Origin of the sequence: Mucilaginibacter endophyticus, from assembly GCF_003351025.1 — a bacterium.
Classification (GTDB): Bacteria; Bacteroidota; Bacteroidia; order Sphingobacteriales; family Sphingobacteriaceae; genus Mucilaginibacter; species Mucilaginibacter endophyticus.
In genome coordinates this window covers 1672474-1787816 of sequence record NZ_QPCG01000001.1, presented here as the reverse complement: position 1 = coordinate 1787816, position 115343 = coordinate 1672474, and the positions used below count along the sequence as shown (strand labels likewise).

The 115343-nt window shown below is 42.7% G+C and carries 84 protein-coding genes (2 of these 84 only partly in view); 28 read left to right on the top strand and 56 right to left on the bottom strand.

All coding sequences use genetic code 11. The annotated features are described in order from the left end of the window. The 10 genes from DUL71_RS07270 to DUL71_RS07225 form a co-directional block, all read right to left on the bottom strand. Nucleotides 1-493, bottom strand: the 5' portion of a protein-coding gene (locus DUL71_RS07270; protein WP_161964389.1) for a glycosyltransferase family 4 protein. 635 nt of this gene lie to the left of the window's left edge; the window shows 493 of its 1128 coding nt (coding positions 1-493); its start codon is at nucleotides 491-493; its stop codon lies beyond the left edge, outside the window. 103 nt (nucleotides 494-596) lie between these two features. Continuing rightward, nucleotides 597-1982, bottom strand: a complete 1386-nt coding sequence (locus DUL71_RS07265) for a hypothetical protein (protein WP_114937395.1) — start codon at nucleotides 1980-1982, stop codon at nucleotides 597-599. A gap of 11 nt (nucleotides 1983-1993) precedes the next feature. Further along, a complete protein-coding gene (locus DUL71_RS07260) occupies nucleotides 1994-3157 on the bottom strand; it encodes a glycosyltransferase family 4 protein (protein WP_114937394.1) in 1164 nt (387 codons plus the stop codon). Nucleotides 3158-3160: 3 nt separating this feature from the next. Further along, nucleotides 3161-4204 carry a glycosyltransferase family 4 protein gene (locus tag DUL71_RS07255; protein WP_114937393.1) on the bottom strand — a complete coding sequence of 348 codons (1044 nt, stop codon included), beginning with the start codon at nucleotides 4202-4204 and terminating at the stop codon, nucleotides 3161-3163. Nucleotides 4205-4252: 48 nt separating this feature from the next. After that, nucleotides 4253-5374 carry a glycosyltransferase family protein gene (locus DUL71_RS07250; RefSeq protein ID WP_114937392.1) on the bottom strand — a complete coding sequence of 374 codons (1122 nt, stop codon included), beginning with the start codon at nucleotides 5372-5374 and terminating at the stop codon, nucleotides 4253-4255. A gap of 33 nt (nucleotides 5375-5407) precedes the next feature. After that, nucleotides 5408-6376 carry a hypothetical protein gene (locus tag DUL71_RS07245; protein ID WP_112575019.1) on the bottom strand — a complete coding sequence of 323 codons (969 nt, stop codon included), beginning with the start codon at nucleotides 6374-6376 and terminating at the stop codon, nucleotides 5408-5410. Nucleotides 6377-6383: 7 nt separating this feature from the next. Beyond that, nucleotides 6384-6941, bottom strand: a complete 558-nt coding sequence (locus DUL71_RS07240) for an acyltransferase (RefSeq protein WP_208645485.1) — start codon at nucleotides 6939-6941, stop codon at nucleotides 6384-6386. After that, entirely contained in the window at nucleotides 6938-8242 is a 1305-nt protein-coding gene (locus DUL71_RS07235; protein ID WP_114937391.1) for an MATE family efflux transporter, read from the bottom strand. Before DUL71_RS07235 ends, DUL71_RS07240 begins: the two co-directional genes overlap by 4 nt. A gap of 64 nt (nucleotides 8243-8306) precedes the next feature. Then, a complete protein-coding gene (locus DUL71_RS07230; RefSeq protein ID WP_114937390.1) occupies nucleotides 8307-10640 on the bottom strand; it encodes a GumC family protein in 2334 nt (777 codons plus the stop codon). A gap of 32 nt (nucleotides 10641-10672) precedes the next feature. Then, a complete protein-coding gene (locus DUL71_RS07225) occupies nucleotides 10673-11413 on the bottom strand; it encodes a polysaccharide biosynthesis/export family protein (protein WP_244228712.1) in 741 nt (246 codons plus the stop codon). A gap of 248 nt (nucleotides 11414-11661) precedes the next feature. Between DUL71_RS07225 and DUL71_RS07220 the strand changes: the two genes are divergently transcribed. Further along, on the top strand, nucleotides 11662-11907 hold the full coding sequence (locus DUL71_RS07220) for a hypothetical protein (RefSeq protein ID WP_114937388.1): 246 nt from the start codon (nucleotides 11662-11664) through the stop codon (nucleotides 11905-11907). Here DUL71_RS07220 and DUL71_RS07215 read toward each other — a convergent pair whose 3' ends face one another. After that, the gene (locus DUL71_RS07215; protein WP_154402339.1) at nucleotides 11908-12300 is read right to left on the bottom strand and encodes a response regulator; all 393 of its coding nucleotides are present in this window, start codon (nucleotides 12298-12300) and stop codon (nucleotides 11908-11910) included. 172 nt (nucleotides 12301-12472) lie between these two features. On the opposite strand from DUL71_RS07215, the gene DUL71_RS07210 reads away from it, so the two are divergent. Continuing rightward, nucleotides 12473-12694 (top strand): hypothetical protein, encoded by a 222-nt coding sequence (locus DUL71_RS07210; protein WP_114937386.1) that lies wholly within the window; start codon nucleotides 12473-12475, stop codon nucleotides 12692-12694. 12 nt (nucleotides 12695-12706) lie between these two features. Here DUL71_RS07210 and DUL71_RS07205 read toward each other — a convergent pair whose 3' ends face one another. Continuing rightward, complete coding sequence (locus DUL71_RS07205) at nucleotides 12707-14008, bottom strand: WcaI family glycosyltransferase (RefSeq protein WP_114937385.1); 1302 nt, start codon at nucleotides 14006-14008, stop codon at nucleotides 12707-12709. An 831-nt stretch (nucleotides 14009-14839) separates the two neighbouring features. On the opposite strand from DUL71_RS07205, the gene DUL71_RS07200 reads away from it, so the two are divergent. Beyond that, a complete protein-coding gene (locus tag DUL71_RS07200) occupies nucleotides 14840-15370 on the top strand; it encodes a UpxY family transcription antiterminator (RefSeq protein WP_114937384.1) in 531 nt (176 codons plus the stop codon). A 103-nt stretch (nucleotides 15371-15473) separates the two neighbouring features. Then, nucleotides 15474-15842 (top strand): hypothetical protein, encoded by a 369-nt coding sequence (locus DUL71_RS07195; protein WP_114937383.1) that lies wholly within the window; start codon nucleotides 15474-15476, stop codon nucleotides 15840-15842. Between the two features lie 179 nt (nucleotides 15843-16021). Here the strand turns inward: DUL71_RS07195 and DUL71_RS07190 are convergent, their stop codons facing one another. Then, a complete protein-coding gene (locus DUL71_RS07190; protein ID WP_114937382.1) occupies nucleotides 16022-16588 on the bottom strand; it encodes an inorganic diphosphatase in 567 nt (188 codons plus the stop codon). A gap of 842 nt (nucleotides 16589-17430) precedes the next feature. On the opposite strand from DUL71_RS07190, the gene DUL71_RS07185 reads away from it, so the two are divergent. After that, nucleotides 17431-17763 (top strand): helix-turn-helix domain-containing protein, encoded by a 333-nt coding sequence (locus DUL71_RS07185; RefSeq protein WP_114937381.1) that lies wholly within the window; start codon nucleotides 17431-17433, stop codon nucleotides 17761-17763. Nucleotides 17764-18044: 281 nt separating this feature from the next. Here the strand turns inward: DUL71_RS07185 and DUL71_RS07180 are convergent, their stop codons facing one another. The 3 genes from DUL71_RS07180 to DUL71_RS07170 are packed head-to-tail and all read right to left on the bottom strand — an operon-like array spanning nucleotide 18045 to nucleotide 22044. Further along, complete coding sequence (locus DUL71_RS07180; RefSeq protein ID WP_114937380.1) at nucleotides 18045-19640, bottom strand: MFS transporter; 1596 nt, start codon at nucleotides 19638-19640, stop codon at nucleotides 18045-18047. A 5-nt stretch (nucleotides 19641-19645) separates the two neighbouring features. Continuing rightward, nucleotides 19646-20701: an HlyD family secretion protein gene (locus DUL71_RS07175; protein WP_114937379.1), complete on the bottom strand. Its 1056-nt coding sequence runs from the start codon at nucleotides 20699-20701 to the stop codon at nucleotides 19646-19648. 2 nt (nucleotides 20702-20703) lie between these two features. Continuing rightward, nucleotides 20704-22044, bottom strand: a complete 1341-nt coding sequence (locus DUL71_RS07170) for a TolC family protein (protein WP_114937378.1) — start codon at nucleotides 22042-22044, stop codon at nucleotides 20704-20706. A gap of 61 nt (nucleotides 22045-22105) precedes the next feature. On the opposite strand from DUL71_RS07170, the gene DUL71_RS07165 reads away from it, so the two are divergent. Continuing rightward, nucleotides 22106-22924 carry an AraC family transcriptional regulator gene (locus tag DUL71_RS07165; protein WP_114937377.1) on the top strand — a complete coding sequence of 273 codons (819 nt, stop codon included), beginning with the start codon at nucleotides 22106-22108 and terminating at the stop codon, nucleotides 22922-22924. On the opposite strand, the gene DUL71_RS07160 is transcribed toward DUL71_RS07165, so the two are convergent. From DUL71_RS07160 to DUL71_RS07125, 8 genes are all read right to left on the bottom strand, one after another. Then, on the bottom strand, nucleotides 22925-26026 hold the full coding sequence (locus tag DUL71_RS07160) for a DUF5107 domain-containing protein (RefSeq protein WP_114937376.1): 3102 nt from the start codon (nucleotides 26024-26026) through the stop codon (nucleotides 22925-22927). A gap of 9 nt (nucleotides 26027-26035) precedes the next feature. Further along, the gene (locus DUL71_RS07155) at nucleotides 26036-29017 is read right to left on the bottom strand and encodes a glycoside hydrolase domain-containing protein (RefSeq protein ID WP_114937375.1); all 2982 of its coding nucleotides are present in this window, start codon (nucleotides 29015-29017) and stop codon (nucleotides 26036-26038) included. A gap of 151 nt (nucleotides 29018-29168) precedes the next feature. Then, entirely contained in the window at nucleotides 29169-30182 is a 1014-nt protein-coding gene (locus tag DUL71_RS07150; RefSeq protein WP_114937374.1) for a c-type cytochrome, read from the bottom strand. 9 nt (nucleotides 30183-30191) lie between these two features. After that, nucleotides 30192-31592, bottom strand: a complete 1401-nt coding sequence (locus DUL71_RS07145) for an aryl-sulfate sulfotransferase (protein WP_114937373.1) — start codon at nucleotides 31590-31592, stop codon at nucleotides 30192-30194. An 88-nt stretch (nucleotides 31593-31680) separates the two neighbouring features. Continuing rightward, nucleotides 31681-33201 (bottom strand): RagB/SusD family nutrient uptake outer membrane protein, encoded by a 1521-nt coding sequence (locus DUL71_RS07140; RefSeq protein ID WP_114937372.1) that lies wholly within the window; start codon nucleotides 33199-33201, stop codon nucleotides 31681-31683. 40 nt (nucleotides 33202-33241) lie between these two features. Then, nucleotides 33242-36307, bottom strand: a complete 3066-nt coding sequence (locus DUL71_RS07135) for a SusC/RagA family TonB-linked outer membrane protein (RefSeq protein WP_114937371.1) — start codon at nucleotides 36305-36307, stop codon at nucleotides 33242-33244. Between the two features lie 516 nt (nucleotides 36308-36823). Next, the gene (locus DUL71_RS07130) at nucleotides 36824-38173 is read right to left on the bottom strand and encodes a Gfo/Idh/MocA family protein (protein ID WP_114937370.1); all 1350 of its coding nucleotides are present in this window, start codon (nucleotides 38171-38173) and stop codon (nucleotides 36824-36826) included. A gap of 24 nt (nucleotides 38174-38197) precedes the next feature. Beyond that, a complete protein-coding gene (locus DUL71_RS07125) occupies nucleotides 38198-39508 on the bottom strand; it encodes a DUF3472 domain-containing protein (protein WP_154402338.1) in 1311 nt (436 codons plus the stop codon). Nucleotides 39509-39937: 429 nt separating this feature from the next. Between DUL71_RS07125 and DUL71_RS07120 the strand changes: the two genes are divergently transcribed. The 3 genes from DUL71_RS07120 (at nucleotide 39938) to topB (ending at nucleotide 44111) form a co-directional block, all read left to right on the top strand. Continuing rightward, nucleotides 39938-40969 carry a LacI family DNA-binding transcriptional regulator gene (locus tag DUL71_RS07120; protein WP_112574235.1) on the top strand — a complete coding sequence of 344 codons (1032 nt, stop codon included), beginning with the start codon at nucleotides 39938-39940 and terminating at the stop codon, nucleotides 40967-40969. A 75-nt stretch (nucleotides 40970-41044) separates the two neighbouring features. After that, complete coding sequence (locus tag DUL71_RS07115; RefSeq protein WP_114937368.1) at nucleotides 41045-42130, top strand: phosphotransferase enzyme family protein; 1086 nt, start codon at nucleotides 41045-41047, stop codon at nucleotides 42128-42130. Between the two features lie 127 nt (nucleotides 42131-42257). Further along, nucleotides 42258-44111 (top strand): DNA topoisomerase III, encoded by a 1854-nt coding sequence (topB, locus tag DUL71_RS07110; RefSeq protein WP_114937367.1) that lies wholly within the window; start codon nucleotides 42258-42260, stop codon nucleotides 44109-44111. 113 nt (nucleotides 44112-44224) lie between these two features. On the opposite strand, the gene DUL71_RS07105 is transcribed toward topB, so the two are convergent. The 12 genes from DUL71_RS07105 to DUL71_RS32285 all read right to left on the bottom strand — a co-directional run bounded on the left by DUL71_RS07105 (nucleotide 44225) and on the right by DUL71_RS32285 (nucleotide 58291). Then, nucleotides 44225-45808 carry an arylsulfatase gene (locus tag DUL71_RS07105; protein ID WP_114937366.1) on the bottom strand — a complete coding sequence of 528 codons (1584 nt, stop codon included), beginning with the start codon at nucleotides 45806-45808 and terminating at the stop codon, nucleotides 44225-44227. A gap of 8 nt (nucleotides 45809-45816) precedes the next feature. After that, nucleotides 45817-46548: a thioredoxin domain-containing protein gene (locus DUL71_RS07100; protein ID WP_114937365.1), complete on the bottom strand. Its 732-nt coding sequence runs from the start codon at nucleotides 46546-46548 to the stop codon at nucleotides 45817-45819. 2 nt (nucleotides 46549-46550) lie between these two features. Continuing rightward, nucleotides 46551-48431: an arylsulfatase gene (locus DUL71_RS07095; protein ID WP_167443288.1), complete on the bottom strand. Its 1881-nt coding sequence runs from the start codon at nucleotides 48429-48431 to the stop codon at nucleotides 46551-46553. Nucleotides 48432-48451: 20 nt separating this feature from the next. Next, the gene (locus DUL71_RS07090) at nucleotides 48452-50287 is read right to left on the bottom strand and encodes an arylsulfatase (protein ID WP_114937364.1); all 1836 of its coding nucleotides are present in this window, start codon (nucleotides 50285-50287) and stop codon (nucleotides 48452-48454) included. 11 nt (nucleotides 50288-50298) lie between these two features. After that, a complete protein-coding gene (locus DUL71_RS07085) occupies nucleotides 50299-50775 on the bottom strand; it encodes a hypothetical protein (protein ID WP_154402337.1) in 477 nt (158 codons plus the stop codon). A 10-nt stretch (nucleotides 50776-50785) separates the two neighbouring features. Beyond that, the gene (locus DUL71_RS07080) at nucleotides 50786-52342 is read right to left on the bottom strand and encodes a RagB/SusD family nutrient uptake outer membrane protein (protein ID WP_114937362.1); all 1557 of its coding nucleotides are present in this window, start codon (nucleotides 52340-52342) and stop codon (nucleotides 50786-50788) included. A 24-nt stretch (nucleotides 52343-52366) separates the two neighbouring features. After that, the gene (locus DUL71_RS07075) at nucleotides 52367-55456 is read right to left on the bottom strand and encodes a SusC/RagA family TonB-linked outer membrane protein (protein WP_114937361.1); all 3090 of its coding nucleotides are present in this window, start codon (nucleotides 55454-55456) and stop codon (nucleotides 52367-52369) included. Further along, entirely contained in the window at nucleotides 55453-55629 is a 177-nt protein-coding gene (locus tag DUL71_RS31905; RefSeq protein WP_154402336.1) for a hypothetical protein, read from the bottom strand. The genes DUL71_RS07075 and DUL71_RS31905 overlap by 4 nt, the downstream gene beginning before the upstream one ends. A gap of 194 nt (nucleotides 55630-55823) precedes the next feature. Further along, complete coding sequence (locus DUL71_RS07070; RefSeq protein ID WP_114937360.1) at nucleotides 55824-56966, bottom strand: formylglycine-generating enzyme family protein; 1143 nt, start codon at nucleotides 56964-56966, stop codon at nucleotides 55824-55826. Beyond that, nucleotides 56966-57931 (bottom strand): sterol desaturase family protein, encoded by a 966-nt coding sequence (locus tag DUL71_RS07065; RefSeq protein ID WP_114937359.1) that lies wholly within the window; start codon nucleotides 57929-57931, stop codon nucleotides 56966-56968. Before DUL71_RS07065 ends, DUL71_RS07070 begins: the two co-directional genes overlap by 1 nt. Then, a complete protein-coding gene (locus DUL71_RS07060; RefSeq protein ID WP_114937358.1) occupies nucleotides 57924-58121 on the bottom strand; it encodes a hypothetical protein in 198 nt (65 codons plus the stop codon). Before DUL71_RS07060 ends, DUL71_RS07065 begins: the two co-directional genes overlap by 8 nt. Next, nucleotides 58118-58291, bottom strand: coding sequence for a hypothetical protein (locus DUL71_RS32285; RefSeq protein ID WP_154402335.1), 174 nt, complete (start codon nucleotides 58289-58291; stop codon nucleotides 58118-58120). Before DUL71_RS32285 ends, DUL71_RS07060 begins: the two co-directional genes overlap by 4 nt. Before the next feature lie 389 nt (nucleotides 58292-58680). On the opposite strand from DUL71_RS32285, the gene DUL71_RS07055 reads away from it, so the two are divergent. Beyond that, nucleotides 58681-59370 carry a hypothetical protein gene (locus DUL71_RS07055; protein WP_244228711.1) on the top strand — a complete coding sequence of 230 codons (690 nt, stop codon included), beginning with the start codon at nucleotides 58681-58683 and terminating at the stop codon, nucleotides 59368-59370. Nucleotides 59371-59588: 218 nt separating this feature from the next. Here the strand turns inward: DUL71_RS07055 and xth are convergent, their stop codons facing one another. Both xth and DUL71_RS31895 read right to left on the bottom strand, forming a co-directional pair. Further along, complete coding sequence (gene xth / locus DUL71_RS07050) at nucleotides 59589-60371, bottom strand: exodeoxyribonuclease III (protein ID WP_114937356.1); 783 nt, start codon at nucleotides 60369-60371, stop codon at nucleotides 59589-59591. 110 nt (nucleotides 60372-60481) lie between these two features. Next, nucleotides 60482-60673, bottom strand: coding sequence for a hypothetical protein (locus DUL71_RS31895; protein WP_154402334.1), 192 nt, complete (start codon nucleotides 60671-60673; stop codon nucleotides 60482-60484). 122 nt (nucleotides 60674-60795) lie between these two features. Between DUL71_RS31895 and DUL71_RS07045 the strand changes: the two genes are divergently transcribed. Genes DUL71_RS07045 through DUL71_RS07020 form a run of 6 tightly spaced genes read left to right on the top strand, consistent with a single transcriptional unit; the run spans nucleotide 60796 to nucleotide 68113 of the window. After that, nucleotides 60796-61644: an ABC transporter ATP-binding protein gene (locus DUL71_RS07045; protein WP_114937355.1), complete on the top strand. Its 849-nt coding sequence runs from the start codon at nucleotides 60796-60798 to the stop codon at nucleotides 61642-61644. Continuing rightward, entirely contained in the window at nucleotides 61637-62407 is a 771-nt protein-coding gene (locus DUL71_RS07040; protein ID WP_114937354.1) for a hypothetical protein, read from the top strand. The genes DUL71_RS07045 and DUL71_RS07040 overlap by 8 nt, the downstream gene beginning before the upstream one ends. Nucleotides 62408-62418: 11 nt before the next feature. Continuing rightward, nucleotides 62419-62799, top strand: coding sequence for a GntR family transcriptional regulator (locus tag DUL71_RS07035; RefSeq protein WP_114937353.1), 381 nt, complete (start codon nucleotides 62419-62421; stop codon nucleotides 62797-62799). A 10-nt stretch (nucleotides 62800-62809) separates the two neighbouring features. Next, nucleotides 62810-63547: a hypothetical protein gene (locus DUL71_RS07030; protein ID WP_114937352.1), complete on the top strand. Its 738-nt coding sequence runs from the start codon at nucleotides 62810-62812 to the stop codon at nucleotides 63545-63547. 17 nt (nucleotides 63548-63564) lie between these two features. Further along, nucleotides 63565-64452, top strand: a complete 888-nt coding sequence (locus DUL71_RS07025) for an ABC transporter ATP-binding protein (RefSeq protein ID WP_114937351.1) — start codon at nucleotides 63565-63567, stop codon at nucleotides 64450-64452. A 22-nt stretch (nucleotides 64453-64474) separates the two neighbouring features. Further along, entirely contained in the window at nucleotides 64475-68113 is a 3639-nt protein-coding gene (locus DUL71_RS07020; RefSeq protein WP_114937350.1) for an ABC transporter permease/M1 family aminopeptidase, read from the top strand. Between the two features lie 255 nt (nucleotides 68114-68368). On the opposite strand, the gene DUL71_RS07015 is transcribed toward DUL71_RS07020, so the two are convergent. From DUL71_RS07015 to DUL71_RS06995, 5 genes are all read right to left on the bottom strand, one after another. Next, nucleotides 68369-69997, bottom strand: a complete 1629-nt coding sequence (locus DUL71_RS07015; protein ID WP_114937349.1) for an alpha-L-fucosidase — start codon at nucleotides 69995-69997, stop codon at nucleotides 68369-68371. A gap of 74 nt (nucleotides 69998-70071) precedes the next feature. Next, nucleotides 70072-71607, bottom strand: a complete 1536-nt coding sequence (locus tag DUL71_RS07010) for a SusD/RagB family nutrient-binding outer membrane lipoprotein (RefSeq protein WP_244228710.1) — start codon at nucleotides 71605-71607, stop codon at nucleotides 70072-70074. Nucleotides 71608-71622: 15 nt separating this feature from the next. Beyond that, nucleotides 71623-75063: a SusC/RagA family TonB-linked outer membrane protein gene (locus DUL71_RS07005; protein ID WP_114937347.1), complete on the bottom strand. Its 3441-nt coding sequence runs from the start codon at nucleotides 75061-75063 to the stop codon at nucleotides 71623-71625. A gap of 19 nt (nucleotides 75064-75082) precedes the next feature. After that, nucleotides 75083-76114, bottom strand: a complete 1032-nt coding sequence (locus DUL71_RS07000) for a FecR family protein (RefSeq protein ID WP_114937346.1) — start codon at nucleotides 76112-76114, stop codon at nucleotides 75083-75085. An 80-nt stretch (nucleotides 76115-76194) separates the two neighbouring features. After that, nucleotides 76195-76815, bottom strand: coding sequence for an RNA polymerase sigma factor (locus DUL71_RS06995; RefSeq protein ID WP_114937345.1), 621 nt, complete (start codon nucleotides 76813-76815; stop codon nucleotides 76195-76197). 257 nt (nucleotides 76816-77072) lie between these two features. Between DUL71_RS06995 and DUL71_RS06990 the strand changes: the two genes are divergently transcribed. Next, nucleotides 77073-78101, top strand: a complete 1029-nt coding sequence (locus DUL71_RS06990) for a LacI family DNA-binding transcriptional regulator (RefSeq protein WP_114937344.1) — start codon at nucleotides 77073-77075, stop codon at nucleotides 78099-78101. A gap of 6 nt (nucleotides 78102-78107) precedes the next feature. Here the strand turns inward: DUL71_RS06990 and DUL71_RS06985 are convergent, their stop codons facing one another. Continuing rightward, nucleotides 78108-78872: a DeoR/GlpR family DNA-binding transcription regulator gene (locus DUL71_RS06985; protein ID WP_114937343.1), complete on the bottom strand. Its 765-nt coding sequence runs from the start codon at nucleotides 78870-78872 to the stop codon at nucleotides 78108-78110. A gap of 151 nt (nucleotides 78873-79023) precedes the next feature. On the opposite strand from DUL71_RS06985, the gene DUL71_RS06980 reads away from it, so the two are divergent. The 4 genes from DUL71_RS06980 to DUL71_RS06965 all read left to right on the top strand — a co-directional run bounded on the left by DUL71_RS06980 (nucleotide 79024) and on the right by DUL71_RS06965 (nucleotide 85485). Then, a complete protein-coding gene (locus DUL71_RS06980) occupies nucleotides 79024-80604 on the top strand; it encodes a glycerol-3-phosphate dehydrogenase/oxidase (RefSeq protein ID WP_114937342.1) in 1581 nt (526 codons plus the stop codon). Nucleotides 80605-80659: 55 nt separating this feature from the next. Continuing rightward, nucleotides 80660-82174 (top strand): glycerol kinase GlpK, encoded by a 1515-nt coding sequence (gene glpK, locus DUL71_RS06975; RefSeq protein WP_114937341.1) that lies wholly within the window; start codon nucleotides 80660-80662, stop codon nucleotides 82172-82174. Nucleotides 82175-82198: 24 nt separating this feature from the next. After that, on the top strand, nucleotides 82199-82927 hold the full coding sequence (locus DUL71_RS06970) for an MIP/aquaporin family protein (protein WP_114937340.1): 729 nt from the start codon (nucleotides 82199-82201) through the stop codon (nucleotides 82925-82927). A gap of 662 nt (nucleotides 82928-83589) precedes the next feature. After that, nucleotides 83590-85485, top strand: coding sequence for a T9SS type B sorting domain-containing protein (locus DUL71_RS06965; RefSeq protein ID WP_114937339.1), 1896 nt, complete (start codon nucleotides 83590-83592; stop codon nucleotides 85483-85485). Here the strand turns inward: DUL71_RS06965 and DUL71_RS06960 are convergent, their stop codons facing one another. The 6 genes from DUL71_RS06960 to DUL71_RS06930 all read right to left on the bottom strand — a co-directional run bounded on the left by DUL71_RS06960 (nucleotide 85486) and on the right by DUL71_RS06930 (nucleotide 94525). Continuing rightward, the gene (locus DUL71_RS06960) at nucleotides 85486-85815 is read right to left on the bottom strand and encodes a hypothetical protein (RefSeq protein ID WP_208645484.1); all 330 of its coding nucleotides are present in this window, start codon (nucleotides 85813-85815) and stop codon (nucleotides 85486-85488) included. It abuts the gene before it with no gap. A gap of 208 nt (nucleotides 85816-86023) precedes the next feature. Then, nucleotides 86024-87859, bottom strand: coding sequence for an alkaline phosphatase (locus DUL71_RS06950; protein WP_114937337.1), 1836 nt, complete (start codon nucleotides 87857-87859; stop codon nucleotides 86024-86026). A 58-nt stretch (nucleotides 87860-87917) separates the two neighbouring features. Then, a complete protein-coding gene (locus tag DUL71_RS06945) occupies nucleotides 87918-89432 on the bottom strand; it encodes a RagB/SusD family nutrient uptake outer membrane protein (protein WP_114937336.1) in 1515 nt (504 codons plus the stop codon). Between the two features lie 33 nt (nucleotides 89433-89465). After that, nucleotides 89466-92819: a SusC/RagA family TonB-linked outer membrane protein gene (locus tag DUL71_RS06940; protein ID WP_114937335.1), complete on the bottom strand. Its 3354-nt coding sequence runs from the start codon at nucleotides 92817-92819 to the stop codon at nucleotides 89466-89468. 110 nt (nucleotides 92820-92929) lie between these two features. Continuing rightward, on the bottom strand, nucleotides 92930-93868 hold the full coding sequence (locus tag DUL71_RS06935) for a FecR family protein (RefSeq protein WP_114937334.1): 939 nt from the start codon (nucleotides 93866-93868) through the stop codon (nucleotides 92930-92932). A gap of 48 nt (nucleotides 93869-93916) precedes the next feature. Further along, a complete protein-coding gene (locus tag DUL71_RS06930; RefSeq protein WP_161964388.1) occupies nucleotides 93917-94525 on the bottom strand; it encodes an RNA polymerase sigma factor in 609 nt (202 codons plus the stop codon). A 184-nt stretch (nucleotides 94526-94709) separates the two neighbouring features. Here DUL71_RS06930 and DUL71_RS06925 point away from each other — a divergent pair, with 184 nt between their 5' ends. Then, nucleotides 94710-95363, top strand: coding sequence for a FadR/GntR family transcriptional regulator (locus DUL71_RS06925; protein ID WP_114937332.1), 654 nt, complete (start codon nucleotides 94710-94712; stop codon nucleotides 95361-95363). A gap of 57 nt (nucleotides 95364-95420) precedes the next feature. Continuing rightward, nucleotides 95421-96653: an MFS transporter gene (locus DUL71_RS06920; RefSeq protein WP_114937331.1), complete on the top strand. Its 1233-nt coding sequence runs from the start codon at nucleotides 95421-95423 to the stop codon at nucleotides 96651-96653. Nucleotides 96654-96763: 110 nt separating this feature from the next. On the opposite strand, the gene DUL71_RS06915 is transcribed toward DUL71_RS06920, so the two are convergent. The 6 genes from DUL71_RS06915 to DUL71_RS06890 form a co-directional block, all read right to left on the bottom strand. After that, nucleotides 96764-97534, bottom strand: a complete 771-nt coding sequence (locus DUL71_RS06915) for a 3-keto-disaccharide hydrolase (RefSeq protein WP_114937330.1) — start codon at nucleotides 97532-97534, stop codon at nucleotides 96764-96766. A gap of 82 nt (nucleotides 97535-97616) precedes the next feature. Next, complete coding sequence (locus DUL71_RS06910; protein WP_114937329.1) at nucleotides 97617-99578, bottom strand: c-type cytochrome; 1962 nt, start codon at nucleotides 99576-99578, stop codon at nucleotides 97617-97619. 12 nt (nucleotides 99579-99590) lie between these two features. Next, nucleotides 99591-101339, bottom strand: a complete 1749-nt coding sequence (locus DUL71_RS06905; protein WP_244228709.1) for a 3-keto-alpha-glucoside-1,2-lyase-like domain-containing protein — start codon at nucleotides 101337-101339, stop codon at nucleotides 99591-99593. 363 nt (nucleotides 101340-101702) lie between these two features. Next, entirely contained in the window at nucleotides 101703-103322 is a 1620-nt protein-coding gene (locus DUL71_RS06900; protein ID WP_114937327.1) for a RagB/SusD family nutrient uptake outer membrane protein, read from the bottom strand. A 27-nt stretch (nucleotides 103323-103349) separates the two neighbouring features. Beyond that, nucleotides 103350-106529 (bottom strand): SusC/RagA family TonB-linked outer membrane protein, encoded by a 3180-nt coding sequence (locus DUL71_RS06895; RefSeq protein ID WP_114937326.1) that lies wholly within the window; start codon nucleotides 106527-106529, stop codon nucleotides 103350-103352. A gap of 417 nt (nucleotides 106530-106946) precedes the next feature. Continuing rightward, nucleotides 106947-108233: an esterase-like activity of phytase family protein gene (locus tag DUL71_RS06890; protein ID WP_114937325.1), complete on the bottom strand. Its 1287-nt coding sequence runs from the start codon at nucleotides 108231-108233 to the stop codon at nucleotides 106947-106949. A gap of 398 nt (nucleotides 108234-108631) precedes the next feature. Here DUL71_RS06890 and glmS point away from each other — a divergent pair, with 398 nt between their 5' ends. The 5 genes from glmS to tviB form a co-directional block, all read left to right on the top strand. Next, the gene (gene glmS, locus DUL71_RS06885; protein ID WP_114937324.1) at nucleotides 108632-110470 is read left to right on the top strand and encodes a glutamine--fructose-6-phosphate transaminase (isomerizing); all 1839 of its coding nucleotides are present in this window, start codon (nucleotides 108632-108634) and stop codon (nucleotides 110468-110470) included. Nucleotides 110471-110779: 309 nt separating this feature from the next. Then, nucleotides 110780-111538, top strand: coding sequence for a polysaccharide biosynthesis/export family protein (locus tag DUL71_RS06880; RefSeq protein ID WP_114937323.1), 759 nt, complete (start codon nucleotides 110780-110782; stop codon nucleotides 111536-111538). A gap of 33 nt (nucleotides 111539-111571) precedes the next feature. Then, nucleotides 111572-113884, top strand: a complete 2313-nt coding sequence (locus DUL71_RS06875; protein WP_114937322.1) for a GumC family protein — start codon at nucleotides 111572-111574, stop codon at nucleotides 113882-113884. Between the two features lie 627 nt (nucleotides 113885-114511). Then, nucleotides 114512-115075, top strand: a complete 564-nt coding sequence (locus tag DUL71_RS06870) for a UpxY family transcription antiterminator (protein WP_114937321.1) — start codon at nucleotides 114512-114514, stop codon at nucleotides 115073-115075. Next, on the top strand, nucleotides 115065-115343 hold the 5' portion of the coding sequence (gene tviB / locus DUL71_RS06865; protein ID WP_279629786.1) for a Vi polysaccharide biosynthesis UDP-N-acetylglucosamine C-6 dehydrogenase TviB. The gene runs 1020 nt beyond the window's last position; the window shows 279 of its 1299 coding nt (coding positions 1-279); the start codon lies at nucleotides 115065-115067; the stop codon falls past the right edge of the window. Before DUL71_RS06870 ends, tviB begins: the two co-directional genes overlap by 11 nt.

The window sequence follows — 115343 nt, the reverse complement described above, 5'->3', positions numbered from 1 at the left end:
CGGCATATACATCAACATCAATTGGGTAATGCATCCTGATGAACTTTTTTTCGGGTACACCGTAAAGTTTAAAATATGCTTCATTCGCGTCGCCAACGGTAAAAAAGTAGTTTACCTTGTTATAGTATTGCCTTAGCAAAAAGAATTTAGCCAAAAGCTTATACCATTTACGGCGCTGGCGGTTTTCAGAATCGGTAATGTAAACAATAGGCACATTATTGGCTTTTGCCCACTTGTGCGCCCTACGCTGCACCTTTTGAAAATGCCCGTAAGTGATGATGGCATCCGGATGATAAGCATCCAACTCCTCAGTTATAGACGGGGCATCAAGCTCCTTTGTTGATGGCAGAACCTGCTCGCCATTCAAAAATTCATGATCAAATTCGTCTAACCTGAGGTTATTCCAGGATATTTCCTGCCCGAAATTTTTGTCGACGTATTTTTTGTAGCCCAGCATCGAGGCAAAAAACAGCTTTACTTCAACATCCTTCATTTTTGTAAAGCTTATATACTGCGGACAAAAATGTTGGATTGGGTGGGATACAACTATGGCTACCCGAAAATTATTGTTTGACATAAGATTATAATGAGAATATCTATATCGCGAAAACCGATTCTGGTTCCGGCTTTGACACCTTTAGTTCTTTTTGCTGCTGCTCGTCGTAGTTTTTGATGATTACTACGCTGCCAATGGCCAGCCATAACCAAATATTGAGTGGCGGGTTTCTGGCTACCACGCCAAACGAGGCCGTCATGATAATGTAGGCCAATAAAAATGAAACAACTATACTCAGTTCTTTACTCTTCATCTTTTGCCAAAGATTAAGGGCGAAGAAAATAAGGCCAACTCTAAACGCATACCAGCTTATGGCAAGGTACAATCCGCCCTCATAAATTGTTGTATCAAGGTCGCTTTCTGTACTAAAGCCTTTCGATTTGATATCGTTAGCATAATAACTTATCCTTTCTGATCCGTTGCTCATTACACCCAAGCCATTACCAAACAGCACAGCAACAATGTCCTGTTCAAATACCCAGTTTGTCCAATTTAAAAAGCCATCCTGTACCCTGCCCGAGATTTCGTTGGTTTGCGAACCATCACCGTGGTCGCTTGAACGCTCATCGTATGCGGCAAAAAACTCGGGTTTAACAGCACGGATCCCTCCTAATAAAACAGCAAACGCCGCGATGCCAACCAATGCTCTTGTTATTATTTTTCCAGGCGCTTTTACCGCCGAAAAGGCCAGCCCGCCGACAAAGCAAAAACCGCAACCCAATACAGCGGTACGCCCACCTGTTATGAATATGCCAATGATCAATGCGATGCTTGCAGCAATCAATAAAGCCATTTTTTTAAACCCACTTTTTTCCTTTGTTTTATTGGGCCAAAAGAAACAAAGTGTTAAAAACGTACACACAAAATTCAGAAACCAGGAATATTGCCCTGTAAATGAAAATGTTGAACTAACCCGAAGACGACCGGCAGCAGAAAAACCCTCTAAAGAATTTCCATCAACACTCATGTTCAACCAGTGCGTGGCCGGCAACGAGTTTTGTATAATGGCAACTACTGACGTAGGCACTAAGGCCAGAGTAATGATCAGCACAAACTGTTTAAACTCTTCAATTTTATCGGCCGGAAAAGCGAAAGGCATCAGGACCCCAACAATCGGGAACAGCAGGTATTGCTTTAATCCAAAAATGCTTAAAAGAGCATCGTGAAAGAGGGTAAACAAAACCAGCGGGGCAAACACCATCAGCATTACTTTCCATTTTTGCACCAACCTGATGGTCAAGCCGGATAGTTTTGCATTTTTAATCAATACCAAACCAATAATGCATAAAATGTCCTTTAGGAAGAAAATAAGCATGCCTGCTGCCGGCACCAACTTGCGGACAACCCCCTCAAAAATAAGCACTAACACTATAATATATAGCAGTTGCTTACAGCGTACCCTTAATCTCTCCTGAGCTTTGTTCATGTATATTTTCTTTAAAACCTGGCGGTAAATACATCATTAAGTGATGCTACCAACAAACGCCCGGTTTCGTCCCAACCTTTAAGGCTGCTGGCTTTTTTAACCGCTTTTTCTTTCATCGTGTTATAAGCATCCTTGTCATCAGCAAGCAACTGCAGTTTTTCAAGGATACTATTGCTATCCCTTATCGGCACTATAAATCCTTCTTCGCCGTTGGTAATAATGTCGTCAGCTCCTGTGTTTTCGGTGGCAATTATTGGTACCCCAAACGATAGGGCTTCACCTAATACCAAAGCAAGTCCCTCTTCTATAGATGGCAGGCAGAAAACACATGCGCCTTTATAAGCGGCATTAAGCTCCTCACCTTTTAATATGCCGGTAAATATTACATCTTCCGGTATTACAATATCATTTAAACCGTTAGGGTTATTTTCCGGGCCTACTATCATCAGTTTTTTGTGGGGATGATTAAGCTGTTCAAAAGCTTTGATCAGATATCTTAAGCCTTTGCGTACCGAAATGCTGCCGACGTATAAAACCACAAACTCTTTTTGCTCTTTTTCAGCATTTACTGTAGTACCAGTAGTTAACTGGCTAAAGCCGTAAGGTACCCGCAGTAACATTTTTTCGGAAAAACCAGCTTGAATAAAGCTCCTTTTCACAAAGTTGGACGGAAGCAATATGTAATCGGCCAGCTGGTATTCGGCTAAGCGCCTTGCTTTTTCTTTAGCATGAAATGGCACCCACGGCAAACCCAATGATTCATATTCTTCTTTCATTAAATCTTCCTGGTATTGCACATGGCTGTTAACGGCCTCCACTATAACTATCTTGCCTTTTTTTCGGGCTGCTTTGCTTGTGTTTAAGCCGCTACCATTGTAGTACATGAAGATATCAGCCCCGTCGAGATAGCGTTTGCAAGCGTTGTCCTGTTCAATTTTAGCCAGGTAAGCAATCTGCCTGCTTACCGCAACCGGAATTTTTGACCTTAAACTAATCAGGTAAGCTGTTTGAAGAAAATCTTTACGAACCAACTCGTCACCTAATTCGTCAAGCGCTGCCCGGGGGCTTAATCTTGAGAACCCGCTTACAAACTTGTGCAGCACCCCAGCCTCATGAAGCATGCGTGCATAACGATAGTGATGACTACTGTTAGGCGATGTATATATTACTTTCATGTTTTAACTTACCGATGCTTGTATAATGTCAAAATACTGCTGAGCAACTACTTCGCTGCTATGCTCCTGTAAATGCTTATTTGCTGCCGCTTTCAGGCGTTGTTGTAATGATGTATCTGTTAACACGTTGGTAATTGAGTTTACCATGTCATCAATATCGCCCCTTTTAAAAACCACCCCTGCATCACCAACCGCGTCAGGCAAGCCGCCACCATCAGAAACTACAGGGATGCATCCGCAGGCAAGACCTTCTAATGCTACTATTCCAAAGGGTTCTTCCCACCGTGATGGTACCAGCAGATAGTTATGTTGATTTAAAGATGCCACCAATCTTTCGCCGGTTAAACTTCCTTCAAACGTTACCAGATCTTCAATTTCCAGATCTTTCACATATTGCCTCAGTTTGGCAAGATCTTTCCCTTCTCCTATAACGGTCAATGAAATATCGCCGAGGAGTTGATTTGCATGCTCCTGTTTTAATTTACTGATTGCCTCAATCGCCATGTCGGCCCCTTTGTCAGATACTACCCTTCCTAAAAAGACAAAGCGTTTAGTCCGCTGGGCTTCTGCGTTAGTCCTTACAAAAAGTTTGTCGTTGTAGGCGTTTTCTACTACTGTAGCTGCCGGCCAGCATTTTTTCCGGAGCGCATCACTTACTGTGATCACTTTAGTGGCCTTTTTAAGCCATGCATATTTGAGCTTTGCCTGCAATGATTTTGAACCGTCTTCATTACTAAGCCAGGTATTTAAAACCACTACCAACCGTTTGTTGAAAAACGCGGCAGGCCATGACAAACGTAAAACCGGGCTATTTTCAAAAACCACATCGGCCCAGGCATGCTCACTTATTATCTGCAACAAGCCCGGGTTGCGAACAATTCTGTAAGGAAATTCTTTTGTTCCAGAGGCTTTTGTCCAGGTGAGCAGGTGCACAATTGCGCCCTTAGCGTGAAACGCCCCCGCTAAAAATTCGGCGTTAGCTTCCGTACCACCCAGATCAGGATAAAATTTATGGGTTATAAATAGAATTTTTAAAGGCTTAAGCATATTGGTTTTATTGCTTGGTAAACACGGACTATTATATCGCTATGATTATCAGCTTGCTTTAAACATTGTCAGGTACTGCCCTGCTACACTTTCCGGGTTGTATTTTTCAGAAAAACCGGTATCCTGATTTATAAATTTTTCAATGTTATTAATCCTTTCCACTTGTTCTACCTCGGCAGTTTTTTGATCATCAGCAGCAATGTTGTCTCTTAAAACTATAACCGGGCATTTATTGTAAAGGGCCGCGGCAATACTTCCGCTTTTTTCAAATAGTACCAGGGGATGATTGGCGAGGCTTACATCGCATAAACTGAAGTAATCGGCAATATCCTGAGCATCCCATGTACCCAATACCGTCATGGGGATCTTGGTAGTTTGTGCTAACCGTTCAAACTGTTCGTCGATACCGGAGCTTTTACCTACATGTGTGATCACCAGCTTCTTTTTCATTTCCTGGCTAACATGCTGTGCTAAGCGGATAAGTTTTGAATCAAGCTGATCGCGATAGTGAAACCCACCAAAGAAGGTGGCTAAAACGTAGTCAGAACGGTTACTTTGAACTTCGGTCGGTAATTGCTCATATATTTTTCTGCCTGATGGATTGCCAATAGGCATGTTACTGAATATCGGGATCTTATTGGCTTCTATGCCTGCTTTTGCAAGGCAGTTTCTGTAAAACGAGTTTGAGGTTGAAATACCGGCAGGCTTTAATGTTTTTACCAATGCTGATATCGCCAATCGCTGGAAAAAGCCAGTTATTTTATCTTTAAAGGTACTTTCGTTTGATTCTCCTATCCAGATCTCGTGAAACATGATATGGACGTTGGCTTTTATCTTAACCTTTTTGAGTTGTTTTACCAGGTTAAAGGTTATGCCCCTTTTTTCGAAAGAATAGCAAACGTATTGTAAACTCAGCCAATCAGGATTAAAGGCATCTAATACGGTTTGAAAAGCTTTATGGCGTTCCTGCTCAGGCATTGATTTCGGGAACCTTGTTATTCCGAAATTGTTGGTGCTATCTTCAGTTAACTCGTTTATATGCCTGTCATTTAACGCCACAAGCATAACGTCATGACCAGTTTTACAAAACTCCGCTGCTAACCTTCTTACGTAATCTCCTACTCCATCAAGACCAGGCTCCAGCGAAGCGCAAACAAGTAAAATTTTCATATAACCGGTAGAATAGTATAAAAGGCTGCAGGTTTAGTTTCTCGTATAAAATCTGCCTATAAACGCACCCATATTTACAACGAGGCTTTTCCGCTGAACATAATTATTGTTGAATATTGAAATCGGATGATCAACACATTTCCAGTATTTCTTATCAACGCTTCTCGGGCTAATTCCCAAAAATGATTGTTTCAAAAATTTAATTTTCCATGGTTTGGGATTTCCTAAAGCATGAAGCATTAGTGTGGCACCTCCTTGCAAACCCATGCCCTCTTTACCTACAAAGCTCACAACTCCGTCCCACGCTGCAATAGCTATGTTCAAAGCATCCTGATCAGTTTTACTGAAAGGCGCATAATCGCCCGCGTGCTCTTTTGCAAGATTGGCTTCGCCAGGGAATGGCGCCCGGCTTAATCCGCCTATTACGGGGCCAATTTTTTCCTGGATCATTATCCAGGTATCAACTAAACCGATATCTTTTTTATTGACACCTATAAACCCCGAATTCACATAGATATCCCGGTTCAGGTCAAGATCAATATTAAACTGTCCGAAATACTTCTTCCAGGCCATTTTACGGGGATGATTGGGAGGAAGTGGCGAATTCACATCCTCACAAACTGTAACACCAAAAGACACCCATTCTTCGTAAAAATCCCAGCTGTAATCTAAAATGATATCCGGGTCGAAATAAAAGATATTGTCCACTTGCTGTGCAGGGCCTTCAAAAAGCCACTTCAAAAAATCAGGTTTATAATTGGCTAAGTGGTAGCTGGTTTTCAACTTAACAAAATGGATGTTTATATCATCATTAACCTTAAAGGTTGCCAATTGCAGATCGCCAAAGACAGACGAAGTTGTTGTTTTAGCCCAGGGAGGCAACTCGCCTAAATAACCGGCATAGATATCACCTTTATAGCCATGCTTATAAAGTGAATTGACAAATGCCGCGACACCGAGGTGGTAATGTCCTTCGAAAAGCGTACAAATAACTGATTGCATAGGTGTTTTATCTGTTTTTTATAAAGCGGGCGGGTGTACCGGCCCATATCTGGTAATCGGGAATTGATTTGTTAACCAAAGAACCTGCCCCCACGATACTGCCCTCTCCAATAGTTACCCCCTGAAGGATAATACTATGCGCGCCAATCCATACATCGTTCTTTAAAATTATTGGTTTGTGTATCACAGGTTGCTGATTGATGGGTAAATCGCGCTTCATTTCGCGGCCGGCATCAACAAATGTGGTATTGGCTGCTATCAGACAATCATCGCCGATTGTCAGGCCTAAGGTTATGTTAAAATCGCATCCGTGGCCAATAAATACGCGCTCTCCAATTTTCACAAAATTGGTTTCGGCAAATGGCTGTGGGGTTTTAAAAACAACGTCATCTTCTATTACACTTTCGTTTCCAACGCTGATCTTGCCTGGCCATTTACATTTTATTTTGCCTAATACTACCCCATTGTTAATCTGCATGCCTAAAAACTTATAGTACTTTTTCCGGAGCGATATACTAACATTGCTAAGTTTATGCCTTAGCATGGCAGGGTATCTTTGTTTCATGAAACTGCTGGTTTGGGTAGCCTGGATACCCTGTAAATGAAGTATATAATTAAGATTACAAAAGCAAGCAAAAAGTCGACTATGGAAAACATCAACACATTGGTAGTTTTTGAAAGATCCATAGTAACAATGAGGATTAACTGGAACAATATGTTCACCGAAAGGTTAATGATCGGTTTTATGATCCATCCGCGCGAAACCAATACCGAATAAGTAACGCCTGCCAGCATGGTAAGGCAGCTTGATATCGTGAGCAATAATATCTCTTTGTTAAGGTTTGAGTAGCCTTTACCCAAGATCCAGAGCACTTGTGCCGGAAACAACATTACGATAATGATGATTATAAAGCTGATGGCAAAAAGCGCAGCTTCTATTTGAATAAAGCGCTGCACCAACAAATTCTTTTTCTCCGGCAGGCGGGCAAAGCGTGGCACCACCAGCGTACTGAACAAAGTAGTAAATACAGTTAATGCCGTAGTCAGGCGGCTCAAGGCCCCCACATGCGCTATAGATTGCGTATTGCCAAAAACCGAGATCAACCAAATCGTGATCTGCCCCGACACACAAAAGTAGATAGCGCCAGGCAGCGACCGTTTTACGATGGCAAGTATCTCCTTCTCGACTGCTGGATCTGCTTTTTGTTCAGGATCTGCATACTCTGCCGAGATTTTACGTAGCCTGATATTGGCCCACATACGGGGGATACCGTTACCCAATATGGCTATAAAGGTGAACGGGAATACCAAAAGCGATCCTACCATCAATACAAAACGACCAAGTCCGGCAGAAAGCTGATTTTTTTGGAGTTTGTTTATACCCTGGTGAAGTTTAGATGCTGTTTCGAGCAGTGTATCACTCAAGGCCGCAAAAAATGATGGAATGATTGCCAACACAATTAAACCCGAAGCAATAAGCGAAGCACCGTTACGGATGAGCAGGTAAAACAGGATTGGCAGAGAGATTAGAAGGCTAAACATGCCGAATATTTTACGAAGCTTAAGTCCGCTGGCAATTACGGTTCCGAGTTTTTGGCGATCTTGCCAAACCTTGCCTCCCTGGGCCATCACTCCTGATGAAATTCCACCATCGGCCAATACGGTCATTGTGCCAAGCATTGTATTGGCCAGCGTATAAAACGCATATTCGGTTGTTGGTAATAACCTTACTATCAATATTCCGGTTACTAATCCCAGTAACTGAATAATTGCCTGGGCCGAGAATGTGACAGCTATAAGTTTAGTCCATTGCTGCCATTTAGCAAATTTATTATCGTCAACAACATCGCTTGTTAAACTTTTCATATATCAGGCGATAGTTTATGAAATGGGGCTATTAATTGCATAATAAATAGATGGGAAGTTAAGATTAAAACCGGCTCGCAAATTTTTTCATCCGGCTTTTCACGCTTTTTGCGGGCTCTTTTATATAACTATTTTTCTGATAGATATAGCTATTAGCGCTTTGCTCGCTTTTCACTGCGTTAAAGATCAGCTTCATGCGTGGCAGCTTGTTTTCTGCCTTTAATTCCCTGATAAATTCCAGTTCCTGGTTAGGGGTATAATCCTGACGGATCACGTACAAGCAAAGATCACACATATGGGCAATGATCATCGCGTCGGCCAAGATGTGAACCGGCGGTGTGTCAATAAGGATATGATCGTATTTTGCTTTCAGATTGATTATAAGCTCAGCTAATTGTGTGCTTTCAAGTAACTCGGAAGGATTAGGAGGTATCGCGCCGCCACAAATGATATCCAGATCTTCAGAGATGCTTGAACGCTGTATGATCTGGGTCTGCGTAGCATTACCAATAATAAAATCGGTTACACCTGCCGCTGATGGATTTAAGTTAAATCGTTTGGCGAGCGTGGGTTTTCTCAGGTCCAGCTCAAGAAGTACTGTTTTTTTCCCGGCTATTGCCAATACCGTTCCGAGGTTACTCAATACAAAACTCTTACCCTCGCCCTGCATACTTGATGTAAAAATGGTGGTTTTGCCGGGGTTATTATTGTTTTTGTGCAGGTAAGCCAATTTAGTCCGGAGATCACGGAATTGTTCGCCGATAAAGGTTTTTTGATTGAGCACAACTATTGGCTCATCAGTTCCAGATTGCACAATTTCAAGCAAAACCGGTAGCCCCGTTGCTGAAACCACTGAGCCTTTACTTGAAACTTTATTCTTTAATGCTGTACGGCCATATACCATTCCTACCGGAAAAACGAGTCCCAATATTAACGCCGTGGCATAAACAGAACCAGGTATAGGTGTTGGCGGACCGCCTACGTGAGCTTGTTCAATTACCACCGCATCAGAAATTGTTGAAGCGTAATCCAGGCTTAGCTCTTCTTTTTTTTGTAGCAGATAGATGTAAAGATTCTCTTTAATACCCTGCATACGTTTTATGTCGCTCAAATCTCTTTCGGCGCCTGGCAATGCGCGAATATTTGATTTAAACCCTGAGCCTACATTTTGCAAACTTTGCAGGGTAGCTACCAACGATGCCTTTGTGGTTTTCAGGTTTTCACGCAACGATACCCTTGTAGCGTTTATTTGCTGGTTTAGCGGATTAAACAACGGGTTATTTTCCGGTAAAGTGGTTAATAACTTCGTTTTCTCCATCTGCAAATCAGTAAGCCTGTCTGTTAATGATTGCAGGGTTGCATCAGAAAACCCTATAATTGAGGGCATAGTGCCTTTACCATCGTTGGAGTTCAAATAGCGATCTATACCGTCAAGCACACTCAGCTGAATCTTCAGATCGTTAACTTGCTTTTCATTGGTTTGAGCATTACCTACGTATACCGATGATTGATCAGCTAATTCGGTAATTCCCCGCGCGCTTTTATAACCCTGATATTTACTTTCTACATTATTTAGCTCGCTGGTGATCGATCCTAAACGCTCTTCAACAAACTTAATGGTATTTTGAGTCGATCTGCGTTTTTGCTCAACTGAGGCCGCCATATATACCCTTATCAAGTCGTCAATAATTTCACGCCCTCTTTCGGGTACTTCATCATCCAGCCTGAAAACAACAACCGAACTCTTGGCTACCGGCGATTCATGAATGGCGCCCTGATAATAGCCAACTACATCATCTATTTCGCGTAATCTAATACGTACTGTTTTACCGATGTATTGTTTGAAGTCGGCTGTTTTATCAAGCCTCCAGGTACCAAAGCTATTGGTTAGGTTATTTTGGAATGCAAACCTGATTAACTTACCGCTTGGCTGCTTTATCAGGTATGTGCTGTCACTTTCAATTACAATATCGAATAATGAATTCAATGAGCCTTTTCCGCGGCTGATTAACTTAAACTGTACTGGCGTGCTTGAATAAATATCCTGGTATGAGTAATATGGCGTTTTTTGAAGATAGGTAACCCATAACTGCAAATCTTCAACAACCTGCCTTGTAACAGGAATTGAACTCATAAGGCTCATTTGCTCATCTATACCGCTCTGGTTTTCAGTTAAATTAATAGCTTCCAGGGCGGCCTTATTGGCTTCCTTTTGCTGATCCTTAACCATCACCTTACCAAATATCTGATAAACAGGCCTTTTATATTTTAAATAGAACACCGCAAGGCAAAAACATATAACAAAAAAAATCAGGAATAAAGGCCAATGAAACAATAACCGGTTAAAAAAATTACTGATTTTAGCCGATCCGGCATCATTTGAATTAGAAGCGTCCATAATATTTGAAGGTATATGTGTATTTTTTGCAGTTATTTACTTACTTGTATAGCAATCAAAATCAATGACGCTATTGAAATCACAATTGGGAGTACTTTAACAAATGTGCTTTGGGTTGCAAATTTGGCTTTACCGGCTTCAACGTAAATCAAATCGTTGCTTTTGAGATAATAATATGGCGATTCAAACAGCCTTGGCGAAGTAAGGTCGATATTTATATATTTCCGTTTGCCGTCAACTTCTCTAACCAATAAAACATTTTTGCGATTAGCCGTAGCGGTAAGATCGCCGGCCTTGCTAAGCGCGTCGGTAATTGAAAAGCGCTCGCCATCAACAGTAATCACATCTGGATGGGCCACATCGCCTAATACCGAAACTTTAAAATTGGCGAAAGCCAGTGATACTTCAGGCTCTTTAAGATATGGCGAAATCTTACCTTTTATAAGGGCAGCAGCGTCTTCAAGTGAAAGCTGACCAACTTTTACGCCGTGTACCAAAGGCAATTGGATTTCGCCATCTTTATTTACCAGGTAGCCATCATTTGCCGACGCTGTAGAACTGCTGCTACCATCTTTGCCCTTAGCAGTTGTTACTGCGCCGCTGTTAAAAATGGCAGATCCGTCTGAATTCAAACTTTTAACGCTTAATGATAAAACATCACCAGGCTGTATGGTTGGCGGGGAAAAATTGGTGATTTTATAAGCCATCTCCGGGTTTCTATCCAATCCCTGAAAGTAACTGTTCTCCTTATAGCTGGCGCAGGATGTCAGCATTACCATTAAAATTAAAAATGTTGTTAATAATTGATTTTTCATCATGATCGATTTAATTATTTCTTGAAAAAGATGGGTCACGGATTTATCTCCAGGAACCTTTGAAGAGTTGGCACAGCTTAAGCTGTGAGCGGCATATGAATAGTTAAAACAGTAACAATAAATGATTAAATAATTGTTGCAACATTATCCGGGGAGCACCGTATACACAGTAAATACTTTTTATTCTTTACTCAAGCGTATTTTCAATGACTTTATCCCCTAAAAAGAAAATTTATTTAACTGACTTAGAACAAAATCTGACCTTTGCGGGCTTTCTGAAATCATATAAGGAAGTAAATGATAATGTTATTGCTACCCTGCACGATATTGAAGTTTATGATTACACCTCATCAACACCGTTGTTCTGCCTATCGGAGACTACCTTAACAAAAAGCAAGAGTAAGATTTATATTGAAGATATCGCCTGCCAAAATGTTGCAGCTTTATGCTGATCACTGTGCCGGCTCCAGTATTTTTTTGAGCGTAACCTTTGTTAAGGGTTTTATAATATAATCTAAAACAAAATCATATTTTTTTGCCAGCGCCAGGTCTGCGGGATCAATTGACGATGACATGATATAAACATCTATTTTCCTTGCTAAACCAGACCTTAGTTTATTATATTTATAAAGAAATGAGGAACCACTCATAATAGCCATATTAATATCAACAAATATCATATCGGGCAATTCATCGCTGTTAGTTTTGTTTTTAAGTAAAAACTCCAGAACTTTTGTTGCATCGAAATAATATTTAGTTACAGGCTGATATGATAGATAGGTTTCAACCATTCGCTGAATTATGAAATGCTGAATTGGTTCATCATCAATAAATATTAATTTCACACAGGTTAAGGTTAGGTTTATATTATTTATTCTTGAACAAGTATTTAGGCACCTGTTTCAGATTTACACACCAATTAAAACGATCACATAGGATTAAAAAACAATCATTTTTCTTGCTGTCTGAAAAAAGATTGCCATAAAATTTTATTTTCTTTGCGCCAATAATTAAACTATGAGTGAGCCCGTTACAAGAAAAATATATATCACCGACCTCAATACCGACCTTACCTTTTTGGGCGAGGTTAAATCCTTTGAAAAAAAGGATGAAAATGTCGCAGTTTTATTGAACAATGTTACTGTCTATGAATATTCATCTTCTAATTTTTTATATTCCCAGCCCGAAATTTCATTGTCAGGCCCTGCATCCCGCTTCCATATTGAAGATGCTGTGTAACTAATTTTAATTCTAATCCGCGTCTCTGTCCAATCTTAAATACTTAATTCCCTTTGGTTCGGGATACGCCGTTTTCTGCATATTTGACATCATCCTTTTGATCACTTTGCTGATATTAAGATGATTTTCGGCATAATCACGGGCGTTTAGTTTAATTTCGGCATTATCAGATGTACAACAGTTAAATATGGCAGCCTTTAGCTGATCGATATCTTCTGGCGGAATCACTACCCCCATGTTGTTGTCTTTTATAACTTCATATAAAGTGGTTCCGTGTTCTGCGGTTACCAGTGCCAAGCCGCCAACAGCCAAAATGGTGGTCAGTTTTGACGGCATAACCAGGTCGGCGGCACTCTTTTTCTGCAAAACAAGATGCACATCGGCCATATTCAAAAAGCTGTTAAACAGATGACGCTCCTGTAGCGGAAAAAAACTTACGTTATCAAGTTGCTGCTGCTTAGCCCGCTGAATAAGTTTATCCTTGTGCGGCCCGGTGCCGCAAATAACAAACTTTATAAAACTTACCTGTTTAAGCTGTTCAGCTACATCTAAAATAGCTTCAATTCCTTGCTTCTCGCCGATACTGCCAGAATATAGTACTACTTTGTCATCGGCATCAAAATTCCACATCGATTTCAATTCGGCAGAATTAGCTATTGGGTAACAAGTGTCAGTATCAACCCAGTTGGGAAAAAAGGTAATCTCCCGGTTAGTTTTAACACTTATCTTTTTAAGCATGCCTTTTGAAATTGAACTTACGAAATCTACCTTATGCATGATAAATTTCTCCATCGCAAACAAAATTTTAAATGCTCTTTTTGATTTGAGCATGTTCAAATCCCTTGCGGCTTCAATTTGCAGGTCCTGGATATGATAAATAATTTCGCCCCGTTTAAAAAAACGGTAAAACAAACCTAAAAAGCCTAAATGAAAAGGCGGGGCTATACAAAATATATAGTCGTTTTTAGACTTAAACAGTAAGGAAATCAGCACCAAATAAGCCGACAGAAAAAAGGTAGCTTCGTGAATAAGTCGCTTCAAACCACCGGGTTTTTCCGGCACATACAAAGGGCACCTGTATACAATAAGCTTACCATCTTTGAGCACCTCTCGCTTATAAAACTTATTGGTATACGGCGGTTGCACCTTCCAGAATGGATAGTAGGGGAAAGATGTTATTACAGTACATTCATAATTATTATCAACAAACCATTCAACCATATCTCCGGTATATTTTCCAATACCCGTCAATTCTGGAGAAAAGTTGATGCCTATAACTAATATCTTCTTGCTCGATGCGTTTGGCTTATTCATTTGATTAAGTTATCAGCGAGAGGGTTAAAAACCCCGGTTATTATTAAACTAAGTAATGCCAGAGCCCAATTCGTTTAAAGTTAATTCACGTCGCAGCCGTCCAAGATGCATACATCGGTATTCTGTATATCTAATTAAATTAACTTGGGTACGGTGGCTGCAGTAACTATCGGATTGGTTAGAGACATTAATTAATAATTGAGTATAGCTTCGCCATTTCGCTTACAATGAGCTATTTTCAATTAAAAACCACTGTGTCAGCTTATTAATTCATTATCAATGTTTAATTAAACATGAATTTTATTTAACACATTGATACAAAATTAGCCATATAATTTACTTTTCATCAACAAAACTGCCGATTGTTGTGAAATGTACAAAAGTGTGATATTATTCACATTCATGTAACAAACCAACCATCATTTACGTAAGGAAATCTCCTTCATTAAACAGGTAAAAACCAGTTTCCGAACAAACCCCCAATCCCAGGCAACTCCACATATCAACTTAACGAAAAAAGAAAATAAGCTTCCTTTTCTAACAACTATTAGTTAATTGACTTTTTCGCGTAACTAATTATTAATTTTTTTATTGATTTTGGGGTTCCCGGGTTAAAATGCGCTGCCCGCAACAGCCGATAGCTGTTTAAACACATCTTTAAAACATGTGTATTTTTTACACCACACTTTTTTCACAGTTTGAAAACAAATTGTGAGGGACCATGCGAATTATTAAACTAAATGGCGATTTTTATGAAAATATTGCACTCAAATTGAAGAACATTTAGTTTGATCATCTACCTAATTATCAAACAAATAAAAATGCACTATAATGAAAAACGCTGTTATAATTAAACCTACACCTGCAAATTGGATGGTTGTGTACACAAGATCCAGATTTGAGAAAAAAATAGACAGAACTTTAAATGACAATCATATCACCTCCTTTTGTCCGGTGATTAAATCATTAAAAAAATGGGCCGACCGAAACAAAATGATAGAGACTCCATTATTTCCATCATACGTTTTTGTCAGGGCAAATGTCGGTGAACAGCTTAAAGTAAAGCAGGTTCCCGGAGTGGTAAATTTTGTATCCTATTGCGGAAAACCTGTAGTACTAAACGACGAGGAAATTGACCGAATAAAATCAATAGTTAACAATTACTCAGAAGTTGAGTTAATGAGCATCCAAAATTTAAACATTGGTAACAAGGTTAAAATAAAGGATGGATTATTGTATAACTACCAGGGTGTAGTTACTCAAATTATGGGCAAAACCATATTGATGACCATAGAACAATTGAACTGCGTTTTAACAGTAAAGGTAAACGTAGATCAAATTTGTTTAAATGTTGCAAGTTAACTTCTAAAGACGTATTATTAACTTGCTTCTTATTTTTTATTATAGAACTTAATTAAAATTTACGATTGCTATTAAGTAGTTCAAAACTCATTTTATAAAACTTATGGATTTGCACCATGGTGAAATAGTAGAGAAAGTGGTTAGGCGCAAAGGCTGCAGCATAAGCGAAATCGCACGATTTACTAATGTTAACAGACGTTCAGTTTATTACTGGTTTAATCAAAAATACCTAAAACCAAAAATCATATACAAAATAGGCCTTTGCCTAAAGCATGATTTTTCTGTTGAATTTCCTCATTTATTTACTGAGGGAGAATTTGACAATATTAAAAACCAAGGTTACACCCACGCTCCTGATTATCATACAGATGAAATGGAGGATTCATACTGGCGGGATAAATACATTGAACTATTAGAGAAATACAATAAAAGCCTGCTTGAAAATTCAAAAAAGAAATTTAACCAGCGTTAATAATATACCTTGCTAAATTGATTAAACATCAAGCGGCGATCACTTATATAAATAAGAACGGAGCAAACAACGGTAATAACCTAAACTTATAAACCTAATTATACTAAACTGAAAAAGCTTAATCCGGCAACCTAATTAATAAAGGAGCCGGATTAAGCTTTTTTAGCTTTCAGTTATACTTAGCCGGCTACTTTAACTTCGTTTTGAGTCGATTTAAAGTTAACATCATATAACACCTGGCTATCTTCAATAACACGGTGCGCATAGCTAACGCCCATCCAACGCTCAACAGTTACATTTTTACCCTCTAAAACTTTATAATCTTTAAAGAAGCACTCAATCTCTTTAATAGTATGCGGAGGCAATTCGCTTAAGTCATTTATATAATTTACTGACATATCATTATTAGCCACAGCAATAATTTTATCATCCTGCTCACCATTATCAATCATATGCATTACCCCTATCACCTTTGCTTCGATAATTGACATCGGAAAAACATCAACCGAGCATATTACCAATATATCAAGCGGATCCTGATCATCACAATAGGTTTGCGGAATAAACCCATAATTGGCCGGGTACATTACAGATGAAAAGAGCACGCGATCTAATTTTAAAAGGCCGGATTCTTTATCAATCTCGTACTTAGCTTTTGAACCTTTGGGAATTTCAATAACAGCGTTTACAACGTAAGGAACTTTAGGCCCCGTTGAAACTTCATGCCATGGATGTTGTGTATTCATTGGTAGTAATTTTAATATTTTAGTATTTTTTTTATGAAAGTACTAACATTTTGGCAATTTTATTGAAAAATCCCCATTCTATTTTTTATACACTTTATTGCTCAAATACTTCTCAACTCAACATCTCTTTCACTTTTAACTGACTTACAACGCATTATAAAACAGTAAAATAGCCAAAAACAAAATTGAGTACCAAAACAATATTGCCTTAGTGGTTAAAAAAATCATTACTATTTCTATCAAAACGACCATCGCAATATATAAGGGGGTGTAACTTCAAAATCTAAAACTCACCTATAACAATTACATAGAAAGTTTGATCCAAAGATTTTCAAAGAAGCCTGATCTTCAGATTAATTCCATATTAATTAACTATTAATATAATAAGGACTAATAGAAAATATTATGGCACAGATTTTCATATTTTCAAAGAGCAGGCTAAACTTGTAACATTATTGTAGCATTTCGAGGATTAAGTTCTCACTATTTCTTTTCCATCTGAACACACCTATTTCAAAATCACTAAATGGGGAATAAATTTTCACACTATGTATACATTATTCCACACTTCGTGCGTAATTAAATACACGGAATTTTATTCGCTCAAAAAACAAGGGAAAATAAATAATCTAAAAGTTAAAATTATTCTTAAAAGTTGGAAATCCTTTTTATTGTCCAACCAACATATTCTATCAATTTCGTCAAGATTAAATTTGGCGCACTGGCATAGAAGTTGCAATACACAGTCACCTGGCAATAGTTAGTAAACTGATTAACAACTAATTATTACTGGCACCTAAGCTTATTTTGATTAGTTTTTTAACTTTTTACAGCTAAAAATTATGCAAAAACATCACGGTCAGATTGTAGAGATACTCGTTAGAAAAAAAGGATTCAGTATTACCGAACTTGCTCAACACTCGGATGTAAGCCGAAGTGTGGTATATCAGTGGTTTAACAGAAAAGAATTAAATGCGGATATTATACACCGGATTGGCAGAATTGTAGACCACGACTTTTCAAAAGAATTTCCAGAATATTATCAGAAAAAAAACACTGATATATTTGATCCGCGGAGTGGCGAAATGCGCCCCAATCAAAACAGGGTAAATATATGGAAAGACAAATACATTGTTTTACTTGAGCAGTACATCCAGTTGCTATCTGCTGAATAAGTTAAATTAATTATTTGCCGCATTTAAATGTGTATTAAGCATTTAAATGCGCGTTAATATTTCACAGCTTCCCAAAAACCAAGTAAGGAATTCTGCTATCGTCCTGAACCAGGGAAACATCTCATATATCCCCTCCCCGGCCCAATAATATGAATCACCAATACCGTACCGAAATATCCTTGCGGATAGTTCCGGTAACGGCAGTTGGCATCCTCATGAACACATATTATCAAAACACTTGAAAACCCGGTAAAGAGCCTGAAAAGCGAATAAGATATCGATTAATAAACAACAGGTGCTGGCTGGTTAGATTTAAGATTAATAATTGTCCGGTTAGCCGATGGGAATAAAACAACAATTAGTATAATAGCCAGCAACACCCAGCTGATAAACTGATAATAATCAACAGCAAAACGCAGCTGGGCTTGCGCGCTTATATTTCTGCTCAGCAAACCATTGGCAATTTTCGCGGCCTGATCTGCAGCTACGCCCTTACCGGTCAAGGCTTGTTTGTACATAGCCAGCTTTTGAACAGCAAGCGGATTTAACTGGCTTAGCTGCTCCTGGAAACGATTGGCATGGTCATTTTGCCTATATAATTGAAAATAGTTAATTAGCGCAATACTGCTGCTAAACCCGGTAAAACGCATAAAAATACCTACTGCCGAGCCTGTTGTACCATATTTAACCGGCGATGATGATATCACAAACAAAATAACCGGGGTCATTAACATACCTGCGCCCACGCCCTGTAATATTACCGGGATTATCAGATCTTCGGTATTAACCTGCGCCGAAAATACAAAGCACATATACACATGAAAAGCCAGCAGGAAAGTAAAACCCAAAATGAGGATCTGCCGCAACGGCTTCTTCATCAATAAAAATCTTGATGAGATGGTAACACTAATAATAATAGCTGCAAGGTTATAAATAAGCAAATAACCAACGTGTATTGGGTCCATACCCATAGTGCTGCTCATAAAAGATGTGGTGATCCCGAATGAGCCACGGCAGATATAAAACACAAACAGCAGTAATGCGGCCAGCACAAACTTGCGGTATTTAAATGCCTGGATATGAAAGTAAGGTCTTTTTGAACTGAGTTGCCTCACCACAAATACAAAAAATAATACAGCAATGGCTATTACACTGTAAAGGATACGGTTATCATCAAACCAATCATACTGCTGGCCATATACCATAACGTAACCAACAAGACAAAGCCCCGCCGAGTAGATCACAAAGCTTGCCCAATCCAACTGATATAAAGGCAATTTACGATCAAGGCGCACATTATTCATGATGATACACATCAACGCTGCACCTGGCAAAAAAGAGTAGATAGCGCATTTATATATCACATTGAAATTAAAATCATCAATAATAGATGCAGTAAATAAGGTTGACAATGGCGATACGCAAAGCAGGATACAGTAAACAACTGAATAGCCTATCTCCTTTGAGCGTTCGGTATGCAAGCGCGTAAACATCAGCGTTAGCGTGATGCTAAGGCTTGTACAGGTTAGCAAACCTTGTATATACCTGAAGATCAGAAGCACAAAAAAGTCGCGCACATGATAACAGATATAACAGGTAGTAACCAGTAACAACACGCTGATAAGCAGGTACATTTTACTGGCGATGTTTTTAAAAAAGCGCTTTTCCAACACTACAAAGCTTGCGGTTGCCGCATACAGGATGATCATCGAAAACTGCGCGTCGTTAGGGCTTATACCATAATAGCCCGCAGCTGCGCCAACATTACTGATAGACAGGGAAAACAAAATAATGCCGGGCAATACCACTAACAGCAGCGTAATACGTATAAGCCACTCAGGTACCCAGGGTTTAAAAACTGGAATTTGATTGCTCATGGCTCTTAGTTTTTAGGTACAGTTACGCTGGCATTCATACCCGCGCTTAAGAAATCGGCGGCTTTATTGTCTATTTTAATTTTCACGGGGATACGCTGCGCTATTTTCACAAAGTTGCCGGTTGAATTATCCGGAGGTAATAAGGAAAATCTCGAGCCCGTTGCCGGTGATAAAGAAAGGATCTCTCCTTTTATTTTCCTGTCGGGATAGGCATCTGTAGTAATTTCAACACCCTCGCCTATCTGCATGTTATGTAATTGCGTTTCTTTAAAATTGGCTACCACCCATAAACCGGTTTCCTTATCAACGATATAGGCCAACGTTTGGCCAAGCTGAATTTGCTGACCGGGCTGAATAGTCCTTTTACCCATCTTGCCATCATAAGGCGCGGTTACTACTGTGTAAGAAACATCAAGCTTATTACGTTGTAATACCAATTCACGGCGTTTAATCTCTGACATTACCGGCGAGATCTGCGAACGGCTATCATTTACTTTTGACAGTGCTGCCTGGTAATTATTTAACGATGCCTGATAATCAGACCGGGCAACATCAAGGGCGCTTTGTACATTTTCCAGTTGCTGCTTGGTGGCCGATTCGGCATCATACAATTTGGTAAAACGCTCAAACTCTTGTTCGGCTTTTACTAATTTAGCTTTGGCGGCTGTTATCTGTACCTTGTTTACTTCAGCAATTTTAGCGGCGGTTTCTACATTACTTTCCAATACACTCACCTGTTCGCGGGCGTTTTGTAAGCCAGCTCCTGCTTCTTCCTGCTGTATCTGGTATTCACGGTTATCGATAACGAGCAGAGTATCTCCTTTTTTTACGTCCTGGTTTTCATCGTACCTTATTTCTTTGATAAAGCCGCTTACCCTTGCTGTAATAGGATTAATGTAGGCTTCAACCTGGGCATCATCGGTTTCTTCATAGCTGTACAGGTGTACCAACGTTACAATCCCCCATACTAATAAGCCTGCTGCAACTATGCCGGCTATCCACGTGGTTATTTTAGTTATTAACTTATCTGTTGCGGTATAAGTGTTTATATGTTTGTTCATGATTAAAGTTTCCCGGTTACGTTTTGTAATTGATAATATTGAAGTTGAGCGGCTATCCTGGCTGCAGCCAGATCAAAGCGGGTTTGTAATAACTGTGTATCCGCGTCAAGTAAATCGGTTATAAGCGATAGCTGGTTAAAGTAGGTATTGTTTACAATACGCCTGTTTTCGGTGGCCTGCTGCACATTAACACGGCTAACATCTACCCTGTTCAGCGCTTCCTTGTACCTGAGCCAGGCCTCATTAACCTGCTGACGTACGCCATCTTCTGTTTGCGCATGCTCAATTTCCTGGCTTTCAAGATCAAGCCTTGCCACTTTTACTTTGTGGCTGTTATGATAAAATGAGGAAATAGAAAACGAAGCTTTTACCCCTGCAAAACCTAAACCGTACAAACTTGGCGAGTACGGATAAAACAGGATTTGCGGATAACTATAATTATAAGCGGCAAACAAACCTACTTTAGGCGATACGTTTGCTTTTATGTTCCTCAGCCTGAGTTTGCTTAATTCAGTTTCCTGTTCGGAGATCTTGAGCTGATAGGCATTCTTTCCGGCATCAGTTAAATACTCATCGTATGTTTCTTTGCCGGTAGTGTCCAACTGAACAGCTTCAACCGGATTTATCTGCTGATCGTCAGGCAAACCTATCAGGATATTCAGTTTTTGATTAGCTATTGCCAGGTCATTATCTAACTGAACTAAAGAGAGTTTCTGCTTAGAAAGCTTTAGCTCAGCCCTTAGTACATCGCTTTTTAATACCACACCGTTTTTTTGCAGTGTTTTGATCTGTAAAAGCTGCTTTTCCTGCGCGGCGATATCTTTTAGCAACAGATCTTTAAAGATGATACTGCGCTGCATGTCCAGATAATAGGCTGCGGCGTGTAGCTTCACCTCAGAAAGTGCGAGCTTTTGCTGTTCGCCTGCTATATTATTCTCGCGTTTGCGGGCGTCAATTTCCAGGTTGGTTTTATTACCATTATAAATATTTAAATAAGCCTCGCCGCCTACAGTATAGGTGGTATGCAAAACCGGAAACTGAGTTGGTGTATTAAAAATACCGTTTTCGTAAACCGGCATATTGCTTACACGAGCATATTCGCCGTTAATATTAATTTCGGGTAGGCGCTCTGCTTTGGCATCTTTAATACCTTCGGCGCTGCTTGTTACCTTCAACTGTTTAATTTGTACAGCTTTGCTGTTAATGGCTGCTTTTTGCCAAACCTGTGCTATGGTTAAGGATAGGTTTTTGCTGCTATCGGCAGCGGGTTGTTGGGCTTTTAACGAAAAGGCCGGCAACAATACTGGCAACAAGGCCAGATAAAATTTACTATTAAAGTTCATGGTGATTTAATAGTACAAAGTTCGGCAGTTGTTAAAAGCTTATTTTATTTAAATTTGCCAAATGTTTATTCATTCCAGCCAAAATATAGACACAGCTACAGCCGAAAACTTTTTCCGGGATATTGACCAATACCCCGAATCCGTTTATGTAATTAACTGGAAAACAGAAAGAAACTTCCCCAATCATAGCCACAAAAAAGGTCAACTGATTTACATAGAAGGAGGCATTGCCTATATTCATTTAACCGATAAAACTTTGGTAATACCGGCAAGGCATTATGTATGGATCCCCGGCGGGATGATGCATTTTGTGGAAATGCACAAATCAGCAATTACCCGCACAGTGTATTTTTACTGGCACGATGATAACAGCAACCCGTTTTATACCAAAGGCGGAATTTACCCCATCAATAATTTACTGTTACAGATGCTCATTTACTCTGAGCGCTGGGATGGCAATGTATTCCCTGATGAACAGGCATTTCATTTTTTAGCCGGGATCAAGGCCATATTGCCGGAGATAAGCAAAAAATCTTTGCCTGTAGCCTTACCTACTACAGATAACATCCGGATGCACCCTGTGCTGGATTATATGAATAAAAACGCATTTGAGCCGCTAACACTTTCATCTGTAAGCGAAGAAACTGGCTTTAGCGAAAGGACACTTTCACGCCTTTTCCAATCAACCCTAAATACTTCGTTTTTGCAATATTTTAAATTGCTAAAAATGGTTAAAGCCATCGAGCTGATGCTGCAAACCGATATGTCTATGAGCGAGATTGCTTATAAATTAGGATACAATAGTTTATCGGCCTTTAGCGCTATATTTTACCAGCTCACCAATATCAGACCATCGGATTTTGCCAAGCAGTTGAGGTGATCACATCAAACGTTCCAGTATCCTGATGTTTGCATCGCTTACCTCACTTTCCTTGAAAGCATTGCTTTCATAAACTTCCTTACACCATTTGATCACTTTATCATCCGGATACTTCTGAATCTCCGCATCCAACCAGTTGATTGCAGCCGTATGGCCATTAAGCTTTTCAATAGCCCAGGCCGTTACCAGATGGTTGGCCGAAAGGAAATTACTTACCGTATTATCTATTTGAGGCTTAAAGGCTGTTATTTTTTGCAGATACTGTGTGGCTTCATTAGTCTTACCCATTTTGGTATAACACAGGTAACTCATCCAATCTTCCAAACGCTCATCTATATTTTCGGCGTAAGGTTTACCTACACCCAGGTTTGCCGGCCATTTTTTAGCGTCGGCTATATAATTTAAAGCTGCTTTGTAATTTTTAGCATCTATCTTTTGAACTGCCTGCATCAACTCGGTTTCGCGGTATAACTCGCGGCCAATTGTCGCACCTTCAAAAGGTAAGATATTAATGTGCGATAAAAGCTCTCCGCATTCACCATATCGCTTGTTCAGGAGCAATGCCTTGGCGTACAACATACCAATGATGTAATTATCGCGGTGCGATTTATAAAACGGTTCAACAGTAGTTAGTGCTTTGGCATATTGCTTATTATTAACATAATATTCGCCAAGCAGCTTATTATAACGCCAGCCTTTATCAAGTTTGGCTGCGGTATTTAAATCTGCCAGAACATTTTCTCCTGTTTGCATTGCAGCCCGCGCTACATAAAATGGTGCAAAATCTGGTTGGCTGCCACATGCAGCAAACAACTTTTTGCTTTCGTCAAGGCGGTTCCGGTCTTTGTAAAGCAATGCCAGAAAATACTTAGGCTTCCAGTTTTTGCTTTGTTGCGCGGCCCATTCCAACACTCCTTCATCGCTATTCCGGAAAGGAAATACAAATGCCGCCGTTGCCGCATTGGCTTTACTTAGCGCCTCACTAAATGGCTTTGCCTGCTTATACTCCAAAAACGACAGTTTATAATGCACAAGTGCATTGGCAGGTGAAAGTTGTAAAACTTTTTCGCTTTCCTCTATACAGCCGTTATGATCATACAGATCTGCCAGATCGAGGTAACTTTCAATAGGCTGCTCATTCCGGATCATCGATGTAAAAGCCTTTTTTGTAGCTTCAGATTGTTGCCATAAATACTGCTCAAACCTGGCAAAATGATTAAGCGGTTCGTAAGCCAATATTGTGTCCAAAACCTGTTCGGCATTTTTACGCTCGTTCAAATGGCGGTAAGCTATGGCCTGCACTTGTAGTGAAGACACATCAAACCTGTTAAAATCCAGCGCTTTCGAAGCAAATTCTAAAGCTTTTACATAGTCATTTTCTTTTAAATACAAACTGCTCAACGCCGAGTAAGCAGCGTTACGGTATTCAACCGATAAGCCGGCCATATCAAAACCATCTTTAGCATCAGCAACGTTACCCAGTTGCGCGTTAATGATGCCATAATAGTAGTTTGCTGCACCATCATTAGTATTGATGCTCAAGGCAGTTTTGGCAAAACCCAAAGCTTCGGCATAACGCATATCACGGTACATCAACGCTGCCGATTGTACCAGTGCCGGCAAAAAATATGGATCTTTTTTTAATGCTTCCTGCAGTTTTTCTTCGGCTTCGGGGTACATTTTTTGATCCATGAACTCCTTGCCCTGGGTGTATAAACCGTAAGCGCTATTCCAGTCAAAATCTTTTGGCAAATCAAACGGGCGATTTAAATTGTCAGCATCGGGTTTTGAGTTATAAATGAGCTTGTTGTTTCCCAAAGTCACCAGCACATTCCCGGCATCCGCCTTAATTGAATCTGTAAATAATTGTAAGGGCTGTAAGGTTAGTTTTTTACTGTAGATCAGCTCATCGCCCTGCTTTACTTTCAGCGTATCGGTAATTTTCTGGACCGGGCTAAAATACAGCTTCAGCAAACCGCCCTCAGCCTTCACATTCAGCGCGCCATAGTTATTGGCCTGTACAAAGCCCTTGGTTTTTAATACCGGGTACCAATACTCTGTCCAGGTATCGGAAGTGCCGGGCGCGAAGCCTCTGTGTTTGAAAGGCGTGAACGTGCTTTTAACTGCTGTTTGGTTAAACAACCTCCCGGATTGAATTTCAGAATACTGACCATCGTTATCGGTAAGCTGCTTTTCCCAGATCATGCCCTGATCCGATAATCCCCAGATCCAGATTTTTTTACCGGCTTTATCCTCGTGACCGCCATAACGGGCCATACCAAAATCATCGTTATGCCAGTAAGCACCAAAAAATTCGGTGTACTTGCCAAACACATGGTATGATTTATAGCCACCAAAGTTGTTATTATCATAAAAGGAAAGATCCTTCCCGTTCTGTTTATTGACAGGCCAATCGGCGTACTCCCCCTGGTGACCGAGATATTTGGTGCCAGGGAAAATATATTCAAGTTTACCGCTGGTTTTAATACCGGTATTCATCCAGTGGTAATAGGGTTGTTCAAGCGGTGTTGAGTTATGCCAGAATGATTTTGTAGTGAAATAAGCTTTATCTGCCGGAAGGTTTACTTCCATTGTCCAGGTGGTATTGGTAAGCAGGTCAAGCACGCTGATGAAACAACTTACACTGCCATCGGCATTTGTACGGGTAAGGTAATCGACCGGGGTAACCGAGTTTGGTGTATGGCCAATAATGCCATAATTAGGTTCGATACCGCCGCTTGTCCAGGGGCCGCGCATGGCAATGTCCCTGAATTTTACTACATGGTTTTCATAAACAATTGGCTTACCTGTCGATTTTTCAACGGCCGACCAAATCTTGCCACCTGTCTGCGGTAAAATGGTTAACCTGATATACGCGTTTTCCAGCTCAACTATTTTCCACTCCTTTTGCACCGGTTTATCCGTAAATCCGTCGTAACGGAAATACGGATAAATATTGGTGAATGCCGGTATCGGATTAGGATCCGAAAACGGATAAGTGGTAATAGCTTTAGTATACTCGCGAATACTTGCCGTTTGTTGGGCAAAAGCCTTCAGGCCGCCAATGCAAAGGCATACGGCGATAAACCATTTTTTATTCATGTTTCCGCTTTATTTAATCACCAGTAACCAGCCTTTACCTTTTTCAACCGGGATTCTATCGGTCAAGCCAAATGTTTTGCCTGGCTGATAGCTTTTAATTTCCGGAGCCGTGATGGTCGCTTTAGCCGGATCGATGCCTAATTTTTTCCAGTCGATATTTAATTGAAAATCTGTATCGGCATCTTCCCAGCTGGCAACGGCCACCATGGCAGCGCCATCCTTTTTATAAACGGTTGCTATAACCTTGGCTTTATCTGTTTTTACCGGATTGTCGTCAACCCAGTAACCAATCATTTTGGTTCCTTTTATACCAAAATTATCCCAGGCTTTCCAAATCGGGCGCGGATCGGCACCATCGCTCCATGGCATGCGGTTAGTCATGCCGTAAACCATGCCACGCCATTTGTTACCGCCGCCCTGTAACATCTCGCCCATTAAACCAAAAGGAATACCGCTCACTTCAGTCAGGAAGAAATCAGGATCATTTTTTTCGTAATCGAAATACTCACCAAACCATAAACGGTTTAGGTATGGAAAATGCTCCATATACAGGTTGGCGCTGTTATTGAAACCATCGCTTTTATTGTATTGGTTTGCAGAGTGTAAGTCAATAATACCCGGGTGACCATCTTTGGTTAATACACGTTTTATACGTTTCATGGTAACACGATCAAAAGCCACATCATCCAGGTAAATACCGTCGATACCTACGTTTTGGGTTAACCAATTCATACCCTCCACATAGTAGTTATGCCAACGGTTCATTCCGCTGTTAATAATGGCTGCATCTTTAATTTCGGGGACAAACCAGGCGGCTATGTAATCATCGCCCACGTGCTCCTGCAACCAGCTAAAGCCTCCGCCCTTACCCGGCGAATAGATTTCATGTCCCAGGCTACGCAAAGCAAAAGTTTCATAGGCGTGATTAGATAACTCACGGATAGTATTGTAGATTTTCACTTTTAACCCGGCAGCATGGGCCGAATCATCATAGGCTTTCATTTTTTGCCAGGCAATAAATGGATAGTTGATGGTAGGATTGATCGCCGTAGCATGGTGAATATTGATAAGCGTTGCTCCAGCCTTTTTAATGGTATCAATAGGTTTATATGAATGATAGAATCTTGTAGCCCACTGAAAATCGGTGTTAATGGTATGGAAAGGTGTTACCAACAGGGTAAAGTTATAATAGAGCTCATCGCCTTTTTTCAGGTCACGCTCGCCGCTATAGTTGTTGGCTAATACAGCATTACCATCAAAGGCTACCTTAATACCACCTTTGTTATCATTGCCCCATGAAGATGGCAGCAATAAAGGCTTTTGCAGATAAAAATTTGTATTCAGCGGACGGACATATTTTTCATCCCTTAGTGAATACTGCAAACCACCGTTCACATTACCAATCCATGCGCCGTCCTGGTTCTTATGGGCAACATCCCATTTCCACTCAAAATTTTCAGGGCGATAGCCTCCTTTTTGACCGAAGCCCATCATATATTTAGCAAAATCCTTTTTAAAAGGAATGTGCATGGTAATATCTTTCAGGCTAACGTCCTGCAGGGCTTTTACCTTTACAGTGTAAGCCATAAAGCCGTCAAACTCCAGCGAAGCGGTTACATCCATCCGCAAGCTATCGTTGGCGCTTACGGCAGTCCACTGCACTGTTCCGGCTTCTTTTTTGGTGAACTGTACACCCTGGCTTTTCAGGTTTATTTTTTTGCCAGCGGCGTCGATAAAATGAAAGTGAATACCTTCGGTAAGCAGGTTGTTCGGTGCTGCCGCATATTCTGTCATTTCCGGCGTAAAATAAGTCTGGATCTGTTTTGGGAAACCGTCCTTATTCACTTCTACCTTACGGCCTAACAAACTAACTGTGTTGCCACTTATTTCAAGCGGGGTATACGGCGCGATAACCGTATTTTGTTGTGCCATGGTTGAGTTTAACCAACCCAGGCGGGTCATTTTGTAAGGTTCGCTTACGCCGCCATCTTTTGAAATTTTACTATTTACTTTAACAGATAAAGCAATTGTTTTTGCCGGTTTACCGTTGATGCTGATGGTAGCCTTACCTGTATAAACCGAAGGCAGTATAGCGGCAGGCACATCTACCCCACACCATAAGGCCTGGATCTCGCCTTTGGCTACGTTCACAACCTTAGTAAGTGGTTTACCATCATAAGTGGTGCCTCCGGTATTGATACAAAACAGTGCCGAAGCCGGGATCACCTTACCGGTGGCAGATTTCAGATCACTGAATGTTACCTGTACATTTTCAATATTCTGCAACGCGTAAATACCCAGCTGAAATGCAAAGTTTTCACCACGGGCTGCCTCACCGGTATATTTACTTTGCGGACCAAGCTCAATCCAGCGTTGCGGCAAATCTTTGGTCATGCGGATGGAGTTCATCCTGTCTTCCGGGAAAACCAAAAATGATTCAGATTTGTGCTTATTCAGCAATGCTTCGGTTTCTGCTTTTGTAGCAATTACCTCCATTGGGTAAAAACTGTTAAAAGCATCTATCGACTGAAACTCTTTTACCGAAGCCAATGGAGCCGTGCTGTTTATGGTATTAAGCCATTGGGCAGAAGCTATATTTTCGGGTTTGAGGTAAACACCTTTAGGATAGTTTGAGCGCCCCTCGTTTTTGTAAGGCATATAATACACAAAGTAAGTACCCTTACCCGATGTTGGCTCAAAATACAGCTCACCGCTTTCACGGTTTATTGAACCAATTTTTACGTTGGTTATTTTTTGTTTGGTTTTAGCATCTTCAATAATGATCCGCTTGTTTTCGGGCTCATTATCCCTGCGCCTCCAGTTAATCACCGCTTTAGCCACTTTACCTGTACCATTAAAGGTTAATACCACACGATGGTTACCCAATGAATCGGCCAGCCAGCATTTATCGCAATTGGTATAAGGTACTTTTTGTGCCGAAGCAGCAAAGCCTGATAAAAGGAAAGTGATAGCTAAAAATTGTTTTTTCATGAAATAAATTTAGTCAGTCTTTTTATAATAAAAACAATGTCGTTGCGAGCGTAGCGCGGCAATCTCGTAGCCAATGCATATCGAAGATGCATAACTACGAGGTTGCTTCGTCGTTCCTCCTCGCAATGACATAGTTGGATTAGTATTGTTTTTAAATAGCCGGTGTTATCCCCTTACCCTCCCAATAATCAATAATAGGTTTATAGGGCCCGTATTTATGCTGTTCTTCTGAGAAAGGATCTTTAAAAGGCCCTTTATCGTAATCAATCGCTTTTTCTTCGTAATGCGGATAGTCAACCTCTTTGGTGGTTTTAGGAAGTGGACGTTTATGTTTTTTATCGTCGTTTACAAAGGCGGCGATATCAAGTGCCTCAGCATCCGTTAGGAAAGGTTTTCCTTCGGCGGTTTTATCATAAGGCATATTGCCCTTTAACCATTGAGCCAGCTTAACCACACGGTGCATGCTTGAACCCGGACGGTAGGCCAATAATCCCCATACCGGCGGATACTCGTAAGTTACATTATCAAAACGCATTTTGCCTTCGCCATTTTTGGCATGGCAGCGTTCGCAATTTTGAGCGTATAAAACTTCGCCCCTGTCTGATGAAGCCGCTACGTTGGGCAGCTCAACCTCCATATTTTTTAAACCTTTGGTGGTTTTTGAGACGTTTGACGAATCGCTCAAAAACTTAAGGTAAGCCATAATCGAGATCATCTCCTTCCCGTCCAGCGGCAGCGGCCTGCCCAGGTTAGGGCGCATTACGCAATTGTTGATGCGTTCGGCCAAAGATAAGATCCTGCCCTCCCTTGCCCTGTACTGCGGATAATCACGAAACGACCTTACCAGGTTAAAAGCGTACGGCCTTGTACCGGCATCGCGGTGACAATTGGTACAGTTCATTTTATTACCGGTGTAGTGACCATTGACTCCATCGGGACCTATATAATAGGCAGTATGCAACATCAGTTCGCGGCCATAACGTACTGCATCGCCATATTTACCGCCGGGCATTTTGCCGGTATCTACAGAAACAAGACTCACAGCTGCTGAATCAGCATTATTAGCTTCCTCAGCTCTGCTGCCGCTGCACGATACTAACTGAGCAACATTTGCTAAAGCAAATAACAGCAACAGGAAAGTTATATATTGATATTTTTTTTTCATTTTAATGATCTATGGTTTTAAATATGGATCAAGCTGTTCGTATTTGATAAAGCCGGCACGGTAAGTTGGCACCGATGTTTCCATTGTCCATTGTAATACACCTTTATTATTTGCAAGTACTATAATGTGCCTTTTTGAGCAGCAAACCAGCGTAGTAGTATCGTTAATCAAGTAGGCACTGCCCATTCTGCCGTTAAAAATTTCTTTAGGAAGTGTTATATGCATGGCAATGGATGAGGTTTGATTTTTCTCATCAATCTTCATGGCATATACTCCAGATTGGTGTTTTTCCACCCCGTTATCAAAAAACATGAGGTTGCCCTGCTTATTAATATGGGCGGCATGGGCCTGGGTAAAGTTGCAATCGGCTGGCATCGCAATAGTACCGCCTTTGCCAAACTTGTAAATTACTTTTCCGTTGTGGGAATCAATCTTCCAGATCTGCCCGTTGTTATAAAACGACATCAGGTAATTACCCTCTGTATCATAGCTGAGGCTGTTGGCATGCATCCAGTCTTTTTTGGTTTTCAGGATCTTAGGATCTTTCAGCGGATCCATAACATCAAACACACTCCATTTATAAAGCTGCCTGCCGGTTTTATCCATCACCATAATACCGTCACCATTAACCGTATCCTGTTTGCCACCGCCTATAGCAGTAAGGTCCATTAAGCGCTGATCGACAAAAATGGTTACCAGCTGGCCCTTATCATTCTTCAGTATTTCGTGATGGATGGTTTGCCTGAAATCGCCCTGTCCTTTGGTAAGGTGCAACAGCGTATCACCAAGCATGTTGATCTCCAATATCTCACTACCGTAACTGGTTGGCTCATCATTTCGACCCAAAATTGAGAGCAGCGTTCTGTCCTTAGTAAAATTAATCACCTTAAAACCCAACCTGTCAATCATATGATACCACCTGATCTGCCCTTTTGTATCGACCAAAAATGCTACACCTGGCGCATAACGTTTGTTAATGAGCATCAAACCGTCATTAAACTGTGCCGGCAGCGTGGCCTTAGCAGCCGTTTTCGCGTGAAACTGCTCCTGTAAAAACAATGGCAACTGGTGCGATTTAAAAGTATGGGGCTTGCTGATAACAGTATCACCGCCATCAACAGTTACAATATGATATGAATAAGTAGTATCAGGCAAAATATTGCAAAGCACAAGCTTATACGATGTACCGTTGCCCGTAGTGGTCGACCTGTATTTTACAGGCTGCTTACCCTCTATCCAATATTCGGCATACAGATCAACGGGCTTGCTGGTCATAACATCAAGCTTAATTTTCAGCTCATTGTTATTGTACAAACCTATATGAATTTCTTTTATCAGGTTACCACCCGAGCATCCACAGATGATTGAAACTAACAATCCCGCCGCTAAAACTTTAAACCAATCCTTCATCACTAAATTTTGTAATACCGGTTAAACAGTAAAGAATATACAGCCATTTAAAGGCCGTATACTCTTTACCAATAGTTGAATTTTATGCTTATTGCTGCCTGCCCGCGTTATTCAGGTTAGGGTTGATATTAACCTGGTTAAGCGGATATGGGAAATACTCATCGCGAGGCAGCTGTACGGTATTGGTTTGACCAATACGTTTCAGGTACGCGTTCACAATCACATCATATTTGCCAAAACGCTTCAGGTCGGCCCTTCTTTTCCCTTCGTAATACAGTTCCCAACCACGTTCTTGTAATAAAGCATCGCGGAAAGTAGCCTGGGTTAAATTACCCTGTACCAATAATTTGGCATGCGAGCGGCCTTTAACCTGATTTACCAACGAAACAGCTTCGGCAGTTGGTCCGCTCAATTCATTTAAAGCTTCGGCTCGGCTTAGCAATACATCAGCATAGCGTAAAACGTCAACACTGTGGCCATCGTAGTACGTGTTGGCCCCATTTGGATCAGCATATTTCATAGTCGCGACATCCGGCATATACAACACGCCATCCGGAGCGGTAGCGCCTAACGAAGGAGCTTGCTTGTGGGTTAAACCGTCAACACCCTGATATTGGGTAAAGAACATTTTTTTACGGTCATCCTCATCGCCATAGCTGTTGTAAAAATCCCAGGTAACGGCATAATACTGCCACCTATCGGTTAGTACAGGATGGCTCAGCGGACCAAAGTGGTTCAGCAACTCGGTGCCGTTAACGTTTGCATCGCTCAATACCGAAAAGATATTTTCTGAGCACCATGTATTTGATTCTTTAAACAAACCATCATATGATGGGTATAACTGGTAGATACCCAAATCCATAACCTGCTTGGTTAAATCAGCAGCTTTTTGCCATTGGTGTTCACGCAAGTAGATCTTGGCCAACAGGAACATAGCTGCACCTTTAGTAGCCCGGCCAACATCATTGGTTGTATAAATATCGCTTTTGGTGTAATCGGCAGGCAGTACGGTGATTGCATTTTGCAGATCGCCAATCATTAACGCGTCAACATCCGCTACCGGACTTGGCGCGGTTTGAGCTTTGTAATCAGGGTTGGCTATATCTTTTTCTGTATTCAGGATTACGGGGCCCCATGAATCAGTAAGATCTGAATAAGCAATAGCACGCAAAAACTTCATTTCGGCCAGAAACTGATTTTTCTGGGCGTCTGTGATACTTTTCATTGCCGCGATATTGTAGATCGCGTTATTCGCGTTAGCAATCAATTTATAGATCTGCCTGTAATCTTCAGCTATCAAACCGTTGGCAGAATTCCATTGCACCAGCGATAATTGCCCCGGGTCACCTGCATAGCTACAGTGGCCCACATCGGTAGTTAAATCGGTTAGCGCGAAGTGCCTTACTGTCCAATAATCAAAATTATCACCAACCGCCGGGCCTTTAAGACGGGCATAAACCGCGTTAACAGCCGCAATAGCATCCGATTTGGTAAGGAAAGCGTTTTGGCTTGTTAAACTGCTGTATATTTTAGGTTCAAGGCTGGTTTTGTTACACGAAAACTGTGTAACTACCGCGGCCGCTAAGAGTAAAATGTTATATTTTTTCATTTGATTTAAATTTTGTTGATCCCTTAAATGGATAATTTCATTAATGGATAGATGCCTTAATACCGAATGTTACCGTTTTGAATGCAGGGAACGAGTTAAAGTCCAAACCGCCACCTGTAGCGCCTGAGTGTACGTTAACTTCCGGGTCGGTACCTTTGTAACCGGTAATTGTCCAAAGGTTCTGGGCTTCGGCATAAACTTTTACTCCCTGTAAAATTTTTATATGCTGAAATAATGATGAAGGGAAGTTGTAAGCCAGCGTAAGTGATTTTAAACGTACATAAGAAGCATTTTCAACAAAACGAGAGTTTACATAGCTACCGTAGGTGCTCAGGTAATAACCCTCACGCGGAATAGATGTATTTTCATTTTTACCCGCAACAAATCTGTTTAATCCTGCTATGCCGGTAGTTGACTCCAGCACCATTGCGTTCATATTATACAGGTAATAGTCAAACGCACCCTGGAAAAATATACCAAGATCAATGCCTTTGTAATGGAAATCGTTACCAAAGCCAGCCATGTAATGCGGGTTAGAATTGCCCAGGTAAGTACGGTCGGCCGGAGTAATTACACCGTCACCGTTAACGTCTTTGTATTTGGGGTCACCTGCTTTTGAATTTGGTTGCGGGGCATATTTTTCGCCGGTTTTAACTACACCTTCATAAACGTAGCCATATAGCTCACCCAATTCAATGCCCGGCACAACTCTTGTAAATTCCTGGCCTGAAACTGTACCGCTTGGGTTAGCGGTATTGGTACTGATAACTAATACACCCGGACCTAAATCCAACGCTTTTTGCTTGTTGTAAGCAAAAGTAACGGTACTGTTCCATGACAGATCTTTACCGCGCACATTGTTGGTATTTACAGAAAGTTCGATACCCCGGTTCTGAATAGAGCCGCCGTTAACCCACTGATTACTGAAACCCCATTGCTGCCCGATAGGGATCTGTATCAATAAGTCGGTAGTTTTTTTGCTGTAGTAGTCGATACTTGCATTAATACGGCCATTGGCAAAACCCATATCCAAACCAACGTCAAACTGCCTGGTACTTTCCCATTTAAGATTAGGATTAGCCAACGTTTTTGGTTCGATGCCGGTTTGAAGATTGCCTGTTTCATTCAGCACAACACCATAAGGGCCAAATGTTGAAAGGTACAAGCTTGCCGGGATACGGTCATTACCCGTAACACCGTAGCTAACACGTGCTTTTAAGTTTGAGAAAGTATTAAGATCTTTTATGAAATCGTCATCTGTAAATTTGTAAGCCACAGCTCCTGCAGGAAAAAAGCCTGAACGTTTGTTTGGACCGAAGTTTGAAGAACGGTCATCACGATAAGAGAATGAGGCTAATAATTTATCTTTGTAAGCATAGTTGAACCTGGTGAAATATGATGTCAACATCGCTTCCGCTTTGCTGCTACCATAACCATTAACCAACGAACCGGCGCTCAGGTTGTAGTATAAGAATGCGTCGGTTGAAAATCCTTTAGCACCGGCACTTAGTCCTTCGGTAATATCTTTTTGGTTTGATGTACCTAATAAAACAGTAAAATCGTGATCTTTAGCTATGTTAAACTTATAGGTAAAGTAGTTCTCTACTATCCATCTGAAAGCTGATGATGTTTGCTCACTGGCAACACCGCCTTGTTTAGCACCGGAAATGGTTGTGGTAGGCAGATACTGACCTGCTGTAGTTTGAGTGTATTCTGTACCGGCTGTGAGGTGGTAAGTTAAGCCGTTTATAATTTTATAATCTAACCCAACATTAGCGTTTATCAATTTACTACCGCTGTTATTTGTCGGCTCTAAAAGGCCAGCCAAAGCGTTAGTCTTTGTACCCTGGGTAACGTAATAATTATATGTGCCATCGGCATTATACGGGGTTACGTTAGGCGGTGCAGTTAACAAACTAAATAATGGCGCCGTTATATCGCCCGAGTATGATTGTAACGTTGAACTTGAACTGGCACCATAAAAATTAGCGCTGATCTTCAGGTTCTCGTTCATTGTTTTCTCAGTCCCTATTCTTGCCGTGTATCTTTCAAAACCGGTGTGCTGCAACACACCTACTTGTTTAATGTGATTACCCGCAACATAGATTTTTGAATTTTGATCGCCTGAGCTTAAACTGACACTTTGATTTTGGACTGTCGCGTTACGGGTTGCCAGTTTTAACCAGTTGGTATTGGCCACCTGGAAACTTGAAGGATACGGCTGCGGCTTACCATCTTCAATTGCAGTAGCATTTTGAATATCAGTATACTGCTGACCGTTTAACAGATCTGGCTTGTATGTTAAGTATTGTGTGCCTCCTGATATATCGGCATCCAAAGAAACCTTACCGTTTTTTCCTTTTTTAGTAGTGATCAAAACAACGCCGTTACCACCCCTTGCGCCATAAATAGCTGTTGCAGAAGCGTCTTTCAACACCTGGATATCTTCCACATCGTTAGGGTTAACCTGGTTTCCGTTATCGCTGATAAAACCGTCAACCACATATAAAGGAGATGTAGAGGTATTGATAGAGTTACCCCCCCTTACAGTGATATTAATTCCTGAGCCTGGTGCAAAGCTGGCCTGTTGTACCTGAACACCAGCTGCCTTACCCTGAATGGCCTGGCCAATATTGGTTGTAGTACCGCCGAGTGTAAGGTCGTCACTTTTTATAGAACTTACAGAACCTGTTAAATTGCCTTTTTTAACCGTGCCATAACCAACTACAACCACCTCATTAAGTTTGTTGAGGTCTTCCTGCAGGGTAATGGTGATATCGGTCGAATTTCCTATAGATACTTCCTGTGGCTTAAATCCTACATAAGAAACAACCAATACTGTTGAGCTACCTTTTAATGTAAGTTTGAACTTACCGTTTACATCGGTAGAAGTTGTGTTCTTAACACCTTTTTGGGTTACAGTGGCCCCGATGATAGGACCATCTTTATCTTTTACGCTACCGCTGATAGTTGTTTGCGCGTTCGCAAGTACGGGCAATAATAATAACAGGCAACAGCACATCAATTTAAAAAGGCCGCTGATTTGCCCCTTTAAATAATTGTGTTTGCTGAAGCCCTTGTCGGGGTTTGAGTAAATTTTAATCATACGTGGTGGGTGTTAGTATTAATTAATTGTTAGTTTTCTGTTGTGATTTAGCTTTGTTTTTGAATATTGGAAATTAGAAATACAGGATTTTGAAAGCAAAAAAACGCCCCTCCAAACACAGCGCAAACGTTTGTTTTGAGCAAAATCGCGCTTACGCAAACGTTTGACTCAAAGTATTTTGCGGCGGTAAAACTCAGTTTTTGAAGGTTTCTGCAGCATTGAACAGACCACAAGCAGGATGATTTGGGCACTAATTTTATGGATTCTGCGTATTTCGGGATCTGGCCTGAAGAATTTGATTATGAGAAGGTTGAAAGCTCCTGTGTCATGGCTGTGAGGAACGACGCGGCAATCGCATACCATACAGAACGGCTTTCTTTCCGTACGATTGCTTCGTGCCTCACAATGATATTTTATTACTCTTTGTAGCAGCACCATTGATATTCCCTTAAAAAAGTAAAGCCTGGCTTTTGGCCAGGCTAAACATAGAAACATGCAAAAAAATATAAACGATAATTAAAAGCCGCTGTCGTCAAGCGCAAAGGTGTTTTTACGCTCTTTCCACTTGCCTTTGGTAAAATCAGGGAATGCTACGCTGGCATTGCCTTCTTTTAATGATTTGGTTGACAAAGGAGTAATTACACTCATGGTAACAGAATCATAAACATCAATAGGAGTTTGGCGTTTTTGCTTAACCGACTCTACGAAAGCGTTAAATACAAACCAGTCCATACCACCGTGACCGGCGCCTTCGGCAAACTTTTCGTATTTTTTCCAAAGCGGGTGATCATATTTGTCAAACCATTCTTTTGCCGGATCCCATGAATCATCTTCTTTTGATTTATGGTCGATGTATACGCTTTTGTTTACATCCATCCATAAGCCTTTTGTACCTTGTACACGGAAACCTAATGAATAAGGACGCGGCAGGTGCGTATCATGACTCAACAGTACTGTTTCACCATTGGCGCAGTTGATCATGGTAGTGGTTACGTCGCCATTTTTATAATGGATCTTGGCATTCGGGTGACCGGGCGATAATTCCTCAACGTAGGCCGATAAACCACGCGCTTTTGAACTAAAGGACACAAGGTTGGTAAACCGGTTACCTGCATTGATATTAGCATAATGCATACACGGGCCAGCGCCATGCGTTGGATAGATATCGCCATCCACATCAATATTAAACTGGGTGCGCCATTGTGCTTCGCTCAGTGCTTTAGGGCCAAACTCAACACCACCGCCGTAATAGTGCTTGCCGTCGTTGAATAATACACCTCTCAAATTGTGCTGATAACCACCCTCTAAATGAACGATCTCGCCAAATAAGTCCTGGCGTGCCATGTTCAATGCCGCCATTACATCACGACGATAGCAAACGTTTTCAAGCGTCATATAAGGGATACCTGTTTTTTCAGAAGTATTAACAATATCCCAGTGGTCTTCAACGGTAAGACCAGCAATTACTTCACATCCTACATATTTACCGGCTTTCATAGCGTCGATAGCTTGCGGATGGTGAAACTGCCATGGTGTGGCTATAATTACAGCGTCAATATCTTTATGATCCAGCAACTTTTTGTAAGCATCCAGTCCGCCGGTATATTCTTTTACAGGTGCGTGGCCTTTTTTTGCGATGTACTCGCGGCAAATTTTCAATGAGCTTTCCTGGGTATCGCAAATGGCTACGATCTCCACATCATCGCGAAGCAAACCTTCGGCAATATGACTCATGCCACGGGCGCCTACACCGATGTAACCTAAACGTACCTTTGCAGGTACCGACGCAAACAGGCTTCCTGATGGTAAAATGCTAAAACCGGCGGCAGCTATAGCGCTGGTTTTCAGAAATTGTCTTCTTTCCATATATAATATTGAGGTTTTTGGGGCTTATTTATTGGGCAATTTTTCAAAATCAATTACAGGTTTCTTTCCTGTCGGTTCGCGATCGTAAGCGGTTTTGAGCTGGATGTAATTATTAAAGAAACCACCGTTTTGCAGCAAAAACTTATTACCTTCTTTTCCTCCGGCGTAATCCTTACGATAATTCGCATTCGCCGTAGCGTCGCCCGTGTATATGGCATGTGTAAGCTCCAGCCAGTTGTTATCGCTATCCCCTATCCATTGATTGGTAAAATACGCCCTGCGGGTCTTATCGCCGTTTTCAGGTTCAAAGTTTTCTACAAACGAATATAAATGCGTTAAGTAAGTAGCCTTTTGTGGCCGGGTAAAGCTGGCTATTAAGAACCATTTACCAGCTGATACATCTTTAAAATAAGCAGTATAGGTAGTGGTGTGCTTTGCTTGATCAGGCTCGGCGCTTAACAGGAATGCATAGGCTTGTCCGGCTTTCCATGGAAAGCGCATATAGCTCTGTCCTCCCGAACCCTCATTACCAAACTCGCCGATATGAACATTGCTGCCGCTTTTTATCAGTTTAATACGCATACTATCGGGGATGCTTTTAGGATCTTCGGTATTAAAAGGGCTCCATACCGAAAATAGCACCCGGCGTTCGGTAGCCGAGTTTACCTGCATACCAAAATATCCTTCGCCAAAACCATCGGCCATAAAATAAGAACCTATAATATCCTGTCCTTTTGGTGCTATGATCTCGTTATAAAACCATTTTACTTTATTCTCCTTATCTGCCGCGACAGGATAGCGCAAGTGCACCGAAGGGCCCCTCCTGCCAAAATGGAATGAACTCCCTTTGGTAACATACGCAACATCATTATCCGGCTTCTGCAGCGTAACCACCAAATCAGAAACATCAGTATAAACAGCTCCGGTTTTATTGATCCCTTTCAGGCTTACCTTAATATACCCGGGTTCAATATGCACCTTTCCAAAACTAATGGTATCAAATGCTGCGTTGCTTAGTTTTTTTGTGAAGGTATGTTTTCCTACTGAAAGTTGTAGTGTGCTATTGCCTTGCGGAACGCGTACTACCAATGCAAGCTGAATATCCTGCGCGGTACTTAGCCTAAAATAAATATCCGCTGTCGATTTAGGGCTTTTCAGACCTGTTAAACCTTCATCAGTAATGGTATCAGGCGCGCTTACCCAGGCATTGCCACCAAGCGGAATTATGTGGCGCAATTTGGTTGCGTCTATGTCTGTCTTTTGCGCTACGGCAAACTTGCTACTGATCGTAATAAATAATAGTGTAAAGTAAAATATGGTCGTTTTCTTAATCATTGGCTTATCAAGCTGGTACGGTTTTATAAATGTAATTGCATTAATGGCTTTAATAAAAAATAAACACCGCAATTTTCAACGCAAACGTTTGAAAAATGGCCATAATTATCTTTTAAGTGGCATTAATTGAATAGCAGGCATTTATAGCTTACAGCCTCCTTTCCTAAAAATAGAGACAAACATCGCCTCATGAGACTTTATTTGTTCAGAACATTCATCGCAGGCAGGCACACTTATCATCAAAACAGATGATTCCTAACGCGGTAACGCCTATCTTCAAATCTCCCCATCAACAGTCGAACAAGGTTTATAAATTAGCAGTCGGCCACGCAAAAGGTTACGCAAACGTTTGCAATTGGGAGCCAAACGGGTATAATTTGATAATAATCGCTTAACTTTAACTATAAAAACAATATTAGCCCATAATTAATGCAAACAAAGCCAACTACTATAAAAGAAATAGCGCAAATATTAGGCATCTCTGTGTCTACAGTTTCAAGGGCCTTGCATGATCACCCAAGTATAGGGCTAACTACAAGGGCAAAAGTTAAAAAACTGGCCGGCGAACTTAATTACGAACCCAATCAAACAGCCATCTTTTTGCAAAAAGGCAAAACCCTTACTATCGGGGTTATATTGCCCGAGCTTTCGGAAGCATTCTTTTCATCGGCCATAAGCGCTATTGAAGATACTGCTTATAAAAAGAACTATACGGTATTGCTGGCACAATCACACGACGATGAGCAAAAGGAAAAGCAACTGGTTGAAAAAATGAAAAATCACCGGGTTGATGGCTTGTTGGTATCCGTAGGGAAAAACACATCCTCTTATCAGCATTTCGAAAATTTAAAGAAATACAATATCCCGGTTGTTTATTTCGACAGGATCCCCTCTATTCCCAACATCCATTATGTGGCCTGCAATATGGAGATCGGCACCATTGAGGCAGTTAGTTATCTTTTGAAAAAAGGCCACCGCGCCATAGGTATGATCAACGGGCCACAAACCATGGTAGCCACCGGCGAACGAAAAGAGGGCTACATCAAAGCCATGACCAAAAACAGGCTCAAGTATGATCCATCGCTTATAGTTTCCTGCGATTTGACAGAAGAAGGCACCAAGAAGGCCTTAGATGAATTGCTGGCCAGCAAACGCAAACCAACCGCTATTGTAACTTTTAATGACTATGTGGCGCTTTTTGCAATAAAGCACGCGGTCAAACTAAACATCAAGGTTAATAAAGATCTTGAGTTTGTAAGCTACGCCAATTTACCACTCATCAATTATATGGAGAATATCCCAGCGGCTTCGGTTGAGCAATTCCCTTATTTACAGGGGCAAAAGGCAACAGATATCCTCATGGACCTGCTACATCACCAGGGCACAGGTGGCAACGAACCAAGCGCCTTTTATAAGGTGATTATTGAATCGCAACTGGTCGAAAACAAAAAACAAGACTAAATAAAAAACACTCAAACGTTTGCGCATGGCTATCGCTTTTCAATTAGCTATGTTTGAATAGTTAACAGCTATAATATGTTTAATGATATCCTTATAAATTTTGGATTAAACGTTTCTGAATATAATATTAAGTCCTTTGGTTCGGGCTTAATAAATCATACTTATAAAATAAGTGGCGCAAACCAGGCATTTATCCTGCAGCAAATCAACGATTCGGTTTTTAAACACCCGGATCATATTGATAATAACCTTGCGCTAATCAAGCAATACCTTGATGAAACTAATCCGGGCTATTTGTTTGTTGCACCGTTAAAAAGCAAAACCGGAAAATCTATCATACAATCTGCCGACGGCAAATTCTACCGCCTGTTTCCTTTCATTGAAGGATCGCATACGGTAAATTTTTTACAGGATACAAAAGAAGCCTACAGTGCCGCAGTGCAGTTTGGCAGGTTTACACGTCTTTTAAACCATTTTGATATCAGTAAGCTTGAATACACGCTTACTGATTTTCACAACCTGAAACTGCGGTTTAAACAATTTGAGCAGGCGTTGGAAACTGCCGCTGATGAAAAACTAAAACAGGCTGCTGATGAAGTAGAACAAGCACGTGCTTATATCGACATATTGCATACTTACAACCAGTTTACTGCAAACAGCGAAATTAAACTGCGCGTAATACATCACGATACCAAAATAAACAACGTGTTGTTTGATGATAAGCAAAACGCGCTTTGCCTTGTTGACCTGGATACCGTGATGCCGGGTTATTATTTAAGTGATGTTGGCGATATGATGCGCACCTATCTCTCCCCTGCCAATGAAGAAGAAAAAGACCTGGATCAGATCATCATCAGAACCGACTTTTTCAGGGCGATATACAAGGGATACATGAGCGAGATGGGCACGATCCTTACCGAAACCGAAAAGCAATATTTCATTTTTTCGGGCAAGATGATGATTTACATGCAGGGGCTCCGCTTTTTAACCGACTTTCTAAATAACGATATTTACTACGGCGCGCAATACGAAGGACATAATTTAATCAGGGCTAAAAACCAGTTCAAATTGCTTGAAGGCTATACTAACGCCGAACCTCAATTTAAAGAAATAATTGCCGGCGTTGATAAAGAATTACTGGCTACTACCGATGGTATTTAGCGGTTAGGTAACCATGCCAACCGGGACAATGTTACCAACAAACCTTGCACAACCCTCACTAAATTCATACTTTCGACGCCCATATCAGCAAGCGCCGGTATAGGTCAACGCGTTGAGAGCAGGATTTATGAAAGTAATTATAGCCGAAAAACCATCTGTAGCCAGGGATATCGCCAAAGTTTTTGGGGCAACTACCAAAAAGGATGGCTACATCGAGGGTAAAGGATTTACCTTTACCTGGGCTTTCGGTCACCTGTTACAGCTGGCCGCACCGCAGGAATACGGCTATTACGGCTGGAGCGTTCAACACCTGCCCATGCTGCCACCCAAATTTAAACTGTCCATCCGCAAGGTAAAAACCAAAGATGGCGTGGTAGATGACCCATCGGTAAAAAAACAGCTTGATACTATCCAAAAGCTATTTGACGAAGCCAGCGAAATCATTGTGGCAACGGATGCAGGGCGCGAGGGTGAACTCATCTTTCGCTATATTTACTACTACTTAAAATGCAAAAAGCCCTTCAAAAGGCTTTGGATCTCATCGCAAACAGATGAGGCTATCAAAGAAGGGTTTCGCAACCTGAAACCGGGAAGTGATTACGATACCTTATTCAATTCCGCCCATTGCCGTTCTCAGTCAGATTGGTTAGTGGGTATGAATGCAACACAGGCCTTAAGCCTTTCGTCGGGTATTCGTGGTGCCGTGCTTTCATTGGGCCGGGTACAAACCCCTACCCTTGCCATGATATGTTCGCGGTATCTCGAAAACAAAAACTTTGTTCCCGAAACATTTTACCAGGTAAGTATCAACCCGGATAAAGACGGGCAGGTATTTAAAGCCATATCTGCCGAAAATTATAAAACAAAGGAAGAAGCGCAGGCCGTACTTGACCAGGTTCAGGATGTTGAAGGCGGCTTTCCACAGGGAGGCCATATTTTACAGGTGGAAGCCAAACCTCGTAAAGAACCACCTCCTTTATTGCACGATTTGAGCAGCCTGCAACAGGAAGCCAATAAGCGCAAAGGTTTTACTGCCGATCAAACGCTTACCATTCTTCAAAACCTGTACGAAAACAAGCTGGTTACTTATCCCCGTACCGGCAGCCGTTACATAGGTGATGATGTTTTTGCAGGTGTGCCTGCGCTGATTGAAAAACTGGAACAGCATCCGCTTTTTGGCAAACAAGCTACCGCTTTAGGCAGCGCTACGCTTAACAAACGAAGTGTAAACGCTAAAAAAGTAACGGATCACCACGCAGTACTCACAACCGGTGAAAACCCGCATCAGCTTTCTCCCGATCAGCAGGCCGTTTATGATATGGTAGCCGGCCGTATGCTTGAAGCTTTTCACCAGGATTGCATTAAGGAGGTGACCAAGATTGTTGTACAATCGGGTGCTAAATTCAATGCCAGCGGAACGGTGATCCATACCGCAGGATGGCGGGCTGTGTTCAACGATAAAGAAGACGATAAAAAAGACGAGGAGAACGCTACCTTACCTAAAGTTACCCAAGGCGAAAACCTGCCGATAACCGCCAAAGCTTTGCTTGAAAAGCAAACCAAACCCAGGCCTTTATATAACGAAGCCACGCTGCTAAAAGCATTGGAAACAGCAGGTAAAGAGATTGATGATGAAGAATTGCGCTATGCCATGAAGGATAGTGGTTTGGGAACTCCCGCGACAAGGGCATCCATCATAGAAACGCTGATTAAGCGCAATTATATCATCAGGGAAAAGAAAAACCTGGTGCCGACAACTACAGGCATCGCTGTTTACGAAGTAGTAAAAAATCAACAGATAGCCCAGGCAGAACTAACCGGAACCTGGGAAAAACGTTTGGAAGAGATTCGTTCCGGAGCTTCGGTTACTGATTTTCAGAACGAAATTAAAACTTATACACGTGCTATTACTTCTGAATTACTGGCGCAGGGTAAATCATTAAAAATCCCGGCTGCGGCAACAACCGGGACTAAGGCTTAATAAAAAAGTCATTGCGAGGTACGAAGCGTGGCAATCGCACGGAAGCATGTTCGCCCTGTATAGCATGCGATTGCCACGCTTCGCTCAATGACATGTTTTTTGAACTCCCCTTATTATAACCCTCTAATCGTATTCCAATCAACAACACCAACTTTTTTTGCCCATTCCAGATATTCCACTTCAAGCGTTTTGACTTTATCGGGATACTTTGCAGCGAGGTTATTTATTTCAGATCGGTCAGCTTCCAGATCATATAATTCCCAGGGCTCACCGATCTCAGCAACCAGTTTCCATTGCCCTTTTCTTATTGCCCTGCTGCCCTCATGTTCCCAAAACAAAGTTTCATTTCCTGTATAAGGTTTCCCTTTAAAAGCATCAACCAAACTAATACCCGCTAAAGGTGTCAGCTGCTTGTTTTTGAATTGAGTTGGATACGATATATCTGCAAGTTCAAGGCAGGTTGGCATCAGGTCAATCAAATGCCCCGGATTATTATTGAAACTCCCGGCTTTAATATGCCCGGGATACCATGCAATAAGCGGTGTAGCTATGCCTCCTTCATGCGTGTTGCGTTTGAATAACTTAAAGGGTGTGTTACTCACGTTTGCCCAGGGGATCTCATAGCTATCAATTGAATTTATAGAGCCAGGTGTACCGTTCTTTTGTATCACGGTCGATAAGCTTTTAACCTCGTCGGCGCTCCCGCCATTATCTGACGCGAACAAGACGATGGTATTTTTATCTTTCCCTAATTGCTTCAGTTTGCTCATGATCTCACCAATACAGGCATCCATACGGTAAACCATAGCAGCGTAAATGGCCATGCGGGTATCCCATTTATCTTTTTCTTCTGGAGATAATGAATCCCAGTCCGGTGCACGTTTATCCCTGGCTGATAGTTGCCATTGTTTTTTGATGATACCTGCCGCAAGCTGTTTTTCATAGCGCTGTTTCCGCAACACGTCCCAGCCTTTAAGGTATTGGCCTTTAAACTTCGCGATATCTTCGGGCAGCGCCTGGATAGGCCAGTGCGGGGCGTTGTAAGCAACGTACATAAAAAAAGGCTTTTGCTGATCCTTGATCTCGTTTAATGATTTAACAGCAAAATCGGTAATAGCCTGCGTCAAGTATTTGGACGTATCACTGCGGGTGATCTCCCTGTCATTCAGCATAAAGGTGATCTTGCTGCCATCATTATACAACGGCGCCGAATTAAAATAACTGCTGCCGTTATTCAGCATGGTAAATGATTTATCAAACCCGCGGTTGCAGGCTAAGGCAGATTGCTGCAGCCCCACATGCCATTTGCCGGATACTATGGTATTATAACCGGCCTCATCTTTCAGCAACTCGGCAACGGTAGCACTGTGGTCATTTAAATACCCCTGGTAGGCCGGCGAACCTTTATATTTCACCATATCGCCAACACCGGCCTGGTGCGGATACAAACCGGTAAGTAACGCCGCACGTGAAGGGCAACATCTGCCGGCATTGTAAAACTGCGTCATCTTCAATCCTTCCCGGGCAAGCCTGTCAATATTAGGTGTGCTGATCTCTGAGCCAAAACACCCAATATCAGAAAAGCCCATATCGTCGGCCAGGATGATGACGATATTGGGCTTTTGTTTAGGGGCCTGCGCAAACGCAGGCCCCATGTAAAATATAGCGATGAGTAAGTAGCTGATTTTCTTAAGCATGGCTATGTTTATTTGCCGCTGGCGGCCAAACCGGTTTTGGCTTGCTCGGCAGCAGCTTCAATTTGCATGGTTGATGAAAAGCCCTGCTTTTTCCAAACTTCCTTGCCGTTTTTGTATAACACCAGTGTTGGCAGTACATTCACTTTTAGCTCTTTGGCTAAGTTGGTATTGTCATAAACCTCAATACTGATCACTTTAGGCGCAAAAGCTGAATTTGCCTTTAGCGAATCAAGTACCGGTACCAGCTTTTTGCAGGCCCCGCAATATCTCGACCCAAAATCAACCAACACTAAAGACGATGATGCCGCCAGTTCATTAAACTGAGCTTTTGACAGCGAAACACCTTTTTTTGTTGTTGAAATGATAGGATAACCTGAACCTATCCAGTTGGCCAAACCACCCGGCAATTCTTCAACATCCTTAAATCCTTTAGCCCGCAACTCGCGTGAAAGTACGGTACTGCGGCCGTTTGCTATTGAATAAACAAAAGTTGGCTTTTCCTTGCTCAAGCCATCCAGTTTTTGCTGATAATCTGCAGCTTTGGCATCAACATTTACCGCGCCTTTAATATGGTTCTGCGCAAACTCTTCTGCCGAACGCGCATCCAGGATCTGCGGCTCTTTCGCTTGTTTTAGTTTAGCGGCAAAGGCTTCAAGCGATAATAAAACCGGCGACTGCGCTTTTACCTCGCCAATGAAAACCACCAGTAGGGCAAGCAATACAATTTTTAAGCTTTTCATAATTAGTTGTTATTTTCGAGTTTATGGATCCTTTTGTTGTTGATATCGTCCCTGTCAATAAAGGGATAGATATGGTTCTTTTTAGCTTCGGCGTCGAACAGGTCTTTAAGCTCTTTCAGCTTCTCAGGATATTTTTTGGCGAGGTCTACGCGCTCGTTAAAATCCTCGTTCAGGTTGTAAAGCTTCCAAACATCCTTATCGTAATTGCGTTCAGGAATGGTTTTCTCTTTCGGGAAGTTCAGCAGGTCAACATTATCCGGGCGGTGCGCCGCCTCGGCTTTCCAGCCATCTTTGTAAATAGACCTCGAAGTAAAAATGTAATAGTATTGCTGGGTGTGCAATGTTTTTGCCTGCGCGTTGTTGAACGAGCTAAAGAATGATTTGCCCTGTAAGGTATCCTGCTTAATGCCTTTAACATACTCCGGTAATTTTAAACCCGCAGCCTCAATAGTGGTTGGGAATACATCAGATACGTGACTGTACTGGGTACGAATACCCCCTTTTTCGGTAATGAGTTTTGGATAATAAACAATGAGCGGGTTATGGGTACCACCTTCAGCGTCGGCGTCTGATTTCCAGTATTTAAACGGCGTATTGGCTGCCTGTGCCCAACCTAAAGGATAATTGGTTGAAGCTTCAGGTGTGCCGATGGTTTCGTAATCGCTTTCGTTCTTTTTTATGTAATCTGCCTCAAGTGTTGTTGCTGCCGAGTTTTTTGGATCGATAACACCATGAACCGTTCCTTCCTTACTGGCTCCATTATCCCCTATCATCACAAAAACCAAAGTATTATCAAACTGGCCGGAAGCTTTCAGGTGACTGATCACACGGCCTACCTGGTGGTCAATGTAGGTCAGATAACCTGCATAAACTTCCATGAACCGGGCGTACAATTTCTTCTGATCGGCAGGCAAACTATTCCAGGCCTGGATACGCTCATTACGTTCCGGTAATTTTGCATAAGCAGGAATGTAACCGGCTTTCTTTTGATTTTCGAAAACCTTTTGGCGGTAAACATCCCAGCCCTCGTCAAATTTGCCTTTGTACAAGTCGCTCCATTCATGACTAACCTGGTGTGGCGCGTGGGTAGCTCCGGGTGCATAGTATAAAAAGAATGGCTGATCTGGTGCTGCTTTATGTGCTGCATCAATATAGGCGATAGCCTTATCGGTGATCTGCTCGTTCAGGTTGCGGCCATCGGGTTTAATATGGAAATTATCCTCTACCAAATGCGGCGGGTTGTACTGATCCGTAGCCGATTCCAGGAAGCCGAAATGATGGTCGAACCCCTTACCTGTTGGCCAGCGATCAAACGGGCCAACGGCGGTAGTATCCTCATCAGGCGTTACCCCCCATTTACCAACCGCGTAAGTGCTGTAGCCATTTGCGCGCAAAGCCTCAGCAATAGTCCCTTTATCTGGTGGAATGCGACCGTCATAGCCCGGAAAACCAGCAGCCGTTGACGCATGGGCAAAATTACCCATATGTACATAATGATGATTACGCCCGGTAAGCAATGATGAACGGGTTGGCGCGCAAATACCTGCCGTATGGAAGTTAACATAGCGCAAGCCATTATTAGCCAGCGTATCAAAATTGGGTGTGCTGATCAAACCACCAAAGGTTCCCGATGCACCAAAACCCACATCATCCAATAAAATCCAGACAATGTTAGGCGCGCCTTTCGGCGCTTTGAGTGGTTTATTCCACCACTCTTTTGATTCGGCAAGGGTTTTACCTTCCACGCCCTTATAATTAGCGGGATCGATAGGCGCTATATTAGCGGGAGTTACCTTTACCTGCGGCAATTGCGCAAAAGCGGGCGCGCTCATTGCTACGGCTATTGCCGATAAGGCGACAATACGTTGATAAACGGATTTCATGATTGTAAATGGTTAATTGGTTACTTTTTATAGTTTTTGTGGATACGCTGGTGATACACATCATACCAGTCGATAAATGGATATAGATTGTTTTTTTGAGCCTGCGCTTCAAAAACAGCTTTAAGTTCCTTTAATTTTTCAGGATATTTTTTGGCGAGATCAATGCGCTCGTTAAAATCCTCGTTAAGGTTATACAATTCCCAGGTATCCTCATCAAAGCTTTTATCAGGCACGTTTTGTCCAACCTTAAAGTCGCCCAATTCTACGTTATCCGGGTGATGCGCGGCTTCTGCCTTCCAGCCATCACTATAAATCGACCTCGAACCGAAAATGTAATAGTGCTGCAAAACATGCTTTGATTTTGCCTCGGGATGGTCAAACGAATATACCAATGAAGTGCCTTGCAAGGTATCCTGTTTAATCCCCCTGATATATTCGGGCAGTTTAATACCGGTGTACTCAAGCGTAGTAGGCAATACATCAATCACATGCCCGTACTGGGTACGGATAGTGCCCTTATCTTTAATTCCTTTTGGATAATAAACTATCAATGGGTTACGCGTACCACCTTCAGAGTTGGCATCCTGTTTCCAATATTTAAACGGTGTATTAGCAGCTTGCGCCCATCCAAGCGGATAGTTGGTGCTTGCCTGCGGCGTGCCGATATCTGTGATATCCTCAATATTGGTTTTCAGGTAAGCATCTTCTGCAACCAGTTTAGGCGAGTTCTTTTTAGGATTGATAACACCATGAACCGTACCTTCTTTACTGGCCCCGTTATCGCCAATGATCACAAATACCAGCGTATTATCAAGCTGACCGCTTTGTTTAAGGTGATTGATAAGCCTGCCAACCTCATGATCGGTATAGGTTAAATATCCGGCATAAACTTCCATGAAACGGGCATACAGTTTTTTCTCGGCGTCGGGCAGTGATTTCCAGGCGGGGATCCGTGTGTTACGCTCAGGCAATTTTGCGTAGGCTGGGATAATACCTAACTTTTTTTGCCTTGCGATAACCTTTTCCCTGAAATCGTCCCAACCGCTGTCAAACTGACCTTTGTATAAATCGCTCCATTCGGTAGCTACCTGGTGAGGTGAGTGGGTAGCACCCGGCGCATAGTATAAAAAGAACGGTTTATCAGGCGCTACTTTATGCTGGCGTCTAAGGTAAAAGATAGCTTTATCGGTGATCTGATCGGTAAGGTGGCGACCATCTGGTGTTACATGGGCATTATCTTCAACCAGGTCGGGCTTGTACTGATCGGTTGCCGATCCTAAAAATCCGAAGAAATGATCAAAGCCTTTACCCGTAGGCCAGCGGTCAAACGGACCAGCATCAGTAGCATCCTCATCCGGCGTTAAACCATATTTACCCACGGCAAAGGTGTTATAACCATTCTCACGTAAGATCTCAGCTATGGTTCCCTTATCAGATGGAATGCGCCCGTCATATCCCGGGAAACCGGCCGACATGCTCACATGCGAAAATCCACCTTCGTGAACATAATGATGGTTACGCCCGGTTAATAAGGCCGAACGCGTTGGCGCACAAATACCCGCCGTGTGAAAATTGGTGTAGCGCAGGCCGTTATTGGCCAGCGTATCAAAATTAGGAGTTTTGATGATGCCGCCGAAGGTGCTTGTAGCGCCAAAGCCTACGTCATCTAAAATGATCCATAATACGTTTGGTGCACCGGCGGGTGCTTTATGAGGCTCGGGCCACCACTCCTTTGACTCATCAAGCGTTTTACCCACCGTGCCACCAAATGCCGGTGCCTGTCCGTTTTGCGCTTTGGCTGTAAATGCTGCAAGCAAGCCAAGCGACAGGAACAATGTTATTTTCTTTGCTTTCATTGGTAAATAATTTATTCGGTGTAGCTGGAGCGGAATTTTACGCCCCAGCGGCCATTTTCTTTGGTTAAAATGTATAATGATTCATAATGTCCTATCAGGCTGCCATCTGCCCGGAAGCGGGAAAAGCGGGTATCAACGTGCACCTTATCTGCCGATGCCTGTACAATATTGCGGTGGTCCCATTGGCTGTGGTCCCATCCCACCTTTTGCAATTCGCCGAATACTTTGGCCGAATCGCGCAAGCCAGCCTTTTCCAATACCGACATTTTACCGCCCGCCAGCCTGTAATGCGGAAACTGGTAAGTATCTTCCCATCCTTTCAGATCTTTGGCGTTAAAAGTGGCCATGTATTCGTCAAGCACCTGCAGTACAGCTGCGCTAACCCTTGGATCGATACCATGCGAACCGTTTTCAGTGGCGGCAGTTTGGGCAAACACCGGCTTCAGGAAACCTATCGACAACAAGACAATCACAATTAATCTTTTCATGAGATTGAGTTTATTGCCAGCCCGGATTTTGGGTTAGCTTGCCGTTACTGTTATCAATTTCCTGTTGTGGTATCGGGAACAAGTAGAACTTACCCTTAACTCCTTTGCTCACATTGGTTTTACCCACTTTAAGCAAGCTGGCTTCCAGGATGCCATTACCGGAAGCATCCCGCTCGCGGATCAGATCAAACCAGCGTTGATATTCAAACACAAACTCCAGCCTGCGCTCCAGGTAAACCGCGTCACGGAATGATGCCTGGTCAAGACCGGCAAGATCAGCAAGCCCCGCGCGCCTCCTTACCCTGTTAACAGAAGCATAAGCTTTAGCGGTTGGTCCGTTCAGTTCATTCTCCGCTTCGGCATGGATCAGCAATACTTCCGAGAAACGAATGATAGACACATTTGCTCCTGATTCGGCTTCGTTGGCGGCAACACTTGGATCATAGTATTTATTAAAAAATGGGATTGAATCGTTAGCGATAGTTGCATCATTCAGCTTACCATACCACAAGTTGGTTGTAGGGCTTTGAAAGCGTGTTACAAAACTTACCCGCTTGCGCTTGTCATTGGCAGGGTACAGCTTATAAATACTGAAAAACTTATCTACACCGTTTGGCTTGGTAGCATCAGGCACCGAATAAAATACTACCTGGTCGGCATAGCTGCCTACCATACCTGGGATACCATTCAATATTGATCGCGGTGCCTGGTTGTTACCCTGCCCCTGAGAGTTTGCTTTAAACTGCGCCGAAAAAATATGCTCTTTACCGTTTTCAGATGTCGGTAAAAACACATCTGCGTAGTTGGCAAACAGATCGTACCCATATGGGCCGTTGATCACCGCCTCGGCCTGGGTCACAGCTTTGTCCCACTTACGTTCGGTAAGGTAAACTTTGGCCAGTAAGGAATATGCCGCTCCGGCTGTAGCCCTGCCGACATCTGCACCGGTATAGTTATTAGGCAAATCAGTTGCAGCAGCAGTCAAATCGGTTTCTATCTGCGTGTAAACTGTTCCCGCGGCTGTTCTTGGCACTTGCAGATCAGACAGGTTGATAGACGTTTGATCGTGAAGCACCAACGGAACATCACCATATAAACGCACCAGGTTAAAGTAGTAAAGCGCCCTTAAAAACTTGGCTTCGGCTACCAACCGCTTATTTAAGGTAGCATCAAACTTAATATCAGGAATGGTATCAATTGCAATATTGGCTTTTTTTATGGCCGCGTAATGTTGCTGCCAGATCTGCAAAATGCGCAAACCGGTTGCTGAATGCCCCAATACCGCCTGTGAGCGTACGTCGGCATTGGTAGCGCCGGGGCCTGGGCCTTCATCATCGGCCATAAAATTCATACCCGTGTTAAAAAGTGTGTTATATGGTGTTTGTACTGAATTAGCACCTGCATTGAGGAGGGAATAAGCCGCCGTAACAGCAGATACCGCGTCGGCCTGGGTTTTGTAAAACTGGCTCGCCGGAATGAATGACCGTGGATCTTCATTGAGCTTGGCACACGAGGCGGCACCAAAAGCGATCAACAAAACCAGGTATTTAATATTTTTCGTTTTCATGTTAAAAAAATCAAAGGTTACCGGTTACAGGGTTACACCTATACCCACAATAAATGATTTGTTATTAGGATATGCTCCGTTATCAACTCCAGAGGTTATGGCCGATTGCTCATTACTGCTCACCTCCGGATCGTAGCCGGTGTATTTAGTCCAGGTAGCAAGGTTTTGTGCGTTTACGTAAACCCTAACCTTTTTAATTGGCGACCGTGACAGCACAGCTTGCGGGAAAGTATAACCTAAGCTCAGGCTTTTGAGGCGCAGGTACGAACCGTTTTCGACAAACCTGTCGGATATGGTAGGTGCCGGATCCTGGTACGCGCTGTGCACATCGGTATTGGTGTTGGTTGGTGTCCAACGGTTAAGCAAAGTAGTGGTAGCATTGGTATAACCTGTGCCCAACTCCAGTACAGCTCTTTGCTGGTTATAGATCTTATTGCCATAAGAGCCTTGCAGGAACACGCTCAGATCAACGCCTTTGTATGAGAAGGTGTTGGTGATACCGCCGGTAAATTTAGGCTGCGAATTACCAAGAATCACCCTATCGGCAGCCTGTGTAATTTTGCCGTCGCCATTAATATCCTGGTAGTTCTGGCCCCCGGGCTGTGTATTAGCTGCCGGGGTAAGTACCGGGCCACCTGTCTGGATGAGGCCATTGGTTTTATAACCGATGAATGAACCGATAGGCTCACCAACTTTAATGATAGATGGCAGCGATGAATCGGGAATGAACTGGTTAACGCCGTTACCGCCAAGGCTTAATACTTTGTTACGGTTTACAGCAAAAACCAGGTTGGTATTCCAAACAAAACCGCCTGTAAGGTTGCGTGAGTTAATACCGATCTCAAAACCTTTATTTTGCACCGATCCCACGTTTTCATACTGCTGTGGGTTGGTGATGGCGGTATTGGTAATGATAGTTAAACCGCTTGTGGCCGGTAGCGGCAGGTAAAGCAGCAGGTTGGTAGTTTTCTTATAATAGATATCTGCCGTAACACTGACCCTGTCTTTAAACAACCCCAAATCAAAACCAAAATCATACTGACTTGTCTTTTCCCAGGTTAAGTTAGGATTATAAAGACTGTTTGGCGCAAAACCGGCAACTGTTGAGTTACCAAAATTGTAGCGATAATAGCCTAATTGCGAATAAGACTGGTAAGCCGGGATGTCGCTGTTACCGGTTTGTCCGGCGCTCAGGCGTAATTTTAACTGGCTTATAGCGGTTACGTTTTTCAGGAAATCTTCGCTCGAGGCGTTCCAGGCCACAGCGGCAGAAGGGAATGAAGCCCATTGATGACCGGGGGCAAATTTTGATGAACCATCTGCACGCAGGGTTAAGGTTAACAGGTATTTGCTGTTAAAGCCGTAGTTTATCCTGCCCAAATATGATTTTAACGCCCATATATTTGATGACGTAGATGGCGCTATAGCAAAACCACTGCCTGATATAGAAGTAACACTCCCCGAACCCAGGTTATTAAAAGTATCATAATCGCTCACGAAACCTGACGAACCGTTGATAGAGCCTTCGGCCTTAAATTGCTGCTGGGTAAAACCTGCCAGCACATTCAATGAGTGCTTGCCAAACTTTTTGTTGTAGGTAAGCGTGTTTTCATTAAGCCAGTTAAAGGAGTTAAGCGTGCCTACTTCGCCAAGACCCGAGTAGCCCGAACCTTCATACACTGTAGAAGGCAGGTAGCGGTTTTGTTTATTGTCGATGATATCGATACCGGCCAATACCCTTGCGGTAAGGTTTTCGGTGATCTTGTAATCGCCTGCAATGTTCCCTAAAATGCGGCTTGTAGTAGTTGTATTGGTTTGATTATACAGCGTATTGATAGGGTTACCATACGTACCCTCAAATATGTTTTTCACAAAGAACGATCCGTCGCTGTTGTAAACCGGGGTGGTCGGTGTCATCAATAAGATGGCGGGTACCACGCCTTGAGGCGCTATCTGTGCGGTAGTGCGGCTACCTGTAATAAATGAGGAGATCTTGAACTTATCGTTATAATCATGCTCCACATTTACACGGCCTGCATAGCGCTCAAAATTGGTATTTTGCAGGATACCATCCTGTTTAAAATAGTTACCCGAAAATGCCAACCGGGTACGCTCTGTACCTGAAAATATAGAAAGGCTATGATTTTGCGAAGTCCCCTTGCGGAAGGCAGCATCCTGCCAGTCGGTATTGGCATTGTAAGGATTAAGCTGGGCTTCGGTTTGGGCCGTTTTACCACTGTTCACCAAAGCATCATTACGTAAGGCTTCCCACTGCGGGGTGTTAAGCAATGATAAAGTTTTGATCACTTCCTGTTTACCGTAACTGCCATCATAATTGATAGATGAAACGCCAGCCTTGCCTTTTTTTGTGGTAATGATAATTACGCCGTTTGCACCACGCGTACCATAAATTGCAGTAGCCGATGCATCTTTTAACACCTCGATACTTTCAATATCCGAAGTATTAATAGATGCCAGCGGATTGATCTTAGGCCCGTTGGTTACCCCCGCATCCGTAAGCGAATTGCTGTTTGAAGTCGGGAAACCATCTATCACATACAATGGCTCGGCAACAGCGTTAATGGAGTTTACACCGCGTACCTGTACGGTTACGCCTGCACCGGGTTGCCCTGTAGCCTGTGTTACCTGGATGCCCGAAACAGAGCCCTGCAAGGCCCTGTCGAGCGAGGGAACCGGCTGCTTTAATGCAAGCGCGGGTACAGATGCCACCGAACCGGTAATATCTTTACGTTTCTGTGTACCGTAGCCTACTACAACTACCTGGTTCAGCTGTGTTTGGGCATCTTTCAGTTTAATTTCAACCGGACTGCCATCGGCAATAAATTCCTTTTTCTCGTAACCGGTGAAGGTAATAATGAGCTTATACGGAAACTTCTGACCGGTAACAAAACTGAATTTACCTTCAATATCCGTAGATACCACGTGTGTGGTACCTTGTATCTTAACCACCGCGCCGGGTAATGGCTCGCGGGTTGCGCTATCTATTACACGACCAACCAAATGTGAGTTGATGGTAGGCTGGGTTTGCTGCGCGATGGTCAACAGCGGAAGCCCAATAAGCAACAGGAATGGGATTAATAAAAGTTTTTTCATGTCGACGGGTTTTTAAATGATGAAAAACCGGACGACTGATCAGCAACCGCGTTAAACGGCATATATAATTGCTGCGGATGAAAAGCATCCTCAATTATTTGCAGCGTAAATGATGCTGCCGGCAAGGTAAAGGGCAAAACATAGCCCCTCGCCTCGTTTGCAATATTTTGCATAGATTTGAATAGTTAAAATGACACCATTGAAACAGGCTCAACGCCAATCGATCCCTGTTTCGTTGTTTTAATGACCGGGGAAAAGCATCGCTTTTCCCTTATTTGTTTATGTACCTGTTATGATTATTTCATAGTCCTTTCTTTATTATGCCCGTTTTGGCAGGCAGATCAATTACTTAATTCGGGGTATTATTTTAGTTGCTCACACAGCGAAAACCAAGGTGCTCCATCCCGCTGTCTTCAGTAGTTTTCATGCGGCGGGATACACGGTATCCGGAACAATAACTATCGTTACACAAAAATGATCCTCCGCGCACTACCCGTTTTATAGCATAAGGTTCATCCGGATCATATGATTTTGAGGCTCCCTTTGGGTTTTTAACCCCTGCCGGGCTGTTTACCGTTTTATAATAGTTGTTGTTATATAAGTCGGCACACCACTCCCACACATTACCGGCAATGTCATATAAACCATAGCCGTTGGGCGCAAATGAACTCACCGGTGCTAAATAATAATAGTGATCTCGCTGGGTATTTTTATAGGGGAAACTTCCCTCCCAGGTATTTGCTTTCGGCTGGCCTTCATTCACTTTTTCGTTGCCCCAGGGATAGATCTTATCTTCCAGTCCTCCCCTTGCAGCCCGCTCCCATTCGGCTTCTGTTGGCAAACGTTTATTGGCCCATTTACTGTAAGCTACGGCATCAAACCAAGAAACCTGCACCACCGGATAATTATCTTTACCCTTGATATCACTGCCCGGCCCGTGTGGGTGTTTCCAATTAGCTCCCGTTTTCCAGGCCCACCACTGGCTATAATCGTTCAGGTTAACCTGATGATCTGACGGTACAAACACCAATGATGCCGGTACCAGTAAACTATCAGCAGGTTTTTCCGTGCCTGGGGGCATTTGCTTTTTGAGCTCGTTCCAGTCGGGTTTGCGTTCGGCCGTGGTGATATAACCAGTGGCCTTTACAAATTTTCCAAACTGGGCGTTGGTAACCTCGGTTTTATCAATCCAAAAACCATCAACGGTTACGTCATGCTTTGGGTATTCATCAGGTTCGGCCTGCTGGTTATCCGCTCCCATCCTAAAAGTTCCGGCCGGTACCCATACCATCCCCGCATGGTTGGCATGGGTATTACCGGTATCAGGTAAACTAAGCGCCGCACCGCTTAGTCCTGCCGCTTTAAACCTGTTTGGAATATTTGATTCGCAGCAAAGTTTCTTTTTAGTACCGGGAACCGTGGCTACCGCAATACTCGCCACAGGTTTCGCCGGTTGTTTGCATGAAAAAAGCAATGCAGTACTAAAAAGTATAAGTACAATCTTTTTCATTACGCTTTTACAGGCTGTAATTGAAATGATTCATCAACCTGTTCAGCTTCAGGCTGAGCAGCAATATCAGGCCGGTATAATTGATGAGGCTGCAAAGGCACATCGTCCTTAACCATTGGGCCGTTGGCAGCAAGCTCGCTACCGGGTACTTTTGATTTAAATAAAGGCCACGCTAGTTGCGCATACCATTGATCACCTTCGTAATGTGAAATACCGTAAGCTTTAGGGTACTGGCGCGAGATATGGGCTGTACCAAAAATGATATCCCACCAAAAAAACATGTTGCCAAAGTTGCCTTTGTAATAACCTACCCCGTCATCGGTAGTTGCCGCATGATGTGCATGGTGCGTTGCCGGGGTTGATATGGTACGTTCCAGGATCCAGGCCAGCGGATGTAATATTTTATACTGATAAAATGGCTTATCCCACGGAATACTTGAATGTGCCAATGTTGTAATGGTTCCTTTAATACCTTTTACTACAATAGCTGGAATACCCAAACCAAGATAAACCAAGGCCGCTGTTAAATAGGTTTGCGAAAAGAACAATGTGTAAATAATATTTTGCCTGCTGGCCATGGCCATGCCCATATAAGATGCTGAATGGTGTGTACGGTGAAAACGCCATAACCATGGCACCTGGTGGTGCAGGCGGTGGTACCAGTATTGAGTCAAATCGTCGGCCACAGCTATGATTGCGCATCCCCATAAAAACGGGACCCAATCGAACGTGTTTTTTAAGGTTGGTAATATGGCAGGTAAAACCAACAGGCTATAGTAGGCAACCAGCGGTTTTACTACCAATTTAGGGATGGTAAAGCAGGCGATATCCACCCACTTTTCATTTGTATTCCAGCGTTTTTTGTACAAGCCGAACGAAAATTCGAGTACGCCTAATACTAACACCAAAACGGAAAAACCGTAGCCGTTAAGGTTTTCTATTATTTGTTTTATCTGGTTAATCATTGTCTTGTGAGTTTGAGGTTTTAGTTTTTACTGTGTTTTCTTGTTTGTGCTGATGCCGTTTCTTTTCCCATGGGCGTTCGCCGGTAATGGCAAAAGTGGCAAACATGAGCACTATAGGTAATGTGTACAGCAGGAGGCTCAGCAAGGCGTTTTTTGCTATCTGTACTTTAGTTGCCTGTTCTAATTTCATAACCTGATGTTGTTTTGGGGTTGAACAATTTGCGCTGTTTTAGCAGGTTTTTTTTCCAATAGCTTACGGCCAAGCCATAGCCCACCGAAAATGATGATAAAAGGTATGAGGGTTACTATAACGCCTACCAACACCTTTTTCCCGATTAGGGAAACGTCGTTAATGGTCATAATGAACTTATTAAGTGATTAAATATGCAGGCAGTGCATAGCAATCCGCACAAAGCAGCAATGCCCGTTAAAAAATTATTGAATAAAAAGCTGGGAAGCCGTGTGTATTTACACGGTTATAGAGAAGGGAAGACCCTTGTATGCTATTAACAGCAACAACAAGAAAAAGAAAAAGCAGCAGTAGTTAACTGATAATTAGCAAGGCCGTATTTAGGTAAAAGTTCGGGTTGCATGGTGGGTGCTTTTAAATGATTTTGATTATTGTGATTTATTTTCTGAGGCAAATGTATAAAAAGATTTTACAAATACTACTAATTCTATAGAATTTATATAAATAAATTCATTTTTTATTAAAACAAGCTCTTTTCGACGGTTAAAAGCATGTAAAAATGGAGAAATCGCCACACCACATTCCTTTTTCGAACCTAAATTTGCAATTCCGCATAAAAGCGTACATTCATATCATTATGGATATAACTACCCTAATTGTCATTACCATTATTGTTTTTATTATCGCATTTGCGGCTTTCAGGTTGTTTGATGTTAAAAAGAAAAAGCAGAAACTTGAACTGGAACGATCTGCCAGGATTTTACCACTATATAAAAAAGCGGAAACCGCGGTTGGGCTAACCGCCGAAGATGTACTGCCTTTTGCTCAAAACTTGCTCACTCGTTATGATACCTTTTTGTATTTAAGGGAGCTTGACCAACTAAATCTGTTCCCGCAAGAATACTATACAATTGTTAAAGGGGCCGAAAGTTCGCTGGCCCAATGGCTGGAGTTCCCCACCGAGCTGGATGCCTGCCCGGATGAAATAGAGCATATTAAACGGGTTACTATTGATCTTAACGGCAGGAACAATTTTATACACTACGAGGTGTTTAAGTTCCGGGTAACCCCGCCTCACCAGGCTGCCGAAAGCGGATGGATACTGGGGGTTGTAGGTCCGTTTTTTGACGACAGTAAGCCTTATGATTTTCCTGCCGCAACTTTTAGCAGGATAAGCAGTACTGTAGATAAAGTTACGCCGGAAGAAGAGGTAAAATGGGTACATGAAAATATCGCTATGCGGAGGTAGAAGGATCTTCGCTCCTCCTCATGACATGATTAAAAAAGGGTGTCATGCTGAGCCAGTCGAAGCATGGTGGGCAGGGCCTCTGCGCGCGACCCTTCGACAGGCTCAGGGTGACAGCCTCTACTTTTGTCATTTCTCCTTCACAGGCCAACGGATTTAAATCACTCAGGATGACAGTCCCTCCACACCCAATTTCACTTAACTCCTACAGATCTCATTTTTCATTCAGCATCCTTCAGTTCAATCCACACCGGGGCATGATCGCTTGTTTTTTCCCAGCCGCGTACGTCCCGGTTTACACCGGCGGCTACAAGCCTTTTATCCAGGTGTGGGCTTAGTAAAAAATGATCAATGCGTAAACCAGCGTTACGGCCGTAAGCATCGCGAAAATAATCGAAGAAGGTATAAATTACCTCGGTAGGATATAGTTTACGGATGGCATCAGTCCAGCCCTGCTCTACCAACGTTTTAAATGCTTCGCGGGTTTCCGGGCGAAAGAGCGCGTCATTTACCCAGCGCTCCGGTTTATAAGCATCAAGCTCTGTTGGCATTACGTTATAGTCGCCTGTTAATACCACAGGTTTATCCGCAGCCAATAAACCGGCCGCATGGGTTTTAAGGCGTTCAAACCAACCCAATTTATAATCAAACTTAGGTCCGGGAGCTGGGTTGCCGTTTGGCAGGTACAAACACCCGATAGTAATGCCATCAACAATAGCTTCTATATAACGGCTATGTTCATCTGTCGGGTCGCCGGGAAGTGCCCTGCATACCTCTGTAATTTGTTTATCTTTTTTTGCCAGTATGGCTACACCGTTCCAGCTTTTTTGCCCATGCCATATGGCTTTATAACCTGCATCAAGAACGGCCTGCTCCGGAAAGTTTTCCTGCGGGGCCTTAAGTTCCTGCAAACAGGCAACATCCGGGGCAGTTTCTTGTAACCAGCGGAGCAAAACCGGCAGGCGCCCATTAACCCCATTTACGTTATAGGTAGCTATTTTCATGATGCAATTTAAGCAGTTTAGGTTATATCATGTGCGTCGCAAAATATAAAAAGCGCTGCCACCCAAGGCAAACGCTTGATTGCAATGACAATAAATAATATAAAGTTCCTTTACTTTTCAAACTCGTCCGGGTCTACTTCGGGCCGGTCGGGCTCAGTGTCAGGAATTTCGTTCGGGATATTTTCAGGCGCTTCTTCCGGCATTTCCGGTTCTCCCGGATCCGTAGGCTGCCTGATCTCCGGTCGTTCCGGATTTACCGGCATTTCATCTGGTTCATTTGGCATGGTTCTCTTCTTTGACATATCTTATTAACTGTTAACAGAATAATTAGTTTTCAGGAACATGTTTCTGATAAAAATACCTCTTGCATTTTAAAAATGTTTATTTACATTTGCAGTGTACTACCACACTAATACACTAAACCATGATTCAAATCAATAATTTGAATTTCAGCTACAACAGTAAGAAGCCGTTGTTTAAAAATCTAAATCTTTCATTAAAGGCGGGCCATATTTATGGCTTGTTGGGTAAAAACGGCGCCGGGAAATCAACCCTGCTCAAAAACATAGCAGGTTTAGCTTTTCCGCAATCAGGAAAATGTCTTATAGACGGAACGGAAAGCTCAAAGCGGTTGGTATCTACTTTACAAAACCTTTATTTTATTGCCGAGGAGGTGTACGTACCTGCCTTAACGCCCGGGCAGTTTTTAGAGAGGACCGCCGGCTTCTACCCTGCTTTCAGTATTACCGACTTTTATAGCTACCTGAAAATACTGGACATTGACCCCGATTTGTTAATGACCAAAATGTCATACGGGCAGCAAAAAAAGATGATCATCGCTTTCGGACTTGCTACCAATACCGGTGTACTCATACTTGATGAACCTACTAATGGCCTTGACATCCCATCAAAAGTGCAGTTCAGGAAATTGATTGCCTCGGTTTTAAATGAAGAACGCTGCATTATTATCTCAACCCACCAGGTAAGGGATTTGGATAGCCTCATTGATACCGTGTTGATTTTGGACGACCATCGCATCGTAATTGAGAACTCAATAGATGAACTTACCGAAAAACTGTTCTTCGGTGTTTTTAAAGACCTTACCGGAATGAATGTGCTGTATGAAGAAGACACGCTCATGGGCAGATACGCCATTGTAGAAAATACCGCCGGCAAGTACGGAAAAATGGATCTCGAGCTACTATTTAACGCTGCTACAACCAACAGCGGCAAATTATTAAACGCATTAAAACCAGCCACTTCCCATGAATAACCACTTTAGTTTAAAGCGTTTTTCGCAGCTGTTTATAAAACATACCGTTGAGCATTACCGCGCCTATTTAATGTCGGCGTCGGTTTTGGCGGGTGTTTTTTTGCTTGGAGGTATGTTTATATTTTACATGATCCAGGGGCCAATGGATGCCGGATTTCAGACCGCATTGTTTGCCATGCTTATGGTTATAGCTGGGCCAATATTTACCAGTACTATATTTACCGATTTTGGCGACAAGCGTAAAGCTATACCTGCACTCACCTTACCGGCATCACAGCTCGAAAAATTTCTGGTCAGTTGGATTTACTCATACGTGATCTTCCTCATAGTATTTACCGGTATCTTTTACCTTGTTTTATCCATACTGCTTAACCTGAAACAATGGCCGGGTCATCACCCCGAAATGCTTTATATATTTCAAGATAAATTTTGTGTATTACTGCTTATATTTTCACTGCTGCAAGCCATCACCATGTATGGCGCTATCAGGTTTGAAAAACTGCATTTTATTAAAATTGGGTTCAGCTTCTTTATTTTTTATGCATTGCTGATCCTGGTGAATACCATATTCCTGCGGGTGCTTGTTGGCAGGCAAATCTTCCCTGCAACACCATTTGCCTTCCTGAACTTTCCGGATGGCACAAACTATTACTCTATTGGTTTAAACGCGCAACAATCGGCCTGGGTTTTTATTGTGCTACCTGTTGTTGTCCTGCTATTTTGGATAGCGGCATATTTTAAACTCAAGGAAAAACAGGCTTAAAAAAGACGATAATGGAATTTAAAGATAATGAAGCGATATACATCCAGATAGCGGCTTTTGTAAGCGACCAGATCCTGATGGGCAAATGGCCCGCCGGGCAAAAGATTCCTTCGGTACGTGATATGGCTGTTGAGTTGGAGGTAAACCCGAACACGGTCATGCGATCATACGAGTTTTTACAGGGGCTCGAAATTATTTACAATAAACGCGGTCTGGGCTTATTTGTGGCCGATGACGGATTTGAGAAGGTAAAAGCTTACCGTAAAGAAAACTTTGTACGCCAAAACCTGCCCGAACTTTTTAAAAACATGTACCTGTTAGGTATTTCAATAGATGAGATCAGTCTGCAATATCAAAACTTTCAGGCGCAGCAAAAGAATGAACTAAACTAAGCCAATCACGATGAAAACAAGCAATAAATTTTTACTTATCGCGGTATTATTACTGATCATTTCGGTAGGGATATATGATATTCAGCTTAAAGCCGAATATCTTAAAGGCGATTATAAAAACCCCTACCACGGATTCGTAAACTTAAATTACAGGAATTTTAAAGTTATTAAACTCGGCTCATCAACGGCCATAAATATCACACTGGTAAAAGGCCCCTTCAAAGTACTTGCAGATCCTGATGCTATGGAATACATCAAGATTGACCAACGCCATGATTCCCTTTTTATACGGGCCGCGTTTAAGGCAAACTGGCACAACGTGCGCTCGGACCAAGTGTTATACATATCATGCCCCGAGCTCACGTCATTTGATGCAGATGCCAAATACATGGCTGCCGAAACACAAGTGATTGATACCGCTGCCGGTGCCGACTTTAAATGGCGCCCAACTACTATAACCGGTTTCAGCGGAGATATGCTAAATATCAGGGCAGACCATGCCTCCAACGTATTTTTAAAGAACAACAAGTTCAACACTTTAAATGCCGTTGTTGGCAGCAGTAACGGCGCCGTCTCAAACTTAACTATTGAAACAGGCAACCAATTCGGTAAAACCAACCTCGATATCCGGAATAAAAGCCGCTTATGGATCAAGGATGACAGCCTCAGCAACATAAATTACAAACTTGCCGATAGCGCCAAACTTATCCTGAACGGAAATACGAGACAAATCCGCAACAATAAATAACCAAAACTTAGCAAATCATGAAATTAGTAATCAACTCGCTGTCAAAAACATATGCCAATGGCGTACATGCCTTAAAAGATGTTTCGCTTACCCTTAGTAATGGGATGTTTGGCTTGCTTGGCCCAAACGGCGCCGGAAAATCATCACTGATGCGCACCATAGCCACCCTGCAGGAGGCTGATAAAGGGAGCATTTTTTTAGATGACCTGGATGTATTGAAAAACAAAACCGAAGTTCGCCAGCTACTCGGGTACCTGCCGCAGGAGTTTGGTGTATATCCTAAAATATCTGCAGAACGCATGCTTGACCATATTGCACAGTTGAAAGGTGTTGGCAATAATGCCGAACGTAAAGACTTGGTACTACAACTGTTAGAAAGCGTGAACCTTTATAAAGACCGAAAAAAACACCTGGGCACTTATTCCGGCGGTATGAAACAGCGTTTTGGGATAGCACAGGCATTAATTGGTAATCCCAAACTCATTATTGTTGACGAACCAACCGCCGGCCTTGACCCTGCCGAGCGAAATCGGTTTTACAACCTGCTAAGTCGTTTAGGAGAAAACACCATTGTGATCCTATCAACGCATATTGTTGAGGATGTGAGCACACTCTGCGCCAATTTCGCTATTATTTGCCAGGGCGAGGTGTTATATGCCGGCGACCCGGAAACCGCGGTAAACGAACTGAATGGAAAAATCTACAGCAAGGTGATCACACAGTCCGAACTGGGCTTTTACAAAGATGATTACCAGGTGATATCAACGCAGCTTAAAACCGGCAAACTTCACATCCGCATTATCAGCGAAGCCGAACCTGACAATGGTTTTATCAGCAGCACCCCCAACCTTGAAGATGTGTACTTCAGCAACATCGCTACACGAATAGATGTAGACACCATTTAAACCTACTATAAACCAATAGTTTATGTTTCTTAAAATATTTCTGTTCGAGATCCAGAATAGGGTCCGCAGGCCAGCCGTTTACCTATATTTTTTGGCAGCACTTGTATTTACAGTGTTTACCTTTTCAACAGGCTCATTACCACTGGGCGAAAAAGAGCACATTAATGCGCCCTATGTACTCGCCTTATGGTGCTCCGGCATCACCATGATGATCACGCTGGTGAGTTCCTCCATCATGGGCACCGCGCTATACCGCGATATTGAGTATAACACAAAAGATTATTATTTAACCTACCCTATCACAAAAACCGGTTATTTCTGGGGCCGTTACCTGGGTTCATTTGTTTTCATGATCGGCATAGCAACGGCAGTTATTATAGGCGCATTTATTGGCACCAAGCTTGGGCCTGCTATGGGGTGGACAGATGCCAAACAATACGGCCCCAATAACCTCATTTATTACCTGCACCCGTTTTTTACTATCGGGTTGCCTAATGTTTTATTCACTTCTTCGTTGTTTTTTGGCCTTGTGGCGCTCACCCGCAACGTAAAAGTGATTTATTTTGGCGGCATCCTACTGTTCTTGTTTTACTTTATCGCGCTATTTTTCCTTAACCACGTTAACAATCCAACAGTTATCAACCTCAGCGATCCCTTTGGGCTTAACGGCATCAGGATGCAAACAAACAATTCAAGCGCTCTTGAACAAAACACCACCTTATTTCCGGTAACCGGTACGTTTATGCTCAACCGTATATTGTGGGGAGGTATAGGGATAGTTGTTGTACTTTTCACCTATTTCCGGTTCAGTTTTGAACGTTTCTTTAGCGGCCGGCGCGATAAAGCGGCTATTGACGAAGTGGGTGTTAAACCCAAGACCGCCATTACTATCAAACCTGCAGTTAGCTTTACCGGCAAATACAACAGGATCACTTTGCGTAACCTGATAAAGGTTGAACTATTGAACATTATCCGCGATAACTATTTCTGGATCATATTGCTGAGCGGCACTTTGTTTCTTGGCTTTGTACTTTGGCTTGGCAATAACATGTATGGCGTACCCGATTTTCCACGTACGGTTACCCTCCTGGCAATTTTTAATGATGCCTTTCCCTTTTTCATTTTCTTTATCATCATGTTTTATACCGGCGAAACCCTGCACCGCGACAGGGCTACCCGCTATGCATTTATCAATGATTCGCTCCCGCCCCCAAACTGGGTTCTGAACGGTTCAAAGCTTATCACCTTATTGCTTATTGGCACCGGGCTATCTTTTATACCCATTATAACCGGCATCATTGTTCAATTATTAAAAGGCTATTATACCTTCAATTTGCCTGCCTATTTCATCTATATCGGTTACATACTGCTGCCTTCACTCCTGGAAATGGTTGTTTTTTGTTATGCACTACACGTTATCATACATAACAAATTCGCGGCACATGGTATAGGCGTTTTTTTATGGGTGATAGTTTTCTTTTTGCGTAAAACAGGCATTTTTGATTATAACCTGCTACTGTATTCATATACGCCATCTTCAGGTATATCTGACATGACCGGTATGGGTCATATGGCAACGCCCGTTAATTGGTTTAACCTGTATTGGCTGCTGTTTGCCGGATTGCTCATCATTGTTTCGGCATTGTTTTATTATCGTGGCGTAACCTCATCATTTAAAGAACGGCTGCGCTTATTCCCACAGCGTTTTAATAAAAGCACGACTTTGATCACTACGTTAGTAGCAATAGCATTTATCGCCGTTGGTGCATGGAACTATTACAACGTAAGCTTTTTAAACAGCTATCTTATCAAAAACGAAAACACTGAGAGAGCTGTGCTATATGAAAAAACGCTAAAAAAATATGAGCGCCTGCCCTTACCTAAAGTAATCAATATCAAAATGCTGGTGGAGCTTTATCCTAATAAACAGCAAGTATCTACGCACGCATGGGTAACTGTAACCAATAAAAACAAAGTTGCCATATCGCAAATGCTGCTGGATGGTGATGACCTTACCGCTTATTCGCTTAAAAGCGGTGGAGTATCAGTCCCTTTTACAAATCCTCTGCTTTATCCCCGTGGGTTTTTCAACTGGTTCAGGCCGAAGGTTGATACCGCCGATTTTCGCTTATATCAGTTTACGAAACCATTGATACCTGGCGATTCATTAACACTTGAAATTAATTCAGAAATAGCTTATAAAGGATTTACAAACGGCATGTATGCCGCGGCTCTGGTTAATAACGGCACATTTTTTAACGGTGGATTACCCGGCCTGGGATATGATGAAGACGACGAACTAAGCAGCCCATACGAACGCAAAAAGGCTGGTCTGCCCGAAAAAAAGGAAGAAGAAATTCAGCAGAATGATCCTAAAGGCATTAATACCTTAAAAGCCGGCAGAGCGGCCGACCTACTTAAACTTGACATTACTATAGGCACCCTGGCCGGTCAAACTGTTATTGCTCCCGGTAGGCTTGTAAAAAACTGGCAACAGAACGGCCGTAACTATTTCCATTATGTGCAGGATAAACCGGGCATGTACATGCCAATGGGTATCATATCCGAAAAACTGGCCGTAAAAAAAGCAACCGTCCAGCTGAATCATAAGGTAAATATCGAGGTTTACTATCATCCTGAACATAACACTAATATCGACAGGTACATCGCCGCTTATAAGGATGGATTAACTTATTATAGTAAAGTTTACGGCGATTATCCGTCTAACGATATCCGCCTGGTGGAAACATCTGTTTACGGCCCGCGAGATGCATCTATGACCACGCTTAATACTTACGCCGAATACTTTGGATGGAATGCCGATTTCAGGGACCCTAACAGTTTTGATTATTGCTATGCCAATACTACAAGATTATTATCACAACAGTGGTGGCGTTTTCAGGTAGCCCCAAACAGTACTATAGGTAGCCTGGTAATACCAGAAGGGTTATCAAACTATGATCAACTGGTGATGGCCGAGCACAAATATGGCAAGGATAACATGCGTTACACAGTGCTTGACCAGTTATGGTATTATCTGTTCATCAGGCGACACCTCAATGAAAACGAGCATCCTTTAATAAAAGCCAATCAATGGTTTTTATGGGGAGGCAAAGCAAGCGTTGCCTTGTATGGCCTGCGCGACCTGATTGGCGAAGACAGCCTGAATGTGGCATTACGTGAATTTAAAAAAGCCTATGCGTTTAAAACAGATGGTCCGTTTGCCGGAGCCAACAACCTTTACCAATGTCTTCAAAAGCATGTACCCGACTCCCTGCAATATTACCTTACTGATACCTGGCAAAAGATCACGCTGTATGATAATGGGATAACCGAAGTAAGCAGTAAACCCACTGGTAATAAAAACGAATACAGGGTTACCTTCAAACTCAACATTGAAAAGGTATGGAAGGACGCCAAAAACAATGATATCCCGGCAGTAAACATGAACGATTATATTGATATCGGCATCTTCGGCAAGCAGGTTAAGGGTACAAATAACCGGATGATAAGCAACACCTTATATCTCAAAAAGTATAAACTAAAACGTGGGCAACAACAATTCAGCATTGTGGTTAAAGGTCAGCCAGCCTCAGTAGGCGTTGATCCTTTTAGTAAACTAATTGACAGAAACCCTAACGATAATATTAAAGACCTTTAGGAGTAAAAACGGGGTTGCGCTTACGCAACCCCGTTTTTTATAATCTTAAGAAGTTGTTTAAAAAACATTCATTGCCGTTGGTTTTAACCAACGGTAAAAAGCTAAAAAGTCCTGGCTTTAGCCCAATTATACAAGCGGTTTTGGGCTGAAGCCCCGTTATCACTACTTATTATTCCGTTGGTTAAAACCAACGGCAATGAGGTTTTATCTACCTATAAACGACAATCATCAAATTTAAACCGCTTCTTAGAAATACTACGGCTTAAATAACTTACTCTCCCCTTCAATTTCAACATTAGCCTGCTCTACTACCGCTTTATATTCATAATCGGCTTTTAAGGGGAGTGTTGCCTCAAATGTACCATCGGCTTTGATATTTACCCAGGTGCCCGCCGTCCATCTGCCTGCATACAATGTTTCAACCTGCCCGTGATATGGGCGATAATCAAACCGGGCACGTTTTGCTGAGATGCTTTTATAATTCAACATTCTACCTTTTAAAGCTGCTCCGGCTTTCACTTTCAAACTTGCGCCGGTTTCAACTATAGCGGCTTCTTTAAAAACCGGATCAACGTTTTCTAATTTAATCACCACAGGGTTAGGCCAGCGATGATCGTCATAAATGCGTTGGGCCTTAACAACCGAAACTTCAAGACCTTTATCGGTTTGTTTGTATCTGCAACTTACGTCATCGGTTTTATATTCAATTACTTTACTATTTTGTCCCAATACGCTCACCTGAGTTTTATCAGTGGCAATGGCCGAGCGGATCAGGAAAGTTTTCCGGGTCCCCTCCTTCCAATCGGCAGCATTGGTGACGATAGCGTAAAGCGTATGGCCATTTTTAGCGGTGAACCAAACGTCGCCTTCTTTACTTATTACCCAGCTTCGTACACTGTCAATACACTCGCGGTTAACAAAATACCATGCCGACATTTCGCGCAACCGTTCTTCCTGCTCAATGGGTACCGCACCATCGGGCTTAGGGCCAACGTTCAACAAAAGCGAACCACCTTTTGCCCTCGCTTCTATCAACAAACCTATCAATTGGCTGCCCGATTTATATCGCTCATTAGTTGGCTGATATCCCCAGGCAGTACCCATGGTAATGCATGACAGCCATGGCTCATTGATCATAGCACCGGGCATGATCTGCTCCGGAGTTTTAATAGCTCCACGGGTTATCAGCAAATCCGGTTGCAATTTCCAGCAGGTTTGTTTAACTACTTCTTTAGGATCGCCATCTATAAAAAGCACATCTATTTTACCGTAGTTAGTCATCAACTCCTCGCATTGTTTCCGGGTATAGTCGTCATATTCACGGCGGGTTTCCGCGTCCATCTTAACATCTGTACGACTGATAGCAATATGATGATCTCTAAGAAAGTTGAAATCCTCGGGCGAAAAATAGAATCCAACCTGCAATCCTGCTTCGCGTGTAGCATCAACAAATTCCTTTAAAAGGTCTTTTTTATACGGTGTATGAGTTATACTAAAATCTGTTGTTTTGGTATCCCACATACAAAAACCTGAGTGATGCTTGGTGGTGAAAACGATGTACTTCATCCCCGCCAACTTAGCCAGTGTTGCTATCTGGTGCGGATCAAACTTTGAGGGATCAAAAGTTTTAGGCAACTCGTTAAAATACCGGTTAACATAATCATCACTTGCACCAACCAGCGAGTGACTGATCACCACACCCAACTGGCTATCCATACTAAAATGGATAAATAAACCTAAACCTGTGTTTTTAAGCCAGAGTTCGCGTTCGGGCTTATTCAGGTTATAATTGCTTGCATTATCATCCTTAACCAAATCATTTTGTGCCGATGCGCTTTGAATACCGCAAAACAGCAATAGGAAAAAAAGGTAATTCTTATACATTAAACACGGTTTAAAAAAATCAGGGAGGGCCCCACGCCCTCCCTAAAACAACATCAACTAATAAAACTTCAACATTATTGTTTATCCCACCAGATCCTGGTTAAAAAATCATCGGGACCCTGGCGCGCAATAGCGGCGGCATATGATGCGGCGTTAAGGTTTTGCTCAGCGACCGGGTACAACATCCTCCTGAATATTTTGCCACCGGTAGCATTACCAACATAATTATTAGGCACAAGGGCAGGATAACCTGTGCGCCTGTAGCTTGCAAAAACCTCCTGCGCATCAGGGAATATACCAACCCAAAACTGGGTATAGATCTGCTCCATTTTCTGATCAAGCGTACCTCCGGTATTAAAAGGATGCGCGTTGATATATGAATTGATCTGCGCGGTGGTAATGGTGCCCGCACTACCGGCAATAATGCTCCATTGACGCATTGACGCGGCTATACCACTCTGGTACAATGATTCTGCAGATGCAGCAGTATACCAGCCCCTTGCCGCGGCTTCAGATAACAGGAAATAACTTTCGGCAGCGGTAAAAACCAACCTCGGAGAGTTTAACAGCAATATGGTTTTAGGGTTAGGTTCCGAGTAAGTCACAAAATCCGCAGGCTTGGCATTCAGGCCTGATGACATGCCTTTTTGGATAGCCGAGGTAGTATCAGCCGCACCACCGTTCCACACAACAGATACGACAGCAAGGCGAGGGTCTTTATTGGTTTTCAGATAGTTGATAAAAACATCCTGATACTTGCCGCCTTCGGTATTGGTAGAGCCGTTACCTGCTATATAATCGTTATTGTAAAGATCAAGTGCTAATGGATTTTTGTTGATGTCCTGTCCGGCACCAACATAAGCTACTTTAGCAACATCGGCATCGTCCAGAATAACGCCGCCGGCTATGGCTTTTGCAGCCCAGGTTTGTGCCTGCGCGATATCAACCTTGGTCATGCGCATGGCGCACCTGAGCATTAATGAGTAAGCGAATTTTTTCCATTTTACCGTATTACCGCCATAAATCAAATCGGATGCGCCAAATGTAGTTTTGGTAGCATCAAGACTTTGTGCTGCCTGATCAAGCTCCTTCAATAAATCGGCATAGATATCTTTTTGGGCATCATAAGCTGGTTTATATACCGCTTGGTTATAACCCTGTGCGGCTTGTGAATAAGGGATATCGCCGTACAAATCAGTAAGACGGCTAAAGCAATACACTTTCCAGATCCGAGCTTCGGCCTGCAGGTTTACCTGTGATGCATCGGTGCCAACGGCTTTCAATACTTCAACCAATTCATTGATCTCGTTAGGGTAAGCATTACTAAAAGCAGCTGCCGATTGCGGACTCTGGCTCAATACATATTTCGATCCGAAACCTGCCACGTCATTAAAACTGGTACTGTACTGCATAGTTCCCAGCAATAGGTCGAGCATGCGGGCAGTACCATCATACTGCGATTTGGTAAAAATGTACTGAGGCACCGCTTTTGACGAGGCATCGGGGTTAACGTTAAGCGTATCGAAGTTTTTGGTACACGATTGTGTGCTGATAATGCCAAGCATTACCAGTGAGCAATAAATATATTTGGTTAAATGTCTTTTCATCATTTTCAATTTAAAGTATTAAAACTTAACAGCCAGGTTTACACCAAGTGAGCGTGTACGCGGCAAACCGATAGACTCGAATCCCTGCGCATTACTGTTGGTGAAGCTCTGCTCCGGATCGAAGTTGTCTGTCTTTTTGTAGATAGTCCAAAGGTTCCGGGCAACGAATGAAATACTGGCCGATTGGATTTTAACTTTGTTTAAAAGATTGGTTGGAAGAGCATACGACAGGATAACCTGGCGAAGTTTAACAAAGCTACCATCGTGTAAAAACAGGTCGGAGTATGTTTTATAGTTATCATAGTATGACCTTAATCCGCTTACCGGCACCGTGCGGGTATAAGGAGCACCTGTTTGATCAACACCGTTCAATACCAGGCCATTTTCCCTGCCCGGCAATGTTGATTTCATCAAGCCTAAACGGGTGGCGTAAACTTCCATTACAGAAAACACCTTGTTGCCAAACTTGCCGTCAACCAGGAAGTTTAATGAGAACCGCTTATACCTGAATTCGTTTGTTAAACCCATAGTAAGCGGGGCAACACTTTTACCAAGCTGCTGCAGCGGGGTTTGCACCGGTAAGCCTGTAGTGGCATTAAATACTACATTTCCGTTAGCATCCTTCTGCATACGGGTACCAACCAGCATACCAAACGGCTTACCTTCAATGTTATCTAAAATACCCCAGTTACCTACCGAAGTAGCAAGCTGAATAGTATTAAGACCGGGCGCCAGTTTAACTACTTTGTTATCGTTGTAAGCTACGTTATAACTTACCGTCCAGTTAAAATTGGCTGTTTTTACAGGCGTACCGTTCAATAAAACCTCAATACCCCTATTGCTTACTTCGCCAACGTTCAGGATCACGTTATTATAGCCTGACGTTGAAGAGATGGCGGTGTTTACGATATCGTTGGTTGTTTTACGATCATACAAGGTAACATCCAAGCCTAAACGGTTCCTGAGCATCTGTAACTCAAAACCGCCTTCAAACGTTGTTGAAGTATATGGTTTAAGGTTGCTGTTGGTGATGTTGTTGCTTGTTACGTTTTGCAGCGGCTGTCCGGCGCTTGGTACGTTGCTGTAAGTAAGGTTAATAACATACGGATCGGGAGCACCGCCACCTACCTGCGCCCATGAGCCACGCAGCTTGGCCATGTTAAAAAATTCAGGAAGTTTAACCGCATCCGAAAGGATAAAGCTACCGCCTATACTTGGATAGAAAATGCTGTTACTTTTAGGACTAAGTGTCGAAAACCAATCCTTCCTGCCGGTGAATGACAGGAACACCAGGCTCTTGTAATCAAAATCGGCCGAGCCAAAAACCGAATTAGTTACGATTTTAGCATTATATGGCGTTGTTGATGAAACAGCAAGGTTGGTAAAACTGTAAAAATAAGGGATAGTAAATTGCGAACCGCTAAACGTTAACTGGTTAGTTGCGTTTTTCCGGCTGTTTACACCACCCAAAACACCCACGTTTAAATCGCTGATGATCTTAGTCCTGTAACTAACTGTAGCCAGCTCGTTTGTTTCAGATACATCCGACTTGATACCGGCGTACTGACCATTGGGGGTATACAATGTACCTGTTGGCAGTATATTAGTATAGTTGTAGTTAAAAAAGTCGCGGCTGATAGTTGCCTTAAAAGTAAGGTCTTTGATAGGCGAATAAATGATTGATCCCTGGCCTATAAAACGGTTCTTTACGTCGTCTTCTTTATACTTGTTGATCACAAAGTACCCGTTTGAGGCAATAGAAGCGTCATTCCAAACCATCTCGTTACCCATGGCATCATAACCTGGTTTTAGCCAGCGAACATCAACCGTGTTGGCCACTTCAAGCGGTGTCCAGTTAGGGTTGCCCAGCGCGTCGCCCGCGCCGGTACGATTATGCCCTGTTTCAACGTTATACTGGGCTAATGCCTCTATTGAAAGCTTGTTGCTTAGCTTTCCGTTTAGCGCAAGGTTAAAGGTTTTACGATCATAGGTAGTCCCCGGCAAAATACCTTTACTGTTCAGATCGGCAGCCGAAAACCTGTAAGTAAAGGCTTCATTGCCACCTACAAATGCAAGGCTATTGGTATAAGTGCTACCTGTTTGGTAAAAGTTTTTAAGGTTATTCTTCTGCGCTACATAAGGGTGTGCAAGCCCGTCAACAGCAACATAGTCGGTTGAGCCATCAATTTTTGCTCCCCATGAGCGCCTTCCGCTGGCTTGTGCAGCTGCCAATGTGGTTGGTTTTACGCCACCGTCGCCTTGTCCGTATTCATACTGATAATCGGGGAACACCGCTACATTATCATAAGTAGCTGTAGAGTTAAACTCAACCCCTACTCCTTTTTGGATGCGGCCTTTTTTAGTAGTGATCAAAATAACACCATTTGCAGCCCTTGAACCATAAAGCGCCGCGGCAGTACCACCTTTAAGTACGCTGATCGATTCAATATCATCGGGATTGATTGCAGCTATACCATCGCCACGGTCAACATTATTGGTGATACCATTAACAGTTGCTGCACCGCCCGGTACACTGTTATCAATCGGCATACCGTTCACCACATATAGTGGCTGGTTGTCGCCTGCAAGGCCACCGTTACCCCTGATCACCACGCGGCTTGATCCGCCCGGACCGGTTGATAAACCTGCCGCGTTAACACCCGCAACTTTACCGGTAAGCGCGTTGGCTACGTTATTTTCACGTGCCTGGGTAAATTCGGTACCCTTCACCTCGGTAACAGAATAGCCTAATGATTTTTTCTGCTTGCTGATACCAAGCGCGGTAACTACAACCTCATTAAGGGCTTTGTTATTTTGCGCGAGTTTAATTTGCAAAGGCGATGCCGGATCGGAAACAGGAACTTCCTCCTGGTTATATCCTACATAGGCCACTACAAGGGTTAAAGGCTTACCCGCATACTTGTCTGGTATTATCAGCTTAAAATTACCCGATAAATCAGTGGTTGCCCCTACTTTATTATCCATTTTTAGGTAAACCGATGCGCCAATAACCGGCTGGCCATCGCCTGCATCAACAACTTTACCGGTTAATGTAACTGCTGCAACAGCCACATTAACATCCTTTACTGTAAAAATGGAGATCTGGTTATCATTTATCTTACGATAAGTTAGCTGAAAAGCAGATAACAATTGTTTCAAATTATCATCAAGTGTTAGCTGGCTTACGTTGCTGGTTAAATTTGCAGGTACAAACTTGTTATCAAGCAAGCCTTCCTGGTAAGCTATCTGGATATTAAACTGTTTTTTCAGGTTATCGAGCGCGTCTTTTAGCAGGATCTTGCTTTCAACAGCCTGGGGTGCCGTATAACCGAAGCTTTTGGCGTGCACACGGTTGTTACTGGTTAATGCCATCTGGGCAAAACCGTAAACCGACTGGCCGAGCAAAACCATCAGGAAACAGCAACATCTAAAAAAATTTGATGAGTCGAGTTTTCGCATAAAATGTTTGTTTAGGGGGTTAGTTTTGTTTAGTAATAGTGATATTTTTATCAGTGCGTATAATTTTCACAGGAAGCGTAGTAGAGATGGTTTCTATCAGCTCATCAACATTCGGCACATTTATCTCTCCCTCTATTTTGAGCGTGGTTAATTCAGGACTTGAAAAACTGACATGATAACCATAGTCATCGGTCATGATCTCGCTGATCTGCGCCAGGGTAGCGTCATTAAATAAAAGCTGGTGCTTTGTCCATTTGGTAATTTTTTCCGGAGCTGGGAGGAAAACGCGGGTAACATTTTTCTTATAAGCATGCCGCACATAGTCGCCCGGCTTCATAATCAGCGATTGCTTCGCAGATACAGCATCGACATAATCAAGCCTGATCTTTCCCTGTACCAGCCCTACATCGGTTTTATTGTGACGGCTCCGTACATTAAAGGTTGTGCCCAGTACTTCGATATTCATATCTGAGCAGTGCACGATAAACCTTTCGGCCGGTTTTATTGAATGAGGGTCCTTATTGATATGCTTCACATTAAACAAGCCCTCGCCGCTTATCCAAACCTCACGCGGATTTTTATCCCAATTATCTTTGTAGCTTAATTTTGAGTTACCGTTAAGTACAACGGTTGAACCATCGGGCAAGTTAACCGTACGTAGTTCGCCAAATGGGGTGTCTATTTCTTGTTGGCGGGCTTTAGTCAGCCACAGCGCGATACCTATAGATGACACCAGCAGTAACATCGCGGCAACACGCAGGTACCTGTTTAATGAAAACACCTTTGGCCGTGCAGGTTCGGTTTGTAAAGTAGCAGCTATTTTGAGCCAAACCTTTTCCTGGTTAGTACTATTGGTAAAAACGTCCTGCTTTCGGTAAGTGGTGATGATTTTTGATGCATCAGCAATTATTTTTCGCTGACCGGGATATTGGGCAGCTACTTCCTGCCATAATAAACCATCATTTGCAGATGGATTGATGACCGAACGAACAAAATCATCATCTTCTAAATAATCGGCAAGGGTATAATTACTATATTTTGAGGTTAGCATTGGATATAAGGTTGTTATTTTACCCTTATAGACAGCACCCTATCCCAATTATCCCTACAAACCGAAAAAAAAATTATTTTTTAGTGATTATTTACGCAAAAGCACGAATACAGCGCTAAAACAATAGCCAATTTGGATGCTTTAAGCACATCCTGAAGATTATCAAAGGCCTTATAGATCAATTTATAAGCCGAACTCACGTTAATTTCCATGATATCGGCTATTTCATCATAACCTAAACCCTCGTAAAAGCGCAGATATATGATTTCCTGCTGCCGCGGCGGCAATGTTTTTATATGAAATTTGATTTTCTTCTGTAATTCCAGCTCCTCTTCATCTGCAATGATCTGCTGATCGAATGAAATTTCGAAAGGGAAGTTATGCTCAGCTTCGTCTTCCAGGTCAACAAAGCGCGATTTCGATTGCAGCTTACGGAAAATAATGCTTCGCAGGGATTTGAAAAGATAGTTTTTTACCGAAACCGGGTTGCCCAAGCCTGGCCTGTTTGTCCAAAGCCTAATGAAAAGATCGTGTATGGCATCTTCAATTACGTTTACATCCCGTGTAAATTTATATCCGTAGTTATTCAGGATTTTGAAATGATTGTTATATAAGCGGGTGTAAGCATCCCAATTGCCTTCTTTAAAAGCAAGCCACGTAGCAGTATTATGATCGTCATGAACAATTTGTTCGTGAGACATAGCTTAACCAGGGGATAAAACGTTTTACAATTGAAATCAGGTACAATGTAGTAATTATAACAATTATTTTACATCAACTTTAAAAATCAATATCACAATTAATTAATCAGGATATAACTAATCAAAACCCTGTCAATCTGCCGATATCGTTCATTGATCTCAACACTAAAAACACCGGCAAACTTTTCGTTTAAAAAATAACTTAGCCAGTATTAAATGTTTTCCTGATATTTAAAAACCGGTTTGCGGACTAAATTATGTTTGAATCAGTTACTATTAAGGATATTGCCAAGGCTTTGGGTGTGTCAACCTCAACCGTATCACGGGCACTGAACGGGAGTTATGAAATAGGTACCGAAACCAAAAAGCTTGTTCTGGAGTATGCTGAAAAAATTAACTATCGCCCCAACCCCATCGCGCTGAGCCTCAAGGAGCAAAAAAGCCACTCCATTGGTGTGGTAGTATGCGAGGTGGCCAATGACTATTTTTCGCAGGCTATTAACGGTATCGAATCTATCGCTTATAACCGGGGATATCACGTTATCATCACTCAAACACACGAATCATTTGACAGGGAAAGCGCCAACGTAAAACACCTGCTCTCGAGGCATGTGGATGGCTTGCTGGTGTCATTAGCGGCGCAAACAACTGATACATCGCAATACAAATACCTGCTTGACAAAGGATTTCCGATAGTATTTTTTGACAGAGCTGCTCCCGATCTTAATACCCACAAAGTAGTCGCCGATAACTTCCAGGGATCATTTAATGGTACCGAAACGCTAATTAATTCGGGTTTTACTAAAATTGCCCACCTCACCAATTCAAATAACCTGCTTATTAGCCACGAACGCTTTGATGGCTATAAAGCAGCTCTTGACAAACACGGCATCGAACTCAGGCCCGAATACATTAAGCATTGCAATCACGGTGGCATGATCCAGGACGAAGTTGAACTGGTGCTGAAAGAGTTAATGGCGCTGGATGACCGCCCCGAGGCAATTTTTATTGGCAGCGACCGGCTCACTATCAGCAGTATGTCGATATTAAAAAAATGGGGCTTTAAGGTTCCCGGGGATATCGCGATTGCAGGTTTCACCAATTCGGATGTAGTTGAACTGTTTGATCCTCCTTTAACGGTGATCCGTCAGCCCGCTTTCCAAATAGGACAAATGGCAACAGAAATGCTTATCAAAACCATTGAAAGTAAATGGCCGGTTGAAGAGTTTACTACCGAAAAAGTGGATACGCAGTTGATCGTGCGATCGTCATCAAACAAACCTTAACCGACTCTAAACAACCGTCACCTTTACCCCTTTTTCTTCCAGCATATTGAGCATTGCCGGACTAATGCCGCTATCGGTAATGATCTCGTTGATCTGGTCAAGCGCACAGATCTTCGCCAATCCACGCTTGCCGAATTTTGTGCTATCGGCCAGTACAATAGTAGTTTGGGCAGCATTAATCATTTTTTGGTTGAGCCTTGCCTCCGATAAATTGGTGGTGGTTAGCCCAATTTCCGGATCGATGCCATCTACCCCTAAAAACAAAACGCCGCATAACATATCATCCAGCATCAGCTCCGCATAGTTGCCCGTTACAGATGATGAGGTATTACGCATTTGTCCTCCCAATTGAACAATATCAACCTGGGGATATTGCAATAACTCAAGCGCTACCGGAAGGGCTGCTGTAACAACAGTAAGATGTTTATTAGGCTGCATAGCACGGGCCAACGCCAGCATGGTAGTGCCCGATGCTATGATAACCGAATCATTAGCGTCGATACGGGCGGCGGCCTCGAAAGCTATTTTCTTCTTTTCGGGACCGTTTAATTTTTCCTTCTCGGCTACCGGCCTGTCATTAGCGTATGGATTGGTTTTGCTTGCCCCGCCATGCGTTCTGAAAAGCAGATTTTTATCTTCCAGAAGTTTCAGGTCCTTTCGGATAGTAACTTCCGAAACATTTAACTCGCCACTCAGGTCCTGCACATTTACAAAACCATCTGTCTCAACTTTTTGCAGGATAAACTTATGCCGGTCGGTATTTTTACTCATAAAGCTAAATTAAACAGAAAAACTGACTGTAAATTTTAAAAGAGCGTATCGCGTCTCGAATACATCAAAAGTAACCAAATAAAATTATTTTATATTTCATTTACTTTTATTTTATTTCGATTTTATATATTTGAATAAATATCGAAATAAAATGAATCCATTTACAAGAGAAGCAAATCTTGAGCACCTTACCAATACCGAAAAGATCTGGGACCTGATTATCATAGGTGGTGGCGCTACCGGTCTTGGTGCTGCAGTAGATGCAGCATCGCGTGGCTTCTCTACTTTATTACTGGAACAGGCAGATTTTGCCAAGGGCACTTCGAGCAGGGCTACCAAACTGGTTCACGGCGGGGTACGATACCTGGCACAAGGCGATATTGGATTAGTGCGCGAGGCCTTGCGTGAGCGTGGATTACTATTAAACAACGCACCGCACCTTGTAAAAAACGAAAGTTTCATTATTCCCAATTATTCCTGGTGGGATGGTGTTTTTTATACCGTAGGCCTCAGTATTTACGATATTCTTGCCGGCAAGCTGAGCTTTGGCCGGGCAAAACATATTTCTAAAAAAGAGACTATTAAACGGTTACCCGGCATACAGGAAAAAGGTCTTCACGGAGGCGTTGTTTATCATGACGGCCAGTTTGATGATTCCCGCTTAGCAATTAACCTGGCGCAAACTGCCATTGAGCAAGGTGCAAAGCTGTTAAATTATTTCAAGGTAAGCGGGCTGACTAAAGATGCGAACGGTAAAATTACCGGGGTAAAAGCTACCGATACAGAGACAGGTATTAATCATGAATTAAAGGCTAAAACAGTGATTAATGCTACCGGCGTTTTTGTTGACGGCGTACTTAAAATGGATACTCCTGAAAAGAAACCGATGGTTAGGCCAAGCCAGGGTGTTCACCTTGTACTCGACCGGTCATTTTTACCGGCAGAAGACGCCCTGATGATCCCGAAAACAGAAGACGGGCGTGTACTTTTCGCGGTTCCGTGGCATGAGAAATTATTAATAGGCACTACAGATACGCCTATCGACTCCCATAGCCTTGAACCGGTAGCACTGGATGAGGAAGTGGAATTTATATTAAGGACAGCAGGAAAATACCTCAGCAAAGCCCCTACCCGTGCCGATGTTTTAAGCGTATTTGCAGGCTTGCGACCACTTGCCGCACCGCAGGACGGTTCATCAAAAACAAAAGAAATTTCACGGAGCCACAAACTGATTGTTTCCGATTCGGGATTAATTACTATAACCGGAGGCAAATGGACAACCTACCGTAAAATGGCCGAAGATATTGTTAACCAAGCCATCAAAACCGGCGGACTCCAAAACACGCCTTGTAAAACAGAATCATTAGCTATCCATGGCAGCAGGCCAAATCCCGATCGCAGCAATCCCATGTTTGTTTACGGTGCAGATATAGAGAAAATTCAGGCCTTATTTAATGAAAATGCTGACTGGAAAAACCCTGTTCATCCGGATAGCAGCTATACTAAGGGCGAAGTAATCTGGTCTGTACGGAATGAAATGGCAAGAAGCGTTGAAGATATTCTTGCACGCCGAACGAGGGTTTTATTTTTAAACGCCCGCCTGGCTATCAAGATGGCGCCTGAAGTTGCCCGCCTCATGGCCGGCGAATTAGGAAAAGACACGACATGGGAAACGGCACAGGTAAACGCCTTTAACGAAACAGCAAAAAATTATATACTAACACCACATTAAATATCAATTTTAATGTGATATTCAATTAATAAACCAAGGTAAACCAAACCAAATTATGCAGGAATATATTTTAGCGCTCGACCAGGGCACTACCAGTTCGCGGGCCATAATTTTTGACCACGCTGGCAAGATCATTACTTCGGCACAAAAAGAGTTTAAGCAGTACTTTCCTAAACCAGGCTGGGTTGAACACGACCCTAACGAGATTTGGGTGGGCCAGATCTCTGTAGCGGTAGAAGCGATTGCAAAAGCGGGATTGGGCGGCGGAAATATCAAAGCCATAGGCATCACCAATCAGCGTGAAACCACCATTGTTTGGAACCGCAAAACCGGCGAACCTATCTATAACGCAATAGTTTGGCAAGACAGGCGCACCGCCAACTTTTGTGATGACCTGAAACAAAACGGCCATAGCGATATGATCCGCGATAAAACCGGCCTGGTAATAGATGCTTACTTTTCGGGTTCAAAAATTAAATGGATTTTGGATAACGTTGATGGTGCAAGAGCGCAGGCCGAAGCAGGCGAGCTTGCCTTTGGCACGGTTGACAGTTGGCTCATCTGGCAATTAACCCGCAGCGAAGTGCATGCTACTGACGTAACTAACGCGGGCCGCACCATGTTATTTAATATCCGTACCCAGCAATGGGACGATGAGCTGCTGCAATTATTTAACATCCCTAAAAGTATATTGCCCGAAGTAAAGCAATCGAGCGAGCTATATGGTCATACTGCCAACAATATATTCGCGCAAAGGATCCCTATTGCGGGTATAGCCGGCGATCAGCACGCGGCTTTATTCGGGCAAATGTGTATTGATAAGGCCATGGTGAAAAACACTTACGGCACGGGCTGTTTTATGCTGATGAATATTGGCCAGGAGTTTATTAAATCGAAAAACAACCTGCTTACCACCATTGCCTGGAAAATAAACAACGAGATAACCTATGCCTTTGAGGGCAGTATTTTTATAGGCGGCGCCGTAGTGCAATGGCTGCGCGATGGCCTTGGTATTATCAAAACTTCGGCCGATATTGAAAAACTGGCCACATCAGTAAAAGATACCGCCGGCGTTTATTTTGTGCCTGCGTTTGCTGGTCTCGGGGCTCCCTATTGGGACCCGGAAGTTCGCGGAGCTATAGTTGGCTTAACCCGCGGAGCGACGGCAGCGCACATTTCAAGGGCGGCGCTATCCTCCATTGCTTATCAGACCATGGATGTACTTAAAGCCATGGAAGCCGATGCAGGCATGGAGATCAAAGAATTACGTGTTGATGGTGGCGCAACAGCCAATAATCTGCTCATGCAATTTCAGTCGGACGTGTTAAACTGTAAAGTGATCCGACCCGAGGTTACGGAAACTACAGCGCTTGGGGTAGCCTATATGGCCGGCTTAGCCGTAGGTTACTGGAAAGATATAGCAGAGATCCAGCATCTATGGGCAGTTGAGTCCGAATTTAATCCGGGTGATGACCTGGAAGAAATAAAAACCGGGATAGCAGGTTGGAAACGTGCTGTGAGTACTGCACAGTGCTGGTCTAATTCCGGTCATCCTGTATCAGCTATTTAATATCCACCATTAAAATATTTAAACATGTCTCCATTTGTAGCCGAACTGATAGGCACCATGCTCATGATATTATTAGGCGATGGCGTAGTGGCCAACGTAGTTTTAAAAGATACCAAAGGAAATAACAGCGGATGGATAGTGATCACCACGGCCTGGGGCCTGGCCGTTTTTGTTGGCGTAGTAGTTGCAGGGCCGTATAGCGGCGCCCATCTAAACCCTGCTGTAACCATAGCGCTTGCCATTGCGGGTAAATTTGCCTGGGCAAACGTTGTGCCCTATATCATCGCCCAGTTTGCAGGTGCCTGCATCGGCGCTTTTTTAGTTTGGATAATGTATTATGATCATTTCAAACGCACCAATGATCCGGGTTCTATACTGGCGGTATTTTGCACAGGCCCCGCGGTACGCAATTATGTTTCCAATATCGCCAGCGAAGTAATTGGAGCGTTTGTGTTACTTTTCACCATCTTTTACATTGCCGGTGCTGAGATCACACCTGCTAAAACCCCAATTGGACTGGGCTCTATTGGCGCAATCCCTGTAGCTTTATTAGTCTGGGTAATAGGCTTGTCGTTAGGCGGCACTACTGGTTACGCTATTAACCCGGCCCGCGACCTTGGGCCTCGTTTTATGCACATGATACTCCCCATAAAAGGTAAAGGCACCAGTGACTGGGCCTATGCCTGGATACCCGTTATAGCACCGTTGGTAGGTGCTTCTATTGCGGCTATACTGTATCTTTCTATAAAGTAATAATCTTATTCCCTATTCAGACTTTCGAAGTTTTAAAAACTTCGAAAGTCTTAGGACGCTATATTTCAAGGCTCATTCAACCTCCAAAATCACTATTGTTCATTTCAGCCATTTTAATGGATAATGAACATTACTGTTCATATTATTCATTTAATTAATACTTAAGCTAAGAGCTAACAGGAATGGCGTTCATTTTAACAAACACCAAGACTTACTGTGTATTTATATCCCCAAACCGGGATTTTAAGTAGAAAATAAGCAACGACAACATCGAACGCCACCTCAATTTCGTTTACAAAAATCAAGCCATTACATTTTTAATTTTTTGTAAACAGAATTTTACAGCCTGTAACCCGCCTTTCTGGCGTGGGTACATTTAAAAAGTATAGCACAGCTACTTAGTGTATATTTTACAACCTGTGTTTTTACCATTTGTAAAGTTCTCTCTCCCTCACTTATACACTTTACTCCCTCTCGTTTTGAAGCACACCCTGCCCACGAAAACCCACGGTGGCATGGCTTTCCTTTTGCAAACTGTACTTCAAAAAACACAACATTAACTAAGGTTTAATCAATACCGGCTGTCCCCCGGCCGCTTTGATTAAACTTTTAAGCAAGACAAGCGAGCACGTTGCGAGTCTGGCTGACATGCGTAAAAACACATGAAATTTATCAAATTATTGGCGATAGCATGCCTATTGCCACAGTTCGCCCTGCGCCTTAAAGCGCAGGAGGGGGAACCGGTATTAATTGAAGACTTTGGGGCCGGATCGGCTCAAATAGGTCCGAAAATTAATGACGGAAATTTTTCTACTACCTATAACTACCTACCATCACAGCCGGGTGAAGGCGATTATACTATTGCCAACTCCACTGCCGGCATGTATCCCGAATCGTGGCTGCAAACAGGTAACCATACGCCAGGGCAACCCAATGGCTATATGATGATTGTGGACGCCACCAACACTATCGATGAGTTTTATAAAAGAACCGTTAAAACCCTGTGCCCCGGCACTACTTACAGGTTCAGCATTTATGTGCTTAACCTCATGAAAACCGGCGGTATCAAACCGGATATAACTTTTTCCGTAACTACATCGCTCGAAACAAAAACAAACCATACCGGGCCAATAGATAACGGTTTAGGTTGGCTGGAATACAACATTACTTTTAATACCCCAGCAACCGGTGGTGATGTAACCATCAAAATGACCAATAACGCCAGCGGCGGCTATGGTAATGATGTAGCCCTGGATGATATTTCATTACGCCCCTACGGCCCTGCACTTACTACCTATTTCGGAAATGACAGAACAGCAATTACAGCACAGGGATGCGCCGAGGCGGATAAGGTTTATACGTTGAATGTTAACGCTGCATCAGATCTACCTTATGCCATTCCTGTGTATCAGTGGCAATTAAGCACACCAAACGGATGGGTTAATATCCCGGGGGCGGTATCATCCTCCTACCTGCTTCATCAACCCACAGCCACCGGCAATTATCAATACAGGGTATTAGTTGCCCAGCAAGGCAACATCAATTCGGCACAATGCAGGTTAATTTCATCTACAGTAACATTAACTATCATAAACCCGGAACCTGCTACTGCCACTGCCAGCTCGCCGGTTTGTCCTGGTGAAAACATTTATCTTACTGCATCCACGGGTGATAGTTATAGCTGGACGGGACCGAACGGCTTTACCTCTGCTTTGCAAAATCCTGTGATCAATGGCGCAACCGCAGTAATGAGCGGGCAATACCATGTTACTGTATTTAAAAACGGATGCTCAAGCGTTGCGCCTGCAGTCACGGTAAACGTAAATGCACCCGTAATTGCCAACGCAGGCGATAATAAAGCGATTTGCAAAGGCGATAAAATACAGCTCCATGCAACGGGCGGAACATCCTATAAATGGTATCCCGCAACCGGCCTGTCAAACCCAAACATTGCCGATCCGATAGCCTCGCCGGAGGCTACCATCACTTACACTGTTGAGGTGACTAAAAATAACTGCAAAGCTACTAGTGCTGTAACCTTAACAGTAAACCAGGGGCCCGGAGCTTTTGCTACCGCCACACGTGAAGTTATCAAAGGCGACAGGATTCAGCTTCATGCCCAGGTAAGCGGAGAGAATGTTTCTTATTACTGGACGCCTAATGAAAATATCAGCAATACCACCTCATTAGAACCCTTTGTATTTCCGACCAGTAACATCACCTATATTTTACATGTTTTGCAACCCGGCTCATGCAACCTGGAGTCTAAAGCTGCTGTTGAAGTAAAGGTTATTGATAAATTCACCATCCCCAACACTTTTACGCCTAATGGCGATGGCATAAACGACACCTGGCAAATAGACGCCCTTGGCGCTTACGATAACGCCATTACACAGGTTTTTAACCGATACGGAACAATTGTTTACAGTGCCAAAGGCTACACAAAAGCCTGGGACGGAACATACAATGGGAACAGGCTACCTCCGGGGACTTATTATTACAAGATAGATCTGAAGAATGGAACGGTTTACTCCGGATGGGTACAGATCATCGGTTGATCATTCCTGACCGAAGATATTTTTATCCCACTTCCGGAAATCGTAATATTTGCTTTTGGGCTCACCGGTTAGTCCGTTAATTCCTTTTTTACGCGGCAGATAATATCCGTGAATGTATACTAATGGAATAATAAATACGGAGAGAAAGGCCATTGCAGATGTTCTTCCGAAGTAAAACGAAATTACGATAACAATAATCAAGGTCAAAAGATATTTAACAACCCGGCGTACAACGGGTGTACGCTCTTCAAAATGGCCAAAAATGATATTGCCAAGCGCGTAAATGATACTCACTACGGCCACCTCGAACCAGGTGATTCTGTTGTCCACATGTTGCAGGAAATTGGTTTGTATAAAAATACGAAATCAATTTATTTTCCCATGCCATTTCGACGAGTGAAGCGCAGGGCAAAGCAAAAGGCGAGGAGAAAGCTTATACGATTTGCAAATCAGCAAGTCACTTGTATAAGATTTCTCCTCGCCCCGTATGCTCAAGCCCACCTCAGGCTCGTCGAAATGACAAAAAGTAATTAAACTACTATTGCAATAAAGCCTTAATCTTATTAAAGATCTCTGTATTGCTGTAAACTCCCCTAAAATCAAGTGAGTGGGGGCCGTAGCTAAATACCGGAACCGGGGTGCCGGTATGATCATTGGTGCTAAAATCGCCCCATACGTAACCATTGTTAATACTGCCATCAAGCAGGGTTAAACCACCGGTTTCATGATCGGCAGTTACTATTACCAGCGTTTCGCCATCTTCATCTGCAAATTTCAGGGCGTCGCCAACTACGCGGTCGAAGTCCGCATTTTCGGTGATTACCTGTTTCAGGTTATTGGCATGACCGCCATGGTCAATCTGCGAACCTTCAATCATCATAAAGAAACCTTTGGGAGCATTTTTAAATGTTTGGGTTACTTTATTAAACGCCAGCGGAAGGTAGTTTCCCCTGCCTTCCATTTTTGGGCGTGTTACGCTGTCATCCATCAAACCTAGTATTTTCGGAGCCGAGCTATTCAAAAACTCATCGAAATTGCGAATAACGGTGTATCCCCTTTTCTTCATTTTATCAACAGCGCTTTCGCCATTAACCGGCCAGATAAAATCTTTATATGACGAGCCTAAGAAAATATCAATAGGCGATGAAGTAATTTGATTAGCGATAGCTGTAGCATGGCTCCGCTCCGAATCATGCGCATAGAACGCTGCCGGAGTCGCGTCCGTTAGTTCGCAAGCTACGATATCAGCAGTCTTTTTACCTGCTTCCGCGCTGTAATCGGCCAATGATTTCAATGGTTTCCCCGACGGATCAACACCTACGGCTCTATCGTTAGTTTTTTGTCCCGATGCGAAAGCAGTTGCCCCGGCGGCAGAGTCGGTAATATAAGCATCGGCAGAATTAGTTACCGAAAACCCGATATTCAGCATCTGAAAAATATTCAACTGGCCACGATTGGCGGTATAGGTGGAATAGATCTGTGCTAAGCCCATGCCATCGCCAATACACAAAATGATGTTTTTCACTTTCTTAACCTCACCGTCCGATTTATAAGTTGGTTTATAAATAGTATACGGCTGCGGGGCTGTGTATTCGCTTGTCGGCTTTTTGTTCAGGAAATCTCCAAGCTCCTCTATTTTATCGGTGCCAATTACGTCAACACCTAAACGGATCAGTGCCAGCCAGCTGCTTTTGGTATCCGGAGTTTCCCAAAAACGGATCTTTTTACCCGAATTATGTACACTGTCAATCCCAGCTTTTATTCGAGCAATCTCTTCGTTATTTAATACACCTTTACCATTCCAGTGAATGTATTTACCAAACGGAAAACTTACCAAGCCAATCTTTTTCCACTGCTCTGTTGTAAAACCGTTCATATGGTCTACATCAAACGAGATCCAGGCCGGATAATTGGTCATTTCTGCCGGAGGTGGCACTGCACCTGTCATAACTATCGATAACCTGCCCGGGTGACCTTCATAATCAAAATACTGCTCAAGCGGTTTTAACTCTTTAATCACCAGCGGCAATACTGCTTTATGATCTTCCTTAATTTCGATAAGCAGCCTCAAATGGCGTTGCGGATCACGTTTAAATTTTTCAATCAGCGGATCTATGTACAAGATCTTTAACGACCGTTTGGCGTCGATCTCTTTTTTATCGTGTGCCACCATCAGTTGCCCGTTAACGGCGTAACAGTCGGCCTCGATAGAACCGAAACCTTTTTCATAGGCCCGGTAAAAAGGGATGTTGTTCTTGTAATCGTTGTGGGAATGCGCGTCGGCTACGGTGTAGTTTTTAACCTGCGCGTTGGCCGTCAGGCCGGCATTTGCCAGCAGTGCCGCCAGCGTAATTAGGGTAGTACTTTTTTTCATTTGGTATAGATATAGCAAAACCGGGCAGTGCCCGGTTTTGTAAGTTTCAATATGTCAATTACCAGCCGGCGTTTTGTTTCAGCTGACCCTGGCTTATCTGAATATCCTTTGGCGGTATCGGCCAAACGTTATCCCTCGCCGGATCAAAGTTACGAGCTTTCCACACAACTGAGCCATCCGAACCATGTAACGGTTTTGCGTAAATTGCCTGCGCATCGCCCCAACGTACCAGATCGAAATTACGATCACTCCACTCACCTGCCAATTCAACACGACGCTCATGTTTCAAATTAACCATGGTAGCATTAGTGATTGGTTTTAAACCGGCACGTACACGTACAAGGTTAAGTGCGGCATCGCCGTTTTTACCTTGCATAATCTGAGCTTCGGCTTTGATCAGCAAGATCTCGGCATAACGCAACAACGGTACGTTTAAGTCTGTAGATGGCTCATCGCCGTTAGGGCTTACGTGGATACCACCAGCATAGCTAAACGGCTCCATGTATTTGTTAAACTGATAACCGGTTAAGCTGTTGCTTTTACCACCGATTGGGTAAGTATAAGTTTGACCGAAATACTGGAAGCTATCGCCTTTTTGCAGAATAGTAGCCGGAAGCCTTTTATCACCTGCCTCAAACTCATCAACCAATTCTTTTGTTGGCTGGTAATAACCGAAGCCATTATATAAACCCCAGCCTTTATTTTCCAACATAGCCCCTGGCAAAATGCTTTGACCATTCAGGTTACTTGCTACCGACCAGATATACTCAGAGCTATAGTTATTAGCAATCTTGAATACATCGGCATAATTGTTTAACAGTGCATGTTTACCACTCAGGATAACTGAATCCGCATATTTTTCAGCATTGGCATAATCTTTTGCATGCAGATAGGTTTTAGCCAGGTAAGCATAGGCAGCAGTTTTATGCGCGCGACCATAATCAGCAGTACCCAGTTTATCGAAATAAGGCAATAAAGAAGCTGCCTTTTTCAAATCGGCCTCAATATAAGCATAGTTATCTTTTACTGAAGCTAACTGGGCTGGGAAAGCCAAAGCATTAGTGCGGTTTTGCAAAGGCGCGCCTTGTTTGTCCGAACCATATAAATCCGCAATTTCAAGGTGCATTACCGCATGAATAAAGTAAGCCTGGCCCAAAATAAAGTTTTTGGTAGCTGCATCCATATTGATATTCGGCACGTTGTTGATTACGTCATTGGCACGTTTCATCACTACGAAGTGAAGCTGCCATGGCGCGTAGATACTGCTTTCATTACCTGTACAAATAAAGTTTTTGATATTTTCCCTGTCGGCAGATGTACGGCCTACAACCATATCATCGCTGGCATTAATAAACCAAAAGAAACCGCGACCATAAAGGTCTTCGCTGTTACTTTGTTTCTCATATAAACCATTGGCAGCCGCCTGCGCATCGTCGGCTGTTTTCCAGAAGTTAGTACTGGTTGGAGTGCCGGTTGGTTTAATATTATCTAAAGTGCCTTTTTTACAGCTTTGGGCCAGTGCTATAACCATTACACCCATTAAGCCTTTGCTAATTATATTTTTGAATTTCATCTCTGTATCTTCTTAATTGTGGTTCCTGATTTTTTATAAGCCTACGTTAACACCTATTAAAATAATCCTTGCCTGTGGGTACAAGCCCAAATCAACACCGTTTTGGTTGATACCAACTTCCGGGTCAAGACCTGTGTATTTAGTAAATGTGGCCAGGTTTTGCGCGTTGGCAAAAATGCGGGCACTACGTACACCAATCTTAGTCATCAATGCTTTTGGCAACGTGTAGCCAAGGGTTACGTTTTTGATGCGCATGTACGAGCCATTCTCAACATAAAAGTCAGATACGTTACCAAAGTTGCCGTTTGCATCACTTGCAGATAAACGTGGGATATTGGTATTGGTATGAGTTGGGCTCCATGCGTTTTTAGCATCGGCCAGCAGGTTATAGTTTTGGATAGATGCGTTTAAACCGGTGTATTTAACGGCATTAAAAAGCTTATTACCTGCAATCCCCTGTAAAAACACGCTCATATCAAACGGACCGTAGCTAAAGTTTGCGGTAAAACCATAGCTGAATTTAGGAAATGGCGTACCCAGGTAAGTTTTATCAGCCTCGGTAATTTTACCATCGTGGTTAAGGTCCTGGAATTTAATATCGCCTGCTTTAGCGTTTGGTTGGATCAGATTGCCTGAAGCATCTTTATAGTTGTTCACTTCATCCTGAGATTGGAACAAGCCGGCTGTTTTTAAACCGAAGAAAGAATACAATGAGTAACCTTGCTGCAACCATACAGGCACCAGGTTATCCCTTACTGTTGGACCAGAAAGGATGGTTTGCTGGCCTGGAAGTATGTTATCAATTTTGTTTTTGATGTATGATCCGTTAGCTGCCAGGTTATAGCGGAATTCACCAACAGCGCCCTGGTATTTAACCGCTAACTCAATACCCCTGTTTGTGATTTGACCACCATTAACAAACGGAGGATTTGACACACCGTAAACAGCAGCAACCGGCGGCTGGAACAGGAAACGGGTATTTCTTTTCTGAAACACATCAGCAGTAACATTGATTTTGCCGTTCAGCAAACCTAAGTCAACACCGATATCGGTTTGAGTTGCTTTTTCCCATTTAAGGTCAAGGTTAGCTAAACCATCAACAGCTGAACCGGTGATAGCAGCAGCCGGGCTACCTAAATAACCTGCAGTTTTAGTTAAAGAAACCGAAGTTGGGAAGCTTGGTAAACCTGCAAGGTTACCCGACTGGCCATAACTTGCCCTTAACTTAGCAAATGACACCAATGCATCTGTAGGGAAAAATGATTCCTTGCTGATTAACCAGCCTGCAGATACACCCGGATAAACCTCAGTACGGTTTTTACTTGTCAATAATGAAGTAGCATCACGACGAATAATGCCGTTGATGAAGTATTTGCCTGCATAGTCATAACCGATCCTGCCAAGGTACGAGATCAAAGCAGATTCGTTTTTGTTACCCTGCAAGGGCACACCGGTTGGGTTAAGGCTACCGTTGATGATGTAACGATAAGCAGGATCTTCGCTCAGATAATTATCAGTATTTACGCTAAAAAACTCCTGGGTATCATTCTGGTAGGTGTAACCTGCCAAAGCACTTACGTGGTGATTACCAAAAGTTCTGTCGTAGTTTAAAGTTTGCTCGGCAAGGATAGTGCGGGAATTATATTGCTCCTGGAACAGGAAGTTATCAAAGAATTTCTTTCCTGGCTCCAAAACCCTTGTGCTGAAGTTTTTGATAGTCTCCAGGTTTTTGGTTATGCCAAGGTTCGAACGAAATTTCAAACCCTTGATCAGGTTTATTTCAACATAAGGATTGATATTGAAGCTGTTTACAGCATCGCTGTTATCCAAACGTTTTAAATAGGCAACAGGGTTAATAACGTCGCCATAAGAACCTGCATACTGGGCTGGCACACCACCAAAGCTGCCATCGGCATTGTAGATAGAAGCATTAGGCGGATAAAAAATAGCTGATAAGATAGCACCGGTATAGGCGCTGGTAGTGTTAGCACCCTGACCATTGTTATAAGAGTATGACATACTCTCACCAATCTTCAACCAGTTATTGATTTGGTGATCAGAGTTTACGCGAAAGTTATAACGGATAGCATTGGTGTTTAACAGGATAGCATCGTTTTTACGGTAGCCACCTGATACATAAAAGTTAGATTTTTCTGTACCACCGCTGATGTTCATGTTATAATCCTGGATATAACCTGTTCTGAACAAAGCGTCTGTCCAGTTGGTGCGTGTTACACGAGAGTCTGGGTTTACAGTACCATCAAATGCAGGTAAACGGGTTTTGCCCGCGTTATCATAAGCAGTGTTTATAGCATCCGCATAATCAGCTGCATTTAAAGCCTGTAATATTTTCAAGGCATTTTGTACGCCGCCTTTAGCAGTAATGTCAAGGTTAGTTTTACCTTGTTTACCACGTTTTGTAGTGATCAATATTACACCACCGGCAGCTTTAGCACCATAGATAGCTGCATAAGAGTCTTTCAATACGTCGATAGATTCGATATCCGAAGGATCGATAGGGCCGCCGTTATAAATAGTACCATCAACAACCATCAGCGGACCTTCATTATTGAAAGAGCTTTGGCCACGTAACCTGATGCTTGGGCCAGAAGTTGGGTCACCACCTTCGTTCAAAACAGTAACGCCGGCAATTTGTCCCTGCAGCATTTCGGTAACCGAACCTACCGAGCGATCTTTAACATTGGTTACTTTTAATGAACCTACCGAACCGGTTACATCGGTATTTTTCTGCGTACCGTAACCTACTACTACAACAGCGTTAAGACCGGTAACATCAGCCTCCAAAGTAATGTTAAGCGGCGACTGGCCGGCAACAGCTTCACGGCTTTTATAACCGATAAAGCTGAATACCAACACTTCACCTTTTTCGACAGTAATTTTAAAATTACCATTAACGTCGGTAGAGGTAGCAGCAGTTGAGGTTTTGCTGCGTACAGCTACTCCGGCAAGCGGACCATCCTTGTCGGTCACCGAACCGGTTACCGTAATTTTTTCGGGTGCACGTACCACCTTTTTATGCGAGATGATAATAGTGCCGTACTTTTCGCGGTACTCCAATTGTGTATTGGCAGTTAAAGCGTTTAGCACATCTTTTAATGGCTTGTTAACAAATGAATTTGCCTTTACTTTTACCGCGGCCACATCATCCATCTTGTAGTTAAATGCAACGGTGTTTACCGCTTTTTTGAGTTTCTCGAGCGATGAGTCCATGGTTTCATCGGCAAACTTTACGGTTACCGGCTGATCCATCAGCGACACGCTACGCTCGGCGAAGGCGTGAACGGGCAATAATGCCGTCAGGGTTGTTACCAGCAATAAAATTGCTGAGATTAATCTTCTTGAAATCCGGGTTAAAGATTTTTCCATACATTTGTTTTTAAAGTGATTAGTAACTGCCTGTTGGCTTTTAGTTTTGGCAGCTACACTTAATTGAGCCAGTGCCTGTTGGAGCAGGCATTGGTTTTCCTTTGATATTGTTATTTAATATTTACTGTATCTCCGTTTAACTTATACTTTCGACCGTCAATAAACTGAAGTATATCCAGCACTTGCCTGATATTCAGCTTATTTGAAAACCTAACCGAGTAGTGCTGCTGCGCCAGGCGCTTTTCATTGTATTTAAAGTTCACACTATAGCGGTTTTGCAGGTAAACCGTAATCTCCTTAAATGATGTATTGTCAAGTATCAGCTCATCATGCATCCAGCTCAGGGAATGATCGGCTGTTAGCTCCTGCCGCGTAAAGCTTTCATGCTGTTTGTTATAGGTTAACTGCTGACGAGGAGTATAAAAACCCAATGTATGGTGCAGATCATGCACCTCTACCTTACCACTATTCACATAAACCTGCAGATCGGGCAGCTCTTTATAAAATTTGATATTGAATGATGTACCTAATACCTGTGTAGTAACCTTAGCCGTATGCACCATGAATGGCCGCTTCACATCATGCTTCACATCAAAAAATGCCTCGCCGTTAATAAGCGTTACTTCTCTTTTTGAATCACTGAAACTAATAGGAAATTTTAATGATGTACCCGCGTTTAGCTGTACAGTTGTGCTATCGGGCAACATGATCTGTTTCATACTGCCTTTGGGTGCTGTGATTACCTGGTAGGCAATCTGCTCACCTTTATGGGTAGCTATTTTTGAATAGAATAGGCCTGCACACACGGCCATTAAAACCGCCGCTGCAACTTTTAACCATGTAGTATTTAACCTGCGGACCTTGCCTTTAGCTATGGTTTGTTTTTCTATACGCTCCCAAAGCGGTTGCTTCAGGGTTTTAATATTGTTACCGGTAGTAGTGTCCGCATCAAGTTCATGCATCATTTGCTGTAAAAGCTGCAATTCCTCGTCGGTACATTTACCGGCTTTAAACTTATCGAGTAATCTTTTTATTTCTTTTTGATTCACCTAACAGGGGCTTTATACTTGTTAAGTGACCGAACATGGGAGAGTGTACTATAACTTTTTGAAAAAAATTATCAGCAGCAAAAATCTGCTGTAATTATCAAAAGGGATAACATCGTAATATTTCTGAACAGACTTTTTCAGTCTGCTTAAAGCATTGCTGATCTGGTTGCGTACGGTTTGGTGCGATAAGCCTAAAAATTCGGCAATTTGCGGCCCGGTCATATCCTGCTCACGGCTGCACAGGTAAACCTGTCGCATCTTTTCGGGCATATCTTCTATTTCCCGGTTTATCAACAGGTGTAATTCGGCAAGGGAAAGTTTTTGATCGATACTGTGTTCGTAAGTTTCCTGCAATTCGGAAACATCATCTAACGAGCGGGGCTTTGTACTTTGCTTTTTATACCATTTATAGCTCATGTAATTAACAGAAACCATAAGGTAAGCCTCAAGCGCGCCATTTACCTGGATGGTATCACGATTTTTCCATATGGAAAGGAACAACTCCTGTACCATATCCATCGCTTCATCCTCGTTTTGAGTTTTCTTTAATGCGAAGGCAATTAATTTGTCAGCATAACGCTCATAAATTTCCCTGAATGCCCCATCGTTACCGCCCTGCAGTTCAAGTAGAAGTTGTGCATCCGAATATTGTTTCACAAGGGGTATTTTTATGGCATCAAAGTAACGGCACGAATGTTAAGCTAAATTTAAATATATATTAATGCTTTAGAAAACATCGGTTACTAATTGGTACTATTTTTTCACAAATAGATTTTAGCCCAAAAAAACTTTTATTTTTCAAACAAACTTATACCTTTGCAATTCATCTGATGATTTACAAATGAGTAAGATTATTAAAAAGTCGCTGGCTGAGGAGATTGCTGAGAAACTGAAGGAGCAGATAGCTGATGGCAGATATCAAATAAATGATAAATTACCTACCGAGCCCGAGCTTATGGCCGAGTTTGGTGTTGGCCGCTCAAGCATCCGCGAGGCAACAAAAAGTCTGGTACAATCGGGCCTGCTCAGGATCCAGCAGGGCGCGGGAACCTTTGTGGAGAGCGCAACCGCCAATCCGGAACCTATGGAAGCCCGTATAAAACGCGCCCGCTCACAGGACCTTGATGAGGTAAGGCAGTTACTGGAGATGAAAATAGCCGAAAAAGCAGCTATAAACCGTTCACAGAAGGATATATTTACCATGAAAAGCCATTTGGAAACCCGGAAAAGAACTGCCGAGGCCGGGCTATTGGAAGAATGTATTGATGCCGACGTTAAATTTCACATAGCTATTGCGGAAGCGTCAAAAAACGAGATCCTGAGCGATTTGTATAAGACTGCAGCCGTCCATTTAAAAAACTGGTTCACCGAAATCCACCCAGATACACGCAGCTTTATCGAAACACAACACCTTCACGAAAGGCTCCTGAGAAACATTCTCGATTGCGATTCAAAACAGGCCTGGAATACAGTCATTGAAATTCATCAACATTAAAAATTTTCATTAAATTCATCTGATGTTATAATGTTTTATAATTTAATCTATCACTAAATGGAATCTACATCGCCAACAATTACTACCACCGAGCCTAAAAAACTGGTTCAGCAAACTGTGTATTCAATTTTGTTTACCATAAGTCTGGCTCATTTTATTAACGACATGCTGCAATCGGTTATACCATCCATATATCCGCTTATCAAGCAGCGTTTCAGCCTAAATTTCACTCAAATAGGGCTTATTACCTTCACCTATCAAATTACAGCGTCTATTTTACAACCCTTTGTGGGGCTTTATACCGATAAAAAACCAAAGCCTTACTCATTAGCCATGGGCATGGGTTTTACGCTATCAGGCTTGTTGCTGGCCTCTTTCGCAGGCAGCTTTTATATCATGCTAATAGCCGTTAGTCTTATCGGCATAGGGTCATCCATATTTCATCCGGAATCATCAAGAGTTGCGTATTTGGCATCCGGGGGTAAAAAGGGGCTGGCACAATCTATTTTCCAGCTGGGCGGCAACGCTGGCAGCGCTGTCGGCCCGCTGCTGGCAGCTCTTATTGTAATCCCTTACGGACAATCAAATGTGATTTGGTTTTGCCTTATCGCCCTTGCCGGAATCATGGTTTTACTGCGTATAGCTAAATGGTACGCCGAGCATTTAAGCCTTAAAGCCAAAAACAAAAATGCTAATGAAGTCTCACCACTAAATCTATCAAAAAGGCGGGTAGTATTTTCATTGGGGGTTTTACTGGTACTTATCTTCTCCAAATATTTTTACCTGGCCAGCATCACCAGCTATTACACCTTTTTCCTGATCAATAAATTTCATTTGAGTATCCAGCAGTCTCAAATTTATTTGTTCCTGTTTTTAGGTTCGGTAGCTGCAGGAACGCTTTTTGGTGGACCGCTTGGCGATCGTTTTGGCCGTAAATATATCATCTGGATCTCGATATTGGGTGTAGCTCCATTTACCATGCTCCTGCCCTACGTATCCCTGTTTTGGACCGGCGTTTTATCAGTATTTATCGGCCTGATCCTTTCATCGGCGTTTTCGGCAATTTTAGTTTATGCCACAGAACTGGTACCAGGAAAAGTTGGATTAATAGCGGGTTTATTCTTTGGTCTGGCCTTTGGGATGGGTGGCTTAGGCTCGGCAGTATTGGGTAAAGTTGCGGATATGACCAGCATTAATTATGTATTTAAGATCTGCGCCTATTTGCCACTGATAGGCATTTTCACGGGTTTATTGCCCAACATTGAAGGAAAGAAAGTGGCGAAAAGTTAAGGTTAAAAAAACATGTCATTGCGAGGAACGAAGCAATCGCACGGAAGCAAATCCGCTCTGTATAGCATGCGGTTGCCACGCTTCGCTCGCAATGACATATTTTCTTCCTTTTATAATTCCCTTACCCAAATATTACGATAACTAATTGGCTCGCTTTTATCACCATGGGCTTGGAGTTTAATTGGCGAGGCACCATGTTTACGGTATTCGGGTTTACCGATATACGGGGTATCTCCTATTAATGAAGTATTGCTTTGAACCAGCACGCCATTATGAAGTACGGTAGCGCGTGCTGCCGATTTTAACGAACCATCTTCGTTAAAACGCGGGGCTGTCCAAATCACATCATAAGTTTGCCATTCGCCAGGTTTGCGGCAGGCATTAGCCAGTGGAATTGCCTGTTTATACAAACTACCCACTTGCCCATTAACATAGGTTTTATTGTTGTAATTGTCCAGAACCTGCAATTCGTAACCACCCGCTCCCCAGGGCAGGGCTGCCAGAAAAATACCGCTATTACCACGTGCCTGGCCGCTGCCGGTAATGTTTGACGGGATGCGGTATTCTATATGCAACTGAAAATCCATGAACTTGCGTTTGGTTTGAATATCCCCCGCGCTTTTATCAACGGTGATTATTTTATCCAACACATTCCATTTATGGCTTGCTGTGGAATCATTTGTGGCTACCCATTCATCAAGATTTTTGCCATCAAACAAAACAACAGCGTCAGACGGGGCATCTCCCAAAGCTTTACCCGGTGTAACCACGGCAGGCACCGGCGACCAAATCTCGGTATCTTCCGGCTTTGCATTTTGCTGCGCAAATGTAGCTATTGAACTACCTGCTAATAAAGCGGTGAAAATAATTTTGTGTTTCATTGAACTTTATATAAAACATTAATATCAAACGATAATTAACCATTTGCTTTAGGCTTTCGGCCTTCAGCTTTAAGCTTCCCTACTATTTAGCCAGCGATTTAATCCATAAAGCTATCTTCCGGGCTTCGTCCTTAGGCACCTGCGGCATGGGCGGCATCGGTGTTGAATAATCAGGCCAATGTTCCGGTTTAGGATTATGGATCAGCTGGATCAGCTCAGCTACACTGTATTTCCGCTTGGCTACATCTACGTACGCGGGGCCTACCTGCCTTTTGGTAGCGTTATGACATGAAAGGCAGGTGTTTTTTAGCAGGATTGGCTGTATTTCTGCATAGGTAGGAATTGCATTAACCGGCAAAACGGGTTTCGCCGCTACTCCTTTTTTACCTGCTACACCTCTTTTAAGCTCTGCCGAAACCGCCTTAGCAGAGTTTACGGTACTTACCTCGCTCATTGAAAGCTTTTGCCCTTCGGGGATATTATTCAATGTATAATATGCCGTTGGATGCACAAGGTTGAAATAATTTTCCTTATCACGAATGGCAGCAAGCGTGATGGTGTGGATATAATATTTCCGGAGGTTATTTACGATAAGGCGGGCTTTTAAACCATCTTCAGATACTTTAACACCAGCTATAGGGCATTTTTCGGTATTTACCGGCGGACTGCCATATACACCATGATATTTATAGATATAACTTTCAACTGAGTATGAGGCTATATCTTCAGCCACTTTTTTATCAACCGGCTTGGTAAACTCTATCTCAAAACCATCGGGCATGGCACGGATGGCGCGCATCTCAAACGGAACTTTATTATTCCATACCAAACGCTGTAAACCCATAGTAGCCTCCCCTGCCGATCCCCAGCCGCGGTTGGTTTCGCCTGCGGCTAATGAACCATCAGGTAACCAGGCCAGCCTTACAATGCCCGATTGAAAACCGCTTCTGAAAGCCCAGGCTGCACCCTGATATTCGCCATTAACTTTCTCTAAAAAGATTCTGTCTACCATACTTTGACCCTGATCGCAGATCAGCAACTGACCGGCAAAAGGGCCAAACGCGCCTTCCGGAATTTTAACAATCTCGGAATTGGAAATACCCAATATACCATGCGGCAACCAAACGGCTGGTAACTGCAATTCAGGAAATTCTTTTTTAGCCTCAAATTCGGTTTTAAATTTTTCATTCACTACATCCTGCGGTTTAACCGGTTGCCCGCTTTTATCAAACTCAATCCGTGGGTTATTTTTGGCGAAGAACTGTTCGGAAGTTAATTTTAATGGAGAGTTAGGCAAACCTGTCCAAACCAAACTTGAGGGGTGTCCCATAAAGGCACCTTTTTTAATTGGCATGATACTACCAGAGCCAACCCAATCGCCCTGGTTATCGGCATACCAAAGTTCGCCATCAATCATACTGATACCGCATGGCGAACGGAAACCCGCCGCCCAAGGTGTAACGGTGCCATCTTCCTTGATATTTAAAGCCCAGCCGCGCCATGGCACAAAGCTTTTCGGATGCCACCAATCTGGCGGAAAGCCGAGGTTCAGGGTAACAAAAAACGAACCATCCGGCGCTATTTTAGGGCCAAAGCTGTATTCATGGTAATTACCGGATAAGGGCCACGCATAGATAGTTTCAAAAACATCGGCTTTGCCGTCCATATTGGTATCAACCAGCTTGGTAAGCTCGCCACGCTGAACAACGTATAAAGCACCATCCTTCCAGGCTGCACCCAACACCTCATGCAAACCCGAAGCAAACTTGCGGAAGAACGGATGTTGGCCGGTTGGATTTTCGACCATAAAAATATCACCACGGCGGGTGGTTACCGCCAAAGTACCGTTAGGCAAAGTGCACAAACCGCCAACCTCCAGTATAGTACCTTCGGGTGCCGGCACTTTCATGATCTTGAAAAAATCATCCTCTTTAGGCGATTCGGCCTGGGCTAAAGTATTTTTGATATCGCTTAACAGCGCTGTAATTACAAGTGTAAAAAGCAGTACGCCCCTGTTTATCATTTGTTTTAATGTATTGTTCATGATGTGGGCAGCTTAAAAAATGATAGAATAGGTTAATTTCTTTTGGATGGGAATGATAAGTTCCTGCTTCCCTCCTGCATCACGAACAACCGCTTTTACTCCCGCCGCGTCATCAATACGGATATAGTAGGATTTATCATCAATGGCATACAATCCGTTGCCAAGTGCTTCGATGTTTCCTGAAGCGAGGTGATAAAACAGGCCATCAACAGCATTTGCAAGGGTTACTTCCCGGTGAATGCCCTGTCCTTTATCCATCACACTGCTGGCATCAGTTACCGAAGTGCCATAAATGTTGTATTTAAATGCAGGAACATCATCGGCGTTTAAAACATAACCTTTAGGCCTGTATCCCGTGCCGACAGTATCCAATGCCCAGGCGGCATTTGCATCGCTCAGCTTTTCAATGGCAGGCACCGGTTTACCGAGATATTGAACCGAGCCGGCAGGACGCGATGAACCATCGCCCCTGTCATGCCACATCGGTGTTGCATCTAAAAAGCCGCCGCGCCAGATCTCCACGATCATTCCCTTATCCAAATCATAAGTATAATGTAACAGCTCGGGACTGCCCACATTTACGCCATGTGTAACCCTGATACCACCCGGCAAATCGGAGAAACTACGCAAAATGGTATTTGATGTAGCATTAATCAATATAGGATCAACAGGATCATTGTTACTTACATTAGCATCGCTTAGCAGATACTCACGTATACCAGGGCCTGCTACAGTAAGCCCTAATGCCGGTTTAGCCCAGTCTACGTTTTTTGAATAGAGTAGTTCAAATGGATGATCCCCGGGTTGCAATTGAATTTTCCCCTCGCCCCTATTTTCTGTTAAAGCAACCGCGTCAGCGCCACCAACACGAAATACGCCCTTTCCACCGGGTACGCTCAGTTTAAAAGCGTACTCACCCGCTTCTTTAATCTGGATATTACCTGTGTAACGAATTAAAAAATCATTATTAAGCTTGCTTTGGTTTGATGATAATACAGGCGAAGTTCCTTCAGATTCAGGTTTCAGTTTTTTATAACTATCGCCTGCTATTTCACCGCCTTTATAAACCCAATATTTGAGGTTTGAAAGCGTTGGATGCGGCCTATCGTAATTGGTGATCCTGATGTTACGGAAAGCTACCGGCCCATGATCGCCCTGTAAACGCAGCGGACCAGTTGCTGCTTCCTTATTATCAAAAGCCCCACGAGTTGGCCCGGCAAGCTCCACATTGTCCTGAATCAAAACGCCATTTAACCAAACATAAAGTACTTTAGCATTGCTGATCTTTTGGCCATTACCATCAAAGCGAGGTGCCTGGAACGAAATTTTTATATGCTGCCATAAACCCGGCGCGCGGCTGGCGTTTTGCCGTGGCGCATGACCGTCGTAACCTTGCTGCCCCTCTGGTTTACTATCGTCCCAACGTTCATAAATACCGCCATTATCTCCCGATTTTGGGTTTACTGTTCCCCAGCTATCCAGTAGCTGAATTTCATAACGCCCCTGCAGATAGATACCTGAGTTAGAGCCTTTGGCCATCATATAATCAAGCTCAAGATCAGCATCACCATAAACCGTTTTTGTAAACAGGTCTTTTGCGCCCTTTTTACCGGGCTGGTTTACCAGTATCCCGTTGCCATCTTTTGTAGTTAATACTTCATCCTGCGTGATATCGGCTTGTCCATTGGCCGCTACCTTCCAGTTTGATGATGGATTATCGAAAAAAGAGAGATCATTAAGAGGTACAGCGTTTTGCGCCATGAGTTGCTGGCAACCCAACAAGCACACGCAAGCTATCCAAAACTTTTTCCGGCTGGGGAGTTTAGGAGATTGATTAAAGCAATGCATTGGTTTTGAATTATAATATGGTTTATTGGTTGAGGCGAATGATAATGTCAGCCTCACATTTGTAACGCAAGATAATTAATTTACGCAATCGATTACGAATAATATTTTATCAATACCTGATTTAATTTTTACTGGCATCTTCTGATCTAATTTACAACATCTTAGGCTCCATTACCGTCCAATCAACTGCTATTAACTATCCTCATCAGCAAAGCTTAAAATACAAAGCGGGTTTCTTCCGGTTGGAAGAAACCCGCTTTCTTAAATCAGGCCTTATTAATAACCTGGGTTTTGAGTCAAATTAGGATTAAGCCCTATCTCAAACTGAGGGATTGGATACAACTCCCTGCCGGTAGGTATAGTTATACCGTATACGTTCTTCACAAAATCTGTCGCTACACCGGCTCTTCTTAAATCATAAAAAGTTGAGTATTCGCCGGATAGTTCGTGCCTGTATTCACTGTAAACCATTTGTAAAGGATCGGTAACCACTTTGCCATCACTAATAAAAATTAAAGGGGCCGAACCGCCAAAAGCACGGTCGCGAACTTGTTTCAGCGTAGCCAAAGCACCTGCAGCATCGCCTGTACGCGCCTGGCATTCAGCTTTACTTAGTAATACCTCACCAAAACGTAACAGGGTCTGGTTTTGAGCGCCAAATATGGTTTGATCCCCAGAGTTACCCACCAATGTAGGATCACGCCAAAACTTTTCATTATAATAACCGGTTCTTAACTGCGTATTATCAGAACCAACCCATGGACGTGTTTTTGTACCACAAGTGTTAATGATCTTTCCGTCATCGCCGGTATATTTTGCCTTTATAGCCGGGTCGGTACTGGCAAATCCAGATATAACCAGTGGATATGATTTAATACCCCCACGGGCTTTGATACCAGGGCTTGGATTTTCGTCACCAGGGCCAATTACAGTTGCCACCCTACGCAAATCGCCATCCTGAAATGAACTTGCTAAAGCCGAGTTGGCGTAATCATAACCAAAGTTGGTTACTTCTTCGGGCATACCAAAGGTGCTGATCCAGGCTACCTCGTTACTTGCGCCCCAGCTTTGAGTACCGGCAACATCAAACTGTACTTCAAAAAGCGACTCGTCATTATTTTGCTTATCGTATTCATGTACATCGATAAAGTTGGGCAATAGCGTATACTTACCGGTTAGCTGATTATATGAAGCTAAAGCATCAGCATATTTTTTAAGCCACATTTGCGCCGCACCCAAATAACCTAAGGCGGCACCCTTGGTAGCACGGCCTTTTTCAGAATCTGCCAATGCTTCTTTCCATGGCAACAAACCAGCTGCAGCTGTCAGGTCAGACACTACCTGGGTAAATACCTGATCCTGGGTACTTCTTGGTGTTAAACCCTGGTTGGTGCCGTCTTTTAACTCTAACGGAACGCCACCAAAGCTTGCCGCCAGGTAATAGTAGGTCATACCGCGTAAAAAGTAAATTTCACCGGTAAGCCTGTCTGCAAGGGCGGCGGTCAATACACCGTCAGCCTTCATTTTTGCAATGATAGGCAGCGCCGAGTTTGCACGGGCTATACCAACATAGGCACGTGTCCAGAAAACCTCAATAGCGCCGAAGGTTGATGGGATTGCATAGGTATTATAAAACCTGTCGTTACCCCAGTTGAAAAAATCATGCGATTGGAAATTTGCGTAATACCAAAGTGATTTCTTTAAAAGGTCGGCATTTTGATAGGTATCATAGATTGCATTTACAAGGGCTATGCCATCAGCAGGCTTATCAAACAAAGTTGTCGCCGTAGGATGCTGCGAATCGGTTTGATCCAGAAAGTTTTTCTTACAGCTTAATGGAAGCAATACTGCCAGTCCAACTGAAAGTACGTATATATATTTCTTGTTGAATTTCATTTCTTTACTGTTATGTTAAATGTTGAATTAGAAAGTTACATTTAAACCTAAGGTGTAAAACTTTGATGAAGGGTAAGTACCTAAATCGATACCTGAACCTGTTGGGTTGGTAATAGTAGCGCCCGTAATTGGATCGGTACCGGTGGCCTGCCCTATTTCCGGATCAAGACCGGTGTACTTGGTAATGGTGAACAGGTTTTGAGCCGCTATATAAAACCTTATTTTGGTAACACTCATTTTTTTGGTAAGTGCCGCAGGTAGTGTATAACCGAATGTAACGTTTCTTAAACGCAGGTAACTGCCGTTTTCAACATAAACGCTTGATGCAACGTTATTTGCGCTAACGTCATCATTGTAGGTAGCCCTTGCAAAACGATTTGACGGGTTAGTTGGCGTCCAGCGGTTTTCATAATACTGCTGGCTAACGTTTTCAACTCCAACAAAGCCCGGCGCCTGGAAGCTTTCCAGGTTACGCTCCTGGTAATTGAAGATTTTATTGCCATAGCTGCCGTAAAAGAACGCGTTAAAATCAAAGGCTTTGTATGAAAGGTCGATATTGAAGCCTCCATAAAATTTAGGGATCGGGCTTCCTAAACTGGTACGGTCATCAGCCGTGATCTGGCCGTCGCCGTTGATATCTTTGAACTTACGATCACCAGGTTGGGTAGTAGCTACCTGGTAGTGGCCTGTAGGCGATTTTGCATTCAGCGCGTCAATCTCGGCCTGGTTTTGGAATATGCCCAATGATTGGTAACCATAAAACTCACCTACCGGCTGACCGATATTGGTTTCGCTAAATGTTGACCAGCCATTTGCCGGAAGCGGCAGGTTAACCAGGTTGGTAATAAATTGAGTGTTCTTATTTATGCTAACCAACTTGTTGCTTACGGTAGTGATGTTTAGCCCTAAGCCGTAATTAAAATCTCTGATGGTATGCCTGTAGTTTAAAGCAAACTCAAAGCCTTTATTGCTAATACTGCCGGCATTTTGTGTTGCCGATGTAAAGCCGGTTTGTGCAGGAGTAAGCAGGTTTAACAAGAAATCTTTCGAGTCTTTTTTATAATAATCAACCGTTAAGGTTAAGCTGTTGTTCAGGAAAGCGATATCCATACCGACATCGGTTTGTTTGGATGTTTCCCATTTTAAGTTAACGTTATCAAGGTTGGTAAGTGCTAACCCGCTCTGATAGATTTTGCCAAAAGGATAACCAACGTTTGAACCCGAAGTAGCCGGACCACCAGAGGTGTAACGAGCTAAATACTGGAACAGGCCAATGCTTGACTGATTACCAACCATACCATAGCTGCCACGGAATTTCAAATCAGAAAGCCAGTTAACATCCTTCAAAAACGATTCCTCTTTAGCTTTCCAGGCTACTGAACCAGAAGGGAAAGTACCGTATTTATGGCCGGTGTAAAATTTAGATGAACCATCGCGCCTTACAGTAGCTGTAAGCAAATATTTATCGGCAAACTTATAGTTTAACCTTGCAAACTGTGATGCCAGCGAGTAGGTTTGCTGACCGCCGTAAGCAACAAGATTTTGCACCTGGCTTAAATCTCTGATGGAGTTACTTGGCAGGTTATTACCGCTGCCACCAATCTGCCTGCCGGTGTTTTCCTGCTCAGATACACCACCTACAAAATCAATAGCATGTTTGCCAAATGTTTTGCTATACGATATAGTATTTTCCCAAAGCCACTCAAATGTATTGCTTGCATTTTGCGAGTAAACGCTCAGCTGATTTGCACCACCTAAATTATATTGCTCGCTTGACCTGTTATCTTCAGGCTGAAAATAATAACCGGAAAAATCACTGGTGTTGATACCTAAATTACTTTTGATTTTCAACCCGTCAAATATTGTTGCCTCCAACGATGTTGAACCTAAGAAGTAGTTCTGTAAGTTTTTGATATCCTGTGTTTCGATAGAATAAACAGGGTTATTCCAGCTTTTGGTGTAGATGTTTACCGGGTTAAAGAAACCATAATTACCTTTTGAATCTTTAATTTCGCTGGTAAGTTTATTACCGCCATCAAGCGTTGGGATCAACTCACTCAATTGCGCCAACGAACCTGTTCCGAATGGATTTTTGGTATTTTGCCTTGAGAATTTAGCACTTGTTGATGATTTTAACCAGCTGCTGATATTGTAATCGATATTCATACCCAGGTTGATCCTTTTAAAGAACGAACCAAGTACAATACCTTTCTGATCATAATAACCTGCTGAAAAAGCTGATTGAATTTTATCATTTCCCCCACGGATGGCAAGGTTATAATCTTGTTTCAAGCCCTGACGGTATACGGCATCCTGCCAATCCACATTATGCAAAGCTGAAGGATTACTCCATTCAGGCAGTTCAGTAAAGCCTTCGGCAGCGTGCACTTCATTTGCCAGGGTAGCCCACTGTTGCGCGTTAAGTACTTTATATTTTTTAGGTTCAGACTGCAATGAAGCATAAGCATCTAATGACACCTGCACGCCGTCTTTTTTTCCTTTTTTGGTTGTGATGATAACAACACCGTTTGATGCCCTTACACCATAAATAGCAGTAGCCGATGCATCTTTCAACACATCCATTGAAGCAATATCATTTGGGTTGATATTGTTCAGGCCGCCTGTAATAGGGTAACCATCCACTACATATAAAGGATCATTATTGCCCAAACTACCAATACCCCTGATCTGTACGCTAACGCCACCGCCCGGCGCGCCATCATTATTGGTAACCTGTACGCCCGACGAACGGCCTTGTAAAGCCTGATCAAGCGCAGTAACAGGAACTTTAGCAATTTGATCTGCCGTAACCGAACTCACCGAACCTGTTAAATCTTTACGTTTGGTGGTACCATAACCCACAACTACAACCTCGGTAAGGGTTTTATTGTCGGGCACTAATGATACGTTTATAACCGATCTCCCATTTATCGCAACCTCCTGATTTGTGAAACCAATAAAGCTAAAAACAAGTGTTTCGTTGCTGCCGGCGGTTATTGCGTAAGTACCATCAGGTTTTGAACCTACGGCTTGTGTGCCTCCTTTTACCTTAACGGTAACACCCGGTAAAGGCAGCCCGTTATCTGAGCCGGTGATTTTTCCGGTTACCTGTTTACTTTGAGCATAACCTGAAAAACTTATCAGCGCAAGCGATAAGTTTAAACAGATGAAGGCCACAACGTTTTTGATGTGTAGTTTTCCTCTCATACATTTTACTTTAAATTGTTAAAATTGGTTTGTTACATAAAATCACTTTTTGACAATTATTGAGATATGATTTTATGCTAAGTAAATGTAGCTTCCGTGTTACAATCGATTGTAATACAATATGAGTGGTTTTTTGTACTAATTTAACACAATAAAAAAAACGGCAAATAACTTTATAAAAATCTAATTATCAAACAATTAAAAAATAAAAAATCAATAACAGGCCAAGATTTTATCGTTTAGATGATAAAATAATATCTGCCATTGTTAAAATCGAACTATTCAATAAATGTTATTTTAACAATAAAATAAGTTTTTAACCCAAGTGGTTCCTCCACACACCATCCCTACTGTCAGCAATAAAAAAGCCCTCCGGTATAACCGGAAGGCTTAGCAATATTTTGATTTTACGGGCTGTTATTTAAGCTTTACAAAATAGATCCTGTTACGGTCGACAGTGTTGGTAGCAGGCAAAATTTTAGCTGCAAAACCATTCTTACCATTGTCAATAACACCGAAGTCGTCATCATTAGATATAGCAAGTATATTACCCGGAAGTAAAGCCAAACCTTCGGCTTTATCATGCGGATAAACGGTTGGCAGATCTTTCAACAGATCAAGTACCTGCGTTTTAGTAACCGGGGTAATACCGGCCGCTTTCAAACCGGCTTCGTCATTAAGCTCCTCAACGGTTTTACCATTATATAGTTTACCGTTGGCGCCGTTTGCCGGGTCAGAAATATCAGAAGCATTGCTCAAATCAATCTTAAACACTTTTTTAAATGTGGCAGGATTGGTTGGCGCGCCGCCAAAATTACCATCGCGTTCAACAGTTAAAAATGTTGTGGCATTAACAGCGGTAATATCACTTACACCTGTTAACGAAACGTTGTCCATAACATAAGCGTATTGTTTTGTAGCACCTGAAGCAATATCAAAAGTCAGGATCCGTAATACAGTGGAGTTGGCAACTTTTGCTTTAGACGGGTTATACATTGGCGATTGCATCATGCCAACCAGTGTTTTACCGTCTGGCGTAATAGCCAAACCTTCCATACCCCTATTGGCCCTGCGTGTAGCAAACACCGCGGGAATTTTACGGCCACCTGTTCCTGAGCCGTAAGGGTTGATGCGCTCAATGGTTTTACCGCTGGCATCAAAATGTACAATATGCGGCCCGTACTCATCGCTAATCCAAAAAGTACCATCGGCAGCTAATACCAGGCCTTCCGAATCAATACCATCGGCACTGGCCGCTAACTGGTTGCCGCTAAGATCAAAAGGAACCTCGCCTGAAGCACCCATGCCGGCAGGGTTCGGCAAGCCATTCAGTTTCCCACCATTAGCATTTTTAAGTTCTATGGTTTGTTCCAGAATCAGTTTACCCTCTACTAACCTGAATTTGCCTATCTGTGGATCGAAATCGGGTTTACCGATGATGATTGAATTTGCAGTTTGCCCGGCAACGTTAGAGCCGCGGTCTGTAAGCAGGTAAAATACATCTTTCTGATTGGGATCTGCAGCAACTGCCGAGCCGAAACCACCATTATACACCTTTACACCGTCGGCAGTGGTAAAAAGTATAGCCGGGTTTTGCGCTTCGGCCATATCTGGGTAGCTGAATGGATTTATTTTATTATCGTCATGGCAGGAAGAAAGGATCACCGCAGATGCCGCGATGACGCTGAATAATTGTTTTTTCATTTGATCTGTGATTGATTAACTTCTACAAAAGAACCCGCCCTATGTAAATCTATTGTTAATTTTATAACAATAATTTAACCTAAAGGACAAATCATATACCATATCTACAGCTTCAGGGCTGATAGTATCACCAACTGATCGATCATCAGGTTAGTGGTAAATCGGTATGAACGGCTCATTCGAGGCTGCAGATTATCTTCCCAATAAGCCTGTAATTACAGGCAATCAACCCAAAATGTAAAGTAATTTATATCCTTTTACAGATTAATCGTGTAAAATTCTGACAGATTTACAATTTCCGGTCAATAAGCCATAGGCCTTACTTTATTGATAGTCAAATAAATAATTTTACTTACCAAGTAACAAAAAACTTATTTACCATTTAAAGCCCTAAAACTATGTGCGGAATTGTTGGTTACATCGGATCGAGAGATGCGTGGCCGGTTGTGTTAAACGGCCTCAAACGATTAGAATATCGTGGTTATGATAGTGCCGGTATTGCTATCATTAATGATGAAGGTTTCAATGTATATAAAAAAACCGGGAAGGTAGCTTGCCTTGAAGAGTATACTGCTGATAAGGACAAAAGTGGCCGGGTTGCCATAGGGCATACCAGGTGGGCTACACACGGAGCCCCTTCTGATGCAAACTCGCACCCACACAGCTCAAATGACAACCGTTTGCACATTATTCACAACGGTATCATTGAAAACTACCTGATCCTAAAAGAAGAGCTTCTGGCCCGCGGGCACACTTTTAAAAGCGAAACAGATACCGAAATCCTGATCCACCTTATTGAGGAAATCCAGAACATCGAACAAACAGATTTGCTGGAAGCCGTACGCTTAGCATTAAATACCGTGATAGGTGCTTATGCCATAGTTATACTGGACAGGGAAAATCCCGACCGGCTCATCGCCGCCCGCAAAGGTAGCCCATTAGTTATAGGCGTTGGACATGGCGAGTATTTTATTGCCTCAGACGCTACCCCTATTATTGAATACACCAAAAACGTGGTGTATTTAAAAGACAACGAAATTGTACTTGTTAAACCCGACGGGCTCCTGATAAAAAAACTGGACAATGTGGAGCAAACCCCATTGATCCAGGAGTTGGAGTTAAAGCTTGAATCATTGGAAAAAGGCGGTTTTGAACACTTCATGATGAAGGAAATCTTCGAGCAGCCACGATCTGTGCGGGATTGTATGCGCGGTCGCATTTTCCCGCTCGAGGGCAAAGTGGAGTTGGGTGGTATTAAACAATATACCGATAAGCTTAAAAACGCGGAGCGGATCATCATCATTGCCTGCGGTACCTCATGGCATGCCGGCCTCACAGGCGAATATCTTATTGAAGAGTACGGACGCATTAAGGTAGAGGTTGAATATGCATCTGAATTCAGGTATCGCAACCCTATAATCACCGACAAGGATATTGTGTTGGCCGTATCGCAATCGGGCGAAACCGCCGATACATTAGCCGCCATTGAAATTGCGAAAGAACGGGGCGCAACAATTCTGGGAATTTGCAACGTTGTTGGGGCATCAATTCCGCGTGTAACCGATGCCGGGGTTTACACCCATGCCGGCCCCGAAATTGGCGTAGCGTCAACAAAGGCCTTTACTGCACAGGTTACCGTTTTAACTTTAATAGCTTTATATATAGCACAGCATAAAGGCACTTTAACGCCTGCCAAGCTCACCAATATGCTAACCGAACTTGATACCATACCCGATAAGATCCAATTGCTGCTACAGGATAACGACTTGATTGAAGGCATTGCAACTAAAATAAAAGATGCGCCCAACTGCCTGTTTTTAGGTCGTGGATTTGGTTTTCCGGTAGCGTTGGAAGGAGCTTTAAAATTAAAAGAGATCTCCTACATCCATGCCGAAGGCTACCCTGCCGCCGAAATGAAGCACGGCCCTATCGCGCTGATTGACGAGCAAATGCCGGTGATTTTCATCGCCACCAAAAACTCATCGTACGAAAAAGTGATCAGCAATATCCAGGAAGTTAAGGCCCGCAAAGGAATAGTGATAGCTATTGTTACACAGGGCGATGTTAAGGTAAAAAACATGGCCGATTACTGCATTGAAATACCAGACGCCGACGAAGCATTCTTGCCGCTTTTGGCTACCATCCCTTTACAGCTGTTATCATATCACATAGCTGTGAAACGAGGTTGCAATGTTGACCAGCCACGTAACCTGGCTAAGTCTGTTACAGTAGAATAATTCATATTAATTAACCAAACAATCCGTAAAAAAAGCAGGCTTAAGCCTGCTTTTTTTATTTAAAATTTCCCTGTGTTGTAACCCAGTTGCATGAAAAATGTGGTCAAAAAAACCACAAAAAGACACTTTTTTCTCAACCCTTTACACATGCCTGCAAAGGCACTTTACAGGTTCTGTAAAGGTTAAGATACAGGTTTACAAAAAAGCGGCAATCGCCCAAAATCGTATACTATCAATACCCAAATAGATAAATTTGATTAATCAATTAAACCAGTTGAAACCAGTTTCCTAACCTTCTAAACTATTGAGATGAAAAATTTTAATACATACTGTTTTCTTGCAGCCTTACTGTTAATGACCGGATGTGCCGCTAAACGTGACCTCGTTTATTTCAGTAACATGGCTAACACAGGTGCAGTAAATAATAACATGGGCGGGGCGGTAGTTATTCATCAGAAAGACATTCTAAGCGTAACTGTTAATAGCTTAAATCCCGAATCAAATTTACTTTTTAACGGAAACAAAAATGCGACAACAGGCAATGCCTCAGCCCGCAGCGGATACAAAGTAAATGAAAATGGCATTGTGAATTTACCGCTCATAGGCGATTATAAAATAGAAGGGCAAACTATTGAAGAAGCCCAGGCCGAAGTTGCAAAAAGGCTATCAGCCTTCGTTAAAAGCCCCGTAGTTGATATCCAGCTTCTAAACTTTAAAATAAGTGTGATTGGCGAAGTTAACAAACCATCAACATTTGTGATAACCGATGAAAATGTAAACTTACTTGAAGCATTAGGAATGGCAGGCGATATGACAGTTTACGGAAAAAGGGACAACGTGCTGGTGATCCGTACCGAAAACGGGCACAAGACAATGAACCGCCTTAACCTCAACAGAGTTGAATCAATGGATTCGCCTTATTTCAACCTTAAACAAAATGACATTGTTTACGTGGAACCTGATAAATCAAAAGCAGTTGAATATAGCCAGAACACACGCCTGGCACCTATAGTAGTAGCATCAATATCAGCCCTGGCTGTATTGGCAGCAGTACTTTTAAGAAGATAAAATACAGTTTTAGTGATACCTAACATTGGTGATATGGATAACAATTTTATTTTGAGAGAGCCTCTACCAGGCAACAAATTCAGGAACAATCTTACGCCTTATTTAAGCGGCTGGTATTTATTCCTGATCAGTATGGTTGTCTGCATAGCTGCCGCATGGACTTACTTAAACTATGTTACCCCCCTATACAAAATAACAAGTACCCTCCAGATACCTGACGATAAAAAGGGCGACGGTATTTTAAAAGCTACCGCGTTCAGCGACCTGAATATGTTCCAGGAAACTAAAACCGTAGACAATGAGATGGAAGTTCTACGATCAAAAGACCTCATATACAAGGTCCTATCAAAACTCCATATGGAAACTTCATTTTTTGACGAAAGTGGATTTACCACAAAGGAGCTTTACGGAACTGAGCGGCCTTTTACTGTCACCATAAACCAGATCAGCAAAATTGGGTATGCAAAAAAACTGTACCTACAACCATATACACAGGATAAGTTCGTGCTTAAGGATGAAAACAAGTCCTGGATCTACAGCTATAACCAGATGATCAGGCATAAAGATTATTCGTTCAAAGTAGAAAAAGGCCCGGCACGCATTGATAGCGAAACTCCAATACTAATTCAATTTAAAAACCTTACCAATCTGGCCTCGTCATATAGTGCAGGGTTACTGCAAGTTAATCCGGTTATTAAAGAATCAAATACATTAACGTTAAGCCTGGTTGATGCCGTACCTGAAAGAGGTGTCGATATTTTGAACAACATCATATCAACTTACAACGCCGAAAATGTTGTTAAGAAAAACGTTACTGCGGTAAATACCATATTGTTTATCGATAAAAGGTTAAACGATCTGGAACACGACCTGTCATTTACCGAGGGCGATATCGAAACCTTTAAACAACATAACGGTGCTGCAGAGATCAATGCAAGTACACAGGTAAACATTACAAAATCTGCCGAGTATAACCAGTTAATTGAAGAAGCAAACACACAATTAGGTATAATAAAATCTATTGAAACTTATTTAAAAAGCTCGGCTAATCAATATAATGCGGTACCCAGCACCATGGGATTAAAAGACCCCTCATTAAATACGTTGGTTAGCCGTTTCAACGACTTGCAATTGGAGCGCAACCGTATGCTTACCAGTGCTAATCTTGAGAACCCGCTTGTGCAAAACCTAAGTAACCAGATATCCGCGTTACGTATTAATATTTTGGAAAACCTTCAAAACATTAAAAAAGGGTTTGCTATCAGCCATAAATTACTTAGTGATAATTCTGCACAGTATGATTCCCGGATCCGCTCTGTTCCGTCAATTGAACGCGGGCTTTTACAACGCAGCAGGGAACAAGGTGTAAAAACCAATTTATACCAATACCTTCTCCAAAAAAGGGAAGAAACAGCATTGTCTTTATCAGCTACAATTCCGTCATCACAATTGATTGATAAGCCTGCCGCTAATCCAACAGCCGAATTTCCTAAAACACAGCTTACCTATCTATTCGCAATCATAGCAGGCTTATTTACACCGGGTATTTTCATCTTCATGAAAGATAAACTCAGCGTAAAAATTAAAGATCAGTCCAGCCTACTGAATATACAGGGCGTAAAAATATTAGGCGAGCTATGCCACAACAACGAAGACAAAAACTCGGTGGTTATATCAAACGGAAGCAATACCAATATTTCAGAACTGTTCAGGTATATCAGGAGCAACATTGGCTTCCTAAACCAGGGCACACAGCACAAAACCATACTGGTTACATCGTCTATGAAAGGTGAAGGTAAAACCTTCTTCAGTATTAACCTCGGCCTAACGCTTGCTATGCTCAATAAACGGGTGCTGATCATGGAGTTTGATTTACGTAAGCCCGATCTGCTTAAAAACATCAACCTGGAGCAAAGCCTTGGTATAAACGATTTCTTAACCGGTAATACCAATTCTCCGGCCGACTGCGTGCAGTCATATAGTGAATCTGAAAATCTGTTTGTGATGGGCAGCGGAACCAAGACCATAAACCCGGCCGAACTTTTATCAGATAAACGGCTCGACCTGCTTTTCAAATGGTGTAAAACCGAGTTTGATTATATCGTGCTTGATACTTCGCCGGTTGGCGCTGTTGCCGATGCTTTTAGCTTGGCAAAATATGCAGAGCTGAGCATTTACATTGTACGATATAACTATACCAATACAGAGCAATTAAGTATCCTGAGAGATATTTATGATAATAAAAAACTAAATAATGTTATGGTAGTGTTTAACGATGCGAAAAAAGAAAACCGCACGGCTTATGCCTATGGCAGTTATGGATATGCATCGGCCTATGGTAGCTGATAGCAGCCTTTTAACGATAGCATAAAGCTGATGCAATTTGTATCAAATTTAGTTTGACTGTTTTTATTTAAATGCCAAGGCTCCATGTGACTGGATTGGCGGAGCCACAAGCGACGTAAGTTGCAGATGTTTTGAAGAAGCACCCCGGGGCAAAACCGGAGGAATATTATAAACCGATAGTTCGACCATTTTTTACCACCCGCCTAACCATGTGACTGGATTGGCGGAGCCACAGCCAACGCAAGTTTTAGCTGAGACAAATTAAAACACCAGGTAAAAATTGGAGAATATTTTAGCCGTTAGTCCGATATTTTTCACAAACCGCCTAACCATGTGACTGGATTGGCGGAGCCGCAGCCAACGCAAGTTGCAACTGCGACAAACAAAACAACCCGGGTAAAACCGGCGAATATTATAAACCTTCAGTTCGATTATTTCAACAACCGCCTAACCATGTGACTGGATTGGCGGAGCCACAACCAACCAGAGTTGCAGCTAATAATTGAAGCAACCAGGCCAATAATTTTCAACTACCGTACTTCTGCACAACATCATCACCCCTGCAATGTGAGTGAGTTGGCGAAGCTATAGTAGGCCTTAAGTACCCGATCCAACTTTATTCACTTTATGGAAACCCAATCAAGAGTATCACAACTTCGCATGACAAACTATCGTGAAAAAAAATGGCTTGTAATTTACACCAAGCCCCGATGGGAAAAAAAGGTGGACAAGCTTTTAAAACAAAGCGGCATCGAATGCTACTGCCCTGTGAGGGACGTAGTAAACCAATGGTCCGACCGGAAGAAGGAGATCAGCGTCCCACTGTTTAGCTCCTATGTATTTGTTCATGTTGACGCCTACGAGCAATCGCGGGCGCTTTATATCATGGGCGTATTAGGTTTTGTTTATTACATGGGCAAACCTGCCATAGTTAGGGACAATGTTATTGACGAGATCAGGGCGAACCTTATACGCTATAAAGATATGGAGATTGTTAGTCTCCAGAATTTATGCATTGGCGATACTGTAACAATAAAAGGTGGCGCCCTTGTAAACCAGATGGGTAAAGTGCTGCAGATTCAGGGCAAAAATGTATTGATGGTTTTTGAAACCATTAATTGTGCCTTAGTAACACGAGTTTCAATCCAAAACTTATCAGTTCATAACATCAGCGAAAATCATGAAAATTGAGAATTACCAACCTAAATTAGGCATCATCGGTCTTGGTTATGTAGGCCTGCCCCTGGCAGTTGAATTTGCAAAAAAATACAAGGTCATTGGCTTCGACATTAATGTGAATCGCATTAATGAGCTCAAATCGGGTATCGACCATACCCTGGAGATAGACTCCGAACAATTAAACGCGGTAATTACCCCTGTTTGCACAACCGCCACAGGTTTATACGTTACCGATGAAGTTGAAAAATTAAGGCAATGTTCTATTTACATTGTAACAGTG

Excerpts from the sequence above, each read along its gene's own strand:
- DUL71_RS07265 (WP_114937395.1), bottom strand. The coding sequence starts at position 1,982 with ATGAACAAAGCTCAGGAGAGATTAAGGGTACGCTGTAAGCAACTGCTA.
- DUL71_RS07260 (WP_114937394.1), bottom strand. The coding sequence starts at position 3,157 with ATGAAAGTAATATATACATCGCCTAACAGTAGTCATCACTATCGTTAT.
- DUL71_RS07255 (WP_114937393.1), bottom strand. The coding sequence starts at position 4,204 with ATGCTTAAGCCTTTAAAAATTCTATTTATAACCCATAAATTTTATCCT.
- DUL71_RS07250 (WP_114937392.1), bottom strand. The coding sequence starts at position 5,374 with ATGAAAATTTTACTTGTTTGCGCTTCGCTGGAGCCTGGTCTTGATGGA.
- DUL71_RS07245 (WP_112575019.1), bottom strand. The coding sequence starts at position 6,376 with ATGCAATCAGTTATTTGTACGCTTTTCGAAGGACATTACCACCTCGGT.
- DUL71_RS07240 (WP_208645485.1), bottom strand. The coding sequence starts at position 6,941 with ATGAAACAAAGATACCCTGCCATGCTAAGGCATAAACTTAGCAATGTT.
- DUL71_RS07235 (WP_114937391.1), bottom strand. The coding sequence starts at position 8,242 with ATGAAAAGTTTAACAAGCGATGTTGTTGACGATAATAAATTTGCTAAA.
- DUL71_RS07230 (WP_114937390.1), bottom strand. The coding sequence starts at position 10,640 with ATGGACGCTTCTAATTCAAATGATGCCGGATCGGCTAAAATCAGTAAT.
- DUL71_RS07225 (WP_244228712.1), bottom strand. The coding sequence starts at position 11,413 with ATGCTGACATCCTGCGCCAGCTATAAGGAGAACAGTTACTTTCAGGGA.
- DUL71_RS07220 (WP_114937388.1), top strand. The coding sequence starts at position 11,662 with ATGACTTTATCCCCTAAAAAGAAAATTTATTTAACTGACTTAGAACAA.
- DUL71_RS07210 (WP_114937386.1), top strand. The coding sequence starts at position 12,473 with ATGAGTGAGCCCGTTACAAGAAAAATATATATCACCGACCTCAATACC.
- DUL71_RS07205 (WP_114937385.1), bottom strand. The coding sequence starts at position 14,008 with ATGAATAAGCCAAACGCATCGAGCAAGAAGATATTAGTTATAGGCATC.
- DUL71_RS07200 (WP_114937384.1), top strand. The coding sequence starts at position 14,840 with ATGAAAAACGCTGTTATAATTAAACCTACACCTGCAAATTGGATGGTT.
- DUL71_RS07195 (WP_114937383.1), top strand. The coding sequence starts at position 15,474 with ATGGATTTGCACCATGGTGAAATAGTAGAGAAAGTGGTTAGGCGCAAA.
- DUL71_RS07190 (WP_114937382.1), bottom strand. The coding sequence starts at position 16,588 with ATGAATACACAACATCCATGGCATGAAGTTTCAACGGGGCCTAAAGTT.
- DUL71_RS07185 (WP_114937381.1), top strand. The coding sequence starts at position 17,431 with ATGCAAAAACATCACGGTCAGATTGTAGAGATACTCGTTAGAAAAAAA.
- DUL71_RS07180 (WP_114937380.1), bottom strand. The coding sequence starts at position 19,640 with ATGAGCAATCAAATTCCAGTTTTTAAACCCTGGGTACCTGAGTGGCTT.
- DUL71_RS07175 (WP_114937379.1), bottom strand. The coding sequence starts at position 20,701 with ATGAACAAACATATAAACACTTATACCGCAACAGATAAGTTAATAACT.
- DUL71_RS07170 (WP_114937378.1), bottom strand. The coding sequence starts at position 22,044 with ATGAACTTTAATAGTAAATTTTATCTGGCCTTGTTGCCAGTATTGTTG.
- DUL71_RS07165 (WP_114937377.1), top strand. The coding sequence starts at position 22,106 with ATGTTTATTCATTCCAGCCAAAATATAGACACAGCTACAGCCGAAAAC.
- DUL71_RS07160 (WP_114937376.1), bottom strand. The coding sequence starts at position 26,026 with ATGAATAAAAAATGGTTTATCGCCGTATGCCTTTGCATTGGCGGCCTG.
- DUL71_RS07155 (WP_114937375.1), bottom strand. The coding sequence starts at position 29,017 with ATGAAAAAACAATTTTTAGCTATCACTTTCCTTTTATCAGGCTTTGCT.
- DUL71_RS07150 (WP_114937374.1), bottom strand. The coding sequence starts at position 30,182 with ATGAAAAAAAAATATCAATATATAACTTTCCTGTTGCTGTTATTTGCT.
- DUL71_RS07145 (WP_114937373.1), bottom strand. The coding sequence starts at position 31,592 with ATGAAGGATTGGTTTAAAGTTTTAGCGGCGGGATTGTTAGTTTCAATC.
- DUL71_RS07140 (WP_114937372.1), bottom strand. The coding sequence starts at position 33,201 with ATGAAAAAATATAACATTTTACTCTTAGCGGCCGCGGTAGTTACACAG.
- DUL71_RS07135 (WP_114937371.1), bottom strand. The coding sequence starts at position 36,307 with ATGATTAAAATTTACTCAAACCCCGACAAGGGCTTCAGCAAACACAAT.
- DUL71_RS07130 (WP_114937370.1), bottom strand. The coding sequence starts at position 38,173 with ATGGAAAGAAGACAATTTCTGAAAACCAGCGCTATAGCTGCCGCCGGT.
- DUL71_RS07125 (WP_154402338.1), bottom strand. The coding sequence starts at position 39,508 with ATGATTAAGAAAACGACCATATTTTACTTTACACTATTATTTATTACG.
- DUL71_RS07120 (WP_112574235.1), top strand. The coding sequence starts at position 39,938 with ATGCAAACAAAGCCAACTACTATAAAAGAAATAGCGCAAATATTAGGC.
- DUL71_RS07115 (WP_114937368.1), top strand. The coding sequence starts at position 41,045 with ATGTTTAATGATATCCTTATAAATTTTGGATTAAACGTTTCTGAATAT.
- topB (WP_114937367.1), top strand. The coding sequence starts at position 42,258 with ATGAAAGTAATTATAGCCGAAAAACCATCTGTAGCCAGGGATATCGCC.
- DUL71_RS07105 (WP_114937366.1), bottom strand. The coding sequence starts at position 45,808 with ATGCTTAAGAAAATCAGCTACTTACTCATCGCTATATTTTACATGGGG.
- DUL71_RS07100 (WP_114937365.1), bottom strand. The coding sequence starts at position 46,548 with ATGAAAAGCTTAAAAATTGTATTGCTTGCCCTACTGGTGGTTTTCATT.
- DUL71_RS07095 (WP_167443288.1), bottom strand. The coding sequence starts at position 48,431 with ATGAAATCCGTTTATCAACGTATTGTCGCCTTATCGGCAATAGCCGTA.
- DUL71_RS07090 (WP_114937364.1), bottom strand. The coding sequence starts at position 50,287 with ATGAAAGCAAAGAAAATAACATTGTTCCTGTCGCTTGGCTTGCTTGCA.
- DUL71_RS07085 (WP_154402337.1), bottom strand. The coding sequence starts at position 50,775 with ATGAAAAGATTAATTGTGATTGTCTTGTTGTCGATAGGTTTCCTGAAG.
- DUL71_RS07080 (WP_114937362.1), bottom strand. The coding sequence starts at position 52,342 with ATGAAAACGAAAAATATTAAATACCTGGTTTTGTTGATCGCTTTTGGT.
- DUL71_RS07075 (WP_114937361.1), bottom strand. The coding sequence starts at position 55,456 with ATGAAAAAACTTTTATTAATCCCATTCCTGTTGCTTATTGGGCTTCCG.
- DUL71_RS31905 (WP_154402336.1), bottom strand. The coding sequence starts at position 55,629 with ATGCAAAATATTGCAAACGAGGCGAGGGGCTATGTTTTGCCCTTTACC.
- DUL71_RS07070 (WP_114937360.1), bottom strand. The coding sequence starts at position 56,966 with ATGAAAAAGATTGTACTTATACTTTTTAGTACTGCATTGCTTTTTTCA.
- DUL71_RS07065 (WP_114937359.1), bottom strand. The coding sequence starts at position 57,931 with ATGATTAACCAGATAAAACAAATAATAGAAAACCTTAACGGCTACGGT.
- DUL71_RS07060 (WP_114937358.1), bottom strand. The coding sequence starts at position 58,121 with ATGAAATTAGAACAGGCAACTAAAGTACAGATAGCAAAAAACGCCTTG.
- DUL71_RS32285 (WP_154402335.1), bottom strand. The coding sequence starts at position 58,291 with ATGACCATTAACGACGTTTCCCTAATCGGGAAAAAGGTGTTGGTAGGC.
- DUL71_RS07055 (WP_244228711.1), top strand. The coding sequence starts at position 58,681 with ATGGAGAAATCGCCACACCACATTCCTTTTTCGAACCTAAATTTGCAA.
- xth (WP_114937356.1), bottom strand. The coding sequence starts at position 60,371 with ATGAAAATAGCTACCTATAACGTAAATGGGGTTAATGGGCGCCTGCCG.
- DUL71_RS31895 (WP_154402334.1), bottom strand. The coding sequence starts at position 60,673 with ATGTCAAAGAAGAGAACCATGCCAAATGAACCAGATGAAATGCCGGTA.
- DUL71_RS07045 (WP_114937355.1), top strand. The coding sequence starts at position 60,796 with ATGATTCAAATCAATAATTTGAATTTCAGCTACAACAGTAAGAAGCCG.
- DUL71_RS07040 (WP_114937354.1), top strand. The coding sequence starts at position 61,637 with ATGAATAACCACTTTAGTTTAAAGCGTTTTTCGCAGCTGTTTATAAAA.
- DUL71_RS07035 (WP_114937353.1), top strand. The coding sequence starts at position 62,419 with ATGGAATTTAAAGATAATGAAGCGATATACATCCAGATAGCGGCTTTT.
- DUL71_RS07030 (WP_114937352.1), top strand. The coding sequence starts at position 62,810 with ATGAAAACAAGCAATAAATTTTTACTTATCGCGGTATTATTACTGATC.
- DUL71_RS07025 (WP_114937351.1), top strand. The coding sequence starts at position 63,565 with ATGAAATTAGTAATCAACTCGCTGTCAAAAACATATGCCAATGGCGTA.
- DUL71_RS07020 (WP_114937350.1), top strand. The coding sequence starts at position 64,475 with ATGTTTCTTAAAATATTTCTGTTCGAGATCCAGAATAGGGTCCGCAGG.
- DUL71_RS07015 (WP_114937349.1), bottom strand. The coding sequence starts at position 69,997 with ATGTATAAGAATTACCTTTTTTTCCTATTGCTGTTTTGCGGTATTCAA.
- DUL71_RS07010 (WP_244228710.1), bottom strand. The coding sequence starts at position 71,607 with ATGATGAAAAGACATTTAACCAAATATATTTATTGCTCACTGGTAATG.
- DUL71_RS07005 (WP_114937347.1), bottom strand. The coding sequence starts at position 75,063 with ATGCGAAAACTCGACTCATCAAATTTTTTTAGATGTTGCTGTTTCCTG.
- DUL71_RS07000 (WP_114937346.1), bottom strand. The coding sequence starts at position 76,114 with ATGCTAACCTCAAAATATAGTAATTATACCCTTGCCGATTATTTAGAA.
- DUL71_RS06995 (WP_114937345.1), bottom strand. The coding sequence starts at position 76,815 with ATGTCTCACGAACAAATTGTTCATGACGATCATAATACTGCTACGTGG.
- DUL71_RS06990 (WP_114937344.1), top strand. The coding sequence starts at position 77,073 with ATGTTTGAATCAGTTACTATTAAGGATATTGCCAAGGCTTTGGGTGTG.
- DUL71_RS06985 (WP_114937343.1), bottom strand. The coding sequence starts at position 78,872 with ATGAGTAAAAATACCGACCGGCATAAGTTTATCCTGCAAAAAGTTGAG.
- DUL71_RS06980 (WP_114937342.1), top strand. The coding sequence starts at position 79,024 with ATGAATCCATTTACAAGAGAAGCAAATCTTGAGCACCTTACCAATACC.
- glpK (WP_114937341.1), top strand. The coding sequence starts at position 80,660 with ATGCAGGAATATATTTTAGCGCTCGACCAGGGCACTACCAGTTCGCGG.
- DUL71_RS06970 (WP_114937340.1), top strand. The coding sequence starts at position 82,199 with ATGTCTCCATTTGTAGCCGAACTGATAGGCACCATGCTCATGATATTA.
- DUL71_RS06965 (WP_114937339.1), top strand. The coding sequence starts at position 83,590 with ATGAAATTTATCAAATTATTGGCGATAGCATGCCTATTGCCACAGTTC.
- DUL71_RS06950 (WP_114937337.1), bottom strand. The coding sequence starts at position 87,859 with ATGAAAAAAAGTACTACCCTAATTACGCTGGCGGCACTGCTGGCAAAT.
- DUL71_RS06945 (WP_114937336.1), bottom strand. The coding sequence starts at position 89,432 with ATGAAATTCAAAAATATAATTAGCAAAGGCTTAATGGGTGTAATGGTT.
- DUL71_RS06940 (WP_114937335.1), bottom strand. The coding sequence starts at position 92,819 with ATGGAAAAATCTTTAACCCGGATTTCAAGAAGATTAATCTCAGCAATT.
- DUL71_RS06925 (WP_114937332.1), top strand. The coding sequence starts at position 94,710 with ATGAGTAAGATTATTAAAAAGTCGCTGGCTGAGGAGATTGCTGAGAAA.
- DUL71_RS06920 (WP_114937331.1), top strand. The coding sequence starts at position 95,421 with ATGGAATCTACATCGCCAACAATTACTACCACCGAGCCTAAAAAACTG.
- DUL71_RS06915 (WP_114937330.1), bottom strand. The coding sequence starts at position 97,534 with ATGAAACACAAAATTATTTTCACCGCTTTATTAGCAGGTAGTTCAATA.
- DUL71_RS06910 (WP_114937329.1), bottom strand. The coding sequence starts at position 99,578 with ATGAACAATACATTAAAACAAATGATAAACAGGGGCGTACTGCTTTTT.
- DUL71_RS06905 (WP_244228709.1), bottom strand. The coding sequence starts at position 101,339 with ATGGCGCAAAACGCTGTACCTCTTAATGATCTCTCTTTTTTCGATAAT.
- DUL71_RS06900 (WP_114937327.1), bottom strand. The coding sequence starts at position 103,322 with ATGAAATTCAACAAGAAATATATATACGTACTTTCAGTTGGACTGGCA.
- DUL71_RS06895 (WP_114937326.1), bottom strand. The coding sequence starts at position 106,529 with ATGAGAGGAAAACTACACATCAAAAACGTTGTGGCCTTCATCTGTTTA.
- DUL71_RS06890 (WP_114937325.1), bottom strand. The coding sequence starts at position 108,233 with ATGAAAAAACAATTATTCAGCGTCATCGCGGCATCTGCGGTGATCCTT.
- glmS (WP_114937324.1), top strand. The coding sequence starts at position 108,632 with ATGTGCGGAATTGTTGGTTACATCGGATCGAGAGATGCGTGGCCGGTT.
- DUL71_RS06880 (WP_114937323.1), top strand. The coding sequence starts at position 110,780 with ATGAAAAATTTTAATACATACTGTTTTCTTGCAGCCTTACTGTTAATG.
- DUL71_RS06875 (WP_114937322.1), top strand. The coding sequence starts at position 111,572 with ATGGATAACAATTTTATTTTGAGAGAGCCTCTACCAGGCAACAAATTC.
- DUL71_RS06870 (WP_114937321.1), top strand. The coding sequence starts at position 114,512 with ATGGAAACCCAATCAAGAGTATCACAACTTCGCATGACAAACTATCGT.